Genomic DNA, 113,634 nt, shown 5'->3' on the forward strand with positions numbered 1-113,634 from the left:
AGATCGGTCCGCCTCACGTCGCGCTGCCTACCATCACCCACCCGGCACCGCTTCGTTCCGCGTCGCTGCATCAGCAGCAGAGAAACGAGATTATGAAGAACTTCCGCCGCAACGTCAACAGGTTTTTGCTACCAACCGAACCTGCCGCCACCGCTGGAAGCCTTGCCACTGCTGGCTTTCCCGCTTCCCGTGCTCCGCTGTCCGGAGCACGAAAGAGCGAGATTCTAGCGAGCCGCCCAGCGCCTTGCAAGCGTTATCTGCTCTTATTCAAGGCGTCTTTTCTACCCCGCCTATATCTTCCACACCGGGAGCTTTGGCACCGGGCGCCAGCGTGCCTGCAGCGGTTGCACCGATAGTCCAGTCGTGCAGCACCGTGTACGCGACCGCCAGCAAGGTCGGCCCAATGAAAACGCCAAGGAAGCCGAATGCAAACGCGCCGCCCAGGATACCTAGCATGACCAGGATCAACGGCATGTCGCTATTCTTGCCGATCAGAATCGGCTTAATGACATTGTCGGACATGCCGACAACCAGCACGCCCCACACCACCAGGAAGACCGCCCACCCCGTTGCACCACCGTGATAAAGCCAGATCGCCGCCGGCAACCATACGATCACCGGGCCACCGGGGATCACCGACAGGAAAAACGTCGCGAGTCCAAGCAATGCGGGCGCCGGTACACCGGCAATCCAGCAGCCGAACCCCGCAAGAATTCCCTGAACAAGCGCAGTGCCCAGGATTCCGTAGACCACGCCCTTCACTGTGCTGCCCGCCAATGCCAACAGATAATCGGCGCGCTCCCCGGCAATACGCCGCATGCCCGCGTTCAACCACGCACCCGCGCCCTCACCTCCGGTATAAAAGAAGAAAGCCAGCACGATGCTTAGCGCCAACAGCCCAAGACCGTGCGTGACAGCAATCGCTGCCGCAAGAATCCACTTGCCGGCCGGCGCTGCAAGCGTACGCAACTGCGCAATCAGTTCCGAATTGCTGCTTGTCAGATGCTCCCAGAAACTCTCGATGCTCGAACCGACCAACGGAATTCTCGCCACCCAAGGCGGCAGATCCGGCAAGCCCGCTTCGAACAACCTCTGCACCAGCGCGACTATGTCGTGAACATGCGCACCAAATGCAAACCCCGCGTAGACGAACGGCCCCAGCACCACAATCAGAATGATGAACACGATCAATGTGGCGGCCCACTTCCGCCTGCCACCAATTGCGGCGGTCAGCCTTCGGTAGAGTCCCCACGAGCTATAGCTGAGAATCGCGCCCCACAGCAGAGCGGTCGTGAAAGGCGCGAGGACCAGTAACGAGCCGCCTACCAGAATAATCAGCGCAAACACTGCGGCCAGACGTTCGATCAGTTGGTCCGATTTCACAATGAATCTCCTGTTACGCCAGACCGAGGCGACAAGTACGAACGCGCGTTCGGCGCCCGTAAAAACCGGTCAGTATATAGAAGCGACTTCCGCTCTCTGAGCGTCTTATATTATTTGACGAAGTCGCCACGGGAGCACAATTGAACATACGCCGATGCTCTGATTTTTCGCGCAGAAACGTCCGAATCGATCCGGCACCGCGCGCCAAATAATATGGCGCCGCGGAAACGACTACAATAAAAGGTTCTGTGCACCCAACTTCCGGATTTATGCGCTCGCGAATCGCCAAACGTCTCCCCCCCGATGCCGACAAGCTTGTCGGTCTTTCACTCGCGCTTTTCGCGTCGGGCAGCCGCACTGAAGACCGCTTCTGGGAAGCGAAACTCGACGCGCTGCTAGCCAAGGTCGTGCGCAACGCCAATCAGACCACGCTCGACGCGGCGCTCGACCATCTGCAGCAAAATCATCCCGATGCTTACGGCGCGCTTGCCGACATGGCAGAGACACATAGCGAATCGTTCGTCATCGAGCATGAAGGCGTGGCCTACGAGGCATTGCTGATCGCCGCGCCGGTCCTCGCGTGGACGCGCTACATGATTCCATCCGGCCCGCTCAAGGCCGACGCCGCCGACGCCTTGCGCGCGCACTTGCAGGCTCATGTGCTCGCGGCCAACACGCGTGTCGCTATGGCTCCGTTTCTGTATAGCATCGACCAGCTGCCGCGCCATCACGTCGAAACCTGGCGCATTGCGCAGCAGCTTGCGCAAGCGGCCCTCGCGGGCAGCAACCTCAAGCTGAACTTCGGCGAACTGCCGGAAACCTCGCCGATTCTTGCTGACCCGCGCTTCCTGCTCGCCGTGGTCGCCGCACCGGTCGGCGAGCCGACGTTTCGCTGGCAAGAGGAGGAACACGGCAGCCGCATTGAACGCGGGCAATGCCTCGAACAATGGGCAACGCAAGGCGGCGCCAACCTGTCGCTGGTGCTGCCCGGTTGCGAATTCGAGTGCCTGTTGCCGGACGCCTATTATTCGGCATGCCGCGACGCCGACGAACGCGTGCGCCCTCATACCGTGCGCACCGCCGTGCGTTATCTGTTCGACACAATTGGCGCTGCGCCGCAGGAACTGCGCGCAGTGGTTGCCGGCTTCGGCGAGCGCCGTATCGACGAATACCGCGTCGGCTTTACGCGCCGCGGCAGCAATGAGGTGATCTACGGCGTCGTGTGGCCACTCTACGGCCGCGAAAATGGCGAAGCAGGCATCGACGAAGAACCGCAGGAAGCCGCCGCATCCGACGCTCCGCTCGAGGAAATCGTCGCGCTGCTCAAAGAAACCGGCGTGACTGACGTACGCCGCCACGCCGGCCGGTTCGAGCCTGAATATTGCGATGACTGCGGCGTGCCGCTGTACGCCGATCCGCTCGGCGAAATCGTGCACGCAGAAATGCCCGAAGACGCCGAACCGGCGCAGCCGCACTTCCACTAGGCGGTCCGCGCCCTGCGGCGCCTCGAAGTTCGTTGACAAGCCCCGCCGTGTGCGGGGCTTTTTCATGCGTCATTCCTCTTATGCCTTTTGGACAGGCCGTCAAATCGAAGGGAATTTGTCATCATAGGGACGGCGACGCATCGCATCCCCGCCCGGCTCAAACACCGGCGAATGCATCGCGCCAACTCGCCCGATTCATCTGGAGACATGCATGCGATTCTCGATACTCAACTCAGACGCGGAACGACGCGATGGCCTTAAAGCGCTGTTACGGCAAATCAACCGGCTGGCACGTTTCAACGAAGCACAAGACTGGCGCCAGATCGAGCGCACACTCAAGCGTCAGTGGCCCGATCTGCTCGTGATCGACTGGCAGGACTGGATGTCGGTCATGGACGTCCGGCATCTGCTCAGCCACTATCCCGATCTGCGCATTGCAGTACTGACCGACGAGATTTCGCCGAAGACGGTGAGCGAACTCATGGACGAGGGCGTGCTCGGAGTCGTGCCGCGCGAAACCGATCCCTGCCTGATCGTGCGCGCGTTCGAGATGGTGCTGCTCGGCGGGCACTACGTGCCGTCCGGGGCGCTGGCGCTCAACCCGCCGCTGCCGGCGGATACCGCCATCCGCCCGTTCGACGAAAAGAACCCGCCGCCGCGCCGCGCAAGACTGTCGAGCGGACTCTCGCCCCGGCAGCAGCAGATCATGCGCTGCGTCCACATGGGCAGCACCAACAAAATGATCGCGCGCACGCTCGGCATCAGCGAGGGCACGGTCAAGATCCATTTGACCAGCATATTCCAGCAGTTGGGCGCACCGAATCGCGCCGCCGCGGTCGCGCTTTACAACGGCTGGCTGACAAATCATTTGCAAGTACTGCGCAGTAAAGGGGAAAGCCTGCTTCGTCCGGTCATGGGCCAGGCAGGCGCGGTGCCGCTGCGGCGCGCCCCACGGCGAGGCTTCCAGTACGCGCTGTCGGCTAACGATACAACCGCCCCCATGCCGATGGCCGCCGAACCGGGCACACCCTACGACGATGCGTCCGCCGCCGAGGTCCCGCCGGAGCCGGCCACCGAAGGCTCCACCTGATGTGACAGGCCGCGCGCCAGCAGCGTGATGCGCGATTTCTGCCAGTGCGTGCATGGGCTGGCATGGAATCCGCTCACACCTTTTCTCGTCCAACGAGTAATATGAGACTCATGGGTTTCCTCTACACACCGCTTCCGTTTTGGATCGCTGTCGGTGGCTGGATCGTCACTGCGATAGTGATCGCGCTCGCGCTGTGGAAAAATCCTTTCAAACGTCTTCAGGACGGCACGTTGCAGCATGTCTGGCTGGCGATCATCGTCGCCGTGTCGGTCCTGTGGGCAAGCAACGCGTGGCTCGACGACGGCACTGTTATGCACCTGCTGGGCGCGACTCTCGTCGTTACGCTTTTCGACTGGGCACTGGCGCTGATTGCAATGGCCGTGGTCACCGGCCTCGCCGGCCTGATTTTCGATGCTCCGTGGCAAGGCATCGCGCTCACTTTCCTGATGTTTGGCGCCGTGCCAGTCGGCATTTCGACATTGCTTCAGCGAGCAAGCATTGCCTGGTTGCCGCGTAATCTTTTCATGTTCATCTTCGGCCAGGGTTTTGTGTCGCCTGCTATCGCCGTGTCGCTCACCGCAGTCGCAGCGCTCGGCGTTCACGTCGCGCTCGCCGACGGTTCCACGACGGTCGTTCCCGCAGGCTACGCGCTCAGCGTGCTTTTGCTGGCCACGGGCGAGGCATGGTTCACGGGAATGTCCACGGCATTGATCGCGGTCTACCGTCCTGCATGGGTCACCACTTATGATGTGCGGCGATACCGGCTGGGCGGCCCGCGCACATGACGCTGATGCAACTTCCTACGCGCAATTCAGGTGCTCGTGAGCTTATCGCACGGGTGCGGCCGAACGCGCGCCCGGCATCGCAAAGCCCGGCAAAAACCGCGGTCGAAAAATAGTTGCGGCACGATTGAACTCAACCATGTCGCCAGGCATCTTACGTGCCTCACGTCTCATTAGCGTCTAACGAACTAGATGGATTGCACCAACGTACCGCGCCGATTGCTGCGGCTGGTCGGCCGGCTGGCAACATTCGCAGCGAGCGTCTCGCTCGCGTGCACTGCCCCCGCGTTCGCCGATCAGCTCGAACAGCACAACGATCTCGTCAACAGACTGGTCAATGAAATGCATGCCGATCCGCTCATAGCGGATTGCGCGGCACATGGCAATTTTGTCGCCAGCACCTCAACCGCGTTCGATCATGTCGAGTTTCCACCTAGCTCGTTCGATAGCGCACATGCCTCGATCACACCGTGGAACGATTCGTTCGACGAGGGCAAGCAACGCGTCAAGGTGGATAACATCGTCACCGTCGAAGGGCTCGGCATCCCTCAGGGTGGAGGGGGCGACGCTGCCGATCTGAAGTTCCGCTGCGGCTACGTCGGCACGCAGATGCTGGCGTTCAGCTGGAACGACCCGGTGCCACCGGCGCGGGCACGCAGATCGGAGCCTTCACAGTCCCACGCCACGTCCGGCAAGCATCGCGGAGTAAAAGGCAAGCACGCGGCAAGCGGCAAAGGCGCGAAGAAGAGCTCCGCGAAGTCGTCGAAAAGCAGTTCCGGCAAATCGTCCAGCAAGAAAGCGCCGGCGAAGAAAAAACACTAGGTCTGAGATAACGCTGTGAATCGTGCAGGCCGCAATGCTCAATGCCTGCGCTAACAGGCACAGCAGCGTTATCGCATATACCGGCGTTGTCAGCGATCCGGCATTACAAGCAGTCCCCGGCGACTACCGGCGAAAAATTTCGCTGCGTCCAATGAACCAGCCGGCCGCTCAGAAGCCAGCCAGCCAACGAGGCACACGCGCAAGCCGTGCGTGCCCTCTTCAACGCCGCCCAATCAGGCAAACGTCTTCACGTGCCGCAAGATGGCTTGCAGCATCGCCGCGCCGAGCGACGCGCTGCGCTCGCCGTTCCAGCCCACTCGTTCGTCCGGCAGGTTGGCGTTGTCCTTGAACGGCATCTCGAGCGTCAACGACAGGCAGCCGAACTCGTTGCCGATATATTTCGACGCAAGCTTCAGCGCATCTTCGCGATACTTGCTCGCAGCATAACCATACTTGTCCTGGAAATCAGGGCTTGCCTGTTTGAACGCTTCGATAAACGCCTTCTGTTCCTCGCCTTGCCGCTTGGTGAACCCTGGCAGCATCTCCGAGCCCGCCACGAAGACATAAGGCAGCGCCTCATCGCCGTGAATGTCGAAGAACAGGTCGCAGCCGGTCGCGTGAATCGCGTCGCGCACTGCCAGCACCTCGGGACTGCGTGCGGCGTCCGGCTCCATCCATTCACGATTGAGATTGGCACCCGCCGCATTGGTGCGCAGGTTGCCGCGCACGCTGCCGTCCGGATTCATGTTCGGCACAATGTAGAACACGGCGTGATCGTATAGTTTGCGCGCCACCGGGTCGCCTGCCCAATCGCCCCAGCCCACGAGCCGCTTCACGAGTCCTTCGATAAACCATTCGGCCATCGTCTCCCCGGGATGCTGACGCGCAATCAGCCAGACTTTTTTCCTGGCGACGTCGCCGGCTTGTGGGGTACCGAGCGTGAGCAGCGACATCGGCCGGCCTTCGACGGTCGTGCCCAACTCGGTAAGCGTCGCCTGCGGCATCTGTTGAACTGCGCCGAGGAACTCGGAATGACGTTCCTCGCTATACGGTTCAAAGTACGCGTAATAAATGCGATCGAACTCCGGCGTGTGGTCGATCGTCAACACACGGCCGTCGTACGACGTAGGCACGCGAAACCAGTTCACGCGGTCGTAGCTGGCGACAGCCTGGTAGTCGCGCCAGCCTTCCGCAAACGCGCAGGCCGCCGCGTTTTCGAAGGTCATTACGCAGCGCTCGCCCGCCGCGCCGGACAGCCGGAAGTAGAACCACTGCGCGAACTCGGCGTGACTGTCCGGCCGCAGGCGCAAGCGAATATTGCCGGCCTCGGCGCACGACAGCACCTCGATCGCGCCCGCGTCGAAGTTGCTCGTAATCGATAGACTCATGATGTTCTTCCCTGCATGCGTGGGCAGCACTCCGCTTATTCAGCGACGCCGCGGCGGAATACGTACGTGGAATCGTTCGAGGCTTCGGCGTCGAACGCGTAGCCTTCCGAATCGAATTCCTTCAGTTGCTCCGGTCTATCAAGCCGATTTTCGACCGCGTAGCGCGCCATCAGACCGCGCGCGCGCTTTGCGTGAAAACTGATGATCTTGTAGCGGCCGCCCTTCCAGTCCTCGAACACCGGCGTGACGACCGGCGCTTCGAGCAGCTTCGGCTTGACCGACTTGAAATATTCGCCCGACGCGCAATTCACGAGCACACGGGATTTCGCCGCGCGCTTCTTTAACTGCACGTTCAACGCCTGCGTGATCCGCTCGCCCCAGAACGCGTAAAGGTCCTTGCCGCGCGGATTCGGCAGACGCGTACCCATTTCGAGCCGGTACGGCTGCAGCAGATCGAGCGGACGCAGCAAGCCGTAGAGTCCCGACAGTACGCGCACATGGTTCTGCGCAAAATCCAGATCCGCCGACGACAAGGTTTTCGCGTTGAAGCCCTCGTACACGTCGCCATTGAACGCAAGCACGGCCTGCTTCGCGTTGTCCGTGCCGAAGCGCGGCGACCACTGCGCATAGCGCTCGAAATTGAGGTGCGCCAACTGGTCGGAGATGCTCATTAGCGACGCGATCTGCTGCGGCGATAAACGGCGCAAACCGCCGATCAACTCGGCGGCGTCGTCGACGAAATCGGGGATGGTGTGCTTCTTGACGTGCGGTGGAGTTTCGTAGTCGAGCGATTTCGCCGGCGACAGAACGATTATCATAGAGGCTTGCAGGCACGCCGTGCCTGGCGGTCAAAGACGAAAGCCAGATTGTAACGAATGCCCGGTTCCCATGCCTCACACGGCGCTTTGCGCGTCGTTCTCGATTCCAATGTGTGGATCGACATTCTCGTGTTCGACGACCCGCACACGCGGCCAATTCGCGCCGCGCTGGAAAGCGGCACACTCGCCGCGCTGATCGACGCCCGCTGCCTTGCCGAGCTGACTTATGTGCTCGACTATCCGCAATTCGTCGATCGGAAGGTGGACAAGTCGGCCGCGCTCGCGATCGTCGCGCGGCTCGCGCAAGTGGTGGAACTCACCGCGCAACCCGAAGACCCACGGCCGTTGCCCAAATGCAAAGACCGCGACGATCAGAAATTCCTCGAACTCGCGCACGCTGCGCGGGCAGACTGGCTCGTGTCGAAAGATCGCGCCGTGTTAAAGCTCGCCAAGCGGGTCGCGCGCGATTTCGGGTTTCAGATTGCTCAGCCGGCACCGTTCGCCGCTTCGCTCGGTGGTTCGATTAGCGGATCGACGAGCGGCGCGGCCGCACCGCTGGAAACTCCGGTATAACCATGGCCGAACGGCCAACGGCACACCGCAGGCGCGCACGCACTGCCGCTATTGCCTACAATCAGGCTTCGCCGTTTTTGAAAAACGATGCCTTCGCCCACTCACTCGTCTCGCCCGAACAGCGCCATGAATGCACCGCACGACACGCCCATGAGTCCCTCGTTTCCTTCACGTCTGCCGAACGTGGGCACGACGATCTTCACCGTAATGAGCGCGCTCGCCGCCGAAAAAGGCGCGGTAAATCTCGGCCAGGGCTTTCCCGACTTCGGCTGCGATCCGCGAATCGTGGATGCGGTTTCGAACGCGATGCGCGACGGCCACAACCAGTATCCGCCTATGGCGGGTGCCGCGCCGCTGCGCGAGGCGATCTCAGACAAGATCGCAAACATGTATGGCCGCCGCTACGATGCCGCCACCGAAATCACGGTCACGGCAGGCGCGACCCAGGCGCTACTGACGGCGATACTCTGCACGGTCCATCCCGGCGACGAAGTAATCGTGATCGAGCCGACGTATGACAGCTATCTTCCGTCGATCGAACTGGCGGGNGGCAAGCCGGTATTCGTGACGCTCGACGCGCCGGACTACGCGATTCCGTTCGACAAGCTCGCCGCCGCAATCACGCCGAAAACACGGCTCTTGCTGATCAACACGCCGCACAATCCGACCGGCACCGTCTGGCGCGCCGACGACATGCGAAAGCTGGAAGAAATCGTGCGCGGCACCAACGTGCTGATCCTGTCGGATGAAGTGTATGAACACATGGTCTACGACGGAGCGCCGCACGAGAGCGTGGCGCGTTATCCGGAACTGGCGCAGCGCAGTTTTGTCGTGTCGAGTTTCGGCAAGACGTATCACGTGACCGGCTGGAAAGTCGGCTACGTGGCAGCCCCCGCCGCGCTAACCGCGGAATTCCGCAAAGTGCATCAGTTCAATGTGTTCACCGTGAACACGCCCATGCAGATCGGACTCGCCGAGTACATGAAAGACCCGGCGCCGTATCTCGAACTGCCGGCGTTCTATCAGAAGAAGCGCGACTTCTTCCGCGCCGGCCTCGCGAATTCGCGCTTCAAGCTGCTGCCTTGTACCGGCACGTACTTCCAGTGCGTCGATTACTCGGCAATCAGCGATCTGCCCGAAGCCGAATTCGCGCAGTGGCTGACCGGCGAGATCGGCGTCGCGGCCATTCCGGTCTCGGCGTTCTATCACGAGGCGCATGAGTCGGGCGTGGTGCGCTTCTGTTTCGCCAAGCGGGAAAGCACACTCGCTACCGCGCTCGAACGGCTGGCGCGGCTCTAGCATGTCACGCGCGATGCTGCGAACGAACTCCCGTTCCTCGCCATCGCGCGCCGCGGCCAACGCACGCGTTGCACGCCGCCGCTCGCTTCGTCTCGTGCGGCGCCATGCATCAGGTCGGACGCGACGCCGCGATATATGCCTTGCGGTCTTCGGTCACACGCTGCGCGGCCGGTCGGCCGTTGATTGTCTTCACGTAGTTTTTCCAGTCGAAACCCGCGTCGAGCAAAAAATCGCGGCCGTAGACAGCCTGCGTCGCCATGCCGACGAGCGGCAAACTCACGTAGCCCGCTGCGTCCGCGACACTGAACCGTTCGCCGCGCAAATACGGTGCGAACTTCGCGATCCGCCCGAAGCCCGCAATGTGATGCGCAAGCAGCTTCTCGATCCGGCCTTTGGTCGCGTCAGTCACCGTGCCGCCGAAAAACGCTTCCTTATAGAGATTGCGTGCGGTCAGTTCGAGATGCACGTCGACGAACATGATCAACTCGCGCTCCTTGGCCGCCTCCCACGGATCGGCGGAAAAAATCGCCTTGTCGGGAAAGCGCGCGGCCAGGTACTCGACAATACATTGCGATTCGCAAAGATCGCCCTCCTCGGTTTGCAGAAAAGGCACTTTGCCGAGCGGCGAATGCACGAGCATCGCCTCGTCCTGGCTCGGCTGCACGAACACCTCTTCGAACTCTATGTCGTGTTCGAGCAGAACGAACTTCACCTTGTTGTAGTAGTTAGAGAGAGCGAACCCGCAAAGCCTGATCATCGTTGTCTCCTTCCTTTTTCGGTGTATGAGACGGCCGATTGCACAGATAAGGCGGCCGCCGATCGCTCGTCAAGTGAATTGCACGAGCGTGCTATTCTAAGATACTCATGGAGTCCAGCAACACAATGACCTCTCGCAACTTCAGCATCGAGACTATCGGCATTGTCGGAACCGGAGCAATGGGCCGCGGCATTGCACAGATCGCGGCGCTAGCAGGCCTTACCGTGCGTCTCTACGACGCCAACCCCGCGGCCATCGGCGCCGCGCGCGACTACCTAGCCGAGACTTTCGCCAAACTGACCGCCAAAGGCAAGCTCGACCAGGCACGCTCGCTCGCAGCGCTTGCCAACGTCACGGCCGCGCATGCGATCAACGATCTGGCGGACTGCGATCTGGTGGTCGAGGCAATCGTCGAGAAACTCGAAGTGAAGCAGGCGCTCTTTCGCGAACTCGAAACCGTGGTGAGCGGACGTTGCCTGCTTGCGTCGAACACGTCGTCGCTGTCCATTACGGCAATCGCGGCTGGCTGCACGGACCCGTCGCGCGTGGTCGGCTATCACTTCTTCAATCCGGTCCCGCTGATGAAAGTCGTCGAAGTGATCGACGGCCTGCGCAGCGACCGCCAGGCAGGCGACGCGTTGATGGACCTCGCGCGCCGCATGGGCCACACGCCGGTGCGTGCGAAGGACATGCCGGGCTTCATCGTCAATCACGCGGGTCGCGGCATGAACACCGAGGGCCTGCGCGTGGCGGGCGAAGGCGTGGCGAGCTTCGTCGATGTAGACAGGATCATGCGCGAGCAGGCGGGCTTTCGTCTCGGCCCGTTCGAGCTGCTCGACCTGACCGCGCTCGACGTATCGCATCCGGTGATGGATTCGATCTACCATCAGTTCTACGAAGAGCCGCGGTTCACGCCCTCGCCCATTACGGGCACGCGGCTCGCAGGCGGGCTGCTCGGCCGCAAGACGGGCGAAGGTTTTTATCGCTATGAAGACGGCAAGCAGCAGGCGCCCGCTGAAGCAGCCGCGCCGATTACCTTGCCGGCAAGCGTGTGGGTCAGCAAGTGCTATCGCGACGCGTATGAAGCCGTTGTCGAACTCATCGGCAAAGCCGGTGTGAAGCTCGACGACGGCGCGACCCCCGCCGCGGATTCATTGATCGTCGTCACACCGTTCGGCCACGACGCGACCACGGCCGCCGTCGACGAAGCGCTCGACGCGAGCCGCGTCGTCGCCATCGACGCGCTCTTTCCGCTCGTCGGCGCGCAACGCCGCACGTTGATGACAACGCCTGCGACCAGCCGCGCCGCGCGTGACGCCGGCCATGCGCTTTTTGCCGCCGACGGCGTGCCCGTCACCGTGATTCGCGATTCGACCGGCTTCATCGCGCAACGCGTGGTGGCGACGATCGTCAACATCGGCTGCGATATCGCGCAGAAGCAGATCGCGACGCCGCAGGACATCGACCTCGCCGTCACGCTCGGCCTCGGCTATCCGCGCGGGCCGCTCGCGCTTGGCGACGCGCTCGGCGCGAAAACCATCCTTACCATCCTGCGCAACATGTTTGACGTGCTCGGCGATCCACGCTACCGTCCGTCGCCGTGGCTCGCGCGACGGGCGCAACTCGGCATGTCGCTGACTCAGTGCGATGCCGCCGACTCTCAAACCGCGAAGACGGAGACGAAACAATGAGCGCCGAACTGCTGACCTCGCGCCCGACCGAAAGCGAATCGACGCTGGTACTCACGCTGTCCAACCCGGGTGCACGCAACGCATTGCACCCCGACATGTACGCGGCCGGCATCGAGGCACTCGATTCGGTCGAACGCGATCCGTCGATTCGCGCCGTCGTGATCGCGGGCGCGGACAATTTTTTCTGTGCAGGCGGCAATCTCAACCGTCTGCTGGAAAACCGCGCGAAGGATCCTTCGTTCCAGGCGCAGAGTATCGATTTGCTGGCCGAGTGGATTTCGGCGCTGCGGCTGTCGTCGAAGCCGGTGATCGCAGCGGTCGACGGCGCGGCAGCCGGCGCCGGCTTCTCGCTCGCACTCGCATGCGACCTGATCGTCGCGGCGGACGACGCGAAATTCGTGATGTCGTATGCCCGCGTCGGCCTCACGCCCGACGGCGGCGGCTCATGGTTTCTCGCGCAGGCCTTGCCGCGCCAGCTGGCAACGGAAGTGCTGATGGAGGGCAAGCCGATCGGCGCGGCACGCTTGCACGAACTGGGCGTCGTCAACAAACTGACCAAGCCGGGCACCGCGCGCGATACCGCAGTCGCGTGGGCCGACGAACTCGGCAAGATTTCTCCCAACTCGATTGCGCGTATCAAGACCCTGGTCTGTGCAGCCGGCACGCAGCCGCTTTCCGAGCATCTGATTGCGGAGCGCGATAACTTCGTCGCGTCGCTGCATCATCGCGAGGGCCTTGAGGGCATTTCCGCATTCCTCGAAAAGCGCGCGCCCGTCTACAAGTGAACGAGTGACCATGCCTGCCTACCAGCTACCCAAGCGCCGCCGCATTTTTCTGATGCGTCATGGCGACGTGACGTACTTCGACGACTCGGGCCGCACGATCGAACCCGAAACCGTGCCGTTGAACGCTAACGGCCGCGAGCAGGCAAGCGCCGCCGGCCGCGTGTTTGCGGAGCAGCAAGTCCGGTTTGATCGCGTTATCGTGAGCGGCTTGCCGCGCACCGTTGAAACTGCGCAGCGTGTGCTGGCCGAGACGGGTCAGCAGATCGAACTCGAAATTGAGCCTGCATGGCAGGAAATTCGCGGCGGCAAGCTGCGCCATATTCCGTTGCAGGATATCGAGGCCGCGTTTCTCGGCGTGTTCGACGGCATCGTGCCGGAAAGTACGCGCTTTCTCGACGGTGAGACGATCGGCGAATTGTTCGATCGCGTGCTACCCGCCGTGGCGGCATTGCGCGAGGACACCTCGTGGGACACGGTGCTGCTGGTGCTGCACGGCGGCGTGAATCGCGCGATCCTTTCTCATGCGCTTACCGCTGGCGGACGCACTTTCTTCGGCCATCTGGCGCAGGCCACCGGCTGCATCAATGCGCTCGACGTCGGCGCGGCACCGCGCGACTGGGTACTGCGCGCGATCAATTATTCGCCGCCGTCGCCGCTGCATCGCGACATCCGCAATACGACGATGGAAATCCTCTACGCACAATTCATCCAATACACGCGTAGCTGAACCCGAACCGGAGGAGACACATGGTGCAAGCCACACAAAGCGGCGAGCCGGAACAGCACGCGGATTATTCGGCCTTCGAGGGCACGCGCCCGGTCAACGAGCGGCAGCGCTTCGACAGCGAAGCGCTCGCCGCCTGGCTGACGCAGCATGTGGATGGGTTCTTCGGACCGCTCACGGTCGAGCAGTTCGCCGGCGGCCAGTCAAATCCGACCTTCAAGCTCGTTACGCCGTCGTGTGCTTATGTGATGCGCGCGAAGCCCGGGCCGGCTGCGAAGCTGCTGCCGTCCGCGCACGCCGTCGAACGTGAATACCGCGTGATGCATGCGCTCGCCGACGCGGGCGTACCCGTTGCAAAAATGCTTGCGTTGTGCGAAGACGAAAGCGTCATTGGCCGCGCGTTCTACGTGATGGAGTTCGTCGAGGGCCGTGTGTTGTGGGATCAGTCGCTGCCCGGCATGACTGCTGACGAACGAAGCGCGATCTACGACGAAATGAACCGCGTGATCGCCGCGCTGCACAGCGTCGATCACGCGAGCGTGGGACTTTCGGACTACGGCAAGCCGGGCAACTATTTCGCACGTCAGATCGGCCGTTGGAGCAAGCAGTACATAGCGTCCGAAACCGAACCTATCGACGCGATGCAGCGCCTCATCGAATGGCTTCCGCAGCATATGCCCGCGGAAGCCGGCGAGCGCCTGTCGATCGTGCATGGCGACTACCGGCTCGATAACCTCATCTTCGATCGCAAGGAACCGAAAGTGCTTGCGGTACTCGATTGGGAATTGTCGACGTTAGGCGATCCGCTCGCCGACTTTGCCTATCACTGCATGGCCTGGCACGTCGACCCCGCGCAGTTCCGCGGTATTGCGGGTCTCGATTGGGCTGCGCTTGGGATTCCCGACGAACAGCAGTATGTCGAGCGCTATTGCCAGCGCACCGGCTTCGAGATTCACGGCGATTGGAATTTCTACCTCGCGTACAACATGTTCCGCATCGCAGCCATCCTGCAGGGAATCATGAAGCGCGTGGTCGATGGCACCGCGGCCAGCGCGCAGGCGCTCGACGCGGGCCGGCGCGCGAAGCCGATGGCCGAGCTCGCCTGGCGTTATGCGCAAAAAGTGCGCTGACCGCGCTTGAGTACGCTTAGCCACGCTAAACACGCCCACGCGCGCGCAAGCACGTTTGCGTGTTTCAACCAGCGTCTACATTAAATGTCGTCCGTTATCTGCGAGGTCAATAGATGAATTTCGATTACACCCCGAAGGTTCAGGCACTGCGCGAAAAACTGCTCGCCTTTTTCGGCGAGCACATTTATCCGAACGAGCAAGCGTTCTACGCGGAGATCGCGCAAAACCGGCTGAACGGCAATGCGTGGCAGCCGACTGAGCTCATCGAGCAGCTCAAGCAGAAAGCGCGCGACGCGGGCCTGTGGAACCTGTTTCTGCCCGACTCGGTGCGCGGCGCCGGGTTGACCAATCTCGAATATGCGCCTCTGTGTGAAATCATGGGCCGGGTGCCGTGGGCGCCGGAGGTGTTCAACTGCAACGCGCCCGACACTGGCAACATGGAAACGATCGAGCGATACGGCAGCGAAGAGAACAAGCGCGAATGGCTCGAACCGCTGCTGCAAGGGCAGATTCGTTCCGCGTTTCTGATGACGGAGCCGGAAGTCGCGTCGTCCGATGCCACCAATATCCAGACCAGCATCGTGCGCGATGGCGACTACTACGTGATCAATGGCCACAAGTGGTGGTCTTCCGGCGCGGGCGATCCACGCTGCAAGATTTATATCGTGATGGGCAAGACCGATCCCGAGGCGCCGCGCCATCAGCAACAGTCGATGATTCTGGTTCCCGCCGACGCCACCGGCGTCACGGTCCACCGCCCTCTTTCCGTTTTCGGTTACGACGACGCACCGCATGGCCACATGGAAATCACGCTGGACAACGTACGCGTGCCGGCGACCAACATGCTGCTCGGCGAAGGCCGCGGCTTCGAGATCGCACAAGGCCGTCTCGGACCCGGACGCATCCACCATTGCATGCGTCTGATCGGTCTGGCAGAGCGCGCGCTCGAATTGATGTGCAAACGCTCGATGCAACGCGTCGCGTTCGGCAAGCCCGTTGCCACGCAAGGCGTCACGCAGGAACGCATTGCCGAGGCGCGCTGCATGATCGAACAGGCGCGGCTGCTCACGCTCAAAACCGCATACATGATGGACACCGTCGGCAACAAGGGCGCGCGCGGCGAAATCGCGATGATCAAGGTGGTGGCGCCGAACATGGCATGTCAGGTGATCGACTGGGCCATTCAGGCGCACGGCGGCGGCGGCGTCAGCGACGACTTCCCGCTCGCCTACGCTTATGCATCGGCGCGGACGCTGCGCTTCGCCGATGGTCCTGACGAAGTGCATCGCAATGCGATCGCAAAACTCGAGCTCGCGCGTTACATGGAGCCGGGCGCGGCGGCTCGCGTGGAGACGCCGGGTACGCCTGTTTGACGTCTTGCCCGGACTCCGTTCCGAGTGCTGCTGGCAGCGGGCATCTGTAGCCGCCGCCAGCAGCATCGTGCGAACTATGCTCTAATTTTCGTCAAGCACGGCGCTCCTTGGGGCGCCGCTTCAACGAACGAAAGGAGCGAGGATGATCGACGTCTATAGCTGGGCGACCCCGAACGGCCACAAGGTTCATATCATGCTCGAGGAGACGGGCCTCGAATACGCGGTGCATGCAGTGAACATCGGCGCCGGCGATCAGTTCAACGCCGAATTTCTCGATATCAGTCCGAACAACAAGATTCCGGCCATTGTGGATTCTGACGGGCCGAGGAGCGCGGACGGCAAACCGTTCGCGTTGTTCGAGTCCGGCGCGATACTCATTTATCTCGCCGAGAAAACCGGCCGCTTCCTGCCGACCGATCCGGCCGCGCGCTATTCAGTACTTCAATGGTTGATGTTCCAGATGGGCGGTCTCGGCCCGATGCTCGGGCAAACCCACCACTTCCGCGTCTACGCGCCCGAGCCGATCGAGTACGCGATCAACCGCTACACGAACGAAACGCGGCGCTTATATGGCGTGATGGACAAGCAGCTTGGCAAGACGCAGTACCTCGCCGGGAACGACTATACGATCGCCGACATCGCTTCGTTTCCGTGGACGCGCTCGTGGCAAAACCAGGGCATAGAACTGGATGCGTTTCCGAACGTGAAACGATGGCATGAGGACATCGCCGCGCGGCCGGCGGTTGTGCGCGGCGTCGAAGTACTCGCATCCGCTCGCAAGCCGCTGATGGACGACAAGGCTAAAGAAATGCTGTTCGGCGCGACGCAATACGCGAAGCATTGAAGCGTTCAGTAGTGCGGCGGGAAGTGTATCGGGGTGCTGCGCATTGGTGCATTGGCAGCGACAACTGCGGGGCGCCGGCGGTGCATCAGCGCCGGCGTCGGCGCATTGGCCGACGGCTTGTGCGCACCGGTCATCGCCGCATTCGCGAAATGTGCATGTGCAGATGCATCTGCATCGTCGTCAGACGAGCGTGAGGCGGCGGGCATGCCGCCCGCGCCGCCTCTGCCTACTATGCCCCTTGCGCGTCAAAAATAATGGCGAGTGATGAATTCAGCGACGCATACGGGGCGCTCATTCTCGTGCCGCTCCAGCGTGACATTCCACATTACTTGCACGCCCGCATTGTCGACATCGGCGACGGACACGACGGCGAACCGCGCACGCAATTGCGAGCCCACCAATACGGGCGACGTAAACCGCACGCGATTCAGCCCATAATTCACGCCCATCCGTTGCTCGATCCGTACCGTTTTCTCGAGCAGCGCAGGGATCAGCGAAAGCGTCATGAAACCGTGCGCGATCGCGCCGCCGAATGGTGACTCGCGCCGCGCTCGCTCCGGGTCGACGTGAATCCATTGGTGATCGCCGGTGACTTGCGCGAAACGATCGACGCTCGGCTGATCGATCGTCACCCAGCCGCTAACGAGCGGCGCCCCACCGACGAGTGCACGCAACGCCGCCGCATTCCGAAACGCCGCAGCCGGCCGCGTACTCTCCATTGTCATGACGAAGCGTCCGGATTGCGCAGCCCGAACATTCCCTTCGAGCGCACGGTAATCACCGTCTCGCCATGCTGATTGATGCCCGCCCATTGCGTGGACACAATGCCGCGATCCGGTTTGCTTTCCGAAATGCGCTTGTCGAGCACGGAGTTCGTCATGGTGATCGTATCGCCGACACGCACCGGTTTCAGCCAGCGTATTTCGTCGATGCCCGGCGAGCCCATCGACGTGGAGTCCGCCAGCGCGTTACGTACTAACATGCCCATCATGACCGAACACGTATGCCAGCCGCTCGCCACTAATCCGCGGAACGGCGACGCCTGCGCCGCGGCTTCGTCGAGATGGAACGGTTGCGGATCGAACTTCTCCGCAAATTCGACGATCTCCTCGCGCGTGAAAGTGTGCTTGCCGATCTCGGTCGTTGAGCCGACCATCATGTCCTCGTAACTCAGAGCCATCGCTCAATCTCCTTGCGGGCCGATTTAATCGGCCAATCCAACTTCGGTGCTGGCAAAACCGGGCAGCGCGGCGAATCGCGCGAGGTGATGATCGACATCGCCCAGTGTTGTTTCAATAATAGCGAGACGTTTAAACAGATGCGCGGCCGCGACTTCGTTCGTCATGCCCATGCCGCCGTGCAACTGAACCGCTTGCTGGCCGACGAAACGCGCCGCCTGCCCCACGCGCACTTTCGCGGCGGATACCGCACGGCGGCGCTCGTCGGCGTCGTCGCTCGAATAGCGCATTGCGGCCAGGTACGTGATGGAGCGCGCCTGCTCGGCGTGAATCAGCATTTCGACCATGCGGTGCTGCAATGCCTGAAAGCGTGCGATCGGCTGGCCGAACTGCTGCCGGGTCTTGGTGTAGTCGACGGTTGCGGCGTTCAATGCGTCCAGCGCGCCGACCGCTTCCGCGCACAGGAGCAGCGTGCCGTAGTCCGCGATGTGTTCCAGGGCCGCCGCGCCCGAGTGCGGGCCGCTTAAACGGCGCGCGGGCGTGCGGTCGAACTGGAGCGTCGCGGCGCGTTGCCCGTCGATGGTGCGGTAATCGGTGAGTTCCACGCCTGCGGCGTCGCGCGCCACGACGAACAACGCGATCTCACCGTTGGACCGCGCGGGCACGATCCAGTAATTCGCCTGCGCACCGTGCAGCACGACCGACTTCGTGCCGGAAAGCGTGTGCTGCTCGCCTTGTGCTGTCGCGACCGTCGCAATCTCGAACAGGTCGTAGCGCGCATGCGGCTCGTGAAACGTGACAGCGAGCTTGATCTCGCCCTGAGCCGCGCGCTCGAGCAGCGACGCGTCCTCGGCCTGACCTGTGCCAGCAAGGCGCAGTGCCTCGATGCCGACTGCGGTGGCCCAATACGGCTCGACCACCAGAGCACGACCCAACTCCTGCATGACAACGAGCATATCGACCGGCCCGCCATTGAAACCGCCTTGAGTCTCCGGCACTGGCAATGCCGTCAAGCCCAATTCAGTCAAGGCCGCCCACTGGGTCTCCGAGACGCCTGCGTCCGACCGCACGATCGCCTGGCGCGCCTCGAAGCCGTAGTTCTTGTCCAGATAGCGGCGCAGCGCGTCGGCGAATTGCTGTTGCTCGTCGTTGAAAGTGAAGTCCATGCGCCGCTCCTCAAAGTCCGAGAATCATCTGCGCGATGATGTTCTTTTGAATTTCGTTCGAGCCGCCGTAAATCGACGTCTTTCGGAAATTGAAGTAATAGGCGGCCAACGGCGCAGCGTCGTCATCCCCGGCGAGGCTGTGTTCGCGCTCTCCTTCGAGGAACGGTACGTCAAAGGGTGCGGCAAGCGGGCCGACAGCTTCGAACATGAGCTCGGTCAACGCTTGCTGGACTTCCGTGCCCTTGATCTTCAGCATCGACGCCTCGGGGCCCGGTCCGCGTCCGCCTGCTTCATTAGCGACCACGCGCTGCACGGTGACTTCGAGCGCCATCAATTCGATTTCCAGACTCGCGACTTTCGCAGCGAACATCGGGTCATGCAATAGCGGTTTGCCGTTCTTTTTCCGGTCCAGCGCAAGGCTTTTCAGAAACACGAGTTCACGCTTCGATTGACCGACACGTGCAATGCCGGTGCGCTCATGTCCGAGCAGATATTTTGCGTAAGTCCAGCCTCGATTTTCCTCGCCGACCAGATTCTCGACGGGTACCTTAACGTCTTCAAAGAAAACTTCGTTAACCTCATGGTCTTCGTCGAGCGTGATGATCGGCCGTACGGTGATACCCGGCGTTTTCATGTCGATGAGCAGAAACGAAATGCCCTCCTGCTTCTTCGCGCCGCTGTCGGTGCGCACAAGGCAGAACATCATGTCCGCGTGCTGCCCCAACGTGGTCCACGTTTTCTGACCATTGACCACGTAATAATCGCTGACGCGCTCGGCGCGTGTTCGCAGCGACGCGAGATCGGAACCGGAGCCCGGCTCCGAATAGCCTTGGCACCACCAGTCAGTCCCGTCGAGAACGCGCGGCAAGTAATGGCGTTTCTGCGCCTCGTTGCCGTACTTCATGAGAACGGGCGCAACCATCGACACCCCGAACGGCAACACGGTCGGCGCGCCGACACGCGCGCACTCTTCGTCCCAGATATGCCGCTGGGTCGCGTCCCAACCAGGACCGCCATACGTTTTCGGCCACGCCACAACTGACCAGCCACGCGTGCCTAACAGCTTGTGCCAGCTTGCGAAGTCCTCGCGATTCAGACGCTTGTGGTTGAGTACCTTCTCGCTGAGTTCGCGCGGTAGATTGGCTTCGAGCCAGGCGCGGATCTCTGCGCGGAACGCCTTATCGGCGGGGGAATAGTCCAAATTCATACGTAGTGTCTCCTGGCCGCCACCACCCGCCGCCAGTGAGCCACTGCGCTAATGCAGAGGTTCCTTCAGGGCAGCCGGGACCGGCAACGGCATCACTTCGATGCCTTCTTCGACCAAAGCTCGCGCGTCTTCTGGTGTCGTGACACCACGAATGTTGCGTGCGGGCGCTTCGTTGTAATGGATGCGCCGCGCTTCCTCGGCGAAGCGGTCGCCCACGTTTTCCGTCTTTTCCAGTACCTCGCGCAATGCATGCATGACACGCGCCTGCAATTCGCCTGGGGCCGCCGGCACTTTCGTCTCTGTTGCACCCGACAGATTGAGGCGCGGCGCCGACGGCAAACGGCTCACCTCTTTCGCGCCACAAATCGGACACTCGACCAGCTTGCGCGATTGCTGCGATTCAAAGTCGTCAGCCGAAGCGAACCAGCCTTCGAACCGATGGCCGTGCGGACACTGTAAATCGAGAACCTTCATATGGAATCAGGGCTTGCGTGCCAGTTTAGCGCAAAACAAACATTTGTGAACGGTCGTTCGTAAAGCTTCATGCGCGACGCACCGAGATCGGCCGCTGCGGGAAGATAAGACGTGGTGCGGGATTTTAACGCTTTGCGCAACCCGCTGCCGAACGCTGAATGACCGGCGGGGCGCACCGCGGTGCGAGGGCAGAACCCGACGCCGCGCTGCCGCTGCGAAAGGCTTTCCAGCGAAGCACCGCCAACGCCTTTTCGTCACCAGGGTCTCACGCTACAAGACATTCCAGTCGACGATTGAACCGCGGCTCAAGCCCTCGCGCCTCTTTGGCAAGGTTGATCTGTTTGGCCGACTTCGCGACGTCGAAAACGTCTGTCTTGATGTTGTAGCCGCCACGCGAGTTTAGCCAGTCGAGTATGTCCGACAGGTGCCAGACCGACGCACTTCCCTCATGCACCGGCGCAGGAAATTCGACCGCATGACTCAGCATGAGCTTGCGCATATTTTGCCGCGACACGCCCGCAATCTCCGCGACGTCGGTCAGGCCCACAAAGTCGGGGCCGGCTTCGACAAGTTGCGCGGACGGCACCGCCTTCTTCACGTCGCCCAGCGCGCTGACCAGCGCCTCGAATGCGGACGCCCCTTCACGCGAAAAGACCAGCGCGAGTCGTCCTGGCTGCCCCACGCCAATTGTCGCGTCGTCACACCCCGCTTCGCCCAAGCGCTCGACGATCGCATCAAGATCGCAGTCTTGTGCCGCAAGCTTGTATTTCAACGTAAACGTATATTCCATTTGCTACTCCTGCTTTATTCAGCCAACACTTGCCATTCAACATTTCCTAACGATGCGCCGTGCAGTTGTCGACGACACGCCGCAAGTGCCGGGCGTGATTGACGGCATTCTTCGGCGTACTCCATACGCTGGATATGCAGAATTCCCCGCAACGACATTCAGCGTCTTTGTAAGGGCAATACATCTTTCCCCAGGCGTGGCCCTTGCCCCCGCCCTGTATGCGCCAGCCGCGCCGTTCGGCATACGCCAACGCCGCTTCTATCTCTTTCTTAGCATGGGTTGCGCGAACCATCCTGCCCTCCAATGTATTGCCTGCAACTTAAGTTGTCAAGTGACAACCCAAATCTGCTCACCAGGCTCAAGCGCTTCACATGCTTCGTTATGCAAACCGATCGCACGATGAAGACGTTTGTCGGAGATCCATACTAAAGTCACTGCGGCGATGAAGCGATTCTGTCGGATGGCATAAGATAGAACCGCGTTTATTCAGACTGCGCAAATACGGATTTTTTTGCGATCTACCATGACAAAGCCCCTGCCGGTCATCGACCGACAGGGGCTTTCTGAATGCAACGAAACGCCGTGTGCGCCTTCGGCGAAAAACTATTCCGACTGCCCCAACGGCCACGCGCCCGACAACACTTTCTCCAGCCAGAATGTGCCGATCACCGTTTTGACGTCGGTGATCTTGCCGGTCCGCACCCACTCCGACACCTCCGGTACCGTCGCGGTGAACAGTTCGAGGAACTCGCCGTCGTCGAGCTTACGCTCGCCGGACGTGAGGCCACGCGCGAGATAGATGTCGATAAACTCGGTCGAATAGGAAATGATGGGGTGAATGCGCGTTAGGTACATGTACTCGCGCGCCGAGTAGCCCGTTTCCTCGCGCAACTCGCGAATAGCGCAGGCAAGTGCACCCTCGTTGGGATCGAGCTTGCCGGCCGGATATTCGACCATGACCTTGCCCATCGGATAGCGATACTGACTTTCCAGCAACACGCGGCCGTCGTCGAACAACGGAATCACCATCACGGCGCCGGAATGCTCCACATATTCGCGGATGGCATGCTTGCCGTCCGGCAGAAGAACGGTGTCGCACTTGAGCGTCAGAAACGGCCCCTGATGAACCGTTTTGCTCTGGATACAGGTCTCGGTGAGGACTGCGTCGTGATCGGGAAGTTCAGCCATGTGCGGAGCTCGGGCCAGCGTGATGCGCGACGGCGATACGCCGTCAGCGGCGTTTGACGAGATACTGGAACGTGAAGCCGGGGAAGGCGAAGACAACGAATAGCGCGAACGTGATCGCGTAGAACTGCCACCCCTGTTCGAAGCGGTTGCCCGCGCGTGCTTCAAGCAAGAAACCGAGCGTGCCCACCACGAAGTAGAGCACGATCAGTTCGGCAATCCGGAGCCAGGCGCTTTTCTTCGCCGCCTTCAGCGGCACGGCGGCGAAGAGTCGCTGATTCAGGAACGGCAGATTGGCGCCAACCAGCGCCAACAGCACGATAAACCAGCCAGCTGCGGACATCAGAATGACAGTGTGTGCTGAATAGCCTGCAAACAAGCCTTCAACAGCGGATCGGGCACGATACCGAGCACCAGCACGGCAACGCCATTGAGCGCGAGCAACGCGCGCGTGCCCGTATCGGCGACAATCGCCGACTTGTCTTGCGGCTCGTCGAAATACATCAGCTTCACGATACGCAGGTAGTAGAACGCACCGAACAGCGACGTGATCACGGCAAGCACCGTCAGCCAGGTCAAGCCCGCGTTCATCGTGGCCTGCAGCACCGCGAGTTTCGCGTAGAAACCGACTGCGGGCGGAATACCGGCGAGCGAGAACATCATCACCATCATCACGAAGGCGAACACCGGGCTGCGTTGATTCAGGCCCTTGAAGTCCTCGAGCGTGTCGGCTTCGAATTCGCGGCGAGCGAGCAGCATGATCACGCCGAACGTACCCATCGTCGTGATCAGATAGACGATGCTGTAGTACATCGCCGAGCCATACGCGCTGGCAGCGCCCGTGGTCTTGTGGTCGACTACGCCGGCCAGCAAGCCGAGCAGCACAAAGCCCATATTCGAGATCGCCGAGTACGCGAGCATACGCTTGAGGTTGCGCTGCACGATACCGGTGATGTTGCCGACAATCAGCGACAACGCCGCCAGGATCACCAGCATTTGCTGCCATTCGACCGCGAGCGGCAACAGCCCCATCACCAGGAAGCGCAGGCCCCATGCAAATGCCGCGACCTTCGGACCACCGCCGACTAGCAGCGTCATGGCCGTCGGCGCGCCCTGATACACGTCAGGCACCCACATATGGAACGGCACGGCACCCATCTTGAACGCGACGCCCGCTACGATGAAGATCACGCCAAACAGAAGCACGCTGGCATCGTAATGGCTCTGCCCGATTGCCTTGAACACTTCGTTCAGGTCGAGCGAGCCGGTCGCGCCGTAAAGCATCGAAATGCCATACAGCAGGAAGCCGGAAGCCAACGCGCCGAGCACGTAGTACTTCATTGCCGCTTCGTTGGACGGCGCAGCTTCGCGACGCAACGCGATCACGCCATACAGCGACAACGACATCAGTTCCAGGCCGAGGTACAGTGTCAGGAAGTTGTTGCCGGAGATCATGACGAGCTGCCCGAGCAACGAGAACATGCCCAGCAGGAAGAACTCGCCGCGGAACAGCCCGCGATCTTCGAGATAGCGTCGCGAATAAACGATCGTGACCGTGTAGCCGAGCGTCACCACCGCTTTCATCAGGCTCGCGAACGAGTCGACCACATACATGCGGCTGAAAAAGTAGTGCACCGACGGGTCGAACGCATTGACCGCGAACCAGATGCCGGCGACGAGCGTCGACAGGACCGCGATGAAGTACGTGGTACGGCGACCGGCCTGGCCGACGAACGTGTCGTTGAGCCACGCGACGACAACGGCGAGCATCACCAGCGCGTCGGGCAACAGGGCAGTCATAGGGGCGTTTTGCATGGTCTTTAATTCCTCCGCTCGGCGTTACTGAGACAACGGCAGCTTGGACTGCGCAACGTGGGAGAGGAGGTTTTCCACGGATACGTGCATCACATCGGTAAAGGGCTTCGGATACAGGCCCATGAACAGTGTCAGTGCGGCGAGCACTGCCAGCATGAAAAATTCGCGGCGGCTGATGTCGACGAGGCTCTTCACATGGTCGTTGGCAATCGCGCCGAAATACACGCGTTTATACATCCACAACGTATAGGCCGCGCCGAGAATCAGCGTGACGGCCGCGCCGCCCGCAATCCAGAAGTTGTACTGGACGGCAGCCAGAATCACCATGAATTCGCCGACGAAACCGGAGGTGCCCGGCAAGCCGCAATTCGCCATCGAGAACAGCATCACGAAGGCCGCGAACTTCGGCATGACATTGACGACGCCGCCGTAATCCGCGATCTGACGCGAGTGCATGCGGTCGTACAGCACGCCGATGCTCAGGAACATTGCGCCCGACACGAAGCCGTGCGAGATCATCTGCACGACCGCGCCTTCCACACCGAGCTGATTGAAGATGAAGAAGCCGAGCGTGACGAAGCCCATGTGCGCGATCGACGAATACGCGACCAGCTTCTTCATGTCGGCCTGCACCATCGCCACGAGACCGATGTAGATCACCGCGATCAGCGACAGCGTGATGACGACCGGCGCGAGGAAGTGGCTTGCATCCGGCGCGATGGGCAGCGAGAAGCGCAGGAAACCGTAGGCGCCGAGCTTCAGCATGATCGCGGCCAGCACGACCGAGCCGCCCGTGGGCGCTTCCACGTGGGCGTCAGGCAACCATGTGTGCACCGGCCACATCGGCACCTTCACGGCGAACGCCATGAAGAATGCTATGAATAGCAGGATCTGCGGCGTCATCGCGATCTGCGCATGCTGCCAGGTGGCGAGGTCGAACGTGCCGGTCTGAACGTACAGATACAGCAGCGCGACCAGCATCAACAGTGAACCCATCAGCGTGTACAGGAAGAACTTGAACGCCGCATACACGCGGTTGGCCCCGCCCCACACGCCGATGATGATGTACATCGGAATTAGCGTCGCTTCGAAGAACACGTAGAACAGCATGCCGTCGGCCGCGCTGAACACGCCGACCATGATGCCCGACAGGATCAGGAACGAAGCGAGATACTGGCCCACGTTCTTCGTGATCACTTCCCACCCGGCGATCACGACGATCACCGTGATCAAAGCGGTCAACACGACGAACCACATCGAGATGCCGTCGACACCCAGGTGATATGTAATATTGAATCGTTCGATCCAGTTGGCCTTTTCGACAAACTGCAGATCGGCGCTGCTCGAATCAAAACCGGTGATCAGCGGGATCGTCACGATGAAGCTGACGACCGAGCCGATCAGCGCGACCCAGCGCGCGGGACCGGGATTCCGGTCGGAACCGATGGCCAGAACCAGCAGGCCGCAAAGGATCGGTAACCAGATTGCAATACTGAGAATCGGATAAGCGTGCATTAGTGTCCCTCGCCTTATTTGCCGCCGAGCGTTACAAACAGGGTCAGGAGCCCCAACATGCCGATAATCATGGCGAACGCGTAGTGATAGATGTAGCCGGATTGGAGGAAGCGGATCACGCCGGCGAACCAGCCGATAAAGCGTGCGCTGCCGTTGACGATACCGTCGATCACAACGACGTCGCCTTCCTTCCACAGACCACGGCCAATTGCCACGGCGCCCCGCGCAAAGACGACTTCGTTGATCTTGTCCATGTAGTACTTGTTGTCGAGCAGCGTGTAGATCGGCCCGAACGCGCGCTTGATGACAGCCGGCAGATCAGGACGAACGAGATACAGGAACCACGCGACGACGACACCCGCGAGCGCCAGCCAGACCGGCAGGCCCGCCACCGAGTGCAACGCCATCGGCACCCAGCCGTGGAACTCTTCCGCCATTTCATGCAATGCCGGATGGTTTTCGCCGATGAAGATCACCTTGTCGAACGCCACGCCGTGCTGGAAGAAGTCGCCGAACAGCATCGGACCGATTGCAATCGCACCAATCACGACCGACGGAATTGCCAGCAGCACCAGCGGCACCCACACCACCCACGGCGTTTCATGCGGCTCGTGTGAGTGACCGTGGTCGTCGTGACCATGACCGTGCGCGTCGTGACCGTTGCCATGACCATGTGCGGCGGCTTCCGCGCCCATCGGCGAATCCGGATGCTTCGGATCGCGGAAGCGCTCCTTGCCGTGGAACACCATGAAGTACATACGGAACGAATAGAGCGCGGTGACGAACACGCTCGCGACCACGGCGAAATACGCGAAGCCCGAACCCGGCAGATGCGACAGCTTGACTGCGTCGATGATCGAATCTTTCGAGTAGAAGCCCGAGAAGAACGGCGTGCCGATCAGCGCCAACGAACCAACCAGCGACGTGATCCACGTGATCGGCATGTACTTGCGCAGGCCGCCCATGTTGCGCATGTCCTGATCGTGGTGCATACCGATGATCACGGAACCCGCGCCGAGGAACAGCAATGCCTTGAAGAACGCGTGCGTCATCAGGTGAAACACGGCGACAGAATAAGCCGACGCGCCGAGCGCGACCGTCATGTAGCCGAGTTGCGATAACGTGGAATAAGCCACCACACGCTTGATGTCGTTCTGGACAATCCCGAGGAAGCCCATGAACAGCGCGGTAATCGCACCGATCACCATGACGAACGACAGCGCCGTATCCGACAGTTCGAACAGCGGCGACATGCGCGTGACCATGAAGATACCGGCCGTCACCATAGTTGCCGCGTGAATCAGTGCGGAGATCGGTGTCGGGCCTTCCATCGAATCGGGCAGCCACACGTGCAGCGGAAACTGCGCCGACTTACCCATTGCGCCGATGAAGAGGCAGATGCAGGCGACCGTCAGCAGGCCCCAATCCGTGCCCGGAAAACTCAATGCCGCGAGTTCGGTGCGCTTCGCAAACACGTCGCCGTAGTTCATCGAACCGGCAAACGCGAACAGCAGGCCGATACCGAGCAGGAAGCCGAAGTCGCCGATGCGGTTCACGAGGAACGCCTTCATGTTCGCGTACACCGCCGACTGGCGCGTGAAGTAGAAACCGATCAGCAGATACGATACGAGACCCACCGCTTCCCAGCCGAAGAACAGCTGCAGGAAGTTGTTGCTCATCACGAGCATCAGCATCGAGAACGTGAACAGCGAAATGTACGAGAAGAAGCGCTGATAACCGTCGTCGTCGGCCATGTAGCCGATCGTGTAAATGTGCACCATCAGCGACACGAAGGTCACGACGCACATCATCATGGCCGTGAGCGAATCGACGAGGAAGCCGACCTCGAACTTCGTCTTGCCGATCGTCATCCATTCGTAGACGGTCGCGTTGAAGCTCGCGCCGTCCAGCACCTGGAAGAAGACCATCATCGACAGCACGAACGAGATCGCAACGCCGAGGATCGTGACTGAGTGCGCACCTGCGCGCCCTACCGCCTTCCCGAACAGCCCCGCAATCAGGGAACCGGCCAGCGGTGCCAGCGGAATCGCCAGCAGCAGGTTTTCATTGAGTATCGTGGACATAACCGCTTTTCCTGAGATTAACCTTTGAGCTGATCGAGATCCTCGACATTGATCGTGTCGAGGCTACGGAACAGGGTCACCAGAATTGCGAGGCCGATCGCCGCTTCCGCTGCCGCAACGGTCAGCACGAAGAACACGAAGATCTGGCCATGCACGTCGCCGAGGTAATGCGAGAAGGCGACGAAATTGGTGTTCACCGCGAGCAGCATCAGTTCGATCGCCATCAGGATGATGATGACGTTGCGGCGGTTCAGGAAAATGCCGACGACGCTGATCGCAAACAGGATCGCGCCGAGCACGAGGTAATGAGCAAGGGTCAACATGGTTTCTATCTCCTGTCCGCTCAGCTGTTCTTGGCAGATGCCGATTCGGCCGCTGCCGCCGCTGCTGCGGCTTCTTCCGCAGCGACGGTTGCCGCGCTCTTTTCCGACGGCATCTTGACGACGCGCACGCGGTCCTGGGCACGCACCTTCACCTGCTGGCTGATGTTCTGGCGTTTGCTGTCTTTCTTGTGGCTCGTGGTCAGCGCGATTGCCGCGATGATCGCCACCAGCAGCACCAGACCGGCGACTTCAAATGCAAAGATGTAGTCGGTGTAAATCACCTTGCCGATCAGGCGGGTGTTCGACCAGTCGCCCATGCCGTTCGCGGCGGCGGTCGTGTCGCGCACTACCGTGCTGGTCGCGCCGTAGCCATGCCACAGAATCAGCGCGGTTTCGAGCACGATGATCGCGCCCACCACTGTCGCCATCGGCACAAAGCGTTTGAAGTCCTTGCGCAGCACGTCGATGTTGATGTCCAGCATCATCACGACGAACAGGAACAGCACCATCACCGCGCCCACATAAACCAGCACCAGCAGGATGGCGAGGAACTCGGCCTGCAGCAGCATCCAGATCGCGGCTGCGTTGAAGAACGCCAGCACGAGAAACAGTGCGGACGAAACCGGGTTGCGCGAAGTGATCACCTTCAGCCCTGATACCACCAGGAGCAGCGCGAAGATGTAGAACAGTACGGTCGTGAATTCCATGATTACCGGTTCATCGTTAGGCCATCGTCAGGCATTGTTCTTTGGCACGTGCGTCTGGCAATGGCGTGAAAATCGCCAGAACAGCCGCACATGTGCGCCGTGCCGCGGCATTCGGGCCGCGGCGCTCGGCCCGACAACAGGCCGTGTTACTGCTGCATTTACTGATACTGAAGCGCTATTGCCGCATCTACCGCTTAGACACGCGGAACGCTTTAACGATACGGTGCGTCGGCAGCCTTGTTCGCGGCGATCTCCGCTTCGTAGCGATCGCCCACGGCCAGCAGCATGTCCTTGGTGAAATACAGGTCGCCGCGCTTTTCGCCGTGATATTCGAGAATATGTGTCTCGACGATCGAATCGACCGGGCAGCTCTCTTCGCAGAAGCCGCAGAAAATGCACTTGGTCAGGTCGATGTCGTAGCGCGTCGTGCGGCGCGTGTTGTCCTCGCGCGTTTCCGACTCGATCGTAATAGCGAGCGCGGGACACACCGCTTCGCACAGCTTGCACGCGATGCAACGCTCTTCGCCATTCTCGTAACGGCGCAGCGCATGCAGGCCGCGAAAACGCGGTGAGATCGGCGTCTTCTCTTCCGGGAACTGCACCGTGACCTTGCGCTGGAACGTATAACGTCCGGTCAGCGCGAGGCCCTTGACGAGCTCCGTCAAAAAGAAGGTCTTGAAAAAGTTTTGGATTGCGGTCATGAGTTCATCCGCCCTTTATTTCCAGATATTCAACGGCGACATGATCCAGAAGCCGACCACCACCAGCCACACCACGCAGACCGGAATGAAAATCTTCCAGCCGAGACGCATGATCTGGTCATAACGGTAGCGCGGGAACGTGGCGCGCGCCCAGATGAACACCGACAGCAGTAAGAAAACCTTGAGGACGAGCCAGAAGATGCCGGGGATAAACGACAGAAACCCGAACGGAGCGCTCCAGCCCCCGAGGAACAGCGTCGAGGCCAACGCCGAGATCACGATCATGTTGATGTACTCGGCGAGGAAGAACAGCGCGAACGCCATACCCGAGTAATCGATCATGTGACCCGCGACGATTTCCGACTCCCCTTCCACCACGTCGAACGGGTGGCGGTTCGTTTCGGCGATGCCCGAGATGAAGTAAACGACGAACATCGGCAAGAGCGGCAGCCAGTTCCACGACAGGAAGTTCAAGCCGTGCGATGCGAAGAAGCCGTGTTCCTGCGAATTGACGATGCCCGACAGGTTCAGCGTGCCGGCCGTCATGAGCACGACGACCAGCGCGAAGCCCATCGAAATTTCGTACGAGACCATCTGGGCCGCTGCGCGCATCGCGCCGAGGAACGCGTACTTCGAGTTCGACGCCCAGCCGGCCAGAATCACGCCGTACACGCCGATCGACGAAATCGCGATCGCATACAGCAGGCCCGCATTGATGTCGCCGAGCACCGCGCCCGCCTGGAACGGAATGACCGCCCAGACCGCGAAGGCGGGCACCACCACCATGATCGGCGCAATCAGGTAAATCCAGCGGCTGGCCTGCGCCGGCTGAATCACTTCCTTCAGCAACAGCTTCAGCACGTCGGCGATTGGCTGCAACAGACCTGCGGGACCGACGCGGTTGGGGCCGAGACGCACGTGCATCCAGCCGATCAGCTTACGCTCCCACAGAATCAGGTAAGCCACGCACAGCAGGATCGCGACGGCCACCACCAGGATGCGCACGAGCGCCCACACCGTGGGCCATGCCACACCGAGAAGCTGTGTGCCGCCCGAGTTGATCGTATCGAACAAGCTCATTTACGCCTTCTCCACCACCAGTTCACCGAACAGGCTGCCCAGCGCTGCACCGGCAGGCGTAGCCGCCGATACGCGGACGACCGTCTCCGCAAGATTCGCGTCGCGCACGGCCGGCAACTGCACCGATTGCTCGCCTTGGCGCACGCGAACTGCGTCGCCTTCTTTCAAACCCAGTTTGTCGAACAGCGCAGCCGGCAGGCCGACATTGTTGGCCGCACGCGCCGCCGCGGTCAGATGCAGCGACTCCGCGCGACGGACGAGCGCATCGGCGTGATAGATCGGCACGTCGGCGATACGCTCGAACTTGCCTTCCGCCGCCTTCGCCGTCTTGCCGCAAGCAACCACCACGCCTGTCTTGTTCGACAGACGCGATTGCAGTTCGCCGTCGCCAAGAGCGGCTTGGCGAACGTCTTCCGCCGTGTCGTATTCGAAGCCCGGCGCGCCCAGCAGGCTGCCCAGCACGCGCAACACCTTCCATGCAGGACGCGTGTCGCCGAGCGGACGCACCACGCCGTTGAACGACTGCACGGTACCTTCGGCGTTGACGAACGTGCCGGCCGTTTCCGTGAACGGCGCGATCGGCAGCAGCACGTCCGCGTATTCCGCGCCGATCTGGAACGGCGACATCGCAACAACCATTTCCGCCTGCTTCAGCGCGGCCAAAGCCTGCGCCGGATTGGCGGTGTCGAACTCCGGTTCGACGTTCAGCAGCAGATAGCCCTTGCGCGGTTGCTCGAACGCCTCGCGAGCGTTCAGGCCGCCCTCGCCCGGCAATGCGTTCACAAGATGCGCGCCGACCGTGTTGGCCGCTTCCGTCAGGAACCCGAGCGTTGCGCCGGTCGCATCCGCGATCCATTGCGCCGCCGCATGAATGACCGCGAAGTCCGGATGACGCACCGCGCCGTTGCCGAGCAACACGAGGCGGCGTTCGCCGGTGGCGAGCGACTTCGCGACTTCCTTGTCGGCGTCCGTAGCTTGTGCGTTCGAGAAAGCTTCCGGCAGCGCAGCCCCGTTCGCTTGCGAGACCGCCGATGCGATGCCCGCCAATGCGTCGAGCCATGCCGAGGGAGCCGCGGCCACGCGCTGCGATTGCGGAATCAGCGCGTCGTCGCCGGTGGCCTGGATCAGCGTGAGCTTCGCGCCGCCCTTTGCGGCCTGACGCAGGCGTGCGGCGAACAGCGGATGATCGCGTCGCAGGTCAGAACCGATCACCAGTGCCGAATCGATATTCGACAGATCGGCGATTGCGGTGCCGAGCCACGGCGCCCCGTTGGCCGGAGCCGAGAAATCCGACTGACGCAGACGGAAGTCGACGTTAGGCGTACCCACCGCTTGCGCGAGTTGCTTGAGCAGGAAGAGTTCTTCCACGGTGCTGTGAGCGCTGCCGAGCGCGGCCAGCGCGTTCGCGCCGTGGTCGCCCTTGATACCCTTCAGGCCCTTGACCACGTATTCCAGCGCAGTCTGCCAGTCGGTTTCGACCCACTTGCCGCCTTGCTTGAGCATAGGCTGCGTCAAACGCTCGGGGCTATTCAGGCCCTCGTACGAGAAGCGGTCCTTGTCCGAAATCCAGCACTCGTTAATGGCTTCGTTTTCGAACGGCAGCACGCGCATCACGCGGTTGTTCTTCACTTGCACGACGAGATTGGCGCCGACGGAATCGTGCGGGCTCACGGACTTGCGACGCGACAGTTCCCATGTCCGTGCGCTGTAGCGGAACGGCTTGCTGGTCAGCGCGCCGACCGGGCACAGGTCGATCATGTTGCCCGACAGTTCGGAGTCGACCGTCTTGCCGACGAACGACGTGATTTCCGCATGCTCGCCGCGGCCCAGCATGCCGAGTTCCATCACGCCGGCTACTTCCTGGCCGAAGCGCACACACCGCGTGCAGTGAATGCAACGCGACATCTCTTCCATCGAGATCAGCGGGCCGACATTCTTGTGGAACACGACACGCTTTTCTTCGCTATAACGCGACGACGACTTGCCGTAGCCTACGGCCAAATCCTGCAACTGACACTCGCCACCCTGATCGCAGATCGGGCAATCCAGCGGGTGGTTGATCAGCAGGAATTCCATCACGGCTTGCTGGCCCTTCACCGCCTTGTCCGACTTGGTGCGCACGATCATGCCGGCCGACACCGGCGTCGCACATGCGGGCACGGCCTTCGGCATTTTCTCGACATCGACGAGACACATCCGGCAGTTGGCCGCAATCGACAGCTTCTTGTGATAGCAGAAGTGAGGAATGTACGTGTCGACCTTATGCGCAGCCTGGATCACCATGCTGCCTTCAGGCACCTCGACTTTCTTGCCGTCTATTTCAAGTTCAACCATGATGGTCAATCTTCCTTAACCTGTTACCGCTCAATCGTTCGCCCCGTTCATCGCCCGTTTTGGCAATGAATCTCGCGGTTGACGTGTTCTGGTACGTACCTGTTCAGCGTGCCTGTCGGAGCGCTTATCCGGTCGTCTACCGGGTAGCTGACCGCTTGCTCAGGCAGCCACGGTTTCTGCAGCCGCCGCGGCGCCCGCATGACCGCCAACAAGACAATGCTTGTGAGCGACGTGATATTCGAACTCGTCCCAGTAGTGCTTGAGCATGCCGCGAACCGGCATGGCCGCTGCATCGCCGAGCGCGCAAATCGTGCGGCCCATGATGTTTTCCGCAACGGAGTTCAGCAGATCGAGATCTTCCGGACGGCCAAGGCCGTGCTCGATACGATGCACGACGCGGTACAGCCAGCCCGTGCCCTCACGGCAAGGCGTGCATTGACCACACGATTCTTCGTAATAGAAGTACGACAAACGCAGCAGCGAACGCACCATGCAGCGCGTCTCGTCCATGACGATGACCGCGCCGGAGCCGAGCATCGAGCCGGCCTTTGCGATCGAGTCGTAGTCGAGGTCGGTCTGCATCATGATATCGCCCGGGATAACCGGCGCCGACGAGCCGCCAGGAATCACAGCCTTGATCTTCCGGCCGCCGCGCATACCGCCGGCGAGTTCCATTAGCGTGGCGAACGGCGTGCCGAGTGGAACCTCGTAGTTGCCCGGACGTTCGACGTCACCCGAAATCGAGAAAATCTTCGTGCCGCCGTTGTTCGGCTTGCCGATTTCGAGGTAGTTCTGCGGACCGATTGCAAGCAGGAACGGCACCGCCGCAAACGTCTCGGTGTTGTTGATCGTGGTCGGCTTGCCGTACACGCCAAAGCTCGCCGGGAACGGCGGCTTGAAGCGCGGCTGACCCTTCTTGCCTTCCAGCGATTCGAGCAGCGCGGTTTCTTCGCCACAGATGTAGGCGCCGTAACCGTGGTGCGCATGCAGTTCGAACGAGAAGCCCGAACCCATGATGTTCTCGCCGAGGAAGCCGGCGCGGCGAGCTTCGTCCAACGCTTCTTCGAAGCGTTTGTAAACTTCCCAGATTTCGCCGTGGATGTAGTTGTAGCCGACCGTGATGCCCATCGCGTACGCGCCGATGGCCATGCCTTCGATCAGCGAGTGCGGATTGAAACGCAGGATGTCGCGGTCTTTGAACGTCCCCGGCTCGCCTTCGTCCGAATTGCAGACGAGGTACTTCTGCCCCGGGAACTGACGCGGCATGAAGCTCCACTTCAAACCGGTCGGGAAGCCGGCGCCGCCACGGCCGCGCAGACCCGACGCCTTGACGTCGGCAATCACCTGCTCGGGCGGAATTTTTTCTTCCAGAATGCGGCGCAGCTGGGCGTAACCGCCGCGCGCCACATAGTCTTCGAGATGCCAGTTGTCGCCGTTCAGCCCAGCGAGAATCAGCGGTTTGATGTGACGATCGTGTAAAGACGTCATTTCGAAAGTTCCTCGAGCAGCTGGTCGATCTTCTCGCGGCTCATGAAGCTGCACATGCGATGGTTGTTCACCAGCATCACCGGCGCGTCGCCGCACGAACCCATGCATTCGCCTTCTTTCAAGGTGAATTTGCCGTCGGCCGTGGTTTCGCCGAAGTCGATGCCGAGCTTCTGCTTCAGATATTCAGCGGCGCTGTCGGAGCCGCCGTCCGGGCCGAGTTGACACGGCAGGTTCGTGCAGAGCGTGATCTTGTGCTTGCCGACCGGCGACGTCTCGTACATCGTGTAGAAGGTTGCCACCTCCTGCACGGCGACTGCCGGCATGCCGAGATAGTCCGCGACGAACTGCATGAGTTCGGGCGACAGCCAGCCATGCTCTTCCTGAGCAGTGGCCAACGCCGACATCACGGCGGACTGTTTCTGATCGGCAGGGTACTTCGCGATCGCACGATCGATTTCTTTCAGGCCTTCAGCTGAGATCATTTTCAGACACGACTCTTTCAATTCCTACCGAACGAAAACCTGTCGCTCACTTCGTGCTGCGACAGACCCGGCGTTCCTTTGCTTGACGCGCGCCGCGGTACGACCCGAGACGCGCGCGAATGATTACGTCCTAGCGATCTACCTCGCCGAACACGATGTCCTGCGTGCCGATGATCGTCACCGCGTCAGCGATCATGTGACCGCGCGCCATTTCGTCGAGCGCGGACAGATGCGCATAGCCCGGCGCACGAATCTTGAGGCGGTACGGCTTGTTCGCGCCGTCTGAAATCAGGTAGATGCCGAACTCGCCCTTCGGATGCTCGACGGCGGCATAAGCCTCGCCTTCCGGCACATGGAAGCCTTCCGTAAACAGCTTGAAGTGGTGAATCAGTTCTTCCATGTTCGACTTCATGCCCACGCGCGACGGCGGAGCAACCTTGTGATTGTCGATCATCACAGGGCCTGGATTCTTGCGCAGCCACTCAATGCACTGTTTCACGATTCGCGTGGACTGGCGCATTTCTTCCACGCGAACCAGATAGCGGTCGTAGCAGTCGCCGTTCACGCCGACCGGAATGTCGAAATCGAGCTTCTCGTAGACTTCATACGGCTGCTTCTTGCGCAAATCCCATTCGATGCCCGAGCCGCGCAGCATTGCGCCGGACATACCCATTTGCAGAGCGCGCTCGGGGCTGACCACGCCAATGCCGACCAGACGCTGTTTCCAGATCCGGTTGTCGGTGAGCAGCGTTTCGTATTCGTCGACGCACTTCGGAAAACGCGTGAAGAAATCGTCGATGAAGTCGAGCAACGAACCCTGACGGTTCTCGTTCATCCTCGACAATGCCTTCGCATTGCGAATCTTCGACGCCTTGTACTGCGGCATTGCGTCAGGCAGATCGCGATAGACGCCGCCCGGACGATAGTACGCCGCATGCATCCGTGCGCCTGACACGGCTTCGTACACGTCCATCAGGTCTTCGCGCTCGCGGAACGCGTATAGAAACACCGCCATTGCGCCAACGTCGAGCGCGTGCGCGCCGATCCACATCAGGTGGTTCAGCACACGCGTGACTTCGTCGAACATTACGCGGATGTATTGCGCGCGAACCGGCACGTCGATGCCGAGCAGCTTTTCGATTGCCATCACGTAGCCGTGCTCGTTGACCATCATCGACACGTAGTCGAGACGGTCCATGTACGGCACGGACTGGATAAACGTTTTGGTTTCAGCGAGCTTTTCAGTCGCGCGATGCAACAGGCCGATGTGCGGATCGGCGCGCTGGATGACTTCGCCGTCGAGCTCCAGCACGAGACGCAGCACACCGTGCGCGGCCGGGTGTTGAGGTCCGAAGTTGAGCGTGTAGTTCTTGATCTCTGCCATGGCGTTCTCTTAGTGTTTCAGACCGCCATAGCGATCTTCGCGGATCACGCGCGGCGTGATTTCCCGCGGCTCGATCGTCACAGGCTGATAGACGACGCGCTTCTCTTCCGGGTCGTAACGCATTTCGACGTAGCCGGAGACAGGGAAATCCTTACGGAACGGATGACCAATGAAACCGTAGTCGGTCAGAATGCGGCGCAGGTCCGGATGGCCTTCGAAGACAATGCCGTACAGGTCGAACGCTTCGCGCTCGTACCAGTTGGCTGAGTTCCACACGTCGACGACGGACGGCAGGATCGGCAACTCGTCGTCAGGGGCAAAAACACGAAGCCGCAGACGCCAGTTGTTCTGGACCGACAGCAAGTGTAGAACAGCCGCGAAACGCGGACCGTCATAAGCGCCGTCAGCATAAGTTTGATAATCGACGCCGCACAGGTCCATCATCTGTTCGAAACCGAGCGAGCGGTCGTCGCGCAGACGCGTTGCCACGTTGAGGTAGTCGCTTGCTTTCACGACGATCGTCAACTCACCGATTGCCTCGGTAGTGCTCAGCAGGAGGCCGCCAAAGGCCGCCTCGAGGTTCGCTTTCAGGGTCTCGAGTTTGCTTGCCATATTGTGGGAGAGGCGTTGCCTTATTGACGGGCGATTGTGTTGGTGCGGCGAATCTTGGCCTGCAACTGGATCACGCCGTAAACCAGCGCTTCCGCTGTCGGCGGGCAGCCCGGCACATAGACGTCGACCGGCACGATGCGATCGCAACCACGCACCACCGAATACGAGTAGTGGTAATAGCCGCCGCCGTTCGCGCACGAACCCATCGAAATCACCCAGCGCGGCTCGGCCATCTGGTCGTACACCTTGCGCAGAGCCGGCGCCATTTTGTTGCACAGCGTGCCAGCGACGATCATCACATCCGACTGACGCGGACTCGGACGAAACACGACGCCAAAACGGTCAAGGTCATACCGGGCAGCGCCCGCATGCATCATCTCGACCGCGCAGCATGCAAGACCGAACGTCATCGGCCACAAGGAGCCGGTACGCGTCCAGTTGATCAGTTTGTCAGCCGTGGTGGTGACAAACCCTTCCTTCAAGACCCCTTCGATACTCATTTGCTTTCCACTCCAGACGGGGCGGCAAGCCTTGGCCACCCACGCAAACCGGCGATTAAACCATCATTCCCAGTCGAGGCCGCCCTTCTTCCAGATATAGGCGAAGCCCAGCAGGAATTCGAGCAGGAAAATCATCATCGCCATGAAGCCAGGCCAGCCGATGTCGCGCAGGGCGACGCCCCACGGGAACAGGAACGCGGTTTCAAGATCGAAAATGATGAAGAGAATGGCGACGAGGTAATAGCGCACGTCGAACTTCATGCGCGCATCTTCGAATGCTTCGAAGCCGCACTCGTACGGTGCGTTCTTCTCGGTGTCGGGCTTGTTGGGACCGAGGATCTTGCCGATACTGACCAGTGCTACGCCTAAACCGGTGCCCACAACGAGGAACAACAAGACGGGGAAATAGGCTGCGAGGTTCAAGACTATCCTCAATCGGTTGGTTCTGAGTGCCGTCAGGAGCATAGCACCCCTGACGCGAAATCACTTCTGAGACGTACATGCCACGGATTCAGCGCAATCCGCGCGCCAGAAGTGAAAATGCCAGCCGAAGCGAAGCAAGCGGCTGGCATTAGATAACATTTGGTGCCGACGGCGAGACTCGAACTCGCACAGCTTTCGCCACTACCCCCTCAAGATAGCGTGTCTACCAATTTCACCACGTCGGCACTATATGCAATCCGGGAAAACAACTTATAAAACCCGCGAATCGCTTCAAGACATAGATTGTAACTGCTCTAAACAGTTTGTTCAACGCACAAAAGCACTTTCTACGAAAATTTATTTCGGTACGTCGGTCGCCGGCGCGGACGCAGCCGAGGCGGCCAGCGCGGCCGAAGCGCCTGCCGGCGAGGAAGCGGCCGAAGCTGCAACGGGTGCCGTAACGGCCGCACCGAGCACGCCCGCAGAAGGCTTTGCGCGATACGCGCCGAGATATGTGAGTGTCAGCGTGGTTACAAAAAACACCGCAGCGAGCACTGCGGTTGTGCGCGACAAAAAGTTTGCCGAGCCGGTGGCGCCGAACAGGCTGCCCGATGCTCCGCTGCCAAAAGCTGCGCCCATATCGGCGCCTTTGCCGTGCTGCAGCAAGACGAGGCCGATGACCCCGAGCGCCGACAACAGCTGAACGACGATAATCAATGTTTTCAAATACAGCATTACACTCACCTGAGTCTTATTTAGCCGAGACCCGCGGTCTGCGAGGCTCGGGATGGGTCATCCTCGACGAGGCGCTGCTTAACTTGCGACTGCGGTTGCAGCCGCCGCCTTGCAGATCGCCAGAAAGTCCTGGTCCTTCAACGACGCGCCGCCGATCAGGCCGCCGTCGATATCCTGCTGGCGGAACAACTCTTCCGCGTTGTCCGGCTTGACGCTGCCGCCGTACAACAGCGGTACATCCGCGACGCCGGCGCCCTTAGCCGTGAGACGGGAACGCAAGAACGCATGCACCGCCTGCGCCTGCTGCGAGCTTGCACTCCTGCCGGTGCCGATCGCCCAGACAGGCTCGTACGCAACAACAATACGCGCCGCTTCTTCAGCCGACAATCTCGCCAGCACTTCGTCCAGCTGCGCGCCGACCACCTCCTGGGTGGACCCGGCTTCGCGCTCCTCGAGCGTTTCGCCGACGCATACGATTGGCGTCAATCCCGCCTCAAGCGCACGCTGCGTCTTGACCGCGACCAACTCGGCGCTTTCGCGATGATAGGCGCGCCGCTCCGAATGGCCGACGATGGCAAACGTGGCACCAAAATCCGCCGCCATTTGTGCCGCCACTTCACCGGTATAGGCGCCGTGCGTGAAAGCCGAGACGTCCTGCGCGCCCCATACTACCCGGCTGCCATCCAGCAACGACTGCGCTTGCGCGAGATACGGGCTCGGCACACATACACCCACGCGCACCTCGGCCGGCAGTTCGCCTGCGCCTTTCGCCACGGCTTGCAGCAGCCCCGTGTTGTCGGCGAGACACCCGTGCATCTTCCAGTTACCCACTACCAGTTTGGCTCGTTGTGTCGACATCGTCTCGTCTTGCCCCTTGTCGTCTGCTTGTCCTGCTTGCTTTCCTGCTTTGGTGGCGGGCTTTATTTGCGCTTACAGTCCGCCTTTCGGATTCATGCAGCGTGCGCAAAACGCGCAATTTTACTGCGTGGGGGAGATCGGGTCAAACAACCATACGCACACCGAACCCCGCTCAGGAGCCTGCATCAAGCGTCCTGACCCCAGTTCAGCACGATTTTGCCGACGTGCGTGCTGCTTTCCATCAGCGCATGCGCGTCCGCGGCTTGCGCGGCAGGAAACACGCGATGCACCACCGGCTTGATCCGACCGCCTTCGAGATGCGGCCACACTTGCTCCTTCAACTGAGCGGCAATCTTCGCCTTGAACTCTACCGGCCGCGGTCGCAGCGTCGAACCGGTCACTGTCAAACGGCGGCGCAGCACCTCGTTCAGATTCAATTCCGCTTTCGCGCCGCCCAACAGCGCGATCAGCACGATGCGCCCGCCGTCGGCGAGCGCCGTCAGTTCGCGCGACACGTAACTGCCCGCCACCATGTCCAGAACCACATCGACGCCACGGTCGTTAGTGAGCGACTTGATGACTTCGACGAAATCTTCCGTCTTGTAGTTAATCGCGCGCTCGGCGCCCAACGCTTCGCACGCGCGACACTTCTCGTCCGAGCCGGCGGTTGCGAACACGCGGAAACCCAGTGCGTGCGCAATCTGGATTGCCGTGACGCCAATACCGCTCGAGCCGCCCTGCACCAGCAACGTTTCGTTCTGCCCGCCCTCGCCCTTGCCGAGTTGCGCGCGATCGAACACATTGCTCCAGACCGTAAAAAAGGTCTCCGGCAGCGAGGCCGCTTCGACATCCGACAGACCGTTGGGCACCGGCAGGCATTGCAGCAGTGGCGCCGTCGCGTACTCGGCGTAGCCGCCGCCCGCCAGCAACGCACACACGCGATCGCCAATTTTCAGGCCGAACGGATTGTTCTTCCCGTCGACGTCGCCGCCGACGATCTCGCCCGCCACTTCCAGCCCCGGCAGGTCGGACGCGCCCGGAGGCGGCGCATAGGCGCCCTTGCGCTGAAACACGTCTGGCCGGTTGATACCCGAAGCCGCCACCTTGATCAGCACCTCACCCGCTTTCGGCTGCGGCGTAGGCCGCTCCGCAAGCTTAAGGACTTCCGGTGCTCCGAATTCCGTGATTTCGATCGCTTTCATCTGCGTCAACTCCAAGATTGGATTGCGTTGCGTACCCGCGTTCGTCCGCGTTCACCTGCATTGTCGCTGCATCCCGGCAATCAGGCACGAGTCGCGCGGACTGCAAATAAAACCGCTGCATGAAAGCAGATTACCGCTTGCCAGAGTCTGCATCCATCTGCAACGCAATCCACCCTGAACCCATCATGAAAAACGGCCGGCGCGCGTACGCGCTGCCGGCCGTTGTGCCGCTACCGCTTTACTGCGGCGTCGGCTCGCCTTGCGGCGCGCTCGGCGCACCGTCGTTCAGCAGCGCCTTGGCTGACAAACGCACGCGACCCTTTTCGTCCGTCTGGATAACCTTGACCTTCACTTGCTGGCCGTCCTTCAGGTAGTCGTTGATGTCCTTGATACGCTCGTTGGCGATTTCGGAGATGTGCAGCAGACCGTCCTTGCCAGGCAGAATGTTCACGATCGCGCCGAAATCGAGCAGCTTGAGCACCGTGCCTTCGTACACCTGGCCCACTTCGACTTCCAGCGTGATGTTCTCGATACGCTTCTTCGCTTCGGCCATGCCTTCGCTGCTGGTGCTCGCGATGGTCACGACGCCGTCGTCCGAAATATCGATCGTCGTGCCGGTTTCTTCCGTCAGCGCGCGGATCACCGAACCGCCCTTGCCGATCACGTCGCGGATCTTCTCCGGATTGATCTTGATGGTGATCATGCGCGGTGCGAACTCCGACAGTTGCGTGTTCGCGCCCGACACCGCCGAAGTCATCTTGCCGAGGATGTGCATACGGCCTTCCTTCGCTTGCGCGAGGGCGACCTGCATGATTTCCTTCGTGATGCCCTGGATCTTGATGTCCATCTGCAACGCGGTAACGCCTTGCTCGGTGCCCGCCACCTTGAAGTCCATGTCGCCCAGGTGATCTTCGTCGCCGAGGATGTCCGTCAGCACCGCGAACTTATTGCCTTCCAGAATCAGGCCCATGGCGATGCCAGCGACGTGCGCCTTCATCGGCACGCCGGCGTCCATCAGCGCGAGGCAGCCGCCGCACACCGAAGCCATCGACGAAGAACCGTTCGATTCCGTGATTTCCGACACGACGCGAATCGAGTAGCCGAATTCATCGGCGCTCGGCAGGCATGCAGCCAGCGCGCGCTTGGCCAGACGGCCGTGACCGATTTCACGGCGCTTCGGCGAACCGACGCGGCCCGTTTCGCCGGTCGCGAACGGCGGCATGTTGTAGTGAAGCATGAAGCGTTCGCGGTACTCGCCTTCGAGCGCGTCGATGTTCTGCTCGTCGCCCTTCGTGCCGAGCGTCGCCACCACCAGTGCCTGCGTTTCGCCGCGCGTGAACAGCGCCGAACCGTGCGTACGCGGCAGCACGCCGGTACGGATTTCGATCGGGCGCACGGTGCGCGTGTCGCGGCCGTCGATACGCGGCTCGCCGTTCAGGATCTGCGTACGGACGATCTTCGCTTCGATGTCGAACAGCACGTTGCCGACGGTTGCCTTGTCGGCCGCCACCGTGCCGCTTGCCGCGGCTTCTTCTTCCAGCTTCGCGGAAACCGCTGCGTAGACTTCCTTCAGCTTGCCCGAACGCGCCTGCTTGTCGCGGATCTGGTAAGCAGCGAGCAGTTCGGCTTGCGCCAGTTCCGTCACGCGTGCGATCAGCGGCTCGTTCTTCGCAGCCGGTTGCCAATCCCATTCCGGCTTGCCGCCTTCGCGGACCAGATCGTGAATCGCGTCGATCGCGATTTGCATCTGCTCATGGCCGAACACCACGCCGCCGAGCATCACTTCTTCGCTCAGTTGCTGCGCTTCGGACTCGACCATCAGCACTGCGCGTTCCGTACCGGCGACGATCAGGTCGAGCGCCGATTCCTTCATTTGCGGACGCGTCGGGTTCAACACATATTCGTTGTTGATGTAGGCCACGCGTGCAGCGCCGACCGGGCCGTTGAACGGCAGACCGGACACGGCGAGCGCCGCCGACGCGCCGATCAGCGCGGGAATGTCAGCGGGGATTTCCGGGTTCAGCGACAGGACGTGGATCACGACCTGCACTTCGTTATAGAAACCTTCCGGGAAGAGCGGACGCAGCGGGCGGTCGATCAGGCGCGAGATCAGCGTCTCGCCTTCCGACGGACGACCTTCGCGGCGGAAGAAGCCACCCGGAATCTTGCCGGCGGCGTAGGTCTTCTCGAGATAATCGACGGTCAGCGGGAAGAAGTCCTGGCCCGGCTTAGCCGTCCTGGCGCCGACCACGGTCGCCAGAACCACGGTGTCTTCGACGTCGACGATCACCGCGCCGCTCGCCTGGCGAGCGATTTCGCCGGTTTCGAGGCGAACGTTATGTTGTCCCCACTTAAATTCTTTGACGATCTTGCTGAACATAGTCATTGCTTTTCCTCATCGTTATGCCGCGCGGACCGGAAGCGGCGCGGCAACGCCAGGACCGGCGCCGCATGGGAAGAGTAGTGTTATGCCATTCCAGAGAGCCACGCCCGGCGTCGTCCGCGTTGCTAACGTCGACTAAGCGCGAATCGCTGGAATGACACAAAGCTCCGCCCTGAAGCCCGGCCATGTTTCTAGTTTTACTGCTTTTTTCTACTGCGCTTTTCTACTGCTTTACTGCTTTCTGCCCCACCGCATGAACCGGCACGCCACGGCGGACAACAGGCAATGCACCTCACACGAAGCGCACCGCGCAAAAACAAAATGCCTGTATCAGCGGAACTGACACAGGCATCTTGCTGAACGACTGGCCGATTACTTACGCAGACCCAGCTTCTCGATCAGTGCGCGGTAACGATCCGCGTCCTTACCCTTCAGGTAGTCGAGCAGCTTACGACGGCGGCTCACCATGCGCAGCAGACCGCGGCGGCTGTGGTGATCTTTCGCGTGTGCCTTGAAGTGAACGGTCAGTTCGTTGATGCGGGTCGTGAGCAGCGCGACCTGAACTTCGGGGGAGCCGGTGTCGTTGGCTGCGCGTGCGAATTGCGCAACGACTTCGGACTTCTTGCTTGTATCAACTGCGGACATGTCGATTTCCTTGAGAACTAGACAGGCGGTCACGGAAGAAAGGCCGTGCCGTGGGTTACCCGTGCGAACTGGCGCTACAAAGCAGCTTGCATGACAGCCGGCACCGCAACGGGACGCGTATTGTAGCACAGGACGGTCCCGCCGCGAACCCTGCCCTGCGGGGCTGAACAGCGACTGCGGACGACACCGCGCGGAGCGCAGGCAACGGCGGCCTAGTGTCGTCAAACCGACTCGGCGCCGCTCGGTTGTTGTGGGCGCTCAAGGCCATTTGGTGGCGCTCCGGGGCTGCTTGGGCGCGGTTGCGGTTGCTGTTGCTCTGGCCGCCTGGCTGCTCAGCCGCTCACGGCCGCTTCATCTTGCACACGCTCGCCGGAACCGTACGCTCCGCCGGCAACGCCAGCACCGTACGAAAACCAAAGCCGGAACCCTCGTTATCGAAACGCACGCCGCGCGTGCCCGCTCGATCCATCTCCATCACGTAGAGGGGCTGGATCAATTGGTGATCTTCCGCCCGCATCCACGACGCATGAAAACCGTTGTCGAACCTGATCCCTTCGAGCGCCCGCGCCACGGTCGTCGGATCGGCGCTTCTCGCGCGGTTCATCGCCGCGGCCAGGGTTTCGATCATCAACGGCATGCGCAAAACCGGATAGTCGTCGTGCGCGGCCGGGAAGCGCGCGCGGAAAGCCTCGTACCAGGCGTCCGAGGCCGCGCCGCCCGCGTTCGGATGCCAGTCCGCCACGGCGATTACGTGTCCGACGCCCGCCTCGCCCAACGCGGCCGGCGCGCCGAGACTGTTGCCGTAGAACGTGTAGAACTTCGTATCGAGCCCCTGCTCGCGCGCCGCCTTCACGAGCAGTGTCAGGTCGTTGCCCCAATTGCCGGTAATGACGGCATCCGCGCCACTAGTGCGAATCTTCGCGACGTACGGCGCGAAATCCTTCACACGGCCAATCGGATGGAACTCGTCGCCGACCACCGCGATATCCGGACGCTTCGCCGACAGCGCCGAACGTGCGAGACGGCTCACGTCATGCCCGAAGCTGTAATCCTGATTCAGCAGATACACCTTCTTCACCGCGTTGTCGCGCTGGATCACGTCGGCAAGCGCGTCCATGCGCATACCCGCATGCGCGTCGAAGCGAAAGTGCCAGAAACTGCAATTGGCGTTGGTCAGTGCGGGGTCGTCGGCGGAATAGTTCAGGAACAACGCGCGGTTCTCCGGCTCGCGGCTGTTCTGCTTGTCGATTGCGCCGATGAGCGCCGCCGCGACCGCCGAACTGTTGCCCTGCATGATGTAGCCAATGTGACGGTCCGCGGCGGCGCGCAATTGCGTCAGCGCCTCTTCGGTGCCGCCCTTGCTGTCCAGCACGACGAGTTCGAGCGGATGCGCGCCGTCCGCCAGCTCCACACCACCGCGCGCGTTGACCTGCTCGACGCCGTAGCGCAAATTGCGCTCCACTGCCGCGCCAGCGTTGGCGAACGGACCTGACATGCCCTCGATCAATGCCAGCTGAATCGGCGCGCCGCCCGGCTTCGGCGCCGTTTCAGCCGCGGCCGCGCACGCCGCAGTCGCTGCGACTGCGATTGCCGCCAATACCACCGCCGCCTTCCTGTGCCAGTTCGCCATCGTCCGTTCCGTCTGATTCGTCGAAGCGCGGATCATAGGGCGTCGGCGACGGAATAAGCAAGCCGCTCGGGCCGTTAGCGTGCAGGCGGGCAAGCGCGCTCGAGACGCAAAGTTTTCTTCGGCGCGTGTCAAAATGATCCATGTTGACGATAAAAACCGCTACTCAAAAGCCATCGGAGGAATTCATGTTGAACCGCCATCACCCCAAGGCGGCCTCGGTCGGGGCGTCGGCTGCCGGGCGCGTGCGCCGCGCGGCGCTCGTGTGCATCAGCGCGCTCGCGCTCGCCGGCTGCGCGCAGCCCTGGCAGCAATATCAGGCGGGCGCGGACGCATCGACAATCGTCGCGCGCCTCGGCCCACCTCGCGAAAGCTACGACCTGCCAAACGGCGGCAAGCGGCTGATGTGGCCAACGCAGCCGATGGGCGAAACCACCACCGCCGCGGACATCGACGCGTCGGGCAAGATCGTCAACGTGCGCCAGGTATTGCAGCCGAACGAGTTCTATCGCGCCGAAGTCGGCAAATGGACCCGAAGCGACGTGCTGGTGAATTTCGGCCGCCCGGTAGAGACCTCCTACTTCCCGCTGATGAAGCGCGAAGTCTGGACCTATCGCTATCTGGAGGACAACTTCTGGTACATGATGTTCAGCTTTTATTTCGACGACCAGGGCGTGTTGCGTCTGACGCAGAAAACGCCCGATCCACTGCACGATCCGGATCGCCGGAACATGTTCTAGATCGCGCTGTCACGCGCATTGCGCATGCATTTCCGAAAGCCGCTCCCGAAGCGGCTTTTTTTTATTTATTTCGCATGACGACGAATTTTATTTCACACACACGCGATTAATTTTTTGATAGAAAGGCTTTTGTAAGCATTAATCCGGTGCTGGTCGGGCTACCGATACGGAGCTCGACCACACGGCACGGCCGTGATTCCCGCACCGGAAGATGCGCCCCTTTACGGAGCCGCTATCGATGAATCGTCCCAAACGCCTTCTTGTCGCCAACGTCGCATGGGCGCACGAAACCGCCGAGCGCAACCCCGAATTTTTCCGCGATCTGGTACGCGGGCAAAACCCGCACGTGCTGTGGATCGGCTGCTCGGATAGCCGTGTGCCTGCCGAAACCATCACGCACTGCGAGCCGGGCGACCTGTTCGTTCACCGCAACATCGCCAATCTGTTTCATCCCGACGACGATAACTCGGCGAGCGTCCTCGAATACGCGGTTCGCGTGCTCAAGGTCGGCCACGTGATCGTCTGCGGACATTATGGGTGCGGCGGCGTGCGCGCGTCGTTGTTGCCGCCCGACCCGGGGCTGCCGCACGTGAATCGCCGGATCGCGCCGCTTTGCTCACTCGCCAGGACCCATCGCGACGAACTCGACGCACACGCGAGCGAACGCGAGCGCGTCGATCACCTCGCCGAACTGAACGTGCTCGAACAGGTGCGCCAGCTTCGCGCGAATCCGATCGTGCGGGACGCGCAGACGGCGCCGCTCGTGCACGGCTGGATCTTCGCGCTCGAAGACGGACGCATCAAGGTACTCACGTCCGGCTACGAGGCCGACGACGCGATGACCTGCGAGACAGCCGCCCATAGCGGGGCGTAGTGCGCGGCCCCGTTCGCGTCCTATCCGGTTCGGCCTTCGCCTGCGATCAGGCATCACTCATTTCTGCACCGACACCATGAACCTTCGAGCTTTTTTTTCGACATTTCAGCGCGACGCGCTTGCGGGCACGGTCGTTTTTCTGGTGGCTCTGCCGCTGTGCCTCGGCATTGCCAATGCATCGGGCGTCGAGCCGTTTGCCGGACTTGTGTCGGGCATCGTCGGCGGCCTCGTGGTCGCCGTTCTGAGCGGCTCGCGCCTGAGCGTCAGCGGACCGGCTGCGGGTCTCGTCGTGATTGTCGTCGACGGGATCGCGCAGCTCGGCAGCTTTTCTGCGTTCCTCGCGGCCGTGCTGCTGTCCGGCGCGATCCAGTTCGGCTTGGGGATGCTCAAGGCCGGCCGTTTCGCCGCGTATGTGCCGTCGCCGGTCATCAAGGGCATGCTCGCTGCCATCGGCGTGCTGCTGATCGTCAAACAATTCCCGCTCGCGCTCGGGCTAGTCAACGGACAAGCGGCAAGCGACGCGCCCGCCGCCGCACAAGCGGCCGGCACGGTCATGACGTCGTTCGGCTCGCTCTCGCTGGTGGCCTGCCTGATCACCGTGCTGTCGCTGGCAATCCTGATGGCCTGGGAAACGCGCGCGATGCGCCGCTTCGCGTTGGTGCGCATCGTTCCCGCGCCGCTCGCCGTGGTGTTGCTGGGTATCGGCGCGACCTTGCTGCTGCACATGCTGGCGCCGTCGCTCGCACCGCCTGCCGAACATCGCGTCGCGTTGCCGTCGCTCGAATCGTTCGCGGCGCTGAGCGTGGCGCTGGAATGGGCCGACTTCGGGCCGCATTTCGCGCAACTCGTCAACCCGGACGTGTGGCGCGTGGCGATCACGCTCGCGATCGTCGCAAGTCTCGAAACCTTGCTGAGCCTCGAAGCAGTCGAGCAGATCGACCCCGAGCGCCGCCCCGCGCCGCCAGATCGCGAGCTGAAGGCGCAAGGCGTGGGCAATCTGATAGCGGGCGCCATCGGCGGGCTGCCGATCACGGCCGTCATCGTGCGTAGTTCCGCTAACGTGCATGCCGGCGCGCAGAGCCGTCTGTCGGCGATCATCCACGGCGTGCTGCTGCTCGTCAGCGTGTTCGCGTTGACGAGTGTCATCAACCTGATTCCACTGGCCTGTCTTGCGGCGATCCTCATTTTCACGGGGCTCAAGCTCGCCAAGCCGTCGCTGTTCGTCACGGTCGCGAAACAGGGCTTCGCGCCGTTTGCGCCATTTATCGTCACACTGGTTGGCGTGCTCGCGACCGATCTGCTGATCGGCATCGTGCTAGGCATTCTGTGCAGCGTGCTGCTCGCGCTGTATGCGAATCTGCGCCGCCCCATCGTGCTTGCGCAACACGGCGACCATTACCTGCTGTCGTTCCGCAAGGACGTCTCGTTCCTCGGCAAGGTGCCGCTCAAGCATTACCTGCAGCAGATTCCCGACGGCTCGACGCTGATCGTCGATGCGACGCGCGCCGATTTCGTCGATCACGACGTGCGTGAACTGCTCGATGCCTTCGTCGAGGACGCGCCGCGCCGCGGCATTGCGGTCGAAGTGCGGCATCAGGTGCGTGCGCAGGCACGCGCTGCACGCGGCTGGTCGATGCGACGCGCGGCAACCGAGTAACGTGGGGAGACGGCGGCGCGTGAGCGTGAGCCTGAGTGACCGGGACTGAGCGAGACTGAGCCGGACACGCGCCGTATTAAAAAAGCCCCGCGCCGTTGACGGCGCGGGGCTCGCTTTGCTACCGCCGGCAATGCATCAGGCCGATGTTGACAAGCACCTTCGCAAGCTCACTCCGAACGCTGCGGATTGAGCTTGTCGACATTCGAATACAGCTTGTTGAGCGCCGAGATATACGCCTTCGCGGAGGCCGCGACGATATCCGGATCGGTGCCCACGCCATTGACGATGCGCCCGCTCTTCGACAAGCGCACGGTCACTTCGCCCTGCGCCTGCGTGCCGGTGGTGATCGCGTTCACCGAGTACAGCAGCAACTCCGAGCCGCTACCCACTTCCGTTTCGATTGCGTTGAGCGTGGCATCCACGGGACCGTTGCCGCGGGCCTCGCCAGTAATCTCCTTGCCGTCCACCGCGAACACGATCTTCGCGTGCGGCTGCTCGCCCGTCTCCGAATGCTGCGATAAGGACACGAACTTGTAGTGTTCTTTCTGCTGCGCCTCGGCCGATTCTTCGGTGACAATCGCGATGATGTCCTCGTCGAAAATTTCCGACTTGCGGTCGGCCAGTTCCTTGAAGCGTGCGAACGCGGTGTTCAGTTCGGCTTCGCTGTCGAGCGCGATGCCTAGTTCCTGCAAACGCTGTTTGAACGCATTGCGGCCCGACAATTTGCCGAGCACGATCTTGTTCGCGCTCCAACCCACGTCTTCGGCGCGCATGATTTCGTAGGTGTCGCGCGCTTTCAGCACGCCGTCCTGATGGATGCCCGACGCGTGCGCGAATGCATTGGCGCCGACCACCGCTTTATTCGGCTGCACGACAAAACCGGTGATTTGCGACACCAGTTTCGATGCCGGCACGATCTGCGTCGTATCGAGGCCAAGTTCCAGTGCGAAATAATCCTTGCGGGTTTTCACAGCCATCACGATTTCTTCGAGCGACGTGTTGCCCGCGCGCTCGCCGAGACCGTTGATCGTGCACTCGACCTGACGCGCGCCGCCGATCTGCACGCCGGCGAGCGAATTCGCCACCGCCATGCCCAGGTCGTTATGGCAATGCACCGAGAACACTGCCTTGTGCGAGTTGGGAATGCGCTCGCGCAGCGTCTTCACGAGATTGCCGTACAGTTCCGGCACGCCATAACCAACCGTGTCAGCGATGTTGATGGTGGTCGCGCCCTCCGCAATCACCGCCTCCAGCACGCGGCACAGGAAGTCCATGTCCGAGCGGCTGCCGTCTTCCGGTGAGAATTCGACGTCGTCGGTGAATTTGCGCGCGAAACGCACTGCCAGCTTCGCCTGCTCGAACACCTGGTCCGGCGTCATGCGCAGCTTCTTTTCCATGTGCAACGGCGACGTCGCGATAAACGTGTGAATGCGAAAACGCTCGGCGGGCTTGAGCGCGTCGGCCGCACGTTGAATATCCTTGTCGTTCGCCCGGGCAAGCGAGCAGATCGTGCTGTCCTTGATCAGACCCGCGATCGTATGAATCGAGTCGAAATCCCCGTTGGAACTCGCCGCGAAGCCTGCTTCGATCACGTCCACTTTCATCCGCTCCAGTTGCTTCGCGATGCGGATTTTTTCTTCTTTCGTCATCGACGCACCGGGCGATTGTTCGCCGTCACGCAGCGTGGTGTCGAATATGATCAGTTTGTCGGACATGGGAGTCTCCAGCGGAGTCGTTTAATTGGGGGATCGGATCTTGGAATGCGAAGGCTGCCGCCGTTAGCGCCGCGAGCAACGCTCGAGTGGACGACGCGGACAGGGCGCAACCGGTCAGTGCGACGGTCTAGGTCATCAATGCGCCGACTCGTCGAGGTTCTCAATGTGGCTCGTGGAGGTTCGCAATACGGCTCGATTGCGGCTCGTCTCGCAGGCCGGTTCGCAGGCCGGCTTGCAGGCCGGTTCGCGGCCTCGATCGCGACTAAAAGCCAACGTGGACGCAGTCATCCAACGACTATAGCGGCATTCCCCCCTGCGTGCAATTGGCGTCAAACCTGCCTGTAGCGCGCGTTGCCGCGACGTTCCCGGAAGCGTAGGAAAACGAAAAACGGCGACCCAAAGGTCGCCGTTTTTCATGCTGCATCAGCTTCAGACTGCGAGCGCGCAACCGGGACAATAATCTGTGAGCTACCTGTCGTGCGCGACGGAGCGAGCCGGATTCGCCCTGCCGCGCATCGCCTGGTATCCCCAGAACACATAGCCGGACAAACCGTACAGCACGAACAGACCGAACAGCATCAGCGGCGGATCGGACGACACGAGCACGAACGCCACCACTACCAGCAGAATCACGCCGAACGGCACGCGATGCCGCACGTCGAGCGCCTTGCCGCTATAGAACGGCGCGTTCGACACCATCGTCACGCCCGCATAAATGGTCAGCACGAAAGCGACCCACGGTAGCCAGACGAGCTTGAGCGGCACGCGGTTGTCGGTGGCAAGCCACACGAAGCCCGCGATGAGCGCCGCTGCCGCCGGGCTCGGCATGCCCTGGAAGAAACGTTTGTCGACCACGCCGATGTTCGTGTTGAACCGCGCAAGACGCAATGCCGCGCCCGAACAGTAGACGAAGGCGGCGAGCCAGCCCCACCGGCCCAAGTCCTTCAGGATCCACTCATACATGACGAGCGCCGGCGCCACACCGAACGACACCATGTCGGACAGACTGTCGAACTGCTCGCCGAATGCACTTTGCGTATGCGTCATACGGGCCACGCGGCCGTCCATGCCGTCGAGCACCATAGCGACGAAGATCGCGATTGCCGCGATTTCGAAGCGCACGTTCATTGCCTGGACGACGGCGAAGAAGCCGCAGAACAGCGCCGCCGTAGTGAACGCGTTCGGCAGCAGATAAATGCCGCGCTTTCTGAGGAACTGCTGACGCTGCGCGCGCCGGCTGTCGACGGCTGGCGAGTCCGCTACCATCGGCTTGTTGCGGCGGAAAGGACGCGGCAGCGGTCCACTGGTGCGCGGTCGACGCGGTTTGAATGCGGCCATTCGGACAACCTCCTTTGTGCCGCTTTACAGTTCAGCGAGGATCGTGGACGACGCCGACACCTTCTCGCCGATCGACACACGCGGACGGCTGCCCACCGGCAGATAGACGTCGACGCGCGAACCGAAGCGGATAAAGCCATAGCGCTGACCGCGCGTAAGCGGCTCGCCTGCACGGACGTAGCAAAGAATGCGCCGCGCGATCAAGCCGGCGATCTGCACCGATGTCACCGTCTGGCCCCCAGCCATTTCGATCACGATCGCATTGCGCTCGTTTTCGAGCGAAGCCTTGTCCACCGCGGCATTCAGATATGCGCCGGGGAAATACTCGACCTTCGAGATCGCGCCGTCCACGGGCGAGCGCTGCGAGTGCACATTGAACACGTTCATGAACACGCTGATCTTCAGCGCTTCGCGATTGGCGTACGGATCATGCGCGGTTTCCACTGCGACGATGCGGCCGTCGGCCGGGCACAGCACGGCATTCGCCTGAGTCGGAATCGGGCGCGCCGGATCGCGGAAGAACTGCACGACGAAGATCAGGATCAGCCAGAAGAGCCACGCAAAGCCGAATCCCGCGAAGGCGTGAACCAGTAATGCAACGACGGCCGCGATGGCGATGAACGGCCAGCCTTCTCGCGCGATGATCGGATGTGGGTAATTCATGAGTGGCTTCAGTATTTTTGGAGGGTAGCCCCCCTTCCTCGCGGAAGAGGAGCCCCCTAAGAACCGTACGTGCGAGTTTCCCCGCATACGGCTCAAATCTACAAACAAAGCCCGGGGTTAGTCCCGGGCCGGCTTAGTTACTGCAATTTTACCTGCGTGCACTTGCCGGTGGCAGTCCGGGTGAAGCAAAACCCTGTTCGAAAGAGCATCCGATCCACCATGCATCCGATATTCCAGATGATGGTCATGCCAACCGGTTTCCTTCGTCAGAGCGCATCCACAGTGCGCGCACAATCCGCTCTGTGACATGTACAACGAGACCCATTGTCGCCGGTGTCGCATCGAATGTTCCATGCGTGCCTCGCGCAACTGCTCGCCGTATTGCTCCCACTCTGGGTCAAATGGGTTGAACGCCCCTTTGACCTTTCTGTGTCGCCTGATTTCTGTACCGCTGATCTGGTACAGCTCAAGTAACCCCTTTCCTGCTTCACGAACCACTGGAACAGCAAACACCCAGTGTCGGCTGCCCTCTGAGTGAAAGTACTTCTTTCTCACCCAGTCGGCACTCTTGCTCGGATGCCGCCTCTTAGACCACCGCCAGAGCCTCCGGAAAATCAAAGACTCCATGCGGCTGTACGCCTCTTTGGCTACTACAGGACTGTGATACCGCGCCCAGCCTCGTAGCATCGGGTTCAGCAGCCGGATCAGACTCGCCTGCTTCACCGTCTTGTTACCGCTGATCGTCTCCGCCACCTTGCGATAGAACGCTTGCGCGTTCTTTTTGCTCGGCTTGATGAGTAGCGTTCCCGAGTACCTTCGGAAATTCCACCCAAGGAAATCAAAGCCTGTGTCAATGTGCGTGATCCGTGTTTTCTCCTCGGAAAGTTGCAATCCTCTAACGGCAAGGAATGCTTCCACCCAAGGCCGAACTTCCTGCTCCAGCACCTCTTGCGAGTCACCGGTAATCACGAAGTCATCCGCGTACCGCACCACATTCACTTTCAGCTTCTTCGCCTTTGCGATCCCGAACTTCGCACCGAGGTGCGCGATCAGTTCACGCTCCAGCCCGTTCAACGTCACGTTCGCCAGCGTCGGGGAGATGATCCCTCCCTGCGGCGTACCAGCCTCAGTCGCCTGTAGCTGACCTTTATAAATCAGGCCAGCCTTCAACCACTTCCGGAGGATCTCCTTGTCCATAGGGACATGGTTCTCCAGCCATTCATGGTTGATGTGGTCAAAGCAGCCTTTGATATCCGCCTCCAGTACCCAGCGGGCTGAGCCCTTTTGGGACATGGCGACGAAAATCTGCGACATGGCGTCAGCCGTCGAGCGGTTCAGCCTGAACCCATACGAGTTCGCGTCGCTCGTCGATTCCGACACCGGCTCCAGAGCCAGCAGATACAGAGCTTGCATCGCCCTGTCCCGCATGGTTGGAATGCCCAGAGGGCGTTCTTTTCCATTGGCCTTGGGGATAAAGACTCTCCGTAATGGCAGAGGCTTATATCCGCGCCGCTTCAACCTGCCGATGGCTTCCCATCGGCTCTCAGGCGAATCCCACAGTTCACGATCGACTCCCGCCGTTCGCGCACCCTGGTTCTGCGTAACACGTCGTACCGCATACAGCTTCGCGGACAACGTGCGGGTCAGCATCCGTTGCAGGGCTTTCACCCTGCGCCAGTCACTTTCCCGCGTCGCCTTCGCAATTCGTATCTGCATCCCTCTCACGTTCCGTTCAACCCGTCGCCAATCTACGGCGTACCAGTTGTCCGGCGCGTGGGAAAGCGCAGATCCAGTCTTTCGGCCAGATACTTTCATGCTGCTCTCCTACTCGAAGAAGTGAATCCCGAGCGGAGAACAGATCACCCCTTGCGGGAGCGATCTGCTCCCGCAAGGGGGTAAACAACAAGCACTGACGACTAAGAAGCCGCCAGCAATCACCAGTTCCAGCTAAAGGTCAGTCAGCCGTCTTGCGACGGTAGACCAGACGGAAGTCTGCCCGCTTTCGCGTGAGGTGATGTCTCAACCCCTATCCGGACCATTACAGCCCGGCCTTCGCTTTTTCCGTCGTCCTCTACCTGCACAATTAACAGCGTTCCTCACGGTCCGCCTGCCAGCCTCACTGCGCCGGCAACCATACAGGCTTACCACGTTCCCGGCATGTCACACGACTGACTTAGGTTCTGCCTATTCCCCGGCGGTCCGAAGACGACGTAGCCCGAATTTACAGCGAGCTATCCGACCGCACACCTTTTTGGTTGATGCCTACCAGCAGCTTTGGCACCGTCCTACTTACGAGGTTTATCAGCAGTTCACTTACGTTAACCGTATCAGCCAGCCTAGCCCCTCAACCCCGTTGCTGCTGGGAGTCTCCAGATGGTCGTTTCACAGCCACCATCCGCCCGAACTTCCGGGGGGTACATTGTCAGAAGAGCTTCACACCTCACCGTTGCCAGTGACGCATGTCTTCCTAGGCTACTGCTGGTCGTACAGCAGGTTCACTACCCTCGCCAATTCAGCCAGCGAGGCCGAACAATGACACGCCGAGCTTTCGCTCGTGTCGTTTAGCGACTCCGTTGCCCGAAGGCGCGGGAATTGCAAACACCACCCCGCCCTGTCGGCGGAGATGAAGCCGCTGACTGGGCGGGACCTGACGGTAATCAGGTCAATGCAATACGGTTGACGGCAGACTGCGCCGTGTCCCGTGTTCACTACCAAGGTGTGTCCATAAGGACACATCTACTGCTTAAAGTGCAGCTCACAAGGGAGCCGCCTGCGGAGGGCATGGTGAGTCCAGTCAAGACCTTCCTCAATAACCCTCTAGTCGATGCCCCGTAACGTGGGGCTGACGGACACGAGCATGCGTGTCGCACGTAAAACCGTAGGATAGCAAAAGCCGCCCGGGGTTCAGCACCCTCGGGCGGCTTTTTGCGTTACCGGCGCATGCGGCGGCGCGCCGCGCCGGTTACAGGCGATAAAACGGACTTCTTAGTTCTTCGACTGGTCGACCAGCTTGTTCTTCGCAATCCACGGCATCATTGCGCGCAGCTTCGAGCCGACCTGCTCGATCTGGTGCTCGGCCGTCAGACGGCGGCGCGATTGCAGCGTCGGTGCGCCAGCCTTGTTTTCGATGATGAAGCTCTTCGCGTACTCGCCCGTCTGAATGTCGGTGAGCACGGCCTTCATCGCCTTCTTCGTTTCAGCGGTCACGATGCGCGGACCCGTCACGTACTCGCCGTATTCGGCGTTGTTCGAGATCGAGTAGTTCATGTTCGCGATGCCGCCTTCGTAGATCAGGTCGACGATCAGCTTCAGTTCGTGCAGGCATTCGAAGTACGCCATTTCCGGCGCGTAGCCCGCTTCAACCAGGGTTTCGAAACCGGCCTTGATCAGATCGACGGTACCGCCGCACAGCACGGCCTGTTCGCCGAACAGGTCGGTTTCCGTTTCTTCGCGGAAGTTCGTTTCGATGATGCCCGCACGGCCGCCGCCGTTCGCTGCCGCATACGACAGGGCGATGTCACGTGCCGCGCCGGACTTGTCTTGCGCAACGGCGATCAGGTGGGGCACGCCGCCGCCTTGCGAGTAAGTGCCGCGAACCGTGTGGCCCGGCGCCTTCGGCGCGATCATGATGACGTCGAGGTCAGCACGCGGAATCACCTGGCCGTAGTGCACGTTGAAGCCGTGCGCGAACGCGAGTGCCGCGCCTTGCTTCGCGTTAGCGTGCACTTCCTTCGCATAGACTTCGGCGATCTGCTCGTCCGGCAGCAGCATCATGACGACGTCTGCGCCCTTCACGGCTTCCGCCACTTCCTTCACTTGCAGGCCGGCATTCTCAGCCTTGCTCCACGATGCGCCGCCCTTGCGCAGACCGACCGTGATGTTCACGCCGCTTTCCTTCAGGTTCAGCGCGTGCGCATGGCCTTGCGAGCCATAGCCGATGATCGTGACCTGCTTGCCCTTGATGAGGGAGAGATCGGCGTCCTTGTCGTAGAAAACTTTCATGTCGGTTCCTTGGCTAAATTCGGATGATTCAGTGAGATTCAGATACTGCGAATGTTGTATTGCAAGGCCAGATAGTGATGATGTGACGAGCGCCATCCGGCCGGATCGAAACGCTCGCGCGTTACACCTTCAGAATGCGCTCGCCGCGACCGATGCCCGAACTGCCCGTGCGGACCGTTTCGAGAATCGCGGTGGCGTCGAGCCCTTCGATGAAGGCGTCGAGCTTGTCGCTCGCGCCCGTCAGTTCGATCGTGTAGGTCTTTTCGGTGACGTCGATGATGCGGCCGCGGAAAATATCCGACATCCGCTTCATCTCCTCACGTTCCTTGCCGACCGCCCTCACCTTGATCAGCATCAGCTCGCGCTCGATGTGGGCGCCCTCGGTAAGGTCGACCACTTTCACCACCTCGATCAGGCGGTTCAGATGCTTCGTGATCTGTTCGATCACGTCGTCCGAGCCAATTGAGACGATGGTCATGCGCGACAGCGAACGGTCTTCGGTCGGAGCCACCGTCAAGGTTTCAATGTTGTAGCCGCGTGCCGAGAAGAGACCGACCACGCGCGATAACGCGCCCGGTTCGTTTTCCAGCAGGACAGAAATAATGTGTCTCATGTTTCGCTTCTTCCAGATGTTTGTCGATGTATGCGAGCGGTTTTGCGCCGCTTCGCCGGCCGCCGCCTTTTTTGAAGGCGCGTATGACGAAGCCAACGCTAGAAACCGTCGTTATAGATCTTCCGAACCCATGAGCATCTCGGTGATGCCCTTGCCGGCCTGTACCATCGGCCAGACGTTTTCGGTGGGATCGGTCTGGAAGTCGAGAAACACCGTGCGATCTTTCAGGCGCAGCGCTTCCTTAAGCGCCGGCTCGACATCGGCCGTGCGCTCGATACGCATGCCGACGTGGCCATACGCTTCGGCGAGCTTCACGAAATCCGGCAGCGCATCCATGTACGAATGCGAATAGCGCTTGCTGTATTCGATCTGCTGCCACTGGCGCACCATGCCCAGATAGCGGTTGTTCAGCGAGATGATCTTGACCGGCGTCTCGTACTGCTTGCAGGTCGAGAGCTCCTGGATGCACATCTGGATCGAGCCTTCGCCCGTGATGCACAGCACGTCGTCGTCTGGGTGCGCCATCTTCACGCCCATCGCCGCCGGCAGGCCGAAGCCCATCGTGCCGAGGCCGCCCGAGTTGATCCAGCGGCGCGGCTTGTTGAAGCGATAAAACTGCGCGGCCCACATCTGGTGCTGGCCGACGTCGGAACAGACGAACGCGTTGCCGTCGGTCAGCTCCCACGCCTTTTCCACCACGTACTGCGGCTTGATGATGTCGCTCTTGCGGTCGAATTTCAGGCAGTCTTTCGCACGCCAGGCTTCGATGTCCTTCCACCAGTCGGCGAGCGCCGCGGTGTCCGGGCCATGCTCGGCCGTTTGCAACTGCTCGATCAGTTCCTTCAGCACTTCCTTCACGTCGCCGACGATCGGAATGTCGACCTTCACGCGCTTGGAAATGGAAGAAGGATCGATGTCGATATGGATGATCTTGCGCGGACGCGACGCGAAATGCGCCGGGTCGCCGATCACGCGGTCGTCGAAGCGCGCGCCGATTGCGATCAGCACGTCGCAGTGCTGCATCGCCATGTTGGCTTCGTACGTGCCGTGCATGCCGAGCATGCCGAGGAATTTCTTGTCGCTCGCGCGGTAGCCGCCCAGACCCATCAGTGTGTTGGTGATGGGATAGCCGAGCAGATCGGCGAACTGGTTCAGCTCACGCGATGCATCCGCGAGAATGATGCCGCCGCCGGTATAGATGTACGGGCGCTTCGCCGAGAGCAGCAGCGAAACCGCCTTGCGGATCTGGCCGGAGTGGCCTTTCGTGACCGGGTTATACGAGCGCAGCGAAACATTCTTGATAGGCTCGTACTGGCAAGGCGCTTTCGACACGTCTTTCGGAATGTCGATCAGCACCGGGCCGGGGCGGCCGGTACGGGCAATGTAAAACGCTTTCTTGACGGTGGCGGCGAGGTCGCGCACGTCCTTCACGAGGAAGTTGTGCTTCACGCAAGGACGCGTGATGCCCACCGTATCGCACTCCTGGAACGCATCCTGACCGATCGCGGCAGTCGGCACCTGGCCGCTGATCACGACCATCGGAATCGAATCCATGTAGGCGGTGGCGATGCCGGTCACCGCATTGGTGACGCCCGGGCCGGAAGTCACGAGGCACACACCAACCTTGCCGGTGGAACGCGAATATGCGTCGGCGGCGTGAACCGCGGCCTGCTCGTGGCGCACGAGAATGTGCTGGAACTTGTCCTGCTTGTACAACTCGTCGTAAATGTAGAGTACCGAGCCGCCGGGATAGCCCCAAACGAATTCGACGTCTTCGTCGGCCAGTGCCTTCATGAGCACGGTGGCGCCGATAGAGTCAGCTTCGTGTTGTGGAGTCGTATCCGACGTGGAGAATTCCGCGCTGGGCATATTCATTCAATTCACCTTTCGAATTTTCGGCAAAAAATTGATCGGGTGCTCTCTGCCGGGCTTGTGGCTCGGGTTCAAGCGGCGCGTCCAGTTGACAGGTGAGCTTCTTGGGCCACACCTCAATGAGACAAGTCACTTATGTTGCGAACCAGCGACGATAGCGGCAGACGCCCGCGCGGTCAAGCAAATCTTGCCTGAACGCCCGTCCAGGCCGCTCCGTTCTGACCGACGCGCCCGGTCTTGACGATGCGACGCAACTCACGTTTTGCCCCTCGTTACGCAAAAGTTTGTTAGCATCCGCGAGTTTTACGACATTTTTCGACCGATTACGCGCACGCTCGCTGCGCCGACCCCCAAACGGATGGCATCAGACAAGGAACTCGCCGATTTTCTGGCGGGCGTCGAAAGGCGCGCATTCAAGCAGACGGTCTACGCCGTGCGGGACGACGACGCCTCGCTGGATATCGTGCAGGACGCGATGATCAAGCTCGCCGAAAAATACGGCGACCGTCCGGCGGCTGAGCTTCCGCTGCTGTTTCAGCGTATTCTGCAGAATGCGATGCACGACCATTTCCGTCGTGCGAAAGTGCGCAATACGTGGGTGAGTCTGTTCTCGTCGCTCGGTAATGCCGACGACGACGAATTCGACCCCCTCGAAACGTTCGAGGCCCAGCAAGGCTCGGCGGGCGCCGAGAGCAACGAGCAGAAACTCGAACGCGAGCAGGTCTTGCAGATGATCGACGACGAGATCCAAAAGTTACCGGCACGTCAACGGGAGGCGTTTCTCATGCGTTATTGGGAAGATATGGATGTCGCCGAGACTGCCGCCGCAATGGGCTGCTCCGAAGGCAGTGTGAAGACGCACTGTTCGCGGGCCACTCACACGCTGGCGCAAGCGCTCAAGGCCAAAGGAATCACGCTATGAGCTCCCTCGAAACAAAAGAACTCGAGTTCGCGCGCCAGGTGCGCCGCGCGCTCGACGAAAACGCCGCCAGCATTGCGCCCGCCACCGTCGATCGACTCGCCGCAGCGCGCCGTGCAGCGCTTGCCCGCAAAAAGCCCGAGACCGTGAGCGCGCCGGTGTTCGTGCCGGCTTTCGCCGGCGCGGGCATGCCGGCCGGTCTGTCGCATGGCGAACTGCCGCAACGCCGCCGCTCGCCGCTGCGCCGCTTCGCGCTCGCGTGGCCGCTCGCCGCGCTGGTCGTGAGCCTCGTGGGCATCGCCTACTGGGAAGATCAGCAGCGCACGGCTGAGCTCGCCGATATCGATGCCGCCATGTTAAGCGACGACCTGCCGCTCAATGCCTATCTCGACCACGGCTTCAACGCGTATCTTTCGCGCGCCCACTGAACGGGAGAATGTTCGGGTGAGCTACAAGCGCGGCCTTGCCGTTGTTTTCGGATGTGCGATTGCGGCTCTCGTGTCGTTTGCCGCGACCTATCCGCGCTTCTACCCGAGCCCTTCGCCCGCCGGCGCGCCCGCCGCGAGCGGCAACGGCGCGGCGCGCCCGCCCGCGCCCACGCTCGGCGTCGAATTGCCCAGCCTGCCCGGCAGCACAAGTCCGCTGGCCTGGTCGCGCCTGAGCTCCGCGGAGCACATCGCCCTTGCACCCTTCGAGGCGCAGTGGGATTCGTTCAGCGACGAGCGCAAACGCAAATGGCTGAAGATCGCATCGCGTTATTCCAAATTGTCGCCCGAAGCGCAGAAACGTCTGCATGACAGGATGACCGAATGGGTGCGCATGACCCCGGATCAGCGGCGCGTCGCGCGCGAGAACTATCAGGTGTCCAAGCAGTTGCCCCGCGAAACCCGTCAGAATGCCTGGAAGACCTACCAGCAATTGCCCGAGGAACTGAAGGAACGGCTCGCTGCGAGCGAACGCAAGCGCCGCCCGAGCGTGGTCAGCGCGCCGCCGTCCGGTCGCAGCGAAATCAAGGGACTGGACCGGCTCGTCAATGCACGCGAGCGCGCTGCAAGCGGCACGCCGTCGGCGAGCGCCGCGGCAGCGGCGTCGTTGCCGAGCCCGGCGCCGCAGCCGGGCATCCCGGCCGCCGGCAGCTTTGTGCCGGCCACGCCGCTGCCGGTTTCGCCGGCCGAGGCGCCGTCGATTTTCAACGGTTCCTGAGCCGCGCGTGCCCGTGTCCGAACCGCACATGACGTCCAAGCCCGACTTGAATTCCAGCCCGGACCTCGGCGCGAGTCCGCCTCCGGCCACGCCTTGCGCTTCTCCAAGCAAACCGCCTACCGTTCGACGCCGTCTCGCCGCACTGCTTTACGAAGCACTGTTGCTGTTCGGCGTCGTCTTCGTCGCCGGTTATCTGTTCAGCACGCTGACCCAGCAGCGCAATGGACTCACGCACCACAACCTGCTGGCCGCGTGGATCGGCGTTGTCGTCGGTGTGTATTTCGTGTGGTTCTGGACCCACAGCGGCCAGACTCTGCCGATGAAAACCTGGCATCTGCGCGTGGTCACGGCCAACGGCGCGCCGCTCTCCACGTGGCGAGCAATTGCACGCTACGGGTTCGCATGGCTATGGTTCCTGCCGCCGCTTGCGTTGCATCCGCTGCTCGGTCTGCGCTTGCCGCAAACGCTTGTGATCGCCGCAATCTGGTTCGTGTTGTGGGCAGGCACCGGCCGTTTCGGCGCGAGCCGCCAGTTCCTGCATGACCGCCTTGCCGGTACCCGCGTGATCGACGTAGCGCGCTGAGCATTGCGCACGCGCTTGCAGAATGCAGCGGCTGTTGCCGCAGGCTTTGCCGTGGTTTTTGGGGCAGTTTTTTGCAGTGGTTTTTGCAGCAGCTTTTGCAGGCTTTTGCAACGGTCCTTGCAGTGGCTTTGTTCAACAGCTTTCACTACGGCTTTTACGGCCGCTTTTACGGCGGCTTTCACAGCGGCTGTCACGCCGTCCCTCACCGCGATGCACGCGGCCTGATCGGTTGAAAGCTCCCGCCCCCGCGCCGCAGTCTCCACATCGTCGCCCCCCGCAGTAATAAGAACTTCTCATGACTGTCACGGCACAGTCATGCGCGGAAGGCTCAATACAGGCACCGCAACTCGACGCGTGAGCCATGGACTCCAAAACGTCCGCGACTTCCCTGTTCCGCCAGACTGGCCCGAGCGTCGACCCCGTCGCGTTCCGCCCCGAACCCACTCATAGCCACGGCTTGCCGCTGCCCGTCGCGCCCCAGCCGCTCGACACCCAGGCGGCCCAGCACGACGACGAGCACGCGGAGCCGCATCGCTACCGCACGATCTGGCTGTCGGACATCCATCTCGGATCGAGCGGCTGCCAGGCGCCGTATCTGCTCGACTTCCTGCGTCACAACGAGTCGGAATACCTGTATCTCGTCGGCGACATCATCGACGGCTGGCAGTTAAAGAAAGGCTGGTACTGGCCGCAGGCGCACAACGACGTTGTGCAGAAGGTGCTGCGCAAGGCGCGCAAAGGCACGCAAGTCGTCTACGTGCCCGGCAATCACGACGAAGCGGCGCGCCAGTTCTGCGACCTCGCGTTCGGCGACATCCACGTGCGCGGCGAGGCGTTTCACACCACGCTCGCCGGCAAGCGCCTGTGGATCGTGCACGGCGATCTGTTCGACGGCGTGATCCAGCACGCGAAGTGGCTCGCCTATCTCGGCGACACGCTCTACACGATGATCCTGATCCTGAACCGCTGGTTCAACCGGATCCGCAGCCGGCTCGGCTTTCCGTACTGGTCGCTGTCGCAATACCTGAAGCATCAGGTGAAAAACGCGGTGAACTTCATCTCGTCGTTCGAGCGCGTGATGACCGACGAAGCGCGCCGCCGCGGCTGCGATGGCGTGGTCTGCGGACACATCCACAAAGCTGAAATACGCGACATCGGCGGCGTGCTGTATTGCAACGACGGCGATTGGGTGGAAAGCCTGTCGGCGCTCGTCGAAACGTACGAAGGCGAACTCAAGGTGATCTACTGGACCGTGATGCACGCGCCGGAAGCGGGCGTGCAGAAGGCCCGCGCGACCGCGTAATTCTCTTAACCTCTCTGGGCCGGATCGAGGAATAAATCGATGAAAATCATGATCGTCACCGACGCATGGGAACCGCAGGTCAACGGCGTCGTGCGCACGCTGAAGAACACCACACGCGAGCTCACCGAACTCGGTCACCACGTCGATCTGCTGACGCCGCTCGAATTCAAAACGATTCCCTGCCCGACGTATCCCGAGATCCGCCTGTCGCTGCTGCCTCGCCGCAAGCTGCGCCAGCGCATCGACGAATTCGCGCCCGACGCATTGCACATCGCGACCGAAGGCCCGCTCGGCATGGCCGCGCGCGCCTACGCGATCCAGCACAAGCTGCCGTTCACGACCGCCTATCACACGCGCTTTCCCGAGTATGTGCAGGCGCGTTTCGGCATTCCGCTCGCCGCGACGTACAAGTTCCTGCACTGGTTCCACAAGCCGTCGCTTGCCGTGATGGCGCCCACGCCTGTCGTCAAGACCGACCTCGAAAAGTTCGGCTTTACGAACGTCGTGCTGTGGACGCGCGGCGTGGACCTCGACATCTTCCATCCGATGGACTCCAAGGTGCTCAACACCGCGCGGCCGATCTTTCTGTACGTCGGGCGCGTGGCGGTGGAGAAAAACGTCGAGGCATTTTTGAAGCTGGATTTGCCTGGCTCGAAGTGGGTTGCCGGCGAAGGCCCCGCACTGGCCGAACTGAAATCGCGCTATCCGACGGCGAATTATCTCGGCGTGCTGACACAGGCTGAACTCGCGAAGGTCTACGCGGCAGCGGACGTGTTCGTGTTCCCGAGCCGCACCGATACGTTCGGGCTCGTGCTGCTTGAGGCGCTCGCCTGCGGCACGCCGGTCGCGGCGTATCCGGTCACCGGTCCGATCGACGTGCTCGGCGACGGCGGCGCTGGCGCGATGAACGAAGACCTGCGCGAAGCGTGCCTTGAAGCGCTGAAAATCGACCGCGCACACGCCCGCGCGTGGGCCGAGCGCTTTTCCTGGGCGGCGGCCTCCGAGCAGTTTGCCGCGCATCTGAAGCCGTTGCCGCGCACGTCGTATAGCGAGGAAAGCGCAGCCGCATGACGCGGCGCGCCGGGCTGCCCATGCGAACCAGATCCTCTCCAGCGAGCCGCGCGTCCTCGAACGGCGCGCTGCGCGCCGTGCATGCGTCCAACGATCGCCGCGACCATCAGGACCATCAGGACCATCAGGACCACCAAGACGACCACGACACGGCAGACGTCGACCCGTTCGACGACGTCAGCGAATCCGCCGCGCCGGACGAGGCCGACGCGCATCGCCTGAACGGCCAAATCGGCGAGCGCGCACACAACGGCACGCCCACGAGAAGCGGTCCGCAGCACGAACCGCTCGGTCCCGACGATCCGCTCGCGCCTCTGCCGTTCAACCCGTACAAGGGCAACCGCGGCCTCACCCGCGCCTGGCACGCAATGAAAAACTCGCTCGCGGGATTTCGCGTCGCCATCCGCGAAGAGAGCGCGTTTCGCCAGGAGCTGACGCTCGCCGCGATTCTGCTTCCGTGCGGCGTGCTGGTTCCGGTCGAACCGGTATCGCGCGTGTTACTGCTTGGTTCCGTGCTGCTGGTGCTGATCGTCGAGTTGCTGAATTCGAGCGTGGAGGCGGCCATCGACCGCATTTCGCTCGAACGGCACGAACTGTCGCGCCGCGCGAAAGACCTGGGCAGCGCGGCGGTGATGGTCGCACTCGGCATGTGCGTGATGACGTGGGGGCTGATCGTCGGCCCGGTCGTCACACGCTGGGTAAAAGCCTGGCTTTGAAGACCACGCACCGAAGCTGGGCGGCGCGAGCGAAGCGATAAAACGCCACTTCAGATGCTCCGCGTCCACCAAAAGAATGAAAACCCTGAGTATTCGCTTGAAATTAGAACGCTCGGTTTATAATCGTCCGGCAGTCTCAAAATAGCAACCGCGTCCGGGTGGAACACGCAGCAGCGGCACGCCGCCGCGCGCCCAACCCGGCGTAACCAGGGCCGGACGACATGGAAGCCAAACCTCCCCGCCGCACGCGCGAACGGATACTCGAACTGTCGTTGAAACTGTTCAACGAAATCGGCGAGCCGAACGTCACGACGACGACCATCGCCGAGGAAATGGAAATCAGTCCAGGCAACCTGTACTACCACTTCCGCAACAAAGACGACATCATCAACAGCATCTTCAGCCAGTTCGAGCAGGAGATCGAAAAGCGTTTGCGCTTCCCCGAAGACCACCGCGCGACCATCGACGAAATGTGGTCGTATCTGCAATACATGGTCGATTTCACATGGCGTTACCGCTTCCTGTATCGCGACCTGAACGACCTGCTCGCGCGCAACCGCACGCTCGAAACGCACTTCAAGCAGATCATCAGCCACAAGGTGCGCTTTGCGAGCCAGTTCTGCGATCAACTCGTGGCGGACGGTGAAATGGTCGCCACGCCCGAGGAACTGCAAGTGATCGCGACCAACATCGGCGTGATTGCGACATACTGGCTGTCGTATCAGTTCGTGATGAACCCGCGCAAATACAACGAGCAGGAAACGATTCGCGCGGAACTGCATCAGGTGAGCGTGCAGATCGTGTCGTTGATGGCGCCATACTTGCGCGGCCGCTCGCGGCAAATTTTCGACGACCTCGTGTCTGGCAAGCTGGAAAAGCGCGAGTTTTACGATTATCTGCCGCCGAAGGAAGGCGCCGCGCCTCGCAACGAATAGGACGTTTTTCATGAAGTCGGTGTGTGTATATTGCGGCTCCGCCAACGGAGCCAAGCCCTTGTATGCGGAGGCCGCGCGAGCGTTCGGCCGCACGCTCGTAGAAGCCGGCCTCGCGCTGGTTTATGGCGGCGGCAAAGTGGGGTTGATGGGTGTGATCGCCGACACGGTCATGGCCGAAGGCGGCCGCGCAATCGGCGTGATTCCCGAATTGCTGGTCAACAAGGAAGTGGGCCACAAGGGTCTGACGGAGTTGCATGTGGTGCCCGATATGCATCATCGCAAGAAGATGATGGCCGATCTGTCCGATGCGTTCGTCGCGATGCCGGGCGGTGCGGGCACGCTCGAGGAGTTTTTCGAGGTCTACACGTGGGCGCAACTCGGCTACCACCAGAAACCAGTGGCACTGCTCAATATCGACGGCTTCTACGATCCGTTGATCAAGCTCTTGCGGCACACGGTGGAAGAAGGCTTCATGCGCGAAACGTATCTCGACATCCTGCAGATCGACGCCGATCCCGCCGCATTGATCGGCAAGCTGCAACGCTATCAGCCGCCCGCCGCCGACAAGTGGGCGATTAAACGCGAAGCCGTCTGAATACAGTGACTATCGGCGGCCATTGAACGACCGGCGCTTTTTCGGCGCCAACTCTATTTGCACGCGAGGCTGCAATGACCCAAACGGTTCTGATCACCGGCGGCAGCCGCGGCATAGGCCGTGCGACCGCGCGCTTGCTCGGTGCGCGCGGCTGGTCGGTCGGCGTGAACTACACGCGCAATCTCGCGGCCGCGCAGGAGACCGTCGCGGAAGTGGAGCGGGCCGGCGGACGCGCGTTGCCGGTTGCCGGCGACGTCGCGAACGAAGCCGACGTGATCGCGATGTTCGATGCGGTCGAGCAGAGCTTTGGCCGGCTCGATGCGCTCGTCAATAACGCCGGGATCGTTGCACCGTCGATGCAACTCGCCGACATGGATCTGGCGCGGCTCACGCGCATGTTCGACGTCAACGTGCTCGGCGCGTATCTGTGCGCGCGCGAAGCCGCGCGGCGCATGTCGACCGATCGCGGCGGCGTGGGCGGCGTGATCGTCAATGTGTCGTCGGCGGCGGCGCGTCTGGGCTCGCCGAACGAATATGTCGACTATGCAGGTTCGAAAGGCGCAGTCGACACGATGACGCTCGGTCTTGCAAAGGAACTCGGGCCACGAGGCGTGCGCGTGAATGCAGTGCGGCCGGGCCTCATCGACACCGAAATCCATGCAAGCGGCGGCAAGCCCGAGCGCGCCGCCCAGCTCGGCGCGACAACACCTCTCGGCCGTCCCGGCCGCGCCGACGAGGTCGCCGAAACCATCGTCTGGCTGCTGAGCGACGCGGCGTCGTATGTGACCGGCGCGCTGCTCGACGTCGCGGGCGGACGCTAGGCAGGGCTCTTTCCTATCGATTCACGCGGCGACCGATCTCGCGCTGCGTTTCCTCCGAACTCGCCGCTGGCCGGCCATCAAGCCGGTATTGCCGCTAGACGCCTGATCGTCGGCTTCGTGCGCCGCCGCCCGTGTAATCCTTCGTAATAATGGGAGACTACAATCGCGGCCGATCGCGCGCCATTGCGCGCGACACAAGCTAGAACGCCGGTACGCGCGCCCATGTTGCGGCGTACGGCGACCAGGGATCGTCTCATGCAACAGAAGCCATTTGCGCCGTGGCGCAAGCGAAGCGCCGCTACGGCGGCACGCGCACCGGCATGCCTTATCGACAGCGCCCAGCAGGTGCGCTCGATTGGATCAGCCGCCATTGTCGCCAACGGCGCGAAGCCGCTCTGCGAGCTCGGCGCCGACGGCGCAGCGTCTGTAAGACCCGCCGGAAGTCGCGAGGCTTCGAGACCTGGCGCGTCTGACGCGGCGAGCTCACTCGCCGGGGCGTCGGCCGCGGGATGGCGCGCATCTGAAGGGTGGGTCTGTGAATCGCGGGTGTCTGAACCGCGAGCCTCTGAACCGCGGGCCTCTGAATCGCGAGCCTCTGAACCGCGAGTCCCTGAATCAGGGGCGTCTGAATCGCGAGTCCCTGAATCGTGGACCTACGGATGGCCGGGCTCCAGATTGCTGAGCATCGGATCGCCAGCTTCCGGATCGCCGGCCTCAGGATCGGCGCCTGCCGACCGCCCCGATCGCGGCGCCGAGCGCTGGCGAGCGCTCAGCGCCGCGCGTCCGCTGCTGTGGCTCGTCGCGCTGGCGATCCTCTGCGCGTGGCTTTTGCCGGGCACCTTGGGCCACGATCCCTGGAAGCAGGACGAAACATACACATTCGGCATCGTTCAGCACATGCTCGACACCGGCGATCTCGTCGTGCCGACCAACGCGGGCCAGCCGTTCGTCGAAAAGCCGCCTGTCTACGACTGGGTGGCCGCGGGCCTTGCATGGATGCTGGGCCGCTATCTGCCCTTGCATGACGCGGCACGCCTCGCGAGCGCGCTGTTCGCGGGATTGACCGTCTACTACACGGCCCGCGTCGCGCGCCGTGCGGTGGATGCATCGAGCTGGCTGGACCTGCGCGTGATCGGCAGCGTGGCGCTGTTCGGCGGCACGCTCATCGTCGTCAAGCACGTGCACGACATGATGACCGATGTCGCGCTGATGGCCGGCGCCGCCATTGGCTTTTGCGGGCTGTTCGAACTCGTGCTCGCGCATCTGCGATACGACGAACAACCCAACGACCCGTCCGCCGACGCCCTTCGGCAACGCCGCCACGCGATTCTCAGCGGCGCCGCGATGTTCGGCGCGGGCGTCGGCTTATCGTTTCTCGCGAAGGGCCTGTTCCTGCCGCTCGTATTCGGCGCGACCACCTGCGCGGTGCTCGCGCTGTATCCAGCTTGTCGTCGCCGCAGCTTCGCCGGCGCGCTCGGCGTCGCGATGCTGGTTTGCGCACCGTTCGCGCTGATCTGGCCGGTCTGCTTCTATCTGCGCTCAGAAGCGCTCTTCAAGGTCTGGCTGTGGGATAACAACGTCGGCCGCTTTTTTGGTTTTTCGGTTGCAGAGTTGGGCTCCGAAACCGAGAGCCGCCTGTTCGTGCTACGCACCGTGCTGACCGTCGGTTTTCCAGTCGTGCCGCTGGCACTGGCCGCGCTCGCCCGCGGCGCATGGCGGCGCTGGCGCGATCCGCGCGTCGCCTTGCCGGCGATTTTCGCGGGCATCGGCTTCGCGGTCCTGCAAAGCTCCGCGACGATCCGTGAGCTGTACATTCTGCCGTTCATCGCTCCTTTAGCATTGCTCGCGATGCAAGGCGCCGGGCGACTGCCGCAGCGCCTGCACACGGCGTGGGACATGACGAGCCGCGTGCTGTTCGGCAGCACGGCGGCGCTCGCGTGGATCGTCTGGTCGATCATGACCAACCCCGCGGCTAGCCACGCATCGCTGCACCGGCTCGNCCGATGGTTGCCGCTCGACTGGGTGTTGCCGGTGAAACCGGGTTTGATCGTCGCCGCGGTGTTGATGACCATCGGCTGGCTTTGGCTGCTGCCCGTCTTCAAGTACACGGGCAAATGGCGCGGCGCGCTGAGCTGGTGCGCGGGTGCGATCGTCGCGTGGGGACTCGTCAGCACCCTGCTGCTGCCCTGGCTCGACTACGCGAAAAGCTACCGCTCGGTGTTCGAGAACCTCGGCGCCGCGTTGAACGTGGAATGGAATGACGGCGATTGCATGGCGAGCACCGGGCTTGGCGAATCGGAAGCGCCGATGCTCGATTACTACACGGGCATCGAGCATCAGCCGACTGCCAACACGCGCACGACCGGGTGCACGTGGCTGATCGCCGGAAGCCGCCGCGACAACGCGCGCATGCCCGCGGGCGACTGGCGTCTGTTCTGGTCGGGCGCGCGTCCAGGCGACACCGACGAGTTGTTGCGCGTCTTCGTGCGCACGACGGCTGCATCGCCCGCTGCGGGTGCGAAGAGCCCATAAGGCGATGCGGCGCGTTAAGTGAGTGGCGCCCCGCGCGTTCGACGGGCAACGTCGCCCGTCTATAAAGGCCCAACGTCTCCGCGTTGGCCCGCAACGCGGCGTGCGTCAGGTGGCCAGAACGCACCTCAAAGTCTGCCGGCCCGCTTCCTCGCGCGCGACTGGAACGACGACCCGGGCTCGCGCAAAAAGGCGATCTCGTCGGCCGTGGACTCACGTGAGAGCACCGCATTCCGGTGCGGAAAGCGTCCAAAACGTTCGATGATTTGCGCGTGCCTTACCGCGAACGGGTAATACGATTCACCGCCCGGCTCGGCGGCAAGCGCCTTGAAAAGATGCAGCGACTCGTGCTGGCTCGCAAGCGATTCGCCGTGTTCAAACGGCAGATAGGCAAACGCGCGGTGATGTACGCCCGGCAACAGACGATCCGCTCCGCTCGCCACCATCTGCTGCGCGATAGCCAGCGCTTTCCGGTCGGCCGCGAACGCTCTCGCCGTGTCTCGGTGACAGTTGCGCGAAAACTGATCCAGCAAGATGACGAGCGCCAATGCGCCGAGCGGCATTGCGGCCCAACTATCGAGCCGCGACTCGCAGGCGGCATCGATCAGGGTTCCGAAACGTTCGCGCAACATCGCGTCGAATGAATCGTCGGCGGAAAACCAGAGCTTGCGCGGCTCGCCGAAATCCGGCGAGTCCGGCGCGCCGAACCAGCAGTCGAGCACGGCGCGCGCTTGCGGATCGAGCGCCGCGTACTCGGCCAACGCGCGGGCTGACGCCGCGCGCGCAACCGCATGGGGCGCCGGCAACGGCACCTTGCCGCCCGCGTCAACCATTGCGGTTACGCATCCAGTCGGCCGTTTCGAAAAACGAGCCGAGCAGACGCTCTCGCAGCGGCTCGGCAAGTCCGATGTCTTCCATCGCCCAAGCCATGCAGCGAAGCCACTGGTCCCGTTCGCTCGACGCAATCGCGAACGGCAAATGCCGCGCACGCAGGCGCGGATGCCCGAAGCGGCTGATGTAATGGTCCGGGCCGCCCAGCCATCCGCACAGGAACCAGAAGAATTTGTCGCGGGAGCCTTCGAGCGACTCCGGGTGCAGAGCACGAATTCCGGCGAACTCCGCCTCGAGATCCATCAGGTCGTAAAAACGGTCGACCAGTTCACGCACACGCGCTTCTCCGCCGACCAGTTCGAAGGCCGTCGGCTGCGCCGCCGACACTTCGTCATCAAGCTCACTCATAACAACTCACCAACCAGAAAACCAGGGGAAAAGTCAGGCGTCCCGCAACGACTGCAACGCGGGACGCGACAGCACATGCCGCAAACTCAGCCAGCCGCCAAGCGCGGCGCAGACGACGCCCGCCGCCACTCCGGCCGGCAGCAGCCACGGATTGAACTCGAGATAAAACTGGAACACGCGAGTCGCGAGCACCCAGCCGATCACCTGCGCGCCGACTGCGGCCATGAATCCGGCGAGCGCACCGACCGCGACGAACTCCGCAATCTGCACCGCGCGCACCTGGCCGTGCGACGCGCCGAGCGCGCGCAGCAGCGCGGATTCTCGCATACGCTCGTCGCGCGTGCCGGCGAGCGCCGCGTACAGCACGAGCACGCCTGCGGCGAGCGTGAAGGCGAACAGGAATTGCACCGCGCCGATCACCTGCTGCAACACGCGCTGCACCTGCGCGAGGATCGGACCGGTGTCGATGGCCGTGAGGTTCGGATGCGCGGCAATCAGGCCGTCGATCGTCGAACGTTTTTCCGGCGGCAGATGGAAGCTCGTAATGAACGTCGCGGGGAAATCCTGCAGCGCCGCGGGCGGCATCAGCACGAAAAAGTTGACCTTGAACGAGCCCCAGTCGAGCTTGCGAACGCTCGTGACCGGCGCGTCGATCTGCAAACCGGTGACATCGAAGCGCAGCACGTCGCCCGGCTTGACGTTGATCAGCTTCGCGAGCCCTTCTTCGATCGAAATCTGCGGCGTCTTCGTGTCGCCGTACCAAGCGCCTGCGGACACGCGATTGTCCTCAGGCAGCTGACTCGTGTACGACAGATTGAATTCGCGATCCACTAGCCGTTTTGCGTCGTCGCCCTTGAACGAATCGGGATTCACCGCTTTGCCGTCGATCGCGGTGAGCCGGCCGCGCACCATCGGCGAGAGCACTGTGCCCGGCACGCCGTGAGTGTCGAGGTAATGCGTAACCGCTTCGCGCTGATCGGGTTGAATGTCGATGATGAATTCGTTCGGCGCGTCGGGCGGCGTCGATTTGCGCCATCCGGCCACGAGGTCGTTGCGCGTCATCGCGATCAGTAGCAGGCACATGAGGCCGATGCCGAGCGCGGTGATCTGCAACGCGCTGGCGCTACTGCGCCGCTCCAGCGAAGCGAGCGCATAACGCCAGCCGATCCCCGCGTTCACACGCTCGCTGCGCACCGCGCGCGCCGCGCCCCAGAGCGCAAGCCGCGCGACGCATGCAAACACCAGCAGGCCGCCCGCAAAACCGCCTGCGACTATCCCGCCGAGCTTCAACTCGCCCGCCGCGACGATCAGCAGTCCAGCGAACAGCACGATGCCAAGCGCGTACGCGGCCCACGCCGTGCGGCCCGCCTCGCCCCACTCGCGACGCAGCACGCGAACCGGCGGCACACGCGTAAGCGGCAACAGCGGCGGCAGCGCGAAACCGAGCAGCAGCACGAGACCGGCGGCGATGCCCTCAAGCGCCGGCCATGCCGTGGGGTACGGCAATGCGACGTCGATCAGGCTGCCGAGCCACGTCAGCAACGCCAGATGGCCGAGATACCCCAATGCGACGCCGAGCGCGCCGCCCACCACGCCGACGCCGACGAATTCGAGCGTGAACAATGCGCGCAGCGTGGCCTGACTGACGCCGAGACAGCGCATTGCGGCGCAACCGTCGAGATGCCGGCGCATATACCGATGCGCGGCCATCGCAATCGCCACGGCCGCGAGCAGCGCGGTCAGCAGCGACACGAGCGTGAGGAAATGACTCGCGCGGTCGAGCGTCTGACGCACTTGCGGCTGGCCGTCCTGCAACGATTCGAGCGCGACTCCGCGCATCTTGCCGCCGTCCACCTTGCCGTGCGCGAACTGCGCGAAACGCGCGACCGACGCATCCGTGCCCGCCACCAACAGACGGTACGTCACGCGGCTACCGAACGTGATGAGGCCCGTAGACGGCACTTCATCGGCGCGCATCATCAGACGGGGCGAGAAGTTGACGAACGAGAAGCCGCGGTCCAGTTCGCGCGTGATCATCGCGCCGATGGTGAAGCTGCGGTTGCCGACCTTCACGGTATCGCCGACACGCACCTTCAAAGCGTCGAGCAATTGCTGATCGACCCAGACCGTGCCTGGAGCGGGAATGGTTTGCGCGGGATGATCCGCCGCGCCCGGCGCGGAAGCTATCCGCAACGCGCCGCGCAGCGGATAGCCCGGCGACACGGCCTTGATCGCGGCGAGCCGCGACACCGGCTGCGCGCCGGTCGAGTTGATCATGCTCGGGAAGATTGCCGTGGTCGCTGTATGCAGCCCGAGCGCCGAGGCTTCCTGCGCGAACTGCGGATCGACCGGATGATCGGCACGCACGATGAAGTCGGCGGCGATCATGCGCCGCGCGTCGCGCTCGAGCCCCTGATGCAAACGGTCGGCGAGAAAGCCTACGCTCGATAGCGCGGCGACCGCCAGCACGAGTGCGAGCAGCAGCATCGTGAGTTCGCCCGCGCGCCAGTCGCGCGCCGTCATACGAATCGCCTGACGCAGCAGATCGCTGCCGCTAAAGCGACGCGCCGCAGGTACGGCGACGTGCGCCGTGGACCGTCTTACCTTATCGCTTGTTTCTTCTGTTTCGCTCAATCGTGCCGGCTCCTCGCGAGGCGCGACACCATATGCGTGGCCATGCCGCGAAAGCCGCCCTGCACGCCGCGCCACAGCCGCGGCAAGACCCAGCCGGCGAGCACGAGAAAGCCGACGATCAGCACCAGAAACAGCAGCGGCACGAAGAGTGCAAGGAGGATGCCGCCGAACACGAGACCGTCTTCAGCGGTCGACGTGACGATATTCGACACCGGTTCCGGCGACAGATTGATCAGCGCGCGCGTGCCCGCTTTCGTCAGATGCGCGGTGCCCGCGAGCGTGCCGCCCGCGAGCGCGGCAACGGTCAGCAGCGCGGGATCGGCATGGCCGAGCGCGCCGGCTGCGAGCATTGCGCCGGCCGGAATGCGGATAAACGTGTGAATCGCGTCCCACAAGGAATCGAACGCGGGGATCTTGTCGGCGAGAAATTCGGTGACGGTGAGCGCGCCCGCCACGCCGATCACCCACGGCGAGGACAGCGCGGACAGCGTATCGGGAAGATGAACGACGCCGAGGCGCTCGAACACGCCGGCCAGCAGGACCGTCAGATAGAGGCGCAGGCCGCTGCCCCATGAGAGCCCCGCAGCAAGCGAAAGTGATTCAAGCATGGCCGCCTCCGGGCGCGCTGTGCGTGCCGGGCGCTTCGGCGGGCCGATCAGGAAGGAGCCGCCACACCGAAGTCGTCAGACCCGCGCCAAGCCGGCCGCGCCGAGCAGGCCGCGGGCAATTTCAGGTTGGTTTCCATCTCATTATAGCCACGTTAATTCGCAGAACGCAGAGTGGCTTGCAAAATGGCGACGCGTGCAGCGCCGCCCACGGTCGGGCGCCTGTTGCCGCGTGCGGGCGCTCAATGCCCCGACGACAGCTTGAGCCCGATCAGGCCGACGACGATCAGCGCCGCGCTGGCAACACGCGCGGCCGTCAGCGCCTCGCCCATCATCACGATGCCGAAGATGAATGCGCCCACCGCGCCGATGCCGGTCCAGACCGCGTAAGCGGTGCCGAGCGGCAACTGCCGCATTGCCATTGCAAGCAGAACGAAGCTGCCGAGCGCAGTAACAATGGTAAAAACGGAAGGCCACAGACGAGTGAAACCTTCGGAACTCTTGAGACCGGCGGCCCACGCAACTTCGAGCAAACCGGCGATGAACAGAAGAATCCAGGACATGAAACAGCTCCATTGATCAGATGGGGCCGTCCCCGTTAGTGAATAGCGTAAGGCCGTCCTTACGGTCCGTAATTATAACGAGCACGCCGCGTTCGTGCCGCAGGCGCGCACGCCGCCATGCTCAAACCACGCCGACTAGCCGGTAGCCGACGCCCGTCTCCGTGACGATATGCTCGGGCTGCGCCGGATCGCGTTCGAGTTTGCCGCGCAAATGCGCCATATAGATGCGCAAATAGTGATAGCTCTCGACATGCGACGGCCCCCACACGTCGCGCAGCAGTTGCCGGTGCGTCAGCACGCGACCGGCATGGCGCACCAGCGTCGCGAGCAGCCGGTATTCGATCGGCGTCAGATGAACCGTCGCGCCTTCGCGCGTGACCTGACGCAACGCCAGATCGACGCTCACTGCGCCGAAGCGCACCTGCGGCGATTCGTTCGCGCCGCCCTGATTGCGCCTTCGCAGATGCGCGCGAATTCGTGCGAGCAGTTCGGACACGCCGAACGGCTTGGTCAGGTAGTCGTCCGCACCGGCATCGAGCGCCGCGACTTTCTCGCTCTCCTGCGTGCGGGCCGACAGCACGATCACCGGCAGTTCGCTCCAACTGCGCAATTCGCGGATCACGTCGAGCCCGTCGGTGTCCGGCAGACCGAGATCGACGATGACGAGATCGGGCTTGCGCGTCGCCGCCTCCACGAGACCCTGCTTGCCGGTCTCGGCGTCATGCACGGCGATGCCCTCGCCTTCCAGCGCCGCTCGCACGAAACGGCGGATCTGCTTTTCGTCTTCGATCAGAACGACGGTGATGCTCGGCTCACTCATGGGCTGGTTTGGCAAGCGGGTTCGGATGAAGATTCAATTGCGGGTTCAGATGAGGGTTCAATTGCGGCTCCAGATGCGGATCCAGGTGCGGCTGCGAAAACGCGTCAGTGGCCGGATTGTCGGCGGCTTCGTCTTCCAGGGCATCCGGCGCGTTCAGCGCATCGAATGCGTCGGGCGCGTCCGGCGGCGTTTCGACCGGCAACATGAACCAGAAGCGCGCGCCGTCGATACGGCCACCCGCCGACTCCACGGACTCCGCCGACACGCGATTCAACGCGCCGATGCTGCCGCCATGCGCTTCTACGATCGCGCGGCAAATCGCGAGGCCGAGACCCACGCCAGGCTTTGCCGACTCCTTTTCGCCGCGCGTGAACTTTTCGAATACGCGCGTTTCCATGCCTGCGGGCAGGCCCGGCCCATTATCGTCGACGGTGACGCGCACGAACGGCTCGCCGTTCGTCTCGCAGCGTTGCGCGCCGATCGTCAACGGCGTGCCCGGCGAAGTGTATTTCGCCGCGTTCTCGAACAGGTTCGAGAAAAGCCGCTCCATCAATACAGCGTCGAGATGCAGCAATGGCAGGTCGGCGGCGAGATTGACCTGCACAGGGTGTCCGGTCAGCACACGCCTGCAGGCGCGCAGCGCGGCGCCCACGGTTTCCTCAAGCAGCGTCCACTGGCGGTTCAGTTGCAGACTGCCCGCCTGCAAGCGCGCCATGTCGAGCAGATTCGTCACGATGCCGGTCATGCGCAGTGCTTCTTCATGGATCGCATCGACAAGTTCACCGTCGCGCTGCACTTCGCCTTGAGATGCGCGCGATTGCGCGAGCATCGACGAGAAGCCGACGATAGTCGTGAGCGGCGTGCGCAAATCGTGCGAAATCGCGGAGAGCAGCGAGTTGCGCAAACGTTCGGATTCCATATTGACCAGCGCGTCGCGCGCGATATCGACGTAATGCACGCGCTCCAGCGCCAGCGCAATCTGCGCCGCGAAGGCGTCGAGCATGCGCTGCTGCTCGGGCACGTCAAGTTCGTGTTCGTCGCGCAGCACCACGGCAAGCACGCCGCGCGTGCGCATCGGCGCCTTCAGCGGCAGATATAAAGCGGCGGCGGCGGGCAGCGTGTCGGTGCCGTGCCCGGCCGGCTTCTGGTGATCGTAGACCCACTGGCCGACATCGGTATCGAGCAGCTCGCCTTCGAGCGTAATCGCCGCGTCCGGGTCCTCGATTTTCTGCTTCACCCGGTCGGCGCTGTCGGGCAACAGGATCGCGACGCGCGCACCGAACACTTCGCTCACATGCCGGCTGCCGATGTCGACGATCTGTTCAGTGGTCAGCGCCGCGGCCAGTTCGCGCGCCATCGCGTACATCGCGCCGGTGCGCTGCTCGCGACGCCGCGCGACGCGCGCCTCGCGCCGCAAACTCGACGTGAGATGACTGATCACGAGCGAGGTCAGCAACATGCCGAAGAACGTCAGCAGATATTGCGTATCCGACACCGACAACGACAAGCGCGGCGGCACGAAGAAAAAATCGAATGCGGCCACGCTCGCGAACGACAGCAGCACGCCGGGCCCGCGTCCGAGCTTCGCGGCGGCGAAGATCACACCGAGCAGATAGAGCATGACGAGGTTCGTCAGATCGATGCGGTTGCTCAGTTGGCTCGACAACGCCGTTATGCCCGCGCAGATCGCCAGCGCGAAGCCGTAAGCGCGCGGCGGCGAGCGGCGTTCGCGTGCGGCGCTCAATGCGTCGCGCCACGCGTTCGCGGTCGTGCTGAGCAAGCGGTGCTGCTCGCCGCTGCCGCTTTCCGACGACGACGCGCGAATCAGCGTGAGATCGACATGACTCGCCTTTTCCGCGATGCGCTCGCCAAGCGGCCGGCGCAGCCAGCGTGTCAAACCGGTGCGCGCCGATGCGCCCGCCACCAGCTTCGAAACATTCCGAGCCTGTGCGTAGCCGGTGAGCGCGAGAGCCGCGTCCGTGCCTGCCAGCGTCGCGGTTTCGGCGCCGAGTTCGGCGGCGAGCTTCAACGCGTTCAGCGTGCGCTCGCGGCGCGCATCGGGCAAACGCTGCAATGCGGGCGTTTCCACATACACGGCGATCCAGTCGGCCTTCAGACTGGCGGCAAGACGCGCCGCCGCGCGCACCAGCATCGGCGCTTCGGGGCCGGGGCCGACGCATACCAGCAAGCGCTCGCGCGCCTGCCAGATCCGCTCGATCGAACGGTCCGCACGATACTCGCGCATTTGCGCGTCGACGCGATCCGCGGTACGGCGCAACGCCAGCTCGCGCAGCGCAATCAGATTGCCCTTGCGAAAGAAATTGCGCACCGCCCGCTCCGCCTGCTGCGGCAAATACACCTTGCCGTCGCGCATACGATCGAGCAGTTCCTCGGCGGGCAGATCGACCAGCGTGACTTCGTCGGCGCGATCGAACACGCTGTCGGGCACCGTCTCCCACACGCGGATGCCTGTGATCTGCCCCACTACGTCGTTCAGGCTTTCGAGATGCTGAACGTTGACGGTCGTGTAGACGTCGATGCCGGCGTCGAGCAGTTCATACACATCCTGCCAGCGCTTGAGATGCCGAGCGCCGTGCACATTCGAATGCGCAAGTTCGTCGACGAGAATGAGTTGCGGCTTGCGGCACAGCGCCGCGTCGAGATCGAATTCGCCGAGCTTGCGGCCACGGTAGTCGAATTGCGCAAGCGGCAGCACGTCGAGCCCTTCGAGCAGCGCCGCCGTTTCGCCGCGCCCATGCGTTTCGGCGATGCCCACCACCACGTCTACGCCTTCGTCACGACGGCGACGCGCGGCCTGTAACATCGCATACGTCTTGCCGACGCCCGCCGACGCGCCGAAAAAAACCTTCAGCTTGCCGCGCTGACGCTGTTGTTCGTCGCGCTGCAGTTTGTCGAGCAGTTCATCGGGATTGGGACGGTTCATGCTTGCATGTTTTATCGTAGGCACGCGGCGGTGCATGCATGGTGGCACGGCGGCGGCTCGGCCGCAAATCGTTCATGAAGACGCGCCGCTCCCGGCGTGAAAAGATAAGGACGTATCGCGCGCGCGGCGGGTGCACGCCGCGTGGTTGCTCTGCTTCCCACGTGCTTCCCACGTCGTTGCCTCGTGCTCGCCGCGCGTTCGTTAGCACCGCAACTCCCTGTGACCAAGCGCGCTCAACCACGCTTCATTGCGTCGAGCGCGAGGTTGAGTTGCAGCACGTTCACGCGCGGCTCGCCGAGAATGCCGAATTGACGGCCAGTCGTATAACGGTCCACCAGCGCTTGCACGTCGTTCGCCGCAAGCCCGCGCGCTTTTGCTACCCGATCGATCTGATAAGCGGCCGCCGCCGGGCTGATCTCGGGGTCGAGGCCGCTTCCCGAAGAAGTCACCAGATCGACCGGCACCGGGTCCGACATATCGGTGCCGGCGGCCTTCAATGCGTCGATACGGCCCTTCACTTCATCGACAAGCGCCGGATTGGTCGGCCCGAGATTGGAGCCGCCCGAAGCCTGTGCGTTATAGGGCATCGGGCTTGTGGCCGATAGACGTCCCCAGAAGTACTGACGCGCATCGAACTGCTGGCCGATCAACTTCGAGCCAACCACCTTGCCGTCCTGTTCGATAAGGCTGCCATCGGCTTCACTGCGAAACAGCGTTTGCCCCACCGCGGTCGCCAGCGCCGGATAAGCGAGGCCCGTCACGGCGCTCAGCACCGCAAAAATGACGATCAACGGACGCAACAGATTTTTCATGATGATTATTTCCTCGTAGCCTGCCGGTTTTGAAACGGGCCTGACTCAAACCCAGCCGAACGCAGTCAGCACCATATCGATCAATTTGATGCCGATGAACGGCACCACGATTCCACCCAGCCCGTACACGAGCAAATTTCGTCGCAATAGAACCGCCGCGCCGAGCGCGCGATAACGCACGCCTTTTAGCGCGAGCGGAATCAGCAGCACGATGATCAACGCATTGAAAATGACCGCCGACATGATCGCGGATGCCGGCGTCGCCAGATGCATCACGTTCAGCGCATTCAGCGCCGGATAGGTCGTCGCAAACGCAGCAGGAATAATCGCGAAGTATTTCGCAAGGTCGTTGGCAATCGAAAACGTGGTGAGCGAGCCGCGCGTCATCAGCATCTGTTTGCCGATTTCGACGATCTCGATCAGCTTGGTCGGATTCGAATCCAGGTCGACCATGTTGCCCGCTTCTTTCGCGGCTTGCGTGCCGGTGTTCATCGCTACCGCGACGTCGGCCTGCGCGAGTGCGGGGGCGTCGTTGGTGCCGTCGCCCGTCATCGCCACGAGGCGTCCTTCGGCCTGGTGCGCGCGAATCGTCGCGAGCTTTGCTTCGGGCGTCGCTTCGGCGAGGAAATCGTCGACGCCTGCTTCCGCGGCGATAGCCGCCGCGGTCAGCCGGTTATCGCCGGTGACCATCACCGTCTTGATCCCCATCTTGCGCAGTTCGGCAAAGCGTTCCTTGATGCCGCCTTTCACCACATCCTTCAATTCGATCACGCCAAGCACGCGCGCGCCGTGTTCGCCTTTGTCCGCGACGACGAGCGGCGTGCTGCCACGCCGCGCGACCTCGGCGACGGCGTTGCTGACTTCGTGCGGAAAACGGCCACCGTTCGCTTCGACGTAACGCTTCACCGCATCCGCTGCGCCCTTGCGAATTTCGCGGCTTGGCAGGTCGACGCCGCTCATCCGCGTTTGCGCCGTGAACGCGAGGAACACCGCGTGCAGCGACGCCATATCGCGCTGACGGATATTGAAGCGCTGCTTCGCAAGCACGACGATGCTGCGGCCTTCTGGCGTTTCGTCGGCGAGCGACGAGAGTTGCGCCGCGTCCGCGAGCGTTTCTTCGGTCAGACCCGGCGCCGGAATGAACTGCGACGCCTGGCGGTTGCCGAGCGTGATCGTGCCGGTCTTGTCGAGCAGCAGCACGTCGACGTCGCCCGCCGCTTCCACCGCGCGGCCCGACGTTGCAATGACGTTCGCCTGCATCATGCGGCTCATGCCGGCCACGCCGATGGCCGACAACAAACCGCCGATGGTGGTCGGAATCAGGCATACCAGCAGCGCCACCAAAGCGGTGATCGTCACGACGTGGCCCGCCGCATGTGCCAGGTGCGCCGCTTCCACCGAGAACATCGAGAACGGCAGCAACGTGGCCGTCGCGAGCAGCATCACGATGGTCAACGCAACGAGGAGAATGGTCAGCGCGATCTCATTCGGCGTCTTCTGACGCTTTGCGCCTTCGACCATCGCGATCATGCGGTCGAGAAACGCTTCGCCGGGATTGGCCGTGACGCGCACGACGATCCAGTCGGACAGCACGCGCGTGCCGCCCGTTACCGACGAGAAATCGCCGCCTGACTCGCGAATCACCGGCGCGGATTCGCCTGTGATTGCGGATTCATCGACCGACGCAACACCGTCGACCACCTCGCCGTCGGCCGGAATCACGTCGCCGGTTTCGACCAGCACGACGTCGCCGCGGCGCAAATCCGACGCCGTGACAATACGAATCGGCGACTTGGGATGCGGCTCGTTAAGCTTCTTCGCCATCACGTCTTTCTTCGCGCTGCGCAGCGATGCCGCCTGCGCTTTCGAGCGGCCTTCGGCGAGCGCTTCGGCAAAGTTCGCGAACAGCACCGTGAACCACAGCCACAGCGTGACTGCGAGGATGAAGCCCGCGGGCGCCTCAGCCTGACCCGCGAGCGCTGCGATCCACAGAACCGTCGTCAAAATACTGCCGACGTACACGCAGAACATCACCGGATTGCGGAACTGCGTGCGCGGCGTGAGCTTTCTGAAAGAGTCCACAATCGCGGGGCGCAGCAGCGCCGGGTCGAACATGGACCTCGTTGAATTATGTTCAGTCATTGAATCCTCGAGTTACGCGTTGCTTTGCTGCTGACGCGTGCTGGTACGCGTCCCGACTCGTCCGTGCACATTAGGCGAGCGTCAATGCGCGCCCATCATCATCAGATGTTCGACGCCGGGACCGAGCGCGAGCGCCGGCACATAAGTGAGTGCACCGACCAGCAGCACCGTGCCGAGCAAAAGCACGACGAACAGCGGCCCATGTGTGGGCAGCGTGCCGCCCGTCACGCCGATACGTTTTTTTGCAGCGAGCGAGCCGGCAATCGCGAGTACCGGAACGATCGTGCCGAAACGGCCGAACCACATCGCGATTGCAGTGAGCCAGTTGTAGAACGGCGTGCCTACGGTCAGGCCCGCGAACGCGCTGCCGTTGTTGTTCGCGGCCGAACTGAATGCGTAAAGAATCTCGGAGAAGCCGTGCGCGCCCGGATTGGCGATGCCCGCCTTGCCCGCGTCGCTCAGCACCGCGATCGACGTGCCGACCAGCACGAGCAGCGGAGTAAGCAGCACGACGATGGACACCATCTTCATCTCGTACGCTTCGATCTTCTTGCCGACATATTCAGGCGTGCGGCCGATCATCAGACCCGCCACGAACACCGCGAGCAGCGCGAACACGAGCATGCCGTACAGGCCCGAACCGACACCGCCGAAGATCACTTCGCCAAGTTGCATCAACAGCAGCGGATAGAGGCCGCCGATAGGCGTCAGCGAATCATGCATATTGGCGACCGCGCCGCACGAAGCCGCCGTCGTCGCGACCGTGAAGATGCCGGACTGCGCGATGCCGAAGCGCGTTTCCTTGCCCTCCGCGTTGCCGCCCGACTGCATCAGGTTCGCCGACTGATCGACGTGTAACGCAGCGAAGGCCGGATTGCCGCCCTGCTCCGCGCCGATCTCGCCGAACACGCAGACACCGAACGCAATCGTCATCGCCGCGAGCACGGCCACGCCCTGTTTGCGGTCCGCTATCATGCGGCCGAACACGAGTGCAAGCGCCGCCGGGATAATCAGGATCGAAAAGATTTGCAGGAAGTTGGAGAACGGCGTCGGGTTCTCGTACGGATGCGCCGAGTTGCCGTTGAAGAAACCGCCGCCGTTGGTGCCGAGCATCTTGATCGCTTCCTGCGAGGCGACCGGACCCATCGCGATGGTCTGCGTTTTTACCGGCGTATCGACGGTAAGCGGATTACCCTTCGCGTCCTTCAACGGATTGCCTTGCGCGTCGAGCTTCGGTGCCGCGTAGCTGGTGGTTTGCAACGTCGGCACGTTTTCGTAGGCCTTAAAGTTCTGGATCACGCCCTGGCTCATCAATAGAGTCGCAAGGACGACCGACATCGGCAGCAACACGTACAGCGTCACACGGGTGAGATCGACCCAGAAGTTGCCGATGGTTTGCGCCGTATGGCGCGCGAAGCCGCGAATCAGCGCGATCACCACGACGATGCCGGTGGCCGCCGACAAAAAGTTCTGCACCGTGAGGCCGAGCATCTGTGTGAGATAGCCCACCGTCTGTTCCGGCGTATAGTCCTGCCAGTTCGTGTTGGTCACGAAGCTGATCGCGGTATTGAACGCACCATCGACGGTCATCGCGCCTAACTGCTGCGGATTGCCGGGCAACCATCCCTGCACGCGCAACAGCAAGTAAAGAAACACGACGCCCAGTGCATTGAACGCGATGGCGGCAATCGCGTAGTGCTTCCAGCTCATTTCCGTCGACGGATCGATGCCCGCGATGCGATACAAAAGCCGCTCGACTGGTCCGCCGAATCGCAGCACGCGCGAACTGCCGTCCATCACGCCGTGCAGATAGCGTGACACCGGCACTGCGGCGGCCAGCAACACCACGATGAAAAGCCCGGCCTGCAAGACATTATTCGAATTCATTCAATGTCCTCCGCGCGCAACAGCGCATAGACCAGGTACGCGAACAGCAGCGCGGTCGCTGCGCCGGACATCCACAGCATCCAGTTCATGAGCGTGCTCCCTCACCGCGCGGCAATTGCCGCGACCGCGACGGCATCAGCTTCTCGCAGCCGGCAATCAGTGCAAAAGTCAGCGCGGCAAAAAGCGCGACGGCTCCGACGTACAGCACATCCATTTTTCTTCTCCAATCACGGATTTCGGATAGCTGCAACGGTATGCGCAAGCGCGTAAAGGGCAGATCAAAGCTGGCGCGCGCCGTATAAAAATCGCGTAAACGGACAAGGCCGTTGCATCTCGCGATGCAACGGCCTTGTAGTGGTCAGCGGTTTAGCCGGGTTCGGCGCTCGGTCCGGGCTCGCAACTCAGCGAAACCCTTGAGCCCGCATCAGAACTACGGCAATAGAACGGTCGAGCCCGTGGTCTTGCGCGCTTCGAGGTCCGCATGCGCCTGACCTACATCGGCGAGCGCGTAGCGCTGATTGATGTTCGTCTTGACCTTGCCCGAGACCAGCACATCGAATAGTTCGGCCGACATCGCCTCGTAGTCGCTGCGTTTGCCGATGTACGTGAACAACGTGGGGCGCGTGAAAAACAGCGAGCCGCGTCCGGCGAATTCGGATGAGTCGATCGGCGGCAGCGGTCCCGATGCATTGCCGAAGCTCACGAACATGCCGAGCGGCGCGAGGCAATCGAGCGAGCCGGCAAACGTGTCCTTACCGATGGAGTCGTACACCACAGGCACGCCCGCGCCGTTAGTGATCTCGCGCACGCGCTTCGTGAAGTTCTCGCGCGTATAGACGATGGCGTGATCGCAGCCGTGGGCCTTCGCGATCTGCGCTTTCTCGTCCGAGCCGACGGTGCCGATCACCGTCGCGCCGAGCGCCTTCGCCCACTGACAGACCAGCAAACCGACGCCGCCCGCTGCCGCCTGAATCAGAATCGTGTCGCCGGCCTTCACGCGATACGTGCGGCGCAGCAGATACTGAGCGGTCAGGCCTTGCAGCATCACAGAAGCGGCCTGTTCATCGCTCACCGCATCGGGCAACCTGATAACTTGCGCGGCCGGCAGCACGCGCTCCTGCGCATACGCGCCGGGCGGCCTCGCCACGTAGGCGACGCGGTCGCCCAGTTTCAGATCGTTCACGCCCGCACCGACCGCGGTGACTTCGCCGGCCGCTTCCATGCCGAGGCCGCCGGGCAGCGGCAGCGGATACAAGCCGGTGCGAAAGTACACGTCGATATAGTTGAGCCCGACCGCCGTCTGACGGACGCGAATTTCACCCGCGCCGGGGTCTCCAACGTCCACGTCGACCCATTTCATCACTTCGGGGCCACCGGTTTTATCGAATCGGATTGCTTTGACCATTCGTGTCTCCTTGATGGAATGCGGGCTGATTGTCTGGCCGATGAACTGAGCGGATGCAGTGTCAAACTTGCTGCGTGAGACGCAACGTGAGCACGTCGAGAACCATGCGCGCCGTCGAGATATTGGTCGCGCACGGAATGTTGTGCACGTCGCATGCGCGCACGAGCGCGTTGATGTCCGGTTCGTGCGGTTGCGGCGTCATCGGATCGCGCAGAAAGATCACCATGTCCACGCGCCCTTCCGCCAGTTGCGCGCCGATCTGCAGGTCGCCCCCATGCGGGCCCGACAGCATGCGCTCGACTGTCAGGCCGTGCGCTTCGCTAATGCGCCCGCCGGTCGTACCGGTCGCGATGACGTTGCAGCGCTTGAGCGTGTCGACGTATTCGCCGGCCAGTTTGACGATGTCGTCCTTCTTGTGATCGTGCGCGATCAGCGCAATGCGGGTGGTCATGACGTAAGACTCCTGAACCGTTGTGATTGTCGTTGTTGTGATGTTGCTCTAAGTGCTGCCTCGACGCACGTGCGCGAACGTATGCGTCTAGAACGTGCCCGGATAAGCGCCGCCGTCGATCAGCCAGTTCTGTCCGGTGATGTAACCCGCGTGGATGCTGCACAGAAAGGCACACGCGCGGCCGAATTCGTCGGGGTTGCCGAAGCGTCCGGCGGGAATCGTCTTCATGCGCTGCTCGCGGGCTTCCTCGATGGAAATGTTTTTCGATTTCGCTGTCGCCTGCATGGTGACGGCGATCCGGTCCGTGTCGAACATTCCCGGCAACAGGTTATTGATCGTGACGCCGGTGGGCGCCATCTTGCGCGCGAGACCCGCGACAAAGCCGGTCAGTCCCGAACGCGCGCCGTTCGACAGGCCGAGCACGTCGATAGGCGCCTTCACCGCTGAACTCGTGATGTTGACGATGCGCCCATAGCCGCGCGCGCTCATCGAGTCGATGGTCGCGCGGATCAGTTCGATCGGCGTGAGCATGTTGCTTTCGAGCGCGCGAATCCAGTCGTCGTGCGTGAAGTCGCGGAAGTCGCCCGGCGGCGGGCCGCCCGCGTTGTTCACGAGGATGTCCGGCTGCGGACAGGCTGCGAGCGCCGCGGCGCGGCCTTCGGGCGTGGTGATGTCGCATGCGACCGTCTTCACCTCGACGCCGCTTTGCCGGCGAATCGCGGCCGCCGTCGCCTCGAGCGTTTCGACGGTGCGCGCGACTATCGTCAGGTTGACGCCTTCGGCTGCGAGCGCTTCGGCGCAACCACGTCCCAAACCCTTGCTCGCCGCGCAAACGAGCGCCGCGCGTCCTGCGATTCCCATGTCCATGTGTGCGTTCTCCTCGCTGGTGTCTTGCCCGATGGTTGCAAAGTTTCCCCCGATTCTAGAAGAATCGGTGCCTGACTGTGCCGGGCTGCTGCAATCTCCGGTATCTTCGGGTGGCACTCTTTCGGTAAACTTGCGCGGTGGCGCGTGCGCCGGTCGTCGCAAGCTGATTGCGCCGGCCGTGCAGCGCGCCGAACCGATCCCCGAATCGGCCCCGAATCGACCTTTTAGCCGCCGCTCGCGCCCCCGCCATGACTCAGGACAGCCGTTTCCCCAATCTTTTCATCCTCGATCACCCGCTGATCCAGCACAAGCTGTCGCACATGCGCGACCGGGACACGTCCACGCGCACGTTCCGCGAACTGCTGCGCGAGATCACGCTGCTGATGGGCTATGAAATCACGCGCAACCTGCCGATGACCACACGGCGTCTGAGCACGCCGCTCGTCGAGATCGACGCGCCGGTGATCGCCGGCAAGAAGCTCGCGATCGTGCCGGTGCTGCGGGCCGGCATCGGCATGTCGGACGGCTTGCTGGAACTCGTGCCGTCGGCGCGCGTGGGCCACATCGGCGTGTATCGCGCGGAAGATCACCGGCCGGTCGAATATCTGGTGCGCCTGCCCGATCTCGAAGACCGCGTGTTTATTCTCTGCGATCCGATGGTCGCGACCGGCTACTCGGCCGTGCATGCAGTCGACGTGCTCAAGCGCCGCAACGTGGCGGGCGAAAACATCCTGTTCCTCGCGCTCGTCGCCGCGCCTGAAGGCGTGCAGGTGTTCCAGGACGCGCATCCGGACGTGAAGCTTTTCGTTGCATCGCTCGATTCGCATCTGAACGAGCACGCGTACATCGTGCCGGGCTTGGGCGACGCGGGCGACCGGTTGTTCGGGACCAAGAACTGAGGTCGGCAAAAGGGGCCGGCGGCCTTGGATGCCGACGCTGAACGCCGCGCACGCGCACTTTCCGTGCAGTCCACACCAATGTCTGCCTCTGCCGCCCCCTCGCGCCGTGATAAAATTCGAATCCACTTAAAGGGCAGCCCCGCTTGCGGCAACTTGAGGCTCGTCGCGCGTTCCGGCGGCCCCTGCACGCTGGGCGGGCAAGCTAGCGTGGGATTCGCCGTACGTGAGCCGCACCGCCTCTGCCGAGGGCGCTGCGGCGCTGTTTAGTTCGCTGCAGCGTTGTGTAACTCGCTATCTAGCCGGCCCGCAGGCCGCGCGCGGCGCGACGAGGCTAAACCGGCCAGGCGCGAATTTGACATCGAGGCGCAAGACCGCAAGCACACGCGCAAGCGCCCGGAATCGCAACGACAATTGCACAATGCGTGCGCCCCGCTGGCGCGCGCGACGGAGAAAGGTATGGCGGGTCATTCGAAATGGGCCAACATCAAGCATAAGAAAGCAGCGGCCGACGCCAAGCGCGGCAAGGTCTGGACGCGGCTCATCAAGGAAATTCAGGTCGCGGCACGCATGGGCGGCGGCGACATCGACTCGAACCCGCGCCTGCGGCTCGCCGTCGAAAAGGCGTACGACGCCAACATGCCGAAAGACAACGTCAACCGCGCGATCCAGCGCGGCGTGGGCGGCGTCGACGGCGCGAACTACGAGGAAATCCGCTACGAAGGCTACGGCATCGGCGGTGCGGCGGTGATCGTCGACACCATGACCGACAACCGTACCCGCACAGTGGCGGAAGTGCGTCACGCGTTCTCGAAGAACGGCGGCAACATGGGCACGGACGGCTCGGTGTCGTTCATGTTCGATCACGTCGGTCAGTTCCTGTTTGCGCCGGGCACGCCCGAAGACAAGCTGATGGAAGCCGCGCTCGAGGCCGGCGCCGACGACGTGCTCACGAACGAAGACGGTAGTATTGAAGTGCTGTGCCCGCCGAACGATTTACCGAAGGTGAAAGCCGCGCTCGAAGCCGCGGGCTTCAAGGCGGAAGTGGCCGAGGTCACGATGAAACCTCAGACGGAAGTCGAGTTCACCGGCGAAGACGCCGTGAAAATGCAGAAGCTGCTCGACGCTCTGGAAAATCTGGACGACGTGCAGGAAGTCTATACAAACGCCGCGATCGCCGACGAATGAGCGTGCTCAGGCAGCGCATGGGGCTCCGGTTCGGTTTGACGGGACCTGAGGCTCGCACCGCGCTGCCGGCAGGCTCCCGCGTTGTTGCCTTAGCTGTCTGTTACCGCTTTTTTGCGGTTCGTTGCCGCTGAACGGGCGTTTTGAACGTAGGTGCAGGATTGCGCGCGCTGGGCCATCGCCACTAGGGTTAGTCGCGGGTTTGCCCCACAGGCTTCTTCGTCGGCGTAGGCTAACCCGGCGCGAATCTCGCTATTTATTGCACGGCTGAGCCTCCCGCTTCAGCCGTTTATGGTTTTTAAAGTCTCGGGGATTCACATGAAGTTACTCGTCGTCGGTTCCGGCGGTCGCGAACATGCGCTCGCATGGAAGCTCGCGCAGTCGCCGCGGGTCCAGCTCGTCTACGTGGCGCCTGGCAACGGCGGCACCGCTCAGGACGAGCGTCTGCGCAACGTCGACATCACCGAGCCGGCCGCGCTCGCCGATTTCGTCGAAAAAGAACAGATCGCGTTCACGCTGGTCGGCCCGGAAGCGCCGCTCGCGGCAGGCATCGTCAATCTGTTCCGCTCGCGCGGTCTGAAGATTTTCGGGCCGACGAAGGAAGCCGCCCAGTTGGAAAGCTCGAAAGACTTCGCGAAGGCGTTCATGAAGCGCCACGCGATCCCGACAGCCGAGTACGAAACCTTTGCCGACGTCGCCGCCGCACACGCGTATCTCGACGCGAAGGGCGCGCCCATCGTCATCAAGGCCGACGGCCTCGCCGCCGGCAAGGGCGTCGTTGTCGCTCAGACGCTGGAAGAAGCGCACGCCGCAGTCGACATGATGCTGTCGGACAACAAGCTGGGCGACGCGGGCGCGCGCGTCGTGATCGAAGAGTTCCTGGCCGGCGAGGAAGCCAGCTTCATCGTGATGGTCGACGGCAAGCATGTATTGCCGCTCGCGTCGAGCCAGGACCACAAGCGTTTGCTCGACGGCGACCAGGGCCCGAACACCGGCGGCATGGGCGCATATTCGCCGGCGCCCATCGTCACGCCGCAATTGCACGCGCGCGTGATGCGCGAAATCATCCTGCCGACGGTGCGCGGCATGGAGAAGGAAGGCATCCGCTACACCGGCTTTCTGTATGCCGGCCTGATGATCGACGCGCAAGGCAACCCGAAGACGCTCGAGTTCAACTGCCGCATGGGCGACCCCGAAACGCAGCCGATCATGGCGCGTCTGAAGGGCGACTATTCGAAAGTGGTCGAGCAGGCCATCGCCGGCACGCTGGATACGGTCGAGCTGGAGTGGGACCGCCGCACCGCGCTCGGCGTGGTGCTCGCCGCGCACAACTATCCGGATACGCCGCGCAAAGCCGACCGCATCAACGACATTCCCGCCGAAACCGCGGATTCGGTCACCTTCCACGCGGGCACCACGCTCACGGACGGCAAGCTGGTCACCTCGGGCGGCCGCGTGCTGTGTGTGGTCGGTCTGGCCGATTCGGTGCGCAGCGCGCAGTCGGTCGCGTATGAAACGATCAACCAGATTTCGTTCGACGGCATGCAGTACCGGCGCGACATCGGCTATCGCGCGCTCAACCGCAAGCACGACGCTAAACCCGACGCCAGGACCGAAAGCAAGCACTGAGTCGCGAGGCCAGGCCGCCCGCGTGCGGCGCCAACGGCGCTACACTGCGGGTTTGCAAAGGCGCTTGCCCGTGCGCGCCGCCATTGGCGTCATGGCGAAGTGCGGCGCGACGCATCGGCTTCGAAGTTTGCGCCTCGTTGCCCCACCGAACGCGGTGCCACCAGACCCCGGTGTGAGTGGCGCCAATCGGGCGAATGGTGCGAATGGTGCAATTGGCCGGGCAACCGACACCGTCCGTGCAGCGCTCTGCAACCGAATGGCCGCGCCTTCGGCGGCATCTCCGAAACACAGCGCGGCGCTTCGCGACGAACCCGCGGCACCGACGTGCCGCCTTCAGCACCTGCATTGATGACCGATTCGAGCTACGACGCACAAGCCGTGCGCACCTGGCTGCAAGGCCTGCAAACACAAATCGCGGACACGCTCGGCGCGTTCGACGGCAAGCCCTTCGCCACCGACGCATGGCAGCGCACGCCCGGCGAAAAGCTGCGCGGCGGCGGCTGCACGCGCATTCTCGAAGACGGCAACTTTTTCGAGCGTGCCGGCATCGGCTTTTCGGACGTCGCGGGCGATGCGCTGCCGGGCTCCGCGAGCGCGGCGCGTCCTCAACTGGCGGGGCGTGGCTTCGAGGCGATGGGGGTGTCGCTCGTGCTGCATCCGCACAATCCGCACTGCCCGACCGTGCATATGAACGTGCGCCTGCTGGTTGCGACCAAGCCCGGTGAAGAGCCGGTGTTCTGGTTCGGCGGCGGCATGGATCTGACGCCGTACTACGGCTACGAGGACGACGCGCAGCACTTTCATCGCACCTGCCGCGATGCGCTCGAGCCTTATGGCGCGGACCTGTACCCGAGTTTCAAGCGCTGGTGCGACGACTATTTCTTCCTCAAGCACAGGAACGAACCGCGCGGCATCGGCGGGATTTTTTTCGACGATTACTCGGCGCCGGGCTTCGATCAATCGTTCGCGATGCTCAGAAGCGTGGGCGAAGGATTCCTCAAGGCGTACCTGCCAATCATCGAAAAGCGCCGCAACATTCCGTACGGCCAGGCCGAGCGCGATTTCCAGGCTTACCGGCGCGGGCGCTATGTCGAGTTCAATCTGGTCTTCGACCGTGGCACACTGTTTGGGCTGCAGAGCGGCGGACGCACCGAATCGATTCTGATGTCGATGCCGCCTGTGGTGAACTGGCGCTACAACTGGCATCCCGAACCCGGCACGCCGGAAGCGCGCCTTTACAGCGATTTTCTCGTGCCGCGCGAGTGGGTGTGAGCGCTCCGGAATCCCGGAGGCCAGCACTGCCCAGCACGTGGCTACGACAAAGGATCTTCATCTGAAGCCGAACGATCATCCCGTTGCGCTGCCTCGCCGGATCGGTTTGCTCGGCGGCACTTTCGATCCGATCCACGACGGCCACCTCGCGCTCGCGCGGCGTTTCGCCGACGTGCTGCAACTGACCGAGCTCGTGCTGCTGCCAGCCGGGCAGCCCTGGCAGAAAGCGGACGTATCGCCCGCCGTGCATCGCCTCGCCATGACACGCGCGGCGGCTGGCCAACTGAAACTGCCGGGCGCGACCGTGCGAGTGGCGACCGACGAGATCGAGCACGAAGGCCCGACTTACACCGTCGACACGTTGCAACGCTGGCGCGAACGGGAAGGCGAGAACGCATCCATTGCATTGCTGATCGGCGCGGATCAACTGGTGCATCTCGACACATGGCGCGACTGGCGGCGCCTGTTCGAGTTCGCGCACATTTGCGCGGCCACGCGGCCCGGTTTCGATCTCGCGTCGATTCCGCCCGCAGTCGCGAAAGAAATCGACGCGCGCCGCGCCCGCGCCGACGTTCTGCAAGCCACACCTTGCGGCCACTTGCTGATCGACACGACGCTTGCGTTCAACGTCTCGGCCACCGACATTCGCGCGCATCTGCGTGAACAGGTGAGCCAGCGGCTTGCCCATGTGGGCGACGAACAGCAACAGGGCATGGCCGCAAGCCACGTCCCCACCGCGGTGTGGGACTATATTCTTCAACATCATCTGTACCACCGGTAACCTCATGGATATTCGCAAACTGCAACGCGTGATCGTCGACGCTCTCGAAGACGTCAAAGCGCAAGACATCAAGGTGTTCAACACCAGCCACCTGACCGCGCTGTTCGATCGCGTGATCGTCGCGAGCGGCACCTCGAACCGGCAAACCAAGGCGCTCGCCTCGAGCGTGCGCGAGGGCGTAAAGGAAGCCGGCGGCGACATCATCAGCACCGAGGGCGAGGACATCGGCGAATGGGTGCTGGTCGATTGCGGCGACGCAATCGTCCACATCCTGCAACCGGCGCTGCGCCAGTACTACAACCTCGAGGAAATCTGGGGCGACAAGCCGGTGCGTCTCAAGCTGTCCACGCCCGATCCGTTCGGCGGCGCGCGTTCGAGCGAGCCCGACGAAGAGGAAGAAGACGAAGAGGCGCCTGCTGCGAAAAAGCCCGCGCGCAAGACGGCCGCGCGCCGCAAGTGAGCGGGCTTTGATTCGCTCGCTCCAGCCGCTTCACAGTGGAATTGCGCGAGCGGCGCTCTAAAGCACGATGAAACTGCACATCCTCGCCGTCGGCCACAAGATGCCCGACTGGATCGCTGTCGGCTTCGACGAATACGCGAAGCGCATGCCGCCCGAGTTGCGTATCGAACTGCGCGAGATCAAGCCCGAGCAGCGGTCATCGGGCCGTCCGGCGGAGAGCGTAATGGCCGCCGAGCGGCTTAAGATCGAAGCCGCGTTGCCGAAGAACGCGCGCATTGTCGCGCTCGACGAACGCGGCAAGGACTGGACCACGATGCAGCTTGCCGGCGCCCTGCCCGGCTGGCAGCAGGACGGCCGCGACATTGCGTTTCTGATCGGCGGCGCCGACGGGCTCGACCCCGAACTGAAGGCGCGTGCCGACATGATGCTGCGCGTCTCGAGCCTCACGTTGCCGCACGCGATGGTGCGCGTGCTGCTTGCCGAACAGCTTTACCGCGCGTGGACCATCACGCAAAATCACCCCTATCATCGCGCGTGAACGGAATGGATTGAGACGCGAGGCGTTTCGTTGTTCGCTGGCCTCGGGGCCATGATTGCCGTCGTAGTCGCCGTGGTCGTCGTAGTCGCCGCAATTGGTCACGGCGCTCGTGAGTGGCAAGCGTGGCTAAGCGCCCATATGCCGATCATGCGGTCGGCCACGCACGTCATCGCGCAAGGCGTCAGGCCCAGCGCGTTCGTAAGCGTGAGGTTTTGGCGGACACGGCGCAGGCGTTGTGCTCCGGCGCGCTGGCGGCTGGGTGCGCGCGTCGGCACATTGGATCGCTGGCGTGCACCCGCAAAGGTCGTTTGGCGCGACAATCGACACCCTCATCGCGCGCTCACACAGTCCGTTTCTTCGAGACATCTTCATGCCAACCTCCGCCGCATCGCTGCATCCGTTCGTGTATCTCGCGTCGCAAAGTCCACGCCGTCAGGAGTTGTTGCAACAGATCGGCGTGCGCTTCGAACTGCTGCTGCCGCGCCCCGATGAAGACGCCGAAGCGCTCGAAGCCGAATTGCCCGGCGAGCGCGCGCACGACTACGTGCAACGTGTCTGCGTGGCCAAAGCGCGTGCCGCGCGCGCCCGCCTCGTGGCCGGCGATCATGCTGCGATGCCGATTCTGGTTGCGGATACAACCGTCACCATCGACGATGCGATTCTCGGCAAACCGCTCGACGCCGACGATGCCGTTGCAATGCTCGCACGCCTCGCGGGCCGCGATCACGAAGTGCTGACCGCCGTCGCCGTGGTGGATGCAGACGGCGAGTTGTTGCCTGCCGCGCTCTCGGTGTCGAAGGTGCGCTTTGCTGCGTTGCACCGAGACGCGATTCGCCGCTACGTGGCAAGCGGCGAACCGCTCGGCAAGGCGGGCGCATACGGCGTGCAGGGGCGCGCCGCCGAGTTTATCGAGCATATCGACGGGTCCTATTCAGGTATCATGGGTTTGCCGCTTTTTGAAACCGCTGCCCTTTTGCGTGCAGCGCGCATCGACTTCTAGAACAACACCATGAATGAAGAAATCCTGATCAATGTCACGCCGCAGGAAACGCGCGTCGCGCTCGTCCAGCAAGGCGCCGTCCAGGAACTTCACGTCGAACGAACGCTGTCGCGGGGCCGCGTCGGCAACGTCTATCTCGGCAAGGTCGTGCGCGTGTTGCCGGGCATGCAATCCGCGTTTATCGACATCGGTCTCGAACGCGCCGCGTTTTTGCACGTAGCCGATATATGGCACCCGCGCGTCGCCGGCGAGCCGCAGCATCAGACGCCGCATCAGCCGATTGAAAAGATCGTGTTCGAAGGTCAGACGCTGATGGTCCAGGTGGTCAAGGATCCGATCGGCACCAAGGGCGCACGGCTCTCCACGCAAGTGAGCATTGCCGGACGCACGCTGGTGTATCTGCCGCAGGAGCCGCATATCGGCATCTCGCAGAAGATCGAAAGCGAAGCCGAGCGCGAAGCGGTGCGCGCGCGTTTGACCGCGGTGTTGCCCGCCGACGAGAAAGGCGGCTACATCGTGCGCACCATCGCCGAAGATGCGACGAGTGAGGAACTCGCCGCCGACGTCGCGTACCTGCGCAAGACGTGGGCGACGATTCTGTCGCAAGGTCAGCGCATGCCGCCGACCAGTCTGCTCTATCAGGATCTGAATCTCGCGCAACGTGTGCTGCGCGATTTCGTCAACGATGAAACGTCGCGCATTCAGGTCGATTCGCGCGAGACGTATCAGATGCTGGCCGATTTCGCGGCGGAGTTCACGCCGGCGGTGTCGTCGAAGCTCCATCATTACACCGGCGAACGGCCGCTCTTCGATCTGTACAACATCGAGGCGGAGATCCAGCGCGCGTTGTCACGCCGTGTCGATCTGAAGTCGGGCGGCTATCTGGTGATCGACCAGACTGAAGCGATGACCACCATCGACGTGAATACCGGCGGTTATGTCGGCGCGCGCAATTTCGACGACACGATCTTCAAGACGAACCTGGAAGCCGCGCACACTATTGCGCGTCAACTGCGGCTGCGCAATCTGGGCGGTGTGATCATCATCGATTTCATCGACATGGAAAACGTCGAGCATCGCGATCAGGTGCTGGGCGAATTGAAGAAGGCGTTGTCTCGCGACCGCACGCGCGTGACTGTGAATGGTTTTTCGCAACTCGGGCTGGTTGAGATGACGCGCAAGCGCACGCGCGAATCGTTGGCGCATGTGTTGTGCGAGCCTTGCCCGGTTTGCGAGGGCAAGGGCCAGGTGAAGACGCCGCGTACCGTCTGCTACGACGTGCTGCGCGAGATTCTGCGCGAGTCGCGGCAGTTCAATCCGCGCGAGTTTCGCGTGGTCGCATCGCAGCAGGTGATCGATCTTTTCCTCGAGGAAGAGTCCCAGCACCTGGCGATGCTGATCGATTTTATTGGTAAGCCAGTGTCGTTGCAGGTGGAGTCGAATTTGAGTCAGGAGCAGTACGACATTGTTCTGATGTAATTCCGCCTAACGCCGAGGCGTTCCGGCAGACATCGAAAAACGACCTCTAAATCAACCACATAGGAAAGATACCTTTCCCGGCCAATCCGTTGCTATCCGCCCAAAGCGTGCTTGGAATGCGTAGCTAGATGTGAGCTACGCGGAGGCGGTGCAATGGCAACTCGCGGGACGAACGTCCTGTCAGATCTTGAGCTGAGGCGATGGATCCGGGAAGGACAGCCTCTCGCTAAATCTGACGGTGGTGGCTTGGCCTTCTCTTTCCGCTACGGGGACTGCGACGTGGGTACTCCGTTTCCGCATCGGCGGAAAGCCTGCGGAACTAACGCTCGGCCGCTATCCCGATATGACGCTGCCAGCAGCGCGCAAGCTCGCGGCCGAAAAGCGCGTCGAGGTACAGAAAGGCAACGACCCTGCGACAGAGAAGCGCAAGTACAAATCCCGAAAGAACTGGACAGTCCGCCAGCTAGTCGCAGACTACCGTGAGAAGGTACTGGTCAATTTGGGACCGAGTACACAGCGGAGCGACGGGCGGAATTTGAAGCGAACAGAGAAAGCACTCGGTGCAATGCAGGTCTGTGAGTCGAAGCGGTGGATATCGTTGGGTTGATTAAGCGCGCCAAGCTTGGATGGGTCGAGGCGAACACGCTACCAATCGTTGCAAAAGCCATCTTCCGTCACGCTGCAGGCAACAAAGTCATCAATGCAAATCCTGCGATCGGGGTTGAACTGGTTTCGGTTATGGGGGTTCGTCCTCCCATTCGGCAACGTCTTATGTTGACGGCCGATGAGTTGCACGAGCTTCTGAACGCAGACATGAAACGAGAGAACTTGCTCTCAGTTAGCATCCTTCTCGGCACCGGAGTCCGTTCGGAAGAACTGTATAAAGGCCCATCGATTACTGGATCGACAACCACAATCCTTCTATCCGCCGATTTACTCCCCATGATCTGCGTTCGACCATGACGTCTCATATGCGAAAACTCGGAATAAGCCGCGATGTTTCTGAGATGTGCCTGAACCACAAACTGGCCGGAGCCGAAGGGATATACGATCAATACACCTACTACACCGAGCGACGCCTCGCCTTGGAACGTTGGGCAATGTTTATCGAACATCCGGAACTCGCTGGGATTAATTCCCGCTCGATCCAGGCACGACCCTTCGTCTGTCCGATACCGTTACCAGCCACCCTTCACATATCCCGGTCTTGACGTATTCCAGAGTACCGGGATTTCGATTGCGATGTGGGTAATTACAAGCGCGGCCGGACGGTTACGGTAGTCGACCAGCTAGCTCGGGAACAACGCACTGAGCACAACCAGACAGGTCAGCCAGCAGAGCATGCCGAAGATGTTCAGTGGCATGTTGCGGTAGTGGAACACGTCGGTCCATTTGTGCCAGACCGCATCATGTGTCGTCGTGTGCACGGCGGCGGCCGACGCCCGGGTGTTGCGCAGGACTTTTCTCAGCGGGAAAACACGAGCAGTGTTGAAACCGAGACGATCGCAACCGCCGGGCGATACAGATCTCCGCATGCCGAAATGAGAGCCAATCAATTAGAAAATCGCGCGGCTGCGGTGAGTATATATTCGCAAATGCAAGTGTTAAGTTTGAAACAGTTGAACATGTCGATACCTCCGATCTATCACCGGCATGCCGTTATGCAGGCGGATCGGACGCAAGGTTCGCGACAGTTGTCCGGTGCTACTCGATCAACGCAGTCGCTTACCTTTCCCATGGAGCGCTGCCAGCCAGCGCCCGACTGCCATAACGCCGGCGTGCCTCACGTACAACGTCCGCTTCGATTTCGCCATCATCGGCGAGCGCTTTCAACGCCGCAATCACGATCGCCTTGCGGTCCACTTCGAAGAACTCACGCAACGCCTGGCGTGTGTCGCTACGACCGAAGCCGTCCGTGCCGAGTGTCACATAGCGGCGCGGCACGTAGGCGCGGATCAGTTCGGGCACCGCGCGGACATAGTCGGTCGCGGCGATGATGGGTCCGTGTGATGCTTCGAGCGCCTTCGTGACGTAGGGCGCCTCTGTCGGCTCGCCAAGACGCGCGTCTCTCTCCGACGTCATGCCGTCACGCTGCAACTCGGTGAAGCTGGTCACGCTCCACACCGCAGCTTCAATTTGCCAGTCGTCCTTGAGCAACTGCTGCGCCGCGATGATCTCGCCGAGAATCGCGCCCGCACCGAGCAACTGCACCTGCGCTGAATCTGCTGACGTTGCCGCCTGCGCGCCCCCGCCAAGCAGATAAACACCCCTTAGAATGCCCTCACGCAGCGTCGTCAAATCACCGCCCGGCACCGAAGGCTGCGCGTAGTTCTCGTTCATCACCGTCACGTAATAGAACACGTCGCGCTGCTCTTCGACCATTTCGCGCATGCCTTCGTCGACGATCGCGGCAACCTCATAAGCGAACGCTGGATCGTACGCACGGCAATTCGGAATCGTCGATGCCGCCAGATGGCTGGTGCCGTCCTGATGCTGTAAGCCCTCGCCACCGAGCGTCGTCTTGCCCGACGTCGCGCCAATCAGAAAACCTCTCGCGCGCTGATCCGCCGCCGCCCAGATCAGATCGCCGATCCGCTGGAAGCCGAACATCGAGTAGTAGATGTAGAAAGGCAGCATCGGCAGGTTGTGCACGCTGTACGACGTCGCCGCCGCAATCCAAGACGACACCGCGCCCGCTTCCGAAATCCCCTCTTCGAGAATCTGCCCTTTGGTGTCCTCGCGGTAATACAGCATCGAGCCGAGGTCTTCCGGCTCGTACAACTGTCCGAGCGGCGAATAGATGCCGACCTGCCTGAACATATTCGCCATGCCGAAGGTGCGCGCTTCATCGGCGACGATCGGCACCACGCGCGGACCGACCTCCTTGTCCTTGAGCAACGCGGTTAGCATGCGGACCAGCGCCATCGTCGTGGACATCTCGCGGCCGTTCGAATCCAGCGCGAATTGCCCCCAGGAGGACATCGGCGGGACGATCAGCCCCTCCGATGCGACTCTCCGCCTTCTGGGCAGATAGCCTCCCAGGGCAGCCCGGCGAGCATGCAGATATTGCATCTCCGAACTGTCGTCCGCTGGCTTGTAAAACTTCACCTGTTCGACGTCCTCATCGGTAAGCGGCAGGCGAAAGCGATCGCGAAACGCCTTGAGGTCGTCGAAGCCGAGTTTCTTCTGCTGATGCGTGGTCATACGACCCTGGCCTGAGGTGCCCATGCCGAAGCCCTTCATCGTCTTCGCGAGAATCACCGTCGGCTGGCCGCGATGCGCGAGCGCCTTCGCATACGCCGCGTGCAGCTTGCGCACATCGTGACCGCCACGACGCAAGCGCTCGATGTCGTCGTCGTTCAACTGCGCGGCGAGCGCCGCAAGCTCCGGGTTCTGGCCGAAGAAACGCTCGCGGTTGTACGCGCCGTCGTTGGCCGAGAAGGTCTGGAACTGGCCGTCGACGGTGTGTGCGAACGCGCGCAGCAACGCGCCGGTGCGGTCGCGCGAAAACAGCGCGTCCCAGTCCGAGCCCCACACCACTTTGATCACGTTCCAGCCTGCGCCGATGAATTGCGCTTCGAGCTCGTCGATGATGCGGCCGTTACTGCGCACCGGTCCATCCAAGCGCTGCAAGTTGCAGTTGATGACGAACACGAGGTTATCGAGCTCTTCGCGCGCCGCAATCGAGAGCGCACCGGTCGATTCCGGCTCGTCCATTTCGCCGTCGCCGAAAAAGCCCCACACCTTACGGCCTTCCGTTTGCGCGAGGCCGCGATTGGCGAGGTAGCGCATGAAGCGCGCCTGATAAATCGCATTGATCGGACCGATGCCCATCGAGCCGGTGGGGAACTGCCAGAAGTCCGGCATCAACCACGGATGCGGATACGAGCACAGCCCCGGCCCGCCGATTTCGCGACGGTAGTGCTGCAGATGCTGCTCAGAGAGAAAACCTTCGAGATAAGCCCGCGCATACACACCCGGCGACGAATGCGGCTGGAAGTACACAAGGTCGCCCGTGCCCTCTGCTTCGCCCGGCGCCGCCGCGCGAAAGAAATGGTTGAAGCCGACCTCGAACAGATCCGCCGCCGACGCGTAGCTCGCGATGTGGCCGCCGAGTTCGCCGTAGGCCTGATTCGCGCGCACCACCATCGCCAGCGCATTCCAGCGCAGCGCGCCGGCGAGGCGTTCCTCGAGTTCGAGGTTGCCCGGATAGCGCGGCTGTTGATCGAACGGAATGGTGTTCTGGTACGGCGTGACGTTGGTCCGCGCCGATTCCACACCCAGCGACAGCGCATGGCCCGCGAGCTTGTCGAACAGAAACTGCGCGCGACCACGGCCGACATGAGCAACCACGGCATCGAGCGCTTCCAGCCATTCGGCGGTTTCTTGCGGGTCGGTATCTTCACGTTCCGCATACCTGGCGTTCAAGGGCTGCAACTGCTCGCTACCACTGGACAAATCCGTCATGGCACCACTCCGGCATCGACGCGTTCGGTTCAATATCAAGTGGAACAATAGTACCCATGAGCCCGCAAAATGAGCCTCTCATTTGCTTCTTGCCCATCGCTGGGATAGGCTATTTATTCCGAATTTCTCAGCCGCCACGGAATATTTCATCTATGACCACGCCACCCAAACGGCTGGACCGTATCGACATCGGTATTCTCAGCCAGTTGCAGCAGAACGCGCGCATCACCAACGCGGATCTGGCCCGGTCCGTGAATCTGTCGCCCACGCCCTGTTTCAACCGCGTCCGTGCCTTGGAACAACTTGGCCTGTTCAAACAGCAGGTGACGTTGCTGAATCCAGAGCCGCTCGGGCTGCGCATCAACGTGTTCATTCAGGTGAGCTTGGAAAAGCAAGTGGAAGACGCGCTGCTGCGCTTCGAGCAGGCCATCTCGGAGCGCCCGGAGGTGATGGAGTGCTATCTGATGACGGGCGACGCCGACTATCTACTGCGCGTCGTGATGCCGGACATGCAGACGCTGGAGCGCTTCATCGTCGATCATCTGACGAAGATTCCGGGCATCTCGAACATCCGTTCAAGCTTTGCGCTCAAGCAGGTGCGCTACAAGACGGCCCTGCCGCTGCCATCGTCGGGACTGACACTGGTCGATCCCGACGACGTTTCAACCGACTGGCGCTAGGCGACGAGTTGCGCTGTCGGCGCAAGGGGTCGGTCGTTGTCACGCAGAGTCAGGCTCGCGCGACCTCCAAGCGCGAAGGTCCAGTCCCGAGGCCGATCAGGCGTTGTACGCCGAGATGGAATGGACACGAGCGTCGAATGGCGGGAATCTTAGCGATGTATATTTCGTAACCATAGGTAGCCGTTCTGGCCGGGAGAGGCAGAGATAGTTCCCCGCAAAGTTCGATGCGATGCGCCCGGTTTCATACTGGATGCGCCGTGACTACTGCTTGCCGATTCAAGACAGCGCGTAGCCGTATGTCTAGGTGACCGGTCGCCGCTCGCCCTGTACAAACTGCGCGCCGGGGTTATCCGGTGTCACGCCAAGCAGGTTCATTGTCTGTGCTGCAATATCCGAGAACGCGGGTCCTGCTACCGCCCCGCCAAAATGCGAACCTTGTCGCGGCCGGTCGATCGAAACCGCGATGATGACCTTCGGATGTTGTGCCGGAATGATCCCAACGAAGGATGCCCGATACTGGCGACGGTCGTAGCCGCGCGCAGTCCACCGATAAGCGGTTCCGGTCTTGCCTGCCACGGAATAGCCTGGCACCGACGCCTGGGGTGCAGTGCCGTCGTCAGACACCACTGACTCGAGCATGGTCAGTACCTCCGCCGCGACGCGCGGGGAATAAATACGTCGACCATGCACGGGTACACCGTGTCGCGGATGAATCGTCGCTGGTACAAACACACCGCCGTTGCTGAATATGGTGTACATCTGCGCGAGTTGCAGCAGCGACGCCGACAGACCGTAGCCGTACGACATCGTCGCCTGCTCGATGCGTCGCCAACTCTGGTAGGGGCGCAGCGTACCTCCTGCCGCACCAGGCAATCCCGCGTGCGGCGTTCTGCCCAGGCCCACAGCATGGAAATTGTTCCACATGTCACGCGGCTTCATGAGCAGCGCGATTTTAGTCGTGCCGACATTGCTTGACTTCTGTACGACGCCGCCCACGGTTAAAGTGCCGAAATCGCGGTCGTCATGAATCACCGCGCCGTCGAGATGCAGCTTTCCACCGTTTGTCGGTACCAGGGAGCCAGGCGACACGGCATTGCGCTGCAACGCAAGTGCGATCGTCACCGGCTTCATCACCGAGCCGGGTTCGAACACATCGGTGACCGCGTGATTGCGTACCGCGTCCCCCGCTCTTGCGGTCCGGCTGTTTGGATCGAAGCTGGGCCAGTTCGCCATCGCCAGAATCTCGCCGGTGTGCGCGTCCAGAACGACCGCAGAGCCTGACCGCGCGTCCGTGCGCTCAACGGCGTCATGCAGCGCCTTGAAGGTTGCATACTGGATCGGCTGGTCAATCGTGAGCTTCACGTCCTTGCCCGCCAGCGGTGCCCGCGATGCGAGCATATCGATGACCTGCCCTCTGGCGTTTCGTAGTACGCGGTGGCTTCCATCGCGGCCAGTCAGTACACCATCGTCGATTTTTTCGATGCCTTCCTGTCCACTCCCGTCGACGCCAGCAAAACCAGTGATGTGTGCGGCGATACTGCCTTCCGGATAGAAACGACGGTAGTCAGGCTGGGCATAGACGCCTGGCACATGAAGTCGCATCACCCGCTGCGCCACGTCCTCGGGCACCTGCCTTTTGAGGTACGCAAATGATTTCTGGGACCTCGCGATCGCGTCGATCGAACCCACGTCGATGCCGAGCAATTTGCCGAGTGCAGATGCCTGGGCAAACGAGACGGCCTCTCCGCCGGCGGCATCCATCCACAACGTACGCGTCGGAAGGCTCAGCGCGAGCGCTCGACCATCGCGATCCGTAATGCGCCCGCGCATGGCATGGATACTAAACTCGCGCACCTGCCGGAGTTCGCCCTGCTTTTTATAAAACCCATCATTGATTCCCTGCACCCACACTGCTCGCGCGGCAAGAACGGCGAACCCGACGGAGAAAGCCCCTCCCACTAAGCGTGAACGCCATCGCGGCAGATTGTGAGGCCTCGTGGATAAGGGCTGAAAGTTGAAACGCTTTGGTCGGAGACGCATTGAGTAGTGTAAAGGAATGACCCTCGTCATTTTAAGGACAAAAGAAGCGCGTAATCGGACTGCAGAGACCCCGCCCTATCTGCCGTAATGCCGGCCCCACCGTCAGCACGGCGCCCGGAATGGCGCCGTCGACTACCTCGCGGTCGCCTTATCAGACATGTCACAGTATGCCGTTTTTTCAATCGTTTGAAAAAAGCGCGCTTTTTCGCACATCCGCATGCCGACGTCGGCGCCGCATGGTGGATGCGGAGACCCGTGGGATCGCGCCCGGCCGACAAGCAGAAGGAGCGTCTGGTAGCCAAACACTGCATGCACGCGGAAGCCGAACACAGTCAAGCCCGCGCCCTGTGCCAGACGAAATGCGTTCACAGAATCGCCTTCGACACGGCTTGCCGGCATTTTGGTCAACTGAAGTTTGGCTAGCTCGCTGACGAACTCATGCGGCGTGGTTTCGCACGCCAATTGATTGTCCAGTGCGTGACTGAATGCTGAGGTCGGAAAAAAGGCGGCGACTGTCAGCAGCCGTAAAAATTTTCGCATCATGCGTTAACGCCGTGCCGGATATCGCGACGAGCAGCCACACGTGATTCAAATCCACATTTTTTGCGGCAGACGGAATTCATCTGCGACGCACTAGCCACGCAGTCGAAGGATCGTGGAGCCAGGCAGCAAAAGAATCGTACGTCATCGCCTTCTCCTGTTCGGATGTCAAAGCGTCGGTGTCGATGACGACCGGCGACCGAATCCCGCTGTAAACAGCCCGCGTTCCAGTCTATGCGAGGACTGCAATGCGACGCCATCATTGCGTGGCGCTCCCGGGGACGCGTCGGCATGGAGCCGACCGGATCCCCGATGGATCGGCGCGCTCTGGCATGCGTAATGCTGGCCCCAATTCAAGCCAGCAGCGTTATGGATCATTTTCATCCCATCGGCGAACTGCAAGGAACAATCAATTGACAATCGGCTGCCCTGAATGCGGTGCGCTCGAGGACATTCCCGCCCTACCCGCCCGCGCGGCTGCTTACTGCCGCGTTTGCCGTTGTCCGCTAGAGCGGCGCAGCGGTCGAAGCATCGACGGCGCGTTCGCATGCGCGACCGCAACCTTCGTTCTGCTGTTTCCCGCCAACCTGTCACCGCTGATGACGGTGCACCTGCTGGGCACGGACCATTCGTCCGTACTCGCATCAGGAATCGTATCGCTGACACAGGAAGGATGGGTGCTGCTTGCCGTGTTGCTGGGAATTTCCGGGATCGCGCTGCCCTTCATCCGGCTCGGCGCGCTGTGCGTGGTATTGGGTGCAATTCGCTTTGCCCGGCCCTTCCACGGTATCGGCGCAATGTACCGATGGGCACTGTGGCTCGATCCGTGGACCATGCCCGACGTGTTTCTGGTCGGCTGCTTCGTCGGCTATTCACGCGTGACCCAGAATTTGACGAGTACGGTGGGCGTGGGCGGCTATTGTTTTATTGCCGCGGGCTTCCTGTCGATGCTGACGCGCGCGACGCTCGATCGCCGCGCGGTATGGCGTGCAATCGGCGCCGAACGTCAGCTTGCCGCAGACGAGCCGACGCTCGCCTGTTCCGCGTGCGACATGATCTTGCCCACCTCTTGCGAAGGACATCCCTGTCCGCGATGCGGGCTTAAACTGCAGGCGCGCAAGCCCGACGCAATCGCCCGCGCGACTGCGCTGTCATTGGCCGCACTCGTGCTTGCGATTCCCGCCAACCTCTTTCCAATGACCATATCGACACAACTTGGCCGCAATATGCCGGTGCGAATCGTAGACGGAGTGGGGCAGCTGTTCTCCGCGGGGCTGTGGCCGCTCGGCATCCTGATTTTCTGCACGAGTATCGTGATTCCATTTGCAAAAGTCTTTGGAATGGCATGGTTCGTCACTTCGGTACGGCGCCGTTCGCGTTGGCATCTGTCCGCAAAGTCCCGCCTGTACCGGTTGATCGACGAACTGGGGCGTTGGTCGAATGTCGACGTCTTCACCATCGTCGCGTTCGTGCCTCTGATCCAGCTTGACGGGGTCGCATCGGCGCGCGCGGGCCCGGGCGCAACGGCCTTCGCGCTGGTCGTGTTTCTGACGATGGCGGCATCGCGCAGCTTCGATCCGCGCCTGATGTGGGACGTGCTTGCGGAGGACGGCCATGAGTGACGGACCTCCACGACGCACGCAGGCGGACGTCAAGCGGACTTCCTGGCCTGGCTGGATCTGGTCCGTGCCGATCGCGGCATTGGCGGTGGCAGGCTGGATCGGCATTCGTGCGCTGGTGCAAGGCGGCGAAAAAGTCACCGTCACTTTCGATAACGCCTACGGCATGAAAGCCGACGATACGAGTGTCACGATGCGCGGCCTCAAGATAGGCTCGGTGTCTGAACTGACACTCTCGCCGGACGGACGCCACATCAAAGCGGTACTGAAGATCGATCGCGCGGAAGAACAATATCTGCGCAGCGGCACGCGTTTTTATCTGCACGGAGCCAAGCCCGACATCGGCGATCCTTCGTCGTTGAAGGGATTGATTTCGGGCCCGCAGATCGTCATGGAACCGGGACCGGGCAAACCCGCGAGGGAGTTCGACGGCACCGACCGCGCGCCCGCGCTGGCGCCGGAACATCGGCCGACGGTTCACTACGTCGTCTACCTCAGCGGCCCCGCGGGCGAGCTGAAGCCCGGCGCTCAAGTCGAGTTGCTGGGCTTTCCCGTCGGCACCGTCATCAAGACGACGCTCCACTACGATCCGCGTACCGGCACCTTGACGACACCGGCTGAAATCGCGCTCGATCCCTCGCAACTCGGCTTCGCAAGCGGAGCGACCGGTTCCAGCAGCGATCCGAAAACGCTGGTCGATACGATGCTCGAGCGGCTCGTGGCCGAAGGTCTGCGTGCGCAGCTGACGCAAGATCCGCCACTGGTCGGCTCGCGCAAAGTGAAGCTCGACTTCGTGCAGGATGCGCCGCGAGCCACGCTGATGACCGAGAACGGCGCCACGGTCATTCCAGCGGCGTCATCGGCGGGTGTCGACGGGATCATTTCGAAAACCGATCAGATCATGTCGAAGATAAACGGTCTGCCGATTCACGAGACCGGCGAAGATGTTCGCAAGACGGTGTCGCAGCTTCGACGGCTCGCTTCGTCGCCTAAGATCCCCGATACCATTTCGCATATTGACGGTGCCGCCACGCAAGCCGACAAGACGCTTCAGCAGGTCTCTCCGCAGATTCGCGCACTCGCTGCACAGTTGCGCGAAACCGCCAGCGAAGTGGAGAACACCGCGCGCGCCGCGAATCATACGCTTGGCGCAGGGGGCGGCAGTCAGAACGACTTGCCCGATACGCTGCGCGAACTCACCAACACCGCGAGATCTATCCGGGCACTGGCCGATCATCTCGATCAGCACCCGGAAGAGCTTCTGCACGGACGACCGGGGAACGCGAAATGAACGACACGATGCGAAGAAGCTGCTACCGCGGTCGATTGCGCGCATCGCTGGCGGCGGCTTCCATGGCAATTGCCGCTACTCTCGTTACAGGCTGCGCGCACAGTCCGCCGATTCAGTACTTCACGCTGAACGCCGTCGCGCCTGCAACGGCTGTGACTAGCAAAGTCCGTCCGTTGCAACTCACGGCCGTTCATATTCCTCCCGAACTCGACCGGCAGGAAGTGGTGGTCGGCGTGTCCGGTGCCCGCCTGATCGTCGATAACAATTCGCGTTGGGGCGCGCCGCTTGCCGACATGATGCGCCGCTCGCTTGCTCAGGATTTGCTTCAGCGATTGCCGTCCGGCGCAGTCGTGCTTCCGGACTCGCCTGCGCCTGGCGGAACTCGCTCGCTGGTCGTCACCGTGCTGCAAGCCAACACCGACGAAGACAAGGTAATGAGGGTCCAGGCGTCGTGGACGATGATCGAAGGACCGAATGCGGCGCATAAGGCTACGCAATTCGCGACACTGACGTCCACGGTCGGCTCAGCGGATACTGCCACGCAGGTCGCGGCGTTGAGCCGGCTTCTCGGCCGACTGGCCGATCTGATTGCCGCGTCCGCAGCGGATCAATAGGAATGGCAATTTAGCGAGCACACAGCGGGAACTCAAGCTCTCCGCATTGCCAATGCAGGACCGCGAAACCGACAGTGCCTCGCAATCCGCTTTTGTCCGGCTCGTTATCCGTATCCGCTGCCGGCAATCCTCTTTCTGCCGCCAGTGAGACGAGCCGTCTTCATGAGCGCCGACTGTTGCAGAGAAGTCTGATTTTTCCGGTCGGACACGGAACGTGCCCGCGGTCAAAGACCGATGAGCCAGGTCTGGACATCCATCTCTTCGGCCCAGACCTGAACCTCGAGCATTTCGAGTTCGACGGCTTCGGCCTGATAGAGTCTCAATGCGTGACTCCGGTATCGTCCCGGTATCTTGCCGAACCCATCTTCAGCGCAACTCGTCTCGGGCATCGTCAATTCGATGGCGAACAGCACTCCGCCGATCAGCGTGTTAAAGGTCGCGGCGATGCTGGCACCGGCACCTGCGGCGACCAGCGTGATACGCTGCCCGGCCGTCATGGTGACCAGCTAACCGAGCGCGTCGATCCCACTGTGGAGTCGATCAGGATGATCGTCCCCTTACGGCAGTGCCAGAGACAATCGCGAGCGCGGATGCAATCGATTTCACCACCCGCCACGACGGGACGGATCTCATCGCGTTTGTAGTAGATCGCATCTATCACCTCCTGCACGCCCTGACCTTTTGCTTCCGGCGCTAACGTGCTCATTATCACTCCCCGGTCCGCCCACGACAGGCACGAGAATGACGAACATGCCCCACGGCGAAGCGAGCGTGAAGTGGCTGGCATCAGAACGACAGTTGCCCGAGAAAGAACGTCAGATCCGGCTGGCCCGGCAGCTTGACGGCCCTCGTTTCGCAGGAGCGCATCACATCTCCGGAACGTTTGATGACAGATTGAGAATATGTCATCTTGTGCCTGAACTGTGCCACGGCAAGCACAAATCCTGAAGATTCTCCAGGCACTGCTTTGCTGCAGCGAATACAACGCTCAGTGACCGTTCGTTATGTCAATGTGCTGCAATTTTAAACGGTCCGGACCCGGGAAGATCCCATCGGGGTGTTACCCTGCTGCCGTGTTCGGGCAGGCCCGATATTCGCGCTTGTTCGGGAGAAGTCGATGATCCGTTACCTTGCGTGCGCGTCCGTTGTCGCGTCGGCAATCCTTCCCGCCAGGTCCGGCCAACGCAGGCAACCAGGTCATCGCGCAGATCGCGAAGCTGGAGTCCCGCGCTCCAGAGACCGTCCCCGGAGACTCGGTGTTCAGCCCGCAGGAGGTTGGAAATACTTCGCGTTTGATTCACGACCGTACCGCTCGCCTTCCGTTATTAACGGACTTTCATATTTGTCCGCGCTACGCTGCCACAACCACCGACATTTAGAGGTACTTAAGCGATTGGAGGGGCACGGTTTCGGCACTGGCTGGAGTGGGAAACCGCGCTAGTCCGCGCAAAACCCTATTCTGCCGAGTCTTGATTCCTGACGGATCAGCTAGCGGAAGATCCGCCTCAGCTCCGCAGCGTCGTCTCTGCAATATCAGCGGCCGTACCAAATGACGACGCGTTCGGGATTCCATCTGATCATCGATTGAACGACGAGCTTGAGGTGACTTCTATGCGGAAGAAGTACGATTTCCGAGTAGTGACCTGCATTACGCTTCGCCTGCTTCGTCCTGTCCAATGACGACCTCGATAGCCGATGCAAACATGTAGCGAGGCACATCCAGGTTTTGCGGAGCAGGTTTGTTTCGGAACACGCGGCCAGCGAGGTCGTACGTCGAGCCATGACATGGACAAAGGAATCCACCGGGCCAGTCGTCTGGCAAACCAGGCTGAGGACCGGCATCGAATCGTGGCCTAGGCGTGCAGCCAAGATGCGTGCAGACACCGATTACAACGAGGATGTTCTTTTGAACGGCTCGCGAACGGTACTCATTTCGACAGTAGCTCGGCAAAGGCATGGTGAATGGATGATCACTTGCAGGGTCGGCGACCAGTCGGTCTGCCTTGAGCACGCCTTCCAGCATCTGCGGGCTCCGGTTGACGATAAACACCGGTAGGCCCCGCCAGGCTACGGTAATCATATCTGTGGGACGCAATCCGCTTATATTTACCGTAACCGGCGCACCGGCGGCCCTGGTCCTGGCCGACGGCGCAAGCGAATCGACGAACGGTACAAGGGTGGCAACGCCAGCAATACCGCCCAAACATGACGTCGCAATCAGCCATTGTCGTCGACTGTCATCGAAGCTTTCGTTATGGACAATGTCCATCACACTCTCCCGCGATAGATGTCTCTGTTCGTCAGAAGCGCAAGCACCTAATACGCAGTCCACGATACCGACGATTGTTGCCTACATACGAGCCGACACAGCAACGCAGAGGACGCCAGGTGCGCGCTCTTTAAATCAGTGAATTCAGCGTAGGTCAGCGTGCTTAAACGATACTTAAAATGTAAAGTGCTTTGAATTGGCGTAACAAGTCGGCGAACTTCGCAACCGCGGAGTAAAAACCGGCAACGCAACTTCCAGATGGCGGAAGCTGAGCGAACCGACAGTCTGCTTCCGCCACCCTGCTTTCGTGCTGCCTCAGCGACGGCTGCCACCTTCCGGATTACCTTTCAGCAAGTCGCTCGTCACGTTCACTGCGCGTCGTGCGATCCAGGCCGGATCACCACGGAGAACGTCGAACTGCGTCGTTTCATCAGTCCGCCAGAAATGAATATCGAAGACCTCCTTGCCGACGCGCAGATCCCTGAGCGTCAGTTCACTCAGCCAGGCAGGCAGTACCGGGTCGACATAAAGCATCTTGTTAGGCGCATCGGGCTGGAGCCCGAGGACCGCCTGCAATAACGAGAAGACCGAGCCCGCTGCCCAAGCCTGCGGCACATTAGCGCCTGGATACTGGACAGGAAAATTGGCGGCATCCCGGTGCAGGCCCGCGTACAGTTCGGGCAACTGATTCAGTGCGAAAAAGCTCCCCGCCGTACACACGTCATGGGCAATCCGGGCGGCCTCATCGGCAAAACCATAGCGCTTGAACCCCTGCGCAATGAGACCGTTGTCATGCGGCCAGACCGCGCCATTCTGGTAAGAGTGGGGGTTAAAGGCGGGATGATTCGCCGATAATGTGCGAACGCCCCACCCACTCCACATGTCTGGTTGCATCAGCCGCGCCACGACGCATCCGGCACGTTCGGGCGGTACGATCCCGGACCAAAGACAATGACCAGGATTGGATGCGACGCTCATGACCTTTCTCTTATCGCCGTCGAGTGCGAACGCGTAAAAGCCTGCTCCCTCGTCCCAGAAGGCGTCATTAAACCGGCTGAACAACGCCGCGGCTTTTGTGCGCATGGCGGCCGCCCGGCCCGTGTCGCCCAAGGCGTCGTAGATTTGCGCCATTCGAAGCCACGCATCGTAGACATAGCCCTGCAATTCACAAAGCGCCTTCGGCCCTTTCACGAGCGTCCCGTCCGGGTACACGAGCGCATCGCCCGAGTCCTTCCAGCCTTGATTTTCGAGACCCTCGGAGGAGCGCGTCGCATATTCCTGAAAACCATCGCCGTCACGGTCGCCGTACTGATCGATCCATTCAAGGCAGCGCTCGGCGGTCGGGAGGTGGCGTCTAAGCAATGCTGGATCGCCGGTGCAACACCAGGCGGTATGCAGCGTGATGAGATAGAGAGGGGTCGCGTCCGCTGCCCCGTAATAAGGCGTGTGGGGCACCAGTTTCAGGCTGGCTAACTCCCCCAGACGAAGTTCGTGCATGATTTTGCCTGGCTCCGCGTCGCGATAGTCGTCGCGCTTGCTTGCCTGCCAGACTCCAAGTACATCCAGCGTCCCCCGCGCAAAATCGGTATGGACGAACGACGTTTGCAATGACGCAATCAGGCTGTCACGTCCGAACAGCGCCACGAACCACGGCAGTCCGGCCGCCGGCACAATTTGAGTGCAGTGAGCACCGCGAACGGGGAGGCGCAATGCCGCAAAATCGTCAGTTGCCTGACGAAACAAACGCCGGAATCCATCATTGCTGCTTTCAAGCTTGAGTACTTCGCGACGCCAGTCCGCCTGAGGCTTGCCTTCCACCGGCGTGTCGCTGCCTCCACGGGCACACTCGCGCGGAGCAGGATAGCTCGTGGCACCGTCTGAAAGGTCGTAGGTAAGACAGCTATGCCAGCAGGCGCCATGCGCAAGTTCGATGTCGAAGGTGAGTCGGCCGTTTGCGTACACCGCCTGCGCGTCGCAGGCCCGGACGGTCAGCGCTACGCCACGAAAAAAGTCCTTGTTACGGTAAGCGGTGGTGAGGCATTGCCTACGCGCGGACCATTTCGTGGTGATGCGTCCACGTCGGACGAGGTGACCAGACTTAACCTCGAAGATATCTGCAAAATCACTGCGCACCACAATTTCGAGATTGAAGCGCACCTTGGCTCGACCGTAGTTGATGAGATCGACATCCTCATGCAAGCCGCCGCCAATATGACGTTTGAGCGCCAGCCCGATTGTGTGCGGCGCAACCGGTCCAGCCTCGGTGACAAATTCGCGATTTGCAAAATATATGGCGGCGTTGACCGAGCTGGTCGTGCCGCCATTGAGGAGATCCCAGGGGACTCCGTTGACATACACAGTCCAGGTGCTGATGACCCGGGTGTCATAGAAGTAAAGACCTTTATGACTTGGCTTCCGGATCTGCCCGTCGGTTCCGGTCAGAAGGACGGCGTGTCCGTGGTGAATTGCGAGTTGTGGCGGCCCAACCTTGATCTCAAGCGACATTTTCCATTCCTGGGGCATGCGCCGCCAAGCCTCCCACCGTTTGTGCCCGCTACCCGTTAATGTGGCACGACGACATCCGAAGCTACCGCCGAACCGCTCATCGAGCAGCGCCGCGCTATGCCACGCCATGGACTACTTCTCGCTCCCTGGAGGCGGAAGCCACGTCTTATCGATGGAAACATCATCGTCGGGCAAACGATGGCAAGCGGTAACCATACATACGGTCGCTTGTTTCAATCATCTCGCAGTTAGGCGTAGAGAACGTCATGAGATAAATCGGGGGCAAACCAAGCGGCGCCGACGGCTCTCGGGCTCGGACGGCTTGACCGTCGCCCCCCTGCGTGTCGATGACCCTTGAGCGCGGTTACAGCAAGCAACGTTCCGCGCACCGATGGGATTCGTCTTGGCCATTCGCCGGCATGCCTCGGGGTCATACGTGGCTCGGCTGGCATAACGGCTGCGTCGTTGAGCGTTGACTACAGGAATCGCAGTCGAAATCGTCTGCGTGAGTCGCGGCTGACCGTATGCCGTCATCTACTCGACGCCGTGCCCACCAGGCAAGTCCGCATCGCGGCCGAGGCTGACTATCGCGACCGCTACGCGAAACTGACCGGCCGGTCGCTGCGCGACTGTCCCGTGTGCACGCGCGGGCGCATGTTGTGCATCGCCCGCCTGTTACCGTCTGCGGCGCCGCGACCTCCACCGGCGAGTCCCTTATGAATTCAAATCCGCTCGACCACAACATCGGTTCCAATACGTCCCGCCGGCGCCGGTGGACGCGCTCGGCCAGACGTCGCGCAACGTCGCCTGCCGCACTCTGCGGTGTCTGTGCATCACATGCGTTCTGCGGAGACTCCATCCTCGAACGGGTCCGCAGGCCGTTCATCCCGGGCGCCACGAACACTGTCGTCGAGAACATCGCATGCAGGCGCTTCGATTCAATGCCCATAGCGCAACCGTCAGCGGAGCGGTTTAGCTCAAAGAATTTTTAGCGAAGCACAGACGGCCCGCACGTGGTGCCAATGCGGGACTGCTGCGCCGTCTGCATTTCGCTAAAAATCATCTGCCTTGTCAGGAACGGGATTAATTAAATATAAAGCGTGCCGAGCGCATATGGAGTGGTAACGTTATTGTTGCCATTTCAACGAACCCATGGGATACGCAATAGCAATAGCTTTGAATAAATCATCTGCGGGACCCGTTACTGCGGACAGGGCCGGAAGCGCCATCCGTAAAGGCTTCGGCGTCTCTCATCGCTCAAATTCGCGTCGTTCAGTGATGGACGCAGTCCAGGGCGATCCGATCATGCCGGGCAGCACAGCGAAGCTCCGAACGACAGATGAAAATTGACCAATTAGAAAATCTGGATTACTGAAATTCGTAGTTCCCACTGCGAGCCGAAACAAGAATTCTGATCAGCGACTGTGATATTGCGGTCGAACGTCTGCTTATTGGGCATTCGCTTATCGGGTCGTTTTCCCGGAGAGAAAAATACCGAGTCGGCTCAATGGCATATATCTTGATACACGAATTCTCCCGCAGCGTGACACTGAAGTTGGCGCTGCCCACAGAGCAAGGTCGGTGCGCGGCACTGCGACGGGCGGAAGGTGCAGATCCAAATTAAGCCGATGGTTTGCGGCGCAGTGGCGCGCATGACATAAGTAAATAGCTAATGCATCTCGGGTCAGCCTCGCCTGTTGCGCCTTGCTGCTGTCCCTTCGGACCGGCTAATCACTTGCGATGCGCATCGCGTGTGGACTACAAACCACATGAAATGCAACATGGAGCCGCATGGGGAAAGCACTCGAGGTCCGGCCGCGCAAATCCACCAACGTCACCTTGCCTCCCGAGGTGCTGGCGCGGGCCAAGCAGCTTGGCATCAATCTTTCGCGCGCGAGTGAGCGCGGTGTGCGAGAAGAAATCCAGGAGGCCGAGGCGCGGCGGTGGGCCGATGATAACGCCGAACTGGTCGCCGCCTACACGGCGATGGTCGATCGCGACGGGCTTCCG

At 61.9% G+C, this 113,634-nt stretch carries 105 protein-coding genes, 1 tRNA gene and 1 pseudogene; 43 read left to right on the top strand and 64 right to left on the bottom strand.

Annotated features, from left to right (window positions below):
• Positions 1-267: 267 nt before the first annotated feature.
• A complete protein-coding gene (locus F759_RS0118800) occupies positions 268-1,383 on the bottom strand; it encodes an AI-2E family transporter (protein WP_027801246.1) in 1,116 nt (371 codons plus the stop codon).
• A 269-nt stretch (positions 1,384-1,652) separates the two neighbouring features.
• On the opposite strand from F759_RS0118800, the gene F759_RS0118805 reads away from it, so the two are divergent.
• The 4 genes from F759_RS0118805 (at position 1,653) to F759_RS0118820 (ending at position 5,561) form a co-directional block, all read left to right on the top strand.
• Entirely contained in the window at positions 1,653-2,867 is a 1,215-nt protein-coding gene (locus F759_RS0118805; RefSeq protein ID WP_027801247.1) for a DUF2863 family protein, read from the top strand.
• Positions 2,868-3,078: 211 nt separating this feature from the next.
• The gene (locus F759_RS0118810; protein WP_027801248.1) at positions 3,079-3,957 is read left to right on the top strand and encodes a response regulator transcription factor; all 879 of its coding nucleotides are present in this window, start codon (positions 3,079-3,081) and stop codon (positions 3,955-3,957) included.
• Positions 3,958-4,067: 110 nt separating this feature from the next.
• A complete protein-coding gene (locus F759_RS0118815; protein ID WP_027801249.1) occupies positions 4,068-4,742 on the top strand; it encodes an energy-coupling factor ABC transporter permease in 675 nt (224 codons plus the stop codon).
• Positions 4,743-4,931: 189 nt separating this feature from the next.
• Complete coding sequence (locus F759_RS0118820; RefSeq protein ID WP_027801250.1) at positions 4,932-5,561, top strand: BspC domain-containing protein; 630 nt, start codon at positions 4,932-4,934, stop codon at positions 5,559-5,561.
• A gap of 233 nt (positions 5,562-5,794) precedes the next feature.
• Here F759_RS0118820 and F759_RS0118825 read toward each other — a convergent pair whose 3' ends face one another.
• Positions 5,795-6,949, bottom strand: a complete 1,155-nt coding sequence (locus tag F759_RS0118825; protein WP_027801251.1) for a M14 family metallopeptidase — start codon at positions 6,947-6,949, stop codon at positions 5,795-5,797.
• 35 nt (positions 6,950-6,984) lie between these two features.
• Positions 6,985-7,767, bottom strand: a complete 783-nt coding sequence (yaaA, locus tag F759_RS0118830) for a peroxide stress protein YaaA (protein ID WP_027801252.1) — start codon at positions 7,765-7,767, stop codon at positions 6,985-6,987.
• A gap of 57 nt (positions 7,768-7,824) precedes the next feature.
• Here yaaA and F759_RS0118835 point away from each other — a divergent pair, with 57 nt between their 5' ends.
• Positions 7,825-8,340 carry a putative toxin-antitoxin system toxin component, PIN family gene (locus F759_RS0118835; protein ID WP_027801253.1) on the top strand — a complete coding sequence of 172 codons (516 nt, stop codon included), beginning with the start codon at positions 7,825-7,827 and terminating at the stop codon, positions 8,338-8,340.
• Positions 8,341-8,466: 126 nt separating this feature from the next.
• On the top strand, positions 8,467-9,639 hold the full coding sequence (locus F759_RS0118840) for a pyridoxal phosphate-dependent aminotransferase (RefSeq protein ID WP_027801254.1): 1,173 nt from the start codon (positions 8,467-8,469) through the stop codon (positions 9,637-9,639).
• A 109-nt stretch (positions 9,640-9,748) separates the two neighbouring features.
• Here F759_RS0118840 and F759_RS0118850 read toward each other — a convergent pair whose 3' ends face one another.
• A complete protein-coding gene (locus tag F759_RS0118850; RefSeq protein WP_027801255.1) occupies positions 9,749-10,396 on the bottom strand; it encodes a glutathione S-transferase family protein in 648 nt (215 codons plus the stop codon).
• Between the two features lie 125 nt (positions 10,397-10,521).
• Between F759_RS0118850 and F759_RS0118855 the strand changes: the two genes are divergently transcribed.
• The 6 genes from F759_RS0118855 (at position 10,522) to F759_RS0118880 (ending at position 16,943) form a co-directional block, all read left to right on the top strand.
• Positions 10,522-12,087: a 3-hydroxyacyl-CoA dehydrogenase gene (locus F759_RS0118855; RefSeq protein ID WP_027801256.1), complete on the top strand. Its 1,566-nt coding sequence runs from the start codon at positions 10,522-10,524 to the stop codon at positions 12,085-12,087.
• Positions 12,084-12,872, top strand: coding sequence for an oxepin-CoA hydrolase, alternative type (locus F759_RS0118860; RefSeq protein WP_027801257.1), 789 nt, complete (start codon positions 12,084-12,086; stop codon positions 12,870-12,872). Before F759_RS0118855 ends, F759_RS0118860 begins: the two co-directional genes overlap by 4 nt.
• 10 nt (positions 12,873-12,882) lie before the next feature.
• Positions 12,883-13,599 (top strand): histidine phosphatase family protein, encoded by a 717-nt coding sequence (locus F759_RS0118865; protein WP_027801258.1) that lies wholly within the window; start codon positions 12,883-12,885, stop codon positions 13,597-13,599.
• A 20-nt stretch (positions 13,600-13,619) separates the two neighbouring features.
• Positions 13,620-14,726, top strand: a complete 1,107-nt coding sequence (locus tag F759_RS0118870) for a phosphotransferase (protein WP_027801259.1) — start codon at positions 13,620-13,622, stop codon at positions 14,724-14,726.
• Between the two features lie 113 nt (positions 14,727-14,839).
• Entirely contained in the window at positions 14,840-16,099 is a 1,260-nt protein-coding gene (locus F759_RS0118875) for an acyl-CoA dehydrogenase family protein (RefSeq protein ID WP_027801260.1), read from the top strand.
• A 142-nt stretch (positions 16,100-16,241) separates the two neighbouring features.
• Complete coding sequence (locus tag F759_RS0118880) at positions 16,242-16,943, top strand: glutathione binding-like protein (protein ID WP_027801261.1); 702 nt, start codon at positions 16,242-16,244, stop codon at positions 16,941-16,943.
• A 245-nt stretch (positions 16,944-17,188) separates the two neighbouring features.
• On the opposite strand, the gene F759_RS0118890 is transcribed toward F759_RS0118880, so the two are convergent.
• The 30 genes from F759_RS0118890 to F759_RS0119030 form a co-directional block, all read right to left on the bottom strand.
• Positions 17,189-17,668, bottom strand: a complete 480-nt coding sequence (locus tag F759_RS0118890) for a MaoC family dehydratase (RefSeq protein ID WP_027801263.1) — start codon at positions 17,666-17,668, stop codon at positions 17,189-17,191.
• Positions 17,665-18,123, bottom strand: a complete 459-nt coding sequence (locus F759_RS0118895) for a MaoC family dehydratase (RefSeq protein ID WP_027801264.1) — start codon at positions 18,121-18,123, stop codon at positions 17,665-17,667. Before F759_RS0118895 ends, F759_RS0118890 begins: the two co-directional genes overlap by 4 nt.
• Before the next feature lie 24 nt (positions 18,124-18,147).
• Positions 18,148-19,287: an acyl-CoA dehydrogenase family protein gene (locus F759_RS0118900; protein WP_027801265.1), complete on the bottom strand. Its 1,140-nt coding sequence runs from the start codon at positions 19,285-19,287 to the stop codon at positions 18,148-18,150.
• Positions 19,288-19,297: 10 nt separating this feature from the next.
• Positions 19,298-20,494 carry an acyl-CoA dehydrogenase family protein gene (locus tag F759_RS0118905; protein ID WP_027801266.1) on the bottom strand — a complete coding sequence of 399 codons (1,197 nt, stop codon included), beginning with the start codon at positions 20,492-20,494 and terminating at the stop codon, positions 19,298-19,300.
• Between the two features lie 48 nt (positions 20,495-20,542).
• Positions 20,543-20,968 (bottom strand): DUF1178 family protein, encoded by a 426-nt coding sequence (locus tag F759_RS0118910; RefSeq protein WP_027801267.1) that lies wholly within the window; start codon positions 20,966-20,968, stop codon positions 20,543-20,545.
• Between the two features lie 265 nt (positions 20,969-21,233).
• Positions 21,234-21,758, bottom strand: a complete 525-nt coding sequence (locus tag F759_RS0118915) for a helix-turn-helix transcriptional regulator (protein WP_027801268.1) — start codon at positions 21,756-21,758, stop codon at positions 21,234-21,236.
• A 46-nt stretch (positions 21,759-21,804) separates the two neighbouring features.
• The gene (locus F759_RS44130; RefSeq protein ID WP_084534288.1) at positions 21,805-22,050 is read right to left on the bottom strand and encodes a hypothetical protein; all 246 of its coding nucleotides are present in this window, start codon (positions 22,048-22,050) and stop codon (positions 21,805-21,807) included.
• A gap of 311 nt (positions 22,051-22,361) precedes the next feature.
• Positions 22,362-22,946: an NUDIX domain-containing protein gene (locus F759_RS0118920; protein ID WP_027801269.1), complete on the bottom strand. Its 585-nt coding sequence runs from the start codon at positions 22,944-22,946 to the stop codon at positions 22,362-22,364.
• A gap of 43 nt (positions 22,947-22,989) precedes the next feature.
• Positions 22,990-23,286: a DUF2818 family protein gene (locus F759_RS0118925; protein WP_013088947.1), complete on the bottom strand. Its 297-nt coding sequence runs from the start codon at positions 23,284-23,286 to the stop codon at positions 22,990-22,992.
• Positions 23,286-24,758, bottom strand: a complete 1,473-nt coding sequence (gene nuoN, locus F759_RS0118930) for an NADH-quinone oxidoreductase subunit NuoN (RefSeq protein ID WP_036024746.1) — start codon at positions 24,756-24,758, stop codon at positions 23,286-23,288. The genes F759_RS0118925 and nuoN overlap by 1 nt, the downstream gene beginning before the upstream one ends.
• A 24-nt stretch (positions 24,759-24,782) precedes the next feature.
• Positions 24,783-26,273 carry an NADH-quinone oxidoreductase subunit M gene (locus F759_RS0118935; RefSeq protein WP_027801271.1) on the bottom strand — a complete coding sequence of 497 codons (1,491 nt, stop codon included), beginning with the start codon at positions 26,271-26,273 and terminating at the stop codon, positions 24,783-24,785.
• Positions 26,274-26,287: 14 nt separating this feature from the next.
• The gene (nuoL, locus tag F759_RS0118940) at positions 26,288-28,357 is read right to left on the bottom strand and encodes an NADH-quinone oxidoreductase subunit L (protein ID WP_027801272.1); all 2,070 of its coding nucleotides are present in this window, start codon (positions 28,355-28,357) and stop codon (positions 26,288-26,290) included.
• Positions 28,358-28,374: 17 nt separating this feature from the next.
• Positions 28,375-28,680, bottom strand: a complete 306-nt coding sequence (gene nuoK, locus F759_RS0118945) for an NADH-quinone oxidoreductase subunit NuoK (protein ID WP_013339863.1) — start codon at positions 28,678-28,680, stop codon at positions 28,375-28,377.
• Positions 28,681-28,700: 20 nt separating this feature from the next.
• Positions 28,701-29,387: an NADH-quinone oxidoreductase subunit J gene (locus F759_RS0118950; RefSeq protein ID WP_027801273.1), complete on the bottom strand. Its 687-nt coding sequence runs from the start codon at positions 29,385-29,387 to the stop codon at positions 28,701-28,703.
• Positions 29,388-29,599: 212 nt separating this feature from the next.
• Positions 29,600-30,088, bottom strand: coding sequence for an NADH-quinone oxidoreductase subunit NuoI (nuoI, locus tag F759_RS0118955; protein ID WP_027801274.1), 489 nt, complete (start codon positions 30,086-30,088; stop codon positions 29,600-29,602).
• Positions 30,089-30,103: 15 nt separating this feature from the next.
• Complete coding sequence (gene nuoH, locus F759_RS0118960) at positions 30,104-31,168, bottom strand: NADH-quinone oxidoreductase subunit NuoH (RefSeq protein WP_027801275.1); 1,065 nt, start codon at positions 31,166-31,168, stop codon at positions 30,104-30,106.
• Positions 31,169-33,502 (bottom strand): NADH-quinone oxidoreductase subunit NuoG, encoded by a 2,334-nt coding sequence (gene nuoG, locus F759_RS0118965; protein ID WP_027801276.1) that lies wholly within the window; start codon positions 33,500-33,502, stop codon positions 31,169-31,171.
• Positions 33,503-33,661: 159 nt separating this feature from the next.
• Positions 33,662-34,990 (bottom strand): NADH-quinone oxidoreductase subunit NuoF, encoded by a 1,329-nt coding sequence (gene nuoF / locus F759_RS0118970; protein ID WP_013587777.1) that lies wholly within the window; start codon positions 34,988-34,990, stop codon positions 33,662-33,664.
• Positions 34,987-35,472, bottom strand: coding sequence for an NADH-quinone oxidoreductase subunit NuoE (gene nuoE / locus F759_RS0118975; protein WP_006052900.1), 486 nt, complete (start codon positions 35,470-35,472; stop codon positions 34,987-34,989). The genes nuoF and nuoE overlap by 4 nt, the downstream gene beginning before the upstream one ends.
• Positions 35,473-35,602: 130 nt before the next feature.
• Positions 35,603-36,856: an NADH-quinone oxidoreductase subunit D gene (locus F759_RS0118980; RefSeq protein WP_027801277.1), complete on the bottom strand. Its 1,254-nt coding sequence runs from the start codon at positions 36,854-36,856 to the stop codon at positions 35,603-35,605.
• 9 nt (positions 36,857-36,865) lie between these two features.
• Positions 36,866-37,468 carry an NADH-quinone oxidoreductase subunit C gene (locus tag F759_RS0118985; RefSeq protein WP_027801278.1) on the bottom strand — a complete coding sequence of 201 codons (603 nt, stop codon included), beginning with the start codon at positions 37,466-37,468 and terminating at the stop codon, positions 36,866-36,868.
• Positions 37,469-37,488: 20 nt separating this feature from the next.
• Positions 37,489-37,968: a NuoB/complex I 20 kDa subunit family protein gene (locus tag F759_RS0118990; RefSeq protein WP_006052903.1), complete on the bottom strand. Its 480-nt coding sequence runs from the start codon at positions 37,966-37,968 to the stop codon at positions 37,489-37,491.
• 63 nt (positions 37,969-38,031) lie between these two features.
• The gene (locus F759_RS0118995; protein ID WP_013339872.1) at positions 38,032-38,391 is read right to left on the bottom strand and encodes an NADH-quinone oxidoreductase subunit A; all 360 of its coding nucleotides are present in this window, start codon (positions 38,389-38,391) and stop codon (positions 38,032-38,034) included.
• Positions 38,392-38,551: 160 nt separating this feature from the next.
• Positions 38,552-38,636: transfer RNA gene (locus F759_RS0119000), tRNA-Leu, on the bottom strand.
• A gap of 112 nt (positions 38,637-38,748) precedes the next feature.
• Positions 38,749-39,126: a preprotein translocase subunit SecG gene (gene secG / locus F759_RS0119005; RefSeq protein ID WP_027801279.1), complete on the bottom strand. Its 378-nt coding sequence runs from the start codon at positions 39,124-39,126 to the stop codon at positions 38,749-38,751.
• Between the two features lie 78 nt (positions 39,127-39,204).
• Positions 39,205-39,984 carry a triose-phosphate isomerase gene (gene tpiA, locus F759_RS0119010; RefSeq protein WP_027801280.1) on the bottom strand — a complete coding sequence of 260 codons (780 nt, stop codon included), beginning with the start codon at positions 39,982-39,984 and terminating at the stop codon, positions 39,205-39,207.
• A gap of 185 nt (positions 39,985-40,169) precedes the next feature.
• Positions 40,170-41,186 (bottom strand): NAD(P)H-quinone oxidoreductase, encoded by a 1,017-nt coding sequence (locus F759_RS0119015; protein WP_027801281.1) that lies wholly within the window; start codon positions 41,184-41,186, stop codon positions 40,170-40,172.
• Positions 41,187-41,424: 238 nt separating this feature from the next.
• Positions 41,425-43,572, bottom strand: coding sequence for a polyribonucleotide nucleotidyltransferase (pnp, locus tag F759_RS0119020; RefSeq protein ID WP_209440498.1), 2,148 nt, complete (start codon positions 43,570-43,572; stop codon positions 41,425-41,427).
• A gap of 369 nt (positions 43,573-43,941) precedes the next feature.
• Entirely contained in the window at positions 43,942-44,214 is a 273-nt protein-coding gene (rpsO, locus tag F759_RS0119025) for a 30S ribosomal protein S15 (protein WP_006048211.1), read from the bottom strand.
• A 340-nt stretch (positions 44,215-44,554) separates the two neighbouring features.
• Complete coding sequence (locus tag F759_RS0119030; RefSeq protein ID WP_027801283.1) at positions 44,555-45,844, bottom strand: branched-chain amino acid ABC transporter substrate-binding protein; 1,290 nt, start codon at positions 45,842-45,844, stop codon at positions 44,555-44,557.
• A gap of 185 nt (positions 45,845-46,029) precedes the next feature.
• Here F759_RS0119030 and F759_RS0119035 point away from each other — a divergent pair, with 185 nt between their 5' ends.
• From F759_RS0119035 to F759_RS0119045, 3 genes are all read left to right on the top strand, one after another.
• Positions 46,030-46,581 (top strand): hypothetical protein, encoded by a 552-nt coding sequence (locus F759_RS0119035; protein ID WP_027801284.1) that lies wholly within the window; start codon positions 46,030-46,032, stop codon positions 46,579-46,581.
• A gap of 238 nt (positions 46,582-46,819) precedes the next feature.
• Complete coding sequence (locus tag F759_RS0119040) at positions 46,820-47,455, top strand: carbonic anhydrase (RefSeq protein ID WP_027801285.1); 636 nt, start codon at positions 46,820-46,822, stop codon at positions 47,453-47,455.
• Between the two features lie 76 nt (positions 47,456-47,531).
• Positions 47,532-49,112 carry a SulP family inorganic anion transporter gene (locus tag F759_RS0119045; RefSeq protein ID WP_027801286.1) on the top strand — a complete coding sequence of 527 codons (1,581 nt, stop codon included), beginning with the start codon at positions 47,532-47,534 and terminating at the stop codon, positions 49,110-49,112.
• 167 nt (positions 49,113-49,279) lie between these two features.
• Here the strand turns inward: F759_RS0119045 and F759_RS0119050 are convergent, their stop codons facing one another.
• From F759_RS0119050 to F759_RS0119080, 7 genes are all read right to left on the bottom strand, one after another.
• Positions 49,280-50,827, bottom strand: a complete 1,548-nt coding sequence (locus F759_RS0119050; RefSeq protein WP_027801287.1) for a 2-isopropylmalate synthase — start codon at positions 50,825-50,827, stop codon at positions 49,280-49,282.
• A 468-nt stretch (positions 50,828-51,295) separates the two neighbouring features.
• The gene (gene pssA, locus F759_RS0119055) at positions 51,296-52,165 is read right to left on the bottom strand and encodes a CDP-diacylglycerol--serine O-phosphatidyltransferase (protein ID WP_027801288.1); all 870 of its coding nucleotides are present in this window, start codon (positions 52,163-52,165) and stop codon (positions 51,296-51,298) included.
• Between the two features lie 24 nt (positions 52,166-52,189).
• A complete protein-coding gene (locus tag F759_RS0119060) occupies positions 52,190-52,828 on the bottom strand; it encodes a phosphatidylserine decarboxylase (protein WP_013088924.1) in 639 nt (212 codons plus the stop codon).
• A gap of 117 nt (positions 52,829-52,945) precedes the next feature.
• A complete protein-coding gene (ltrA, locus tag F759_RS0119065; RefSeq protein ID WP_027801289.1) occupies positions 52,946-54,643 on the bottom strand; it encodes a group II intron reverse transcriptase/maturase in 1,698 nt (565 codons plus the stop codon).
• A gap of 1,170 nt (positions 54,644-55,813) precedes the next feature.
• Positions 55,814-56,830: a ketol-acid reductoisomerase gene (gene ilvC, locus F759_RS0119070; RefSeq protein WP_006048219.1), complete on the bottom strand. Its 1,017-nt coding sequence runs from the start codon at positions 56,828-56,830 to the stop codon at positions 55,814-55,816.
• A 121-nt stretch (positions 56,831-56,951) separates the two neighbouring features.
• Positions 56,952-57,443, bottom strand: a complete 492-nt coding sequence (gene ilvN / locus F759_RS0119075; RefSeq protein WP_007175629.1) for an acetolactate synthase small subunit — start codon at positions 57,441-57,443, stop codon at positions 56,952-56,954.
• A 111-nt stretch (positions 57,444-57,554) separates the two neighbouring features.
• The gene (locus tag F759_RS0119080) at positions 57,555-59,318 is read right to left on the bottom strand and encodes an acetolactate synthase 3 catalytic subunit (protein ID WP_027801290.1); all 1,764 of its coding nucleotides are present in this window, start codon (positions 59,316-59,318) and stop codon (positions 57,555-57,557) included.
• A gap of 355 nt (positions 59,319-59,673) precedes the next feature.
• Here F759_RS0119080 and F759_RS0119085 point away from each other — a divergent pair, with 355 nt between their 5' ends.
• The 11 genes from F759_RS0119085 to F759_RS37990 all read left to right on the top strand — a co-directional run bounded on the left by F759_RS0119085 (position 59,674) and on the right by F759_RS37990 (position 69,993).
• Positions 59,674-60,237, top strand: a complete 564-nt coding sequence (locus F759_RS0119085) for an RNA polymerase sigma factor (RefSeq protein ID WP_027801291.1) — start codon at positions 59,674-59,676, stop codon at positions 60,235-60,237.
• Complete coding sequence (locus F759_RS0119090) at positions 60,234-60,662, top strand: DUF3619 family protein (protein WP_027801292.1); 429 nt, start codon at positions 60,234-60,236, stop codon at positions 60,660-60,662. The genes F759_RS0119085 and F759_RS0119090 overlap by 4 nt, the downstream gene beginning before the upstream one ends.
• A gap of 16 nt (positions 60,663-60,678) precedes the next feature.
• Positions 60,679-61,437 (top strand): DUF3106 domain-containing protein, encoded by a 759-nt coding sequence (locus F759_RS0119095; RefSeq protein WP_027801293.1) that lies wholly within the window; start codon positions 60,679-60,681, stop codon positions 61,435-61,437.
• A 28-nt stretch (positions 61,438-61,465) separates the two neighbouring features.
• On the top strand, positions 61,466-62,020 hold the full coding sequence (locus F759_RS0119100; protein WP_051377340.1) for an RDD family protein: 555 nt from the start codon (positions 61,466-61,468) through the stop codon (positions 62,018-62,020).
• Positions 62,021-62,381: 361 nt separating this feature from the next.
• Complete coding sequence (locus F759_RS0119110; protein WP_027801295.1) at positions 62,382-63,323, top strand: UDP-2,3-diacylglucosamine diphosphatase; 942 nt, start codon at positions 62,382-62,384, stop codon at positions 63,321-63,323.
• Positions 63,324-63,362: 39 nt separating this feature from the next.
• Complete coding sequence (locus F759_RS0119115) at positions 63,363-64,394, top strand: glycosyltransferase family 4 protein (protein ID WP_027801296.1); 1,032 nt, start codon at positions 63,363-63,365, stop codon at positions 64,392-64,394.
• A 20-nt stretch (positions 64,395-64,414) separates the two neighbouring features.
• Positions 64,415-65,110: a diacylglycerol kinase gene (locus F759_RS37985; RefSeq protein ID WP_084534291.1), complete on the top strand. Its 696-nt coding sequence runs from the start codon at positions 64,415-64,417 to the stop codon at positions 65,108-65,110.
• A gap of 221 nt (positions 65,111-65,331) precedes the next feature.
• Positions 65,332-66,045: a TetR/AcrR family transcriptional regulator gene (locus F759_RS0119125; protein WP_027801297.1), complete on the top strand. Its 714-nt coding sequence runs from the start codon at positions 65,332-65,334 to the stop codon at positions 66,043-66,045.
• Positions 66,046-66,055: 10 nt separating this feature from the next.
• On the top strand, positions 66,056-66,640 hold the full coding sequence (locus F759_RS0119130) for an LOG family protein (protein ID WP_027801298.1): 585 nt from the start codon (positions 66,056-66,058) through the stop codon (positions 66,638-66,640).
• A gap of 74 nt (positions 66,641-66,714) precedes the next feature.
• Positions 66,715-67,461, top strand: a complete 747-nt coding sequence (locus tag F759_RS0119135) for an SDR family oxidoreductase (protein WP_027801299.1) — start codon at positions 66,715-66,717, stop codon at positions 67,459-67,461.
• A gap of 675 nt (positions 67,462-68,136) precedes the next feature.
• Positions 68,137-69,993: an ArnT family glycosyltransferase gene (locus F759_RS37990; protein ID WP_407668544.1), complete on the top strand. Its 1,857-nt coding sequence runs from the start codon at positions 68,137-68,139 to the stop codon at positions 69,991-69,993.
• Between the two features lie 125 nt (positions 69,994-70,118).
• Here F759_RS37990 and F759_RS0119145 read toward each other — a convergent pair whose 3' ends face one another.
• The 15 genes from F759_RS0119145 to F759_RS0119215 form a co-directional block, all read right to left on the bottom strand.
• Positions 70,119-70,823 (bottom strand): DUF924 family protein, encoded by a 705-nt coding sequence (locus F759_RS0119145; RefSeq protein ID WP_027801300.1) that lies wholly within the window; start codon positions 70,821-70,823, stop codon positions 70,119-70,121.
• A complete protein-coding gene (locus F759_RS0119150; protein ID WP_027801301.1) occupies positions 70,816-71,229 on the bottom strand; it encodes a group II truncated hemoglobin in 414 nt (137 codons plus the stop codon). The genes F759_RS0119145 and F759_RS0119150 overlap by 8 nt, the downstream gene beginning before the upstream one ends.
• A 33-nt stretch (positions 71,230-71,262) precedes the next feature.
• Positions 71,263-73,752: an ABC transporter permease gene (locus F759_RS0119155; RefSeq protein WP_084534292.1), complete on the bottom strand. Its 2,490-nt coding sequence runs from the start codon at positions 73,750-73,752 to the stop codon at positions 71,263-71,265.
• Positions 73,753-73,859: 107 nt separating this feature from the next.
• On the bottom strand, positions 73,860-74,471 hold the full coding sequence (locus F759_RS0119160) for a DUF4126 domain-containing protein (RefSeq protein ID WP_027801303.1): 612 nt from the start codon (positions 74,469-74,471) through the stop codon (positions 73,860-73,862).
• A gap of 239 nt (positions 74,472-74,710) precedes the next feature.
• Positions 74,711-75,031 carry a quaternary ammonium compound efflux SMR transporter SugE gene (gene sugE, locus F759_RS0119165; RefSeq protein ID WP_027801304.1) on the bottom strand — a complete coding sequence of 107 codons (321 nt, stop codon included), beginning with the start codon at positions 75,029-75,031 and terminating at the stop codon, positions 74,711-74,713.
• Positions 75,032-75,152: 121 nt separating this feature from the next.
• Positions 75,153-75,851 (bottom strand): two-component system response regulator KdpE, encoded by a 699-nt coding sequence (gene kdpE / locus F759_RS0119170; protein ID WP_027801305.1) that lies wholly within the window; start codon positions 75,849-75,851, stop codon positions 75,153-75,155.
• Positions 75,844-78,795 carry a sensor histidine kinase gene (locus F759_RS37995; protein WP_244438859.1) on the bottom strand — a complete coding sequence of 984 codons (2,952 nt, stop codon included), beginning with the start codon at positions 78,793-78,795 and terminating at the stop codon, positions 75,844-75,846. Before F759_RS37995 ends, kdpE begins: the two co-directional genes overlap by 8 nt.
• Before the next feature lie 233 nt (positions 78,796-79,028).
• Positions 79,029-79,607, bottom strand: a complete 579-nt coding sequence (kdpC, locus tag F759_RS0119180; protein WP_027801306.1) for a potassium-transporting ATPase subunit KdpC — start codon at positions 79,605-79,607, stop codon at positions 79,029-79,031.
• 45 nt (positions 79,608-79,652) lie between these two features.
• The gene (gene kdpB / locus F759_RS0119185; protein ID WP_027801307.1) at positions 79,653-81,749 is read right to left on the bottom strand and encodes a potassium-transporting ATPase subunit KdpB; all 2,097 of its coding nucleotides are present in this window, start codon (positions 81,747-81,749) and stop codon (positions 79,653-79,655) included.
• 81 nt (positions 81,750-81,830) lie between these two features.
• Entirely contained in the window at positions 81,831-83,636 is a 1,806-nt protein-coding gene (gene kdpA / locus F759_RS0119190; RefSeq protein WP_027801308.1) for a potassium-transporting ATPase subunit KdpA, read from the bottom strand.
• On the bottom strand, positions 83,633-83,725 hold the full coding sequence (gene kdpF / locus F759_RS0119195) for a K(+)-transporting ATPase subunit F (RefSeq protein ID WP_006048244.1): 93 nt from the start codon (positions 83,723-83,725) through the stop codon (positions 83,633-83,635). Before kdpF ends, kdpA begins: the two co-directional genes overlap by 4 nt.
• On the bottom strand, positions 83,722-83,850 hold the full coding sequence (locus F759_RS44135) for a hypothetical protein (RefSeq protein ID WP_027801309.1): 129 nt from the start codon (positions 83,848-83,850) through the stop codon (positions 83,722-83,724). The genes kdpF and F759_RS44135 overlap by 4 nt, the downstream gene beginning before the upstream one ends.
• Before the next feature lie 216 nt (positions 83,851-84,066).
• The gene (locus F759_RS0119205) at positions 84,067-85,041 is read right to left on the bottom strand and encodes a quinone oxidoreductase family protein (protein WP_027801310.1); all 975 of its coding nucleotides are present in this window, start codon (positions 85,039-85,041) and stop codon (positions 84,067-84,069) included.
• 61 nt (positions 85,042-85,102) lie between these two features.
• Positions 85,103-85,492, bottom strand: a complete 390-nt coding sequence (locus tag F759_RS0119210) for a methylglyoxal synthase (RefSeq protein WP_027801311.1) — start codon at positions 85,490-85,492, stop codon at positions 85,103-85,105.
• A gap of 87 nt (positions 85,493-85,579) precedes the next feature.
• Positions 85,580-86,359: an SDR family oxidoreductase gene (locus tag F759_RS0119215; RefSeq protein WP_027801312.1), complete on the bottom strand. Its 780-nt coding sequence runs from the start codon at positions 86,357-86,359 to the stop codon at positions 85,580-85,582.
• Between the two features lie 248 nt (positions 86,360-86,607).
• On the opposite strand from F759_RS0119215, the gene upp reads away from it, so the two are divergent.
• From upp to F759_RS45010, 11 genes are all read left to right on the top strand, one after another.
• Complete coding sequence (gene upp / locus F759_RS0119220; RefSeq protein ID WP_027776630.1) at positions 86,608-87,258, top strand: uracil phosphoribosyltransferase; 651 nt, start codon at positions 86,608-86,610, stop codon at positions 87,256-87,258.
• 456 nt (positions 87,259-87,714) lie between these two features.
• Positions 87,715-88,443 carry a YebC/PmpR family DNA-binding transcriptional regulator gene (locus tag F759_RS0119225; RefSeq protein ID WP_027801313.1) on the top strand — a complete coding sequence of 243 codons (729 nt, stop codon included), beginning with the start codon at positions 87,715-87,717 and terminating at the stop codon, positions 88,441-88,443.
• Positions 88,444-88,758: 315 nt separating this feature from the next.
• Positions 88,759-90,069, top strand: coding sequence for a phosphoribosylamine--glycine ligase (gene purD, locus F759_RS0119230; RefSeq protein WP_027801314.1), 1,311 nt, complete (start codon positions 88,759-88,761; stop codon positions 90,067-90,069).
• 348 nt (positions 90,070-90,417) lie between these two features.
• Positions 90,418-91,341: an oxygen-dependent coproporphyrinogen oxidase gene (gene hemF, locus F759_RS0119235; protein ID WP_027801315.1), complete on the top strand. Its 924-nt coding sequence runs from the start codon at positions 90,418-90,420 to the stop codon at positions 91,339-91,341.
• Positions 91,342-91,378: 37 nt separating this feature from the next.
• Positions 91,379-92,122: a nicotinate-nucleotide adenylyltransferase gene (locus tag F759_RS0119240; RefSeq protein WP_084534289.1), complete on the top strand. Its 744-nt coding sequence runs from the start codon at positions 91,379-91,381 to the stop codon at positions 92,120-92,122.
• A 4-nt stretch (positions 92,123-92,126) separates the two neighbouring features.
• Entirely contained in the window at positions 92,127-92,582 is a 456-nt protein-coding gene (gene rsfS / locus F759_RS0119245; RefSeq protein WP_027801317.1) for a ribosome silencing factor, read from the top strand.
• Between the two features lie 67 nt (positions 92,583-92,649).
• Positions 92,650-93,120 carry a 23S rRNA (pseudouridine(1915)-N(3))-methyltransferase RlmH gene (gene rlmH, locus F759_RS0119250; RefSeq protein WP_027801318.1) on the top strand — a complete coding sequence of 157 codons (471 nt, stop codon included), beginning with the start codon at positions 92,650-92,652 and terminating at the stop codon, positions 93,118-93,120.
• Positions 93,121-93,490: 370 nt separating this feature from the next.
• On the top strand, positions 93,491-94,120 hold the full coding sequence (locus tag F759_RS0119255; protein ID WP_027801319.1) for a Maf family protein: 630 nt from the start codon (positions 93,491-93,493) through the stop codon (positions 94,118-94,120).
• A gap of 9 nt (positions 94,121-94,129) precedes the next feature.
• Positions 94,130-95,599 (top strand): ribonuclease G, encoded by a 1,470-nt coding sequence (rng, locus tag F759_RS0119260; RefSeq protein ID WP_027801320.1) that lies wholly within the window; start codon positions 94,130-94,132, stop codon positions 95,597-95,599.
• A gap of 241 nt (positions 95,600-95,840) precedes the next feature.
• Positions 95,841-96,206, top strand: coding sequence for an Arm DNA-binding domain-containing protein (locus F759_RS45005; RefSeq protein ID WP_322787096.1), 366 nt, complete (start codon positions 95,841-95,843; stop codon positions 96,204-96,206).
• Positions 96,188-96,562, top strand: coding sequence for a hypothetical protein (locus F759_RS45010; RefSeq protein WP_322787097.1), 375 nt, complete (start codon positions 96,188-96,190; stop codon positions 96,560-96,562). Before F759_RS45005 ends, F759_RS45010 begins: the two co-directional genes overlap by 19 nt.
• Before the next feature lie 326 nt (positions 96,563-96,888).
• Here the strand turns inward: F759_RS45010 and F759_RS43675 are convergent, their stop codons facing one another.
• Together F759_RS43675 and mdeB are read right to left on the bottom strand one after the other, a co-directional pair.
• Positions 96,889-97,155 carry a hypothetical protein gene (locus F759_RS43675; RefSeq protein WP_209440499.1) on the bottom strand — a complete coding sequence of 89 codons (267 nt, stop codon included), beginning with the start codon at positions 97,153-97,155 and terminating at the stop codon, positions 96,889-96,891.
• A 169-nt stretch (positions 97,156-97,324) separates the two neighbouring features.
• On the bottom strand, positions 97,325-100,066 hold the full coding sequence (gene mdeB, locus F759_RS0119275) for an alpha-ketoglutarate dehydrogenase (RefSeq protein WP_027801323.1): 2,742 nt from the start codon (positions 100,064-100,066) through the stop codon (positions 97,325-97,327).
• A gap of 152 nt (positions 100,067-100,218) precedes the next feature.
• Between mdeB and F759_RS0119280 the strand changes: the two genes are divergently transcribed.
• Positions 100,219-100,746 (top strand): Lrp/AsnC family transcriptional regulator, encoded by a 528-nt coding sequence (locus F759_RS0119280; protein WP_027801324.1) that lies wholly within the window; start codon positions 100,219-100,221, stop codon positions 100,744-100,746.
• Between the two features lie 300 nt (positions 100,747-101,046).
• Here the strand turns inward: F759_RS0119280 and F759_RS38005 are convergent, their stop codons facing one another.
• Complete coding sequence (locus F759_RS38005; protein WP_244438860.1) at positions 101,047-102,651, bottom strand: peptidoglycan D,D-transpeptidase FtsI family protein; 1,605 nt, start codon at positions 102,649-102,651, stop codon at positions 101,047-101,049.
• Between the two features lie 267 nt (positions 102,652-102,918).
• Positions 102,919-103,329, bottom strand: a complete 411-nt coding sequence (locus F759_RS40160) for a hypothetical protein (RefSeq protein WP_051377342.1) — start codon at positions 103,327-103,329, stop codon at positions 102,919-102,921.
• A gap of 410 nt (positions 103,330-103,739) precedes the next feature.
• On the opposite strand from F759_RS40160, the gene F759_RS0119295 reads away from it, so the two are divergent.
• The 3 genes from F759_RS0119295 to F759_RS0119305 all read left to right on the top strand — a co-directional run bounded on the left by F759_RS0119295 (position 103,740) and on the right by F759_RS0119305 (position 106,850).
• Positions 103,740-104,948: a paraquat-inducible protein A gene (locus F759_RS0119295; protein ID WP_027801325.1), complete on the top strand. Its 1,209-nt coding sequence runs from the start codon at positions 103,740-103,742 to the stop codon at positions 104,946-104,948.
• Positions 104,941-106,236: an MlaD family protein gene (locus F759_RS0119300; RefSeq protein WP_027801326.1), complete on the top strand. Its 1,296-nt coding sequence runs from the start codon at positions 104,941-104,943 to the stop codon at positions 106,234-106,236. Before F759_RS0119295 ends, F759_RS0119300 begins: the two co-directional genes overlap by 8 nt.
• 62 nt (positions 106,237-106,298) lie before the next feature.
• Positions 106,299-106,850, top strand: coding sequence for a PqiC family protein (locus tag F759_RS0119305; protein ID WP_084534293.1), 552 nt, complete (start codon positions 106,299-106,301; stop codon positions 106,848-106,850).
• A 224-nt stretch (positions 106,851-107,074) separates the two neighbouring features.
• Here the strand turns inward: F759_RS0119305 and F759_RS44140 are convergent, their stop codons facing one another.
• The 4 genes from F759_RS44140 to F759_RS0119320 form a co-directional block, all read right to left on the bottom strand.
• The gene (locus tag F759_RS44140) at positions 107,075-107,347 is read right to left on the bottom strand and encodes a chloride channel protein (RefSeq protein ID WP_027801328.1); all 273 of its coding nucleotides are present in this window, start codon (positions 107,345-107,347) and stop codon (positions 107,075-107,077) included.
• Positions 107,344-107,556 carry a hypothetical protein gene (locus F759_RS44145; protein WP_244438861.1) on the bottom strand — a complete coding sequence of 71 codons (213 nt, stop codon included), beginning with the start codon at positions 107,554-107,556 and terminating at the stop codon, positions 107,344-107,346. The genes F759_RS44140 and F759_RS44145 overlap by 4 nt, the downstream gene beginning before the upstream one ends.
• Before the next feature lie 942 nt (positions 107,557-108,498).
• Entirely contained in the window at positions 108,499-109,119 is a 621-nt protein-coding gene (gene petA / locus F759_RS40975; protein WP_084534290.1) for a ubiquinol-cytochrome c reductase iron-sulfur subunit, read from the bottom strand.
• A gap of 315 nt (positions 109,120-109,434) precedes the next feature.
• Positions 109,435-111,624, bottom strand: coding sequence for an amylo-alpha-1,6-glucosidase (locus F759_RS0119320; protein WP_027801329.1), 2,190 nt, complete (start codon positions 111,622-111,624; stop codon positions 109,435-109,437).
• A 495-nt stretch (positions 111,625-112,119) separates the two neighbouring features.
• Between F759_RS0119320 and F759_RS45420 the strand changes: the two are divergent.
• A pseudogene (locus F759_RS45420) lies at positions 112,120-112,344 on the top strand (IS91 family transposase); the annotation flags it as partial.
• Between the two features lie 1,071 nt (positions 112,345-113,415).
• The coding region (locus F759_RS0119325) for a type II toxin-antitoxin system CcdA family antitoxin (protein ID WP_027801330.1) at positions 113,416-113,634 on the top strand (219 nt) is incomplete at its 3' end.

It is taken from the genome of Paraburkholderia dilworthii (assembly GCF_000472525.1).
Classification (GTDB): domain Bacteria; phylum Pseudomonadota; class Gammaproteobacteria; order Burkholderiales; family Burkholderiaceae; genus Paraburkholderia; species Paraburkholderia dilworthii.

Excerpts from the sequence above, each read along its gene's own strand:
- F759_RS0118805 (WP_027801247.1), top strand. The coding sequence starts at position 1,653 with ATGCGCTCGCGAATCGCCAAACGTCTCCCCCCCGATGCCGACAAGCTT.
- F759_RS0118810 (WP_027801248.1), top strand. The coding sequence starts at position 3,079 with ATGCGATTCTCGATACTCAACTCAGACGCGGAACGACGCGATGGCCTT.
- F759_RS0118815 (WP_027801249.1), top strand. The coding sequence starts at position 4,068 with ATGGGTTTCCTCTACACACCGCTTCCGTTTTGGATCGCTGTCGGTGGC.
- F759_RS0118820 (WP_027801250.1), top strand. The coding sequence starts at position 4,932 with ATGGATTGCACCAACGTACCGCGCCGATTGCTGCGGCTGGTCGGCCGG.
- F759_RS0118825 (WP_027801251.1), bottom strand. The coding sequence starts at position 6,949 with ATGAGTCTATCGATTACGAGCAACTTCGACGCGGGCGCGATCGAGGTG.
- yaaA (WP_027801252.1), bottom strand. The coding sequence starts at position 7,767 with ATGATAATCGTTCTGTCGCCGGCGAAATCGCTCGACTACGAAACTCCA.
- F759_RS0118835 (WP_027801253.1), top strand. The coding sequence starts at position 7,825 with ATGCCCGGTTCCCATGCCTCACACGGCGCTTTGCGCGTCGTTCTCGAT.
- F759_RS0118850 (WP_027801255.1), bottom strand. The coding sequence starts at position 10,396 with ATGATCAGGCTTTGCGGGTTCGCTCTCTCTAACTACTACAACAAGGTG.
- F759_RS0118855 (WP_027801256.1), top strand. The coding sequence starts at position 10,522 with ATGACCTCTCGCAACTTCAGCATCGAGACTATCGGCATTGTCGGAACC.
- F759_RS0118860 (WP_027801257.1), top strand. The coding sequence starts at position 12,084 with ATGAGCGCCGAACTGCTGACCTCGCGCCCGACCGAAAGCGAATCGACG.
- F759_RS0118865 (WP_027801258.1), top strand. The coding sequence starts at position 12,883 with ATGCCTGCCTACCAGCTACCCAAGCGCCGCCGCATTTTTCTGATGCGT.
- F759_RS0118870 (WP_027801259.1), top strand. The coding sequence starts at position 13,620 with ATGGTGCAAGCCACACAAAGCGGCGAGCCGGAACAGCACGCGGATTAT.
- F759_RS0118875 (WP_027801260.1), top strand. The coding sequence starts at position 14,840 with ATGAATTTCGATTACACCCCGAAGGTTCAGGCACTGCGCGAAAAACTG.
- F759_RS0118880 (WP_027801261.1), top strand. The coding sequence starts at position 16,242 with ATGATCGACGTCTATAGCTGGGCGACCCCGAACGGCCACAAGGTTCAT.
- F759_RS0118890 (WP_027801263.1), bottom strand. The coding sequence starts at position 17,668 with ATGACAATGGAGAGTACGCGGCCGGCTGCGGCGTTTCGGAATGCGGCG.
- F759_RS0118895 (WP_027801264.1), bottom strand. The coding sequence starts at position 18,123 with ATGGCTCTGAGTTACGAGGACATGATGGTCGGCTCAACGACCGAGATC.
- F759_RS0118900 (WP_027801265.1), bottom strand. The coding sequence starts at position 19,287 with ATGGACTTCACTTTCAACGACGAGCAACAGCAATTCGCCGACGCGCTG.
- F759_RS0118905 (WP_027801266.1), bottom strand. The coding sequence starts at position 20,494 with ATGAATTTGGACTATTCCCCCGCCGATAAGGCGTTCCGCGCAGAGATC.
- F759_RS0118910 (WP_027801267.1), bottom strand. The coding sequence starts at position 20,968 with ATGAAGGTTCTCGATTTACAGTGTCCGCACGGCCATCGGTTCGAAGGC.
- F759_RS0118915 (WP_027801268.1), bottom strand. The coding sequence starts at position 21,758 with ATGGAATATACGTTTACGTTGAAATACAAGCTTGCGGCACAAGACTGC.
- F759_RS44130 (WP_084534288.1), bottom strand. The coding sequence starts at position 22,050 with ATGGTTCGCGCAACCCATGCTAAGAAAGAGATAGAAGCGGCGTTGGCG.
- F759_RS0118920 (WP_027801269.1), bottom strand. The coding sequence starts at position 22,946 with ATGGCTGAACTTCCCGATCACGACGCAGTCCTCACCGAGACCTGTATC.
- F759_RS0118925 (WP_013088947.1), bottom strand. The coding sequence starts at position 23,286 with ATGTCCGCAGCTGGCTGGTTTATCGTGCTGTTGGCGCTGGTTGGCGCC.
- nuoN (WP_036024746.1), bottom strand. The coding sequence starts at position 24,758 with ATGCAAAACGCCCCTATGACTGCCCTGTTGCCCGACGCGCTGGTGATG.
- F759_RS0118935 (WP_027801271.1), bottom strand. The coding sequence starts at position 26,273 with ATGCACGCTTATCCGATTCTCAGTATTGCAATCTGGTTACCGATCCTT.
- nuoL (WP_027801272.1), bottom strand. The coding sequence starts at position 28,357 with ATGTCCACGATACTCAATGAAAACCTGCTGCTGGCGATTCCGCTGGCA.
- nuoK (WP_013339863.1), bottom strand. The coding sequence starts at position 28,680 with ATGTTGACCCTTGCTCATTACCTCGTGCTCGGCGCGATCCTGTTTGCG.
- F759_RS0118950 (WP_027801273.1), bottom strand. The coding sequence starts at position 29,387 with ATGGAATTCACGACCGTACTGTTCTACATCTTCGCGCTGCTCCTGGTG.
- nuoI (WP_027801274.1), bottom strand. The coding sequence starts at position 30,088 with ATGACCGCAATCCAAAACTTTTTCAAGACCTTCTTTTTGACGGAGCTC.
- nuoH (WP_027801275.1), bottom strand. The coding sequence starts at position 31,168 with ATGAGCTTGTTCGATACGATCAACTCGGGCGGCACACAGCTTCTCGGT.
- nuoG (WP_027801276.1), bottom strand. The coding sequence starts at position 33,502 with ATGGTTGAACTTGAAATAGACGGCAAGAAAGTCGAGGTGCCTGAAGGC.
- nuoF (WP_013587777.1), bottom strand. The coding sequence starts at position 34,990 with ATGACGTCTTTACACGATCGTCACATCAAACCGCTGATTCTCGCTGGG.
- nuoE (WP_006052900.1), bottom strand. The coding sequence starts at position 35,472 with ATGATCTCAGCTGAAGGCCTGAAAGAAATCGATCGTGCGATCGCGAAG.
- F759_RS0118980 (WP_027801277.1), bottom strand. The coding sequence starts at position 36,856 with ATGGCAGAGATCAAGAACTACACGCTCAACTTCGGACCTCAACACCCG.
- F759_RS0118985 (WP_027801278.1), bottom strand. The coding sequence starts at position 37,468 with ATGGCAAGCAAACTCGAGACCCTGAAAGCGAACCTCGAGGCGGCCTTT.
- F759_RS0118990 (WP_006052903.1), bottom strand. The coding sequence starts at position 37,968 with ATGAGTATCGAAGGGGTCTTGAAGGAAGGGTTTGTCACCACCACGGCT.
- secG (WP_027801279.1), bottom strand. The coding sequence starts at position 39,126 with ATGCTGTATTTGAAAACATTGATTATCGTCGTTCAGCTGTTGTCGGCG.
- tpiA (WP_027801280.1), bottom strand. The coding sequence starts at position 39,984 with ATGTCGACACAACGAGCCAAACTGGTAGTGGGTAACTGGAAGATGCAC.
- F759_RS0119015 (WP_027801281.1), bottom strand. The coding sequence starts at position 41,186 with ATGAAAGCGATCGAAATCACGGAATTCGGAGCACCGGAAGTCCTTAAG.
- pnp (WP_209440498.1), bottom strand. The coding sequence starts at position 43,572 with ATGACTATGTTCAGCAAGATCGTCAAAGAATTTAAGTGGGGACAACAT.
- rpsO (WP_006048211.1), bottom strand. The coding sequence starts at position 44,214 with ATGTCCGCAGTTGATACAAGCAAGAAGTCCGAAGTCGTTGCGCAATTC.
- F759_RS0119030 (WP_027801283.1), bottom strand. The coding sequence starts at position 45,844 with ATGGCGAACTGGCACAGGAAGGCGGCGGTGGTATTGGCGGCAATCGCA.
- F759_RS0119035 (WP_027801284.1), top strand. The coding sequence starts at position 46,030 with ATGTTGAACCGCCATCACCCCAAGGCGGCCTCGGTCGGGGCGTCGGCT.
- F759_RS0119040 (WP_027801285.1), top strand. The coding sequence starts at position 46,820 with ATGAATCGTCCCAAACGCCTTCTTGTCGCCAACGTCGCATGGGCGCAC.
- F759_RS0119045 (WP_027801286.1), top strand. The coding sequence starts at position 47,532 with ATGAACCTTCGAGCTTTTTTTTCGACATTTCAGCGCGACGCGCTTGCG.
- F759_RS0119050 (WP_027801287.1), bottom strand. The coding sequence starts at position 50,827 with ATGTCCGACAAACTGATCATATTCGACACCACGCTGCGTGACGGCGAA.
- pssA (WP_027801288.1), bottom strand. The coding sequence starts at position 52,165 with ATGGCCGCATTCAAACCGCGTCGACCGCGCACCAGTGGACCGCTGCCG.
- F759_RS0119060 (WP_013088924.1), bottom strand. The coding sequence starts at position 52,828 with ATGAATTACCCACATCCGATCATCGCGCGAGAAGGCTGGCCGTTCATC.
- ltrA (WP_027801289.1), bottom strand. The coding sequence starts at position 54,643 with ATGAAAGTATCTGGCCGAAAGACTGGATCTGCGCTTTCCCACGCGCCG.
- ilvC (WP_006048219.1), bottom strand. The coding sequence starts at position 56,830 with ATGAAAGTTTTCTACGACAAGGACGCCGATCTCTCCCTCATCAAGGGC.
- ilvN (WP_007175629.1), bottom strand. The coding sequence starts at position 57,443 with ATGAGACACATTATTTCTGTCCTGCTGGAAAACGAACCGGGCGCGTTA.
- F759_RS0119080 (WP_027801290.1), bottom strand. The coding sequence starts at position 59,318 with ATGAATATGCCCAGCGCGGAATTCTCCACGTCGGATACGACTCCACAA.
- F759_RS0119085 (WP_027801291.1), top strand. The coding sequence starts at position 59,674 with ATGGCATCAGACAAGGAACTCGCCGATTTTCTGGCGGGCGTCGAAAGG.
- F759_RS0119090 (WP_027801292.1), top strand. The coding sequence starts at position 60,234 with ATGAGCTCCCTCGAAACAAAAGAACTCGAGTTCGCGCGCCAGGTGCGC.
- F759_RS0119100 (WP_051377340.1), top strand. The coding sequence starts at position 61,466 with ATGACGTCCAAGCCCGACTTGAATTCCAGCCCGGACCTCGGCGCGAGT.
- F759_RS0119110 (WP_027801295.1), top strand. The coding sequence starts at position 62,382 with ATGGACTCCAAAACGTCCGCGACTTCCCTGTTCCGCCAGACTGGCCCG.
- F759_RS0119115 (WP_027801296.1), top strand. The coding sequence starts at position 63,363 with ATGAAAATCATGATCGTCACCGACGCATGGGAACCGCAGGTCAACGGC.
- F759_RS37985 (WP_084534291.1), top strand. The coding sequence starts at position 64,415 with ATGCGAACCAGATCCTCTCCAGCGAGCCGCGCGTCCTCGAACGGCGCG.
- F759_RS0119125 (WP_027801297.1), top strand. The coding sequence starts at position 65,332 with ATGGAAGCCAAACCTCCCCGCCGCACGCGCGAACGGATACTCGAACTG.
- F759_RS0119130 (WP_027801298.1), top strand. The coding sequence starts at position 66,056 with ATGAAGTCGGTGTGTGTATATTGCGGCTCCGCCAACGGAGCCAAGCCC.
- F759_RS0119135 (WP_027801299.1), top strand. The coding sequence starts at position 66,715 with ATGACCCAAACGGTTCTGATCACCGGCGGCAGCCGCGGCATAGGCCGT.
- F759_RS0119145 (WP_027801300.1), bottom strand. The coding sequence starts at position 70,823 with ATGGTTGACGCGGGCGGCAAGGTGCCGTTGCCGGCGCCCCATGCGGTT.
- F759_RS0119150 (WP_027801301.1), bottom strand. The coding sequence starts at position 71,229 with ATGAGTGAGCTTGATGACGAAGTGTCGGCGGCGCAGCCGACGGCCTTC.
- F759_RS0119155 (WP_084534292.1), bottom strand. The coding sequence starts at position 73,752 with ATGACGGCGCGCGACTGGCGCGCGGGCGAACTCACGATGCTGCTGCTC.
- F759_RS0119160 (WP_027801303.1), bottom strand. The coding sequence starts at position 74,471 with ATGCTTGAATCACTTTCGCTTGCTGCGGGGCTCTCATGGGGCAGCGGC.
- sugE (WP_027801304.1), bottom strand. The coding sequence starts at position 75,031 with ATGTCCTGGATTCTTCTGTTCATCGCCGGTTTGCTCGAAGTTGCGTGG.
- kdpE (WP_027801305.1), bottom strand. The coding sequence starts at position 75,851 with ATGAGTGAGCCGAGCATCACCGTCGTTCTGATCGAAGACGAAAAGCAG.
- F759_RS37995 (WP_244438859.1), bottom strand. The coding sequence starts at position 78,795 with ATGAACCGTCCCAATCCCGATGAACTGCTCGACAAACTGCAGCGCGAC.
- kdpC (WP_027801306.1), bottom strand. The coding sequence starts at position 79,607 with ATGAAAAATCTGTTGCGTCCGTTGATCGTCATTTTTGCGGTGCTGAGC.
- kdpB (WP_027801307.1), bottom strand. The coding sequence starts at position 81,749 with ATGACTGAACATAATTCAACGAGGTCCATGTTCGACCCGGCGCTGCTG.
- kdpA (WP_027801308.1), bottom strand. The coding sequence starts at position 83,636 with ATGAATTCGAATAATGTCTTGCAGGCCGGGCTTTTCATCGTGGTGTTG.
- kdpF (WP_006048244.1), bottom strand. The coding sequence starts at position 83,725 with ATGAACTGGATGCTGTGGATGTCCGGCGCAGCGACCGCGCTGCTGTTC.
- F759_RS44135 (WP_027801309.1), bottom strand. The coding sequence starts at position 83,850 with ATGGATGTGCTGTACGTCGGAGCCGTCGCGCTTTTTGCCGCGCTGACT.
- F759_RS0119205 (WP_027801310.1), bottom strand. The coding sequence starts at position 85,041 with ATGGTCAAAGCAATCCGATTCGATAAAACCGGTGGCCCCGAAGTGATG.
- F759_RS0119210 (WP_027801311.1), bottom strand. The coding sequence starts at position 85,492 with ATGACCACCCGCATTGCGCTGATCGCGCACGATCACAAGAAGGACGAC.
- F759_RS0119215 (WP_027801312.1), bottom strand. The coding sequence starts at position 86,359 with ATGGACATGGGAATCGCAGGACGCGCGGCGCTCGTTTGCGCGGCGAGC.
- upp (WP_027776630.1), top strand. The coding sequence starts at position 86,608 with ATGACTCAGGACAGCCGTTTCCCCAATCTTTTCATCCTCGATCACCCG.
- F759_RS0119225 (WP_027801313.1), top strand. The coding sequence starts at position 87,715 with ATGGCGGGTCATTCGAAATGGGCCAACATCAAGCATAAGAAAGCAGCG.
- purD (WP_027801314.1), top strand. The coding sequence starts at position 88,759 with ATGAAGTTACTCGTCGTCGGTTCCGGCGGTCGCGAACATGCGCTCGCA.
- hemF (WP_027801315.1), top strand. The coding sequence starts at position 90,418 with ATGACCGATTCGAGCTACGACGCACAAGCCGTGCGCACCTGGCTGCAA.
- rsfS (WP_027801317.1), top strand. The coding sequence starts at position 92,127 with ATGGATATTCGCAAACTGCAACGCGTGATCGTCGACGCTCTCGAAGAC.
- rlmH (WP_027801318.1), top strand. The coding sequence starts at position 92,650 with ATGAAACTGCACATCCTCGCCGTCGGCCACAAGATGCCCGACTGGATC.
- F759_RS0119255 (WP_027801319.1), top strand. The coding sequence starts at position 93,491 with ATGCCAACCTCCGCCGCATCGCTGCATCCGTTCGTGTATCTCGCGTCG.
- rng (WP_027801320.1), top strand. The coding sequence starts at position 94,130 with ATGAATGAAGAAATCCTGATCAATGTCACGCCGCAGGAAACGCGCGTC.
- mdeB (WP_027801323.1), bottom strand. The coding sequence starts at position 100,066 with ATGACGGATTTGTCCAGTGGTAGCGAGCAGTTGCAGCCCTTGAACGCC.
- F759_RS0119280 (WP_027801324.1), top strand. The coding sequence starts at position 100,219 with ATGACCACGCCACCCAAACGGCTGGACCGTATCGACATCGGTATTCTC.
- F759_RS40160 (WP_051377342.1), bottom strand. The coding sequence starts at position 103,329 with ATGATGCGAAAATTTTTACGGCTGCTGACAGTCGCCGCCTTTTTTCCG.
- F759_RS0119300 (WP_027801326.1), top strand. The coding sequence starts at position 104,941 with ATGAGTGACGGACCTCCACGACGCACGCAGGCGGACGTCAAGCGGACT.
- F759_RS0119305 (WP_084534293.1), top strand. The coding sequence starts at position 106,299 with ATGGCAATTGCCGCTACTCTCGTTACAGGCTGCGCGCACAGTCCGCCG.
- F759_RS44140 (WP_027801328.1), bottom strand. The coding sequence starts at position 107,347 with ATGACGGCCGGGCAGCGTATCACGCTGGTCGCCGCAGGTGCCGGTGCC.
- F759_RS44145 (WP_244438861.1), bottom strand. The coding sequence starts at position 107,556 with ATGAGCACGTTAGCGCCGGAAGCAAAAGGTCAGGGCGTGCAGGAGGTG.
- petA (WP_084534290.1), bottom strand. The coding sequence starts at position 109,119 with ATGGACATTGTCCATAACGAAAGCTTCGATGACAGTCGACGACAATGG.
- F759_RS0119320 (WP_027801329.1), bottom strand. The coding sequence starts at position 111,624 with ATGTCGCTTGAGATCAAGGTTGGGCCGCCACAACTCGCAATTCACCAC.